Origin of the sequence: Klebsiella sp. R390 (assembly GCF_051131745.1) — a bacterium.
Lineage (GTDB): Bacteria > Pseudomonadota > Gammaproteobacteria > Enterobacterales > Enterobacteriaceae > Klebsiella.
Genome location: NZ_CP180445.1, coordinates 3,493,528 through 3,607,280, shown reverse-complemented (window position 1 = coordinate 3,607,280; position 113,753 = coordinate 3,493,528). Strand labels below are relative to the sequence as shown.

Genomic DNA, 113,753 nt, shown 5'->3' with positions numbered 1-113,753 from the left:
AACAGTAAATCGACAACGGGAGACTGCGAGAGAAAGCGCATGATTTTATCTTCACTTCAAGGTAAGTTGGTCGCTAAAGTATGTATCGATAAATGTCTTGATATCAAGATAAGTGAGCACAATTGGACAAGTCCCGCCCGGCTGACGCCGTAGATCGTATTCTTGAACAGTGGAAACGGGAGCGCCCGGATCTCGATTGCAGCCCGATGGGGCCAATCGGGCGCCTGAAGCGCTGCGCCATGCTGCTGGAGCCACAAATAGAAGCCGCTTTTATTCGCCACGACCTGGTGCGTTGGGAGTTTGACATGCTGGCAACGCTGCGCCGGGCCGGCGCGCCGTTTATCCTCTCTCCCACCCAGCTTTTTTCGACGCTGATGATCACCTCCGGCACCATGACCCATCGTCTGAAAGCGCTGGAGAAAAGAGGCTTTATCAGCCGGTTACCTGACCCGAACGATGCGCGAAGCATGCTGGTTGCCCTGACGCCTGAAGGGCGTGAGCGGATCGATAGCGCGGTAGAAACCCACGTGGAAAACGAACGCCAGCTGCTGGCCGGGTTGACCACAGCCCAGCGCCAGCAGCTGGATCAGTCGCTGGCGCTGTTGATGCGTTTGCTGGAAACCCGCTAGCAGCCGGCGGCGATATAGTCGCCGTTCGCGCTCATCGGGATCACGGTTAAAAACAGCACGCAGGCGAATAACATCAGGATCACTCCGCCGATAATTTTTACCGTCGGGACCAGCCACGTGAGGCGACGCTCATCGCCTCCGGCAAACAGACTGACCGCCCGCTCACGCGCGTAGCGTACCGCCAGCGAGAGGCCGAGAATCGATAACGCGGTCCCCAGCGACATCGTCATGACTGCGGCAATGCCCCAACTGACAATCCCCAGGGCGTTGGAAAACAGCAGGATCATGATCGCCCCGCTGCACGGTCTGGCGCCGATCGCCAGCACCACACCAAGCCGGGTTTTCCAGTCAACCTGGGTCAGGTCGCGCCCGACGCCGTGATGGCCGCAGCCGCAATGGTCGTCGTGCTGATGCAGCGGGGTCGCCGCCCGGATAGTCATCTTCCGCGGCCGCAAGCCCCTGAGGGTTTGATAGATAACAAAGGCGCCAAACGCCCCGATCATCAGGGCGCTGATTTTCTCCACATACCAGCGGCTGGTACTGAGATCGCCAGAAGCCAGATTGAGCCCCACCGCCAGGATAAAGACAAACAGAATGGCGCTCACTCCCTGCATCAGGCTGCCGAGAAACGGTACCACCCGCGCCGCCACCAGGCTCTCCTGGTTGGTGCTGAGATAGGTTGTGACGATAAATTTGCCGTGCCCGGGCCCGACCGCGTGGAGTGCACCATACAGAAACGCCCCGCCCAGCAGCCACAGTCCACCGCTGTACTCATGGTTGTTGAGCTGCAAAAGATACATCACCAGATAGCGATGCAGAGTAATTTGAGTTGCCAGGCACCATTGCAGGAATGCGCCCCAGTGCGCATGGAGCGCCACCCCGGCCCACAGCAGTGCCAGCACCGGCAGTCCCAGCGAAAGAAGACGCCAGTCACGCGTCAGAATGCGGGTTGTCATCATTTTTCACCATTTAGAGCCTACGTCAGTAGGCGTAGATTGCATTTTGCAATGCCCGTCAATTACGCATACCATCAGCCATTCTACCGTCGTCAGGCAAGGAGATGCTTGTGGAAAAAAATAACACCTCTGAACACCCCGACAGCCACGAGAGCCGCTTCCATAAAGAAGAGTTTCCCTTCTTCTGGGTGGTCAACGTGTATGCAAAGTATACGCAGTTGATGGAAATCGAATTAAAAAAAATCGACATCGATCTTTCCCGTTTCCGGGTGCTGATGCTGGTCCATCAGTATCACAGAGCCAGTATCTCCCGTATTACGGAGTATGCCGTCAGTAAAATGCCCACCGTCACCAAAATTGTGGGGCGCCTGCGCGATGACGGACTGCTGACCACCCATATCAGCGCCAGCGATGGCCGCGTCACGGAAGCAGAGCTAACGCCCGCCGGTCAGGCGAAGGTCGCCGAGGCCCAGATACTGAGCAAAAAAGTGTTCGCCAGGGCATTTAAAGGCATCACGCCCGCTCAGGAAAAGAAAATGAATCACGTGCTGTCCCTGCTGCTCCACAATCTCAACGACTAACCCCCCTCACTGACGACGCGACAATAACCTTTATATCAAAAAGGGTATTGTCGTTCATCCCATTTACCCTGCGTTTTTCGCACAGTTTTTATCATTTTATTAACTTATATTTTGCGCTGTTTTTTTGTGACCACCCTCAAGAGATTAAAATATAACCACCCAATAATAATCATAAAAAACAATAAATTAAAAATTATTTTTTATTTATAAAAAATTCATATCATCAAATTCCATGTGAAAAATACGTTACAAATTACTTGAACTTTCAAGTTTTAATGACAAGATTATCTCAAGTTCGACGCTGTACGTTTTATGCCCATATCACTTCGCTCAGTATCGTTAAACGGATAAATGAACCATGGCTAATGAACATCGCTCAGACATGACATCCGCTCCTTGCGGATTTATCTCGCGCTTTACGCTGGGCGCCGGAGAAGTGACGTTTGCGGTCAAAGACACCATTGATATCGCCGACCATGCCACCCAGGCCGGCAGCCCGGTGCGGCAGAATGTACCGGCGGCCGAAGCCCACGCCCGGGTAGTTCAGCAGTTGCTGGATAACGGCTATCAGCTGCGCGGGAAAACCACCCTGCACGAGCTGGCCTTTGGCGTCACCGGCATCAACAGCTGGAGCGGAACGCCGGTCAACCCGCACTATCCGGCGCTGATCCCCGGTGGATCGTCGAGCGGTTCCGCTACTGTGGTGGCTGCAGGCGAGGTCGATTTTTCGATTGGCACCGACACCGGCGGCTCGGTACGAATGCCGGCAGCCTGTTGCGGCGTCGTAGGCCTGAAACCGACCTGGGGCCGCGTGAGTCGCCAGGGAGTGATGCCCGCCGACAGCTCGCTGGACTGCGTTGGTTTCTTCAGTCGCAACGTGGCAACCCTGCGGCCGGTGCTGGAAAGCGTACTGGGCGAACGCGCCCCTGCCGCCCCGGCCCGACCGGCCACCGCCTTTCTCTCCGGGCTAGCGACTGCCGAGATTGAACAGTTGATCCTCGCACGCCTGGCGCAGTCAGGGATCCTTGCGGCGGATACCACGCTGCCGGGTTTTGCCGACGCTCACCAGGCCGGTCTGACGATCATCAGCCAGGAGAACTGGCAGGCGTTTCATAGCATCGTTGATTCCCCGCTGCTGGCCCAGGATGTGGCCGTGCGCATCCGCGCGGGTGCGGACGTTAGCCCGGCCCAGCGTCAGGCCGCAGAAGATGTGCGCCAGGCCTTCAGCCAGGCCGTTGATGCTCAACTGGCCCGCACGCCGGTGATTTTACTGCCGACCCTGCCGGCCTTCCCGCCGACGCTGGCCGAAGCCGCCGACCCGCTGAACGTGGTGAACCTGACCCGGCTGGTGCGTCCGTTTAATCTCAGCGGTCATCCGGCACTGACACTCCCCATCGGAGAAATAAATCAACGCCCGGTGGCCTTGCAACTCGTCGGCCGAAAAAATAAAGAATTCGATTTACTCTATTTTGCCGAAGCGTTAATGGCAAATTTACAATAATCAGACTCGCAAAATAATAATAATAAAAACAATTCACTCTCTTTAACTGGAAGGGGCTAAGTCATATGTTAAACCCGTCGGCATCACTGCGTGCGGAAAAGACCCTGCACGCAACAAATAGTGAATTAACCGAATTACTCGGCGAATTAAAATCGCGCAGCGAGGAATTTGAACAGCAGCGATATATCTCTGCCGATATTATTGCGCGTTTTAAAAAGATTGGCGTTTATCGTGCATTAGTCCCGGCACAATATGGCGGCGATGAAATATCACCCGCCGAATTTTGCCAGCTGATTGAAACCATCGCCAGCGCCGACGGCTCCGCCGGTTGGGTCGCCAGCTTTGGCATGAACCCTTTTTATCTCGGCGGCCTGCCCTTAAGCACGCTGAATGAAATTTATCGTCATGGTCCGGATGTGGTTTTTGCCGGCGGGATTTTCCCGCCGCAAAAAGCCATCGCTCAGGACGGTGGATTCCAGGTCAGCGGCCGCTGGAGCTTCGCCAGCGGCTGCACCGGCGCAGAGCTTATCGGTGTGGGCATCCTGCCGGATGACGGCTCTGCCCGTCCGCTGCCGCGTATCGCGGTGCTTCCTGCCGACCGCTTCACCATCGACCCGGTATGGAATACCGTCGGTCTGGCGGGCACCGGCAGCCACGACGTGGTGCTCAAAGAGGCATTTGTCCCGGAGGAGTGGACCTTTATTCGCGGCGGCGAACTCAACCTGGACGGCGCACTTTACCGCTATCCGGTACTGTCGCTGGCAACGCAGGTGCTCTCGGTGGTGGCGCTGGGCATCGCCCGGGCCGCGCTCAGTGAGATCTATGCCATCGCCGAGCGCCAGAGTTCGGTCACCGGCGCCCCGTGCCTGGCCGACCGTCAGTTTGCACAGATGGAAATTGCCCATTGTGAAGCGGAGCTGCGCTCGGCCCGCTGCTGGTTCTACGATGCCATCGACGATGTCTGGCAGGCTATTTTACGCGGTGATACCCCAGCCGAGGAGATGATCAACGCCCTGCGGCTGTCATCGACGCATATCACCCGCGTCGCGTCTTCCGTGACCACCCGCGCGCTGAAGCTGGCCGGCATGCCCGGCGTCGCCATGCGTAGCCCGCTGCAGCGCTATGCCCGCGATTCGATGGTGATCACTCAACATGCCTTTATGGGCGAACTCACATACATCAATGCCGGAAATATGTTCTTCGGCCACTCGCCGCTGCCCGGCTATTTATAACCCTTTAAGGAGTATGACGATGATCCGTGTTCTATTTTGTATTGGCGTAAATCAGAACTTTTTCGATGCCACCCCAGAGGTCGGCAAGCAGGTCTGGGCCGCGTTTGGTGAAATGATGATAGGGATTGAAAACACCGACGGCATCCAGGTCATCGGTAATATGGATGACGACCGGGTAATGGTCGGGCCGTCTACCGGCTGGCCGTGGACCACCTATGTCCTCGCCGACGCCCGCGATTTTGACGCCGTCACCGCCGCCTGCAATCTGTTCCGCAGCGTGCAGGTTGGTGGCGGACCGGACCGCCTGTGGAAATATTGCAAAGTCGAGGCCCGCACCGGGCGTGAATTAATTATCCAGGCCTGACAAATGAATAACGATAAACTGCTGCAGCGTCTGGATAAACTCGAAGCCGCCAACCAGATCCGTAATCTGATGAGCCAGTACATGCATTTATGTGACGATTTATCCCATCCGGATATCGCTAATGACATTGCTGACTTATTTAGCGAAGCGGCTATTTGGGAAGGTATCGGCAGTTTATACCAAATAAAGCTAGGACGTTATTGTGGACGCCGGAATATAGCCAGAATGATGGCCAACTATATTAGTGAACCATCTCATTTCGCCATTAACGTTCATTATTTAACGTCAGAATATATTGATATTTGCGCAGAGAAAGAGGCCATCGGGCGCTGGAAAATGTTGCAGGTTTCCACCTTCCGCGCCGGCGGGTCGCATCTCAACAGCGCTGAACTGGTCATCCGCTTTAAAAAAACCGACGACCGCTGGCTGATCGACCATTTCACCACCCGTAATTTATTGAGTCGCCCGGTGGATTACTGGCACTCGCAGGCGGATTTACCCGTACCTAATGCAATGCAGTCTCCGGAATGATTCCGTGGGCAGTCCGCCCGCAGAACCATCACGGAGCCTCAGGAGATTGAGCAATGTCTGAATGTATTCCAGTAAAGAATATTGAGAGCGGCTACTGCGCCGCCACGTTAGCCTCCCTGGTGCAGTCAGACCGGGTGCATACCTCGCTGTACACCTCTGGCGATATTTTCGCCCTGGAGATTGAGAAGATTTTTAACCACACCTGGGTGTGGGTGGCGCATGAGAGTGAGGTCCCGGACACCGGCAGCTTTAAATCGTCGATGGTCGGCACCCAGCCGGTCATCGTGGTGCGCGACCGCAAAGGCAATATCAACGTCCTGCTTAACCGCTGCCGCCACCGCGCCGCCACCGTCTGCGAACACCGCAGCGGAAAAACCAACAGCTTCGTCTGCCCGTATCACGGTTGGGGCTACGGCCTCGACGGCGCCCTGCGCGGCGTGCCGCACCCGGAAAGCTACGGCGATACCCTGGAAAAAGACCAGCTCGGGATGGTGCGTCTGCGTACCGAAAGCTATGCGGGGATGATCTTCGCCACCTTCGACCATGAGATCGAACCGTTGACGGATTTCCTCGGCCCGGCAATGAAGTGGATGGATCTGTTTATGAAACAGGGGGCGGGCTATGCGCTGCAGGCCACCACCGCCCACCGCTTCCGCTTCCCCGGCAACTGGAAGATCCAGTTGGAAAATACGACCGACGGCTATCACTTCCCCATCGTGCATAAGTCGTTCCTCAGCTCGGTCGATAAGCAGACGGAAGAGATGCTCAACTTCGTCGACGGAAAAGGCTTTGTCGAAGACCTCGGCAACGGGCACAGCGTGATGGTGATGATCCCGGAACTGATTGACCTCGAAGAGAATCTCGATGCGCCGGTGCCGGATCGTTTCCTTGAGCTTGCTCAGGCGCTGCGCGAAGAAGGTCATGAAGAGCTACAGGTGCGTCGCATCGTCCGCGCGGTAGGCGGTAGCGGCTTTAACCTGAACCTGTTCCCCAACGTAGCCTGCTCGATGGCGTTCTTCCGTGTACTGCAACCCGTGTCGGTGCAGGAGACCGAAATCCACCACGTGGTGCTGACCATGAAAGATGGCCCGGCGATCGCCAACCAGGCGCGCCTGCGGATGCACGAACACTTCCAGGGACCGATGGGCTTTGGCACGCCGGACGACTCAGAAGCCTGGGAGCGCGTTCAGCGCGGCGGCGGCGCGGGTAACGATCTGTGGATCATGCTCAACCGCGGTCTGCCGGGAGAGACCCGCACCGCCGACGGTCTGCGTAGCGACGTCAGCGCCGAAACCGGCATGCGTGCCGCCTATCAGCAATGGAAAAAGTACATGACGACCGAAAGCCGGGGGCAAAAATGAGCGCACAATCTACCTTAACGGCCGCCATCCACTTTATTAACCTGGAAGCGGACCTGCTCGACCAGGGCGAGTTTCGCGAATGGCTGACGTTGTGGCAGCCGCAGGGGATGTACATCATCCCCGTCGACCAGCAGACCACCGATTTCGCCAATGCGCTTAACTACGCCTATGACAACCACGCAATGCGCGAAAAGCGCGTCCATCGCCTGTACAGCGGCGAGTCGATCTCCACGACACCGCGGGCGCGCACCATTCGCATGACCGGTCGCCATCGCCTGGTGGCACAGAGCAGCGAACAGGTTGAGATCCGCTGCGCCCAGTTTCTCTATGAGTACCGTAAAGGCAACGAGCAACACTACGTTGCCGACCTGAGCTACACCCTGGTGCCACAGGGAGAGAGCTTCCTTATTTCGCAGAAGGTCGTCCGGCTGATTAACGGCGACGACTATCTGCACAGCATTGGCTACATCCTGTGAGGCCGCAATGAACAGAACCGTATTAGTGACCGGGGCGGCCAACGGCCTTGGATTAGTCATCAGCCGCCATCTCTGGGAGCAGGGCTATCAGGTCGCCATGGCCGATATCTCTCTCGACGCCGCGCGCCAGAGCGCCCGGCAGATCGATGCCGACCAGCAGCGTCTGCTGCCGCTGGCGCTGGATATCCGTGAGGCCGAACAATTCCAGGCCGCGCTGGATCAGGTGTGCCACCACTTTGGCGCGCTGGATGTGCTGGTGAATAACGCCGCGCTCACCCTGACCACGCCGATCATGGAGATCACCGTTGAGGAGTTCGATCGTGTCACCAGCACCAACCTGCGGGGCACGTTTCTCGGCTGCCAGACCGTTGGCCGCTATTTTAGCGAGCGTCAGCAGGGCAGCATTATCAACCTCGCCTCGCTGGCGGGACAAAACGGCGGTACCGCTTCCGGCGCCCACTACGCGGCGTCGAAAGGCGGCATTCTGACCCTGACCAAAGTGTTCGCCCGTGCGCTGAGCGCAGTTGGCGTCAGCGTCAACGCCATCGCCCCTGGCCCGCTGGATCTCCCGTCGGTGCGGGCGGCAGTACCGGAAGAAAAAATGCCGGCGCTGCTGGAGATGATCCCGATGAAACGCCTGGGCGATCCGCTGCTGGTCGCCCGTGCGGTAGAGCTGCTGGCCGCCCCCTCAGCCACCTTTATCACCGGGGCGACCTGGGATATCAACGGCGGCATCTATATGCGTTAAGCCCTTGCAGGGTGGAGAAGAAAGATGGCTGAAACACTGACCGTACGCGTCGTAGAACGCGAAATTCAGGGAACCGAGGTGGTCGTTCTGACGCTGGCCTCGCTGGACGGAACCGCCCTGCCCGCCTTTAGCGCCGGAGCGCATATCGATCTCCATCTTGGCGAGGAGATCGTCCGTCAGTATTCGCTGTGCAGCAGCCCGCATCACCCGGAGCAGTATCGTCTGGGAATCCTCAAGGATCGGGCTTCGCGCGGCGGATCGCTGGCGGCACATCTGCTGCAGGTCGGCGCCACGGTGGCGATTAGCCCTCCGCGCAATCTGTTTCCGCTGGAGATGGGCGCCAGCCACAGCCTGCTGATCGGCGGCGGGATCGGCATTACGCCGATGCTGGCCATGGCGGATGCCTTGTTCCGCGCCGGCAAGCCCTTCGAGGTGCATTACTGCGGGCACAGCCGTGAGGGAATGGCTTTTTTGCACGAGCTGGCGGATTGCCACTTTAGCCAACATGTCCATCTGCATATCAGTGACGAAGGACACAAGATCCGCCCTGAGGACGTGCTGGCGCCGCACCATGCTGCTGCCCATGTTTACGTCTGTGGCCCGGAAGGGTTTATGGACTGGATATCCGACGCCGCGCGCGGCTGCGGCTACTCTCCGGAACGTCTGCATCAGGAGTACTTCAACCGTGAAGTCGAAACCGGCGGCGACTGCTTTGAGGTGGATGTTCCGGAGCTGGGCTTAACCGTCACCGTCGAGGAGAACGAAACCATCGTCGCCGCGCTGCAGAAAGCGGGGATCAAGGTCAAAGTCTCCTGTGAACAGGGCGTTTGCGGGACCTGCCTTGCCAACGTGTGTAGCGGTGTCCCGGACCACCGCGACGAATACTTAACCGATGAAGAACGCGAAGATAACGATCAGATCCTGCTGTGCTGTTCGCGCGCCAGAACTCCCCGTCTGGTTATCGAAAGCTTCGAATACGTCAAACTGAAATAACGGATACCGCTATGAACCTGACATCAGATTTCCGTAATGCCATGGCGCAGCTGGGCAGCGCCATCACCATCATCACTACCGATGGTCCAGCGGGCCGCTTTGGCTTTACCGCCTCAGCCGTGTGCAGCGTCACCGATTCACCACCCACGCTGCTGGTCTGTATGAATCGCTCCTCGTTCGCCCATAGCAAGTTTAAAGAGAACGGCGTGCTGTGTGTGAACGTGCTTTCCGCTCAGCATCAGGATCTCTCCGGCGTTTTCGCCAATAGTCAGTTGCGATCGGAGGAGCGTTTTTTGCATGACCAGTGGTTGGCGCTGGAAACCGGTTCACCGGTGCTGGCGTCTGCCGTCGCTAATGTCGACTGCACGATCGCCACCAGCCATGAAGTGGGCAGCCACAGCGTGTTTTACTGTGAGGTCCGGCAGATCCGTCACAACCAGGCCGGCGACGGACTGGTGTGGTTCAACCGCCAGTTCCACACTCTCAGCGCGCAACCGTACCGCTAAGCGTTTACATAACAACGAATAAGAGCCTGTCCATCGGGCTCAAAAATACCCTATCGCATTACGCCCCCATCGCCTTTGGGTGGCGTCAAGGTGCCGACTCGTCGGCGCCCTCTTTTCACCTGCACTGGAGTACATGTGATGTCTGGAACTGCGAGCGATACGCCGGTAAGCAAGCCCCAATCAATGCGCAAATTGATTATCGGTTCTTTTCTGGGTAACTCTCTTGAGTGGTACGACTTTTTTCTCTACGGCACGGCGGCGGCGCTGGTGTTCGGGCCGCTGTTCTTTCCGGCCACCGATGACCCGCTGCTCGGCGCCTTCCTGGCCTTTTCGGGGTTTGCCATTGGTTTTATTGCCAGGCCGCTGGGCGGTATCGCGTTCGGTCATCTCGGCGATAAATACAGTCGCAAAATGACCCTGATCATCACCCTGACGTTGATGGGAGCCAGCACCTTTTTGATAGGCCTTCTGCCAACCTATGAACACATCGGTGTGCTGGCCCCCATCGCCCTGATCACCCTGCGTTTCGTTCAGGGCGTGGCCTCCGGCGGCGAATGGGGTGGCGGCGTACTGATGCTGAGCGAGAATGCGCCGGAACATCAAAAGGGCTACTACACCGCCTGGAGTCAGGTAGGTGTTTCCGGCGGCTTTGTCCTTTCGTCGCTGGCGTTTTATCTGGTTCAGCTATTGCCCCAGGAAGATGTACTGGCCTGGGCATGGCGCATCCCGTTCCTGCTGAGCTTGTTTATCTTTCTGGTCGGGGTCTATATCCGACGCAATATTGAGGAAAATGCCGAGTTCGTCGCCCGCAAAGAGCAGCATGAAGAAGCACAGTTACCGGTACTCAGCGCCTTCAAAAATCACCCAAAAGCCATTTTGCAGGCCATCGGTTTACGGCTGGCGGAAAACGGTGCGGTGTATATCTTTTTCACCTTCTCAGTGGTCTATTGCAAACATATCGGCATTGAGACCCGGCTGGTGATTGCCGCGGTCACCATCGCCATGGCGGTGGAAATTGTCACCATTCTCGCCTGGGGCTGGTTGTCAGATCGCATCGGCCGGAAAGCGCTCTATTACATCGGCGTGATTGGCATGGCCCTGGTGGCATTTCCGTTCTTCTGGCTCCTGCAAATGCATAGCTTCCCGGCGATTTTACTGGCGATGCTGTTGGCGCTACCGGTGTGCCACGGGGCGATGATTGCCGCCCAGCCGTGCATGATGGTGGAGCTCTTTCCGGTGGAAGTGCGCTATACCGGCCTGGCGCTCGGTCATGAAATTGGTGCCGTTATCTCCGGAGGGATTAGCCCGATGCTGGCGGTGGCGTTCTTAATCAAGTGGGACAGCTACGTCCCGGTCGCCTTGATGTTACTGGCCTTTGCATTACTGGCGCTGGTCGCGCTGTTCAGTATTCGTCAACCCGTAGCCCCCCATCAGCGGCTACCGGCCCTGTAAACAGCGAAAGCCGGGTCAGCCCACAGGAGTACGTGCTGGCCCGGCAACCCAGGTCTGAGAGCCCCCGCCCTGACAAATTTATTTTTAAACAAGACAATGAATAAACAGGCATTTATTGCTGAGAGTTAAAAATATTCCCACGTCACAATAGCGCTTAATTATTATTCATATATCAGCTGTTTGGTTTCTCAGAAAGGCAACATTTATGAAAAAGCTCATTCTCTCTCTGGTTACGGCGGCGCTGTTACTGCCGGCCCTGTCGGCTCACGCGACTTACCGTAGTGATAACCGTCAGGACGCGCGGGATACCCGCCAGGATTCCCGCCAGAGTGGACGTGATGTTAAACAACAGTGCGTCAAAGACAACAACAAAAGCAACGCCAGCTGCCGCCATGATAAACGCGATAACCGTCGCGATGGCCGCCAGGATGCCCGTAGCGAAAAATGGTAAGTTAAGCACCAACGGGCAGGCGCGGTTTCCACGCCTGCCATCACTTCCGCCATCGGCAGGGCTTTAGACTCAACGCAACGCCCGTTCTACGCTTTCCGGGTAAGACCAGCCCTGACGATGAGCAACCTCTCTGGCCAGTCTGGCGTAAAGCGTCGTGGTCGCCTGATAAGCTCGCCGCGCATCCGTCTTATCAAAATGGCCATAAGTGGCCTGCAATTCCGCCCAGATACGTTCACCCGCCCAGTGCCGGATCCCCTTCCCCAGGTGCCAGATATCAACCGGCTCGGGGTGACGGGAGATAGCGTGCCACTCGATCATTTCCAGCAGCAGTTCTTTCATGGTCCCGTCGCGTTGCTTAGCCAGGAAGAGTTCATCCCGGGCCAGATAGCGGGGAACATGGAACGCCTCAAACCAAAACTCTTCAGCACGGGCGCGAAAGCGTTGTTCGTCGGGCATGACATGAATCGGGAAGCGGTACGTCGCGGCCGGAAGCGATTTAGCAAAGGCGTTTTTATCAACAAGCAGCTGATAACCTCGTTCGTAGAGCGGATCCAGTTGCGCGGGACTCGCCATCTTCTGGAGACGAGCCAGCCCCGCCAGCGTGAAATCAACCTTAATGCCTCCGGCATAGATAACCAGCCGTGTTGGCCAGGACTGTGCGTCCACGGCATCAAGGTGCAGGATCGTAATCACCTCGCCGAAGCGATGGATCCAGTCATCGTTTTTCGCCATCCCGGCTGGATCCTGGGCAATAATTTCAATATCCAGATCCGAAAATGCATCCACCAGCCCATCCCGGCGTGCCAGCGATCCCGTTTGCACCAGCGCCCGGACGTTATCGTTCCCGTCAGCCCATGAGCGAATTCGTTCAGCCAGGCGCGAACGCTGATTCTCAACTTCCGTCATTTTCTGTCCCCAAATACAGCCACCGGGTGGCTCAACGCGTTGGATTTAAGCTTTCCAGAGGAAAGGGGCGATCCTGCACCACGGTTTTCATCACCAGCGTCGAGCGCAGATGCTGCACGCCGGGCATCGCGGAGAGCTTATCATCATAAAGTTTTTGAAAGGCCGGCAGATCCCGGGTGACCACGTGCATCAGATAGTCCGGGTCACCAAACAGCCGCTGCGCCAGCACTATCTGGGGGATCTCTTCGACCGCCTCTTCAAACGCGCTCACCGCTTTTTTATCGCCTTCTTTTAGCGTCGCAAAGACGATGGCCAGAAAGTTAAAACCCATTTTGATAGGGTCAAGATTGGCGCGGTAGCCGGTAATAACGCCTTCCTGCTCTAAAGCACGCAGCCGTCGATGACAGGGTGACAGACTCAAATTGATCCGCTCGGCGAGTTCGGTAATCGACAAGCGCCCATCAGATTGCAGTTCAGCAATAATTTTTCTATCTATGCTGTCCATTTGGAAGATTTTCTCTTTTACAGGTGCTTTTAAGCATAACATTGAAAGCTCATTTCCCATAAATGCCGATATTCTTTTGCTCTACATAACACCAATATGAGCAGGAGATCGCATGCACAATACCTTGAACCTCAGTAGAGATAACCCACCATGGAAATGAGTTTCATCGCCGGGTTCTGGGTAGTTTCCCTCTTGCTTATCATCACTCCCGGTGCCGACTGGGCCTACACCATCAGCGCCGGCATTAACGGGCAGCGGGTGATCCCCGCGGTGATCGGGCTGATGTCCGGACATCTGCTGGCGGCGATTATCGTGATCGCCGGGATCGGCGTGACGATCGCCGGGCACCCGCAGGTGTTGTCGCTGATAACCCTGCTGGGAGCAGCCTATTTGCTGTGGCTGGGGGTCGCAATTTTACGGCATCCCTCTACTCCTGATGCCGCCGGTCAACAGGCCGGAAGCTGGAACCGTTGGGCGCTAAAAGGGCTATGCATTAGCGGGCTGAACCCAAAAGTCTTCCTTTTATTCCTCGCGCTGCTGCCGCAATTTACCGATCCTCAAGGACACTGGCCTGTTGCATTGCAAATGTCAGCCCTGGGGAGTCTCCATCTGCTGACCTGCACGCTTATCTATTTCCTGGTGGGGTATGGGTCAAAAAGGCTATTAGCCGCCCGGCCAGCGATAGCAAGAAGAGTCAGTCTGACTTCCGGAGCGATTATGGTGGTGATAGCCATCCTGCTATTCTGCAGCCAGCTGAAATAATGCGCCGGATAGCGGATGAGCATAATAAGTTCACACCGGCGGTAAGTTATTTGTGCCTTCGTGACAGGAGGCCGTCAACATCGCTGAATATTTTGAGGCCGGGTCTGGGATCTATTCGGCGTTAAAAGTGCTGTCTCACTCAAATGTCCGAATCAGGCTCCAGACGATTCCAGTAATTTTCACAAAACCTAAAATATAAACCTTAATAAACAACAAGATATCATTACACACAAAAAGAAAGACGCCTAAAAACTCCAGTAAAACGATCAATCCTCGCATTTAAACCGTCATATGGCTGCGAAATCTCGCGCCAGGTCCCGGCAGCAATAAAGTCCTGTCCGCAGGGGGCTCTTTTGTTTCCGGGATTATTATTACTATTCTAAAGCATAATTTTGCAGTATGGTTTAATCACTGTTGCATTGGTGTAGTGAATTCTATCCGGCCGAGTATATCGTTCCTCATGTTTTGTGAAACGCCTCGCGGAATATTCACCTGTTCCGGGAGCGGGCTCTCTTTTGTGAGGAATTTAGCGGGCTAGCGGGCGTTTTATTATTAACGGGCTTTACACGGAATCATTCAACCTGCGCTGAGGCGGCAAGGGAGAACAAGGAGATGATTTATCCATTCCCGTCGGCTAAGCGGCCAGGAAACGATGATATCTCGCGGCATAGCGACATGAATAAGGATGTTTATACCAGTCTGACTTACGCCAGACCGGTGCCCCGCGCCTGCGTATCTCCGGCGCGCGCAACCAGGAGAAATGAAGAATGAACAGAACATGGAAACCACCGAAAATCGCATCATTTATTTACAAAAAAATATTTATTTCATTATGTTACGTAACCTCCCCCGTTCCTGAAAGGGGAAATACTTCATGATTCAACTAAATCCCTGCCTTCAGATGATCCGGTTCAGCATGATGCATGCTGGAGAACGTTATTCGTTTTAAGAAGCACCTGACGCGATGGCTAAAAATAAACGACAAGAAGATCAATCGGACAAAAATACTGGCCTGACGAAGACGAACAGAACGTAATGTACGCCTGCAATTAAAAGGGAATATAATGAAGAATAATGCCGATATCAAAAAAAGGAACTTCCTCACTCAAAATGAGATTGAGTCGCTTCTTAAAGCTGCAAATACCGGAGCACATGCGGCTCGTAATTATTGCCTGACATTACTCTGCTTTATTCATGGGTTCCGCGCCAGCGAAATTTGCCGCCTGCAAATTTCCGATATTGACTTACGTTCAAAGTGTATCTACATCCATCGTCTTAAAAAAGGTTTTTCCACTACTCACCCTTTACTGAATAAAGAAATTCAGGCACTCAAAAACTGGCTGGATATTCGCAAAACCTACCCCCATGCCGACAGTGAATGGCTGTTTTTATCGCGCAAAGGCAATCCGCTTTCCCGTCAGCAGTTTTACCAGATTATTTCATCTTCCGGAGGTACCGCCGGATTAACGATTGAGATTCATCCCCATATGCTCCGCCATTCATGCGGATTTGCGCTGGCCAATATGGGCATTGATACCCGCCTTATTCAGGACTACCTTGGCCACCGCAATATCCGCCATACCGTTTGGTATACCGCCAGCAACGCTGGTCGCTTTTACGGCATCTGGGACAATGCCAAAGAGAAGCAGCGCAACCAAATTTTTCAATGACCCGCATGGGTTCAAAAGGCCTTGACGCCTGACGCCATGGATGGCGTTAAAATGAACAGCTGTTACTAAAAACATTAATAAATATTAACCATGCGTTAATTATGATTATTGTTCCCGCAAGTTCTTATTTCATTCGTAATACACTGCCTCCCGATACCCTTGTAAATACTCAGGATTTCAATTCGCTATTTATTGCATGATTAAACCATTCAGCATTATATTTTCCGTCTGAATTTTTACCGTTAATAACTTTTTTCCCTGAGATTTGATGTACCTGGCAAGAAGCCTTGCTGCTGCTGTTGTGATATGCCTTAAAATCTATAAAAATAAGAATTATCGCGTGGCGATATTTTAACTATGTGTAAATGTAATGTGACCATCTATTTTTACCGCACCAACATCATGGCAACGTGAAGAAGGCGCTATATCTGTACTTTTATATAATACGCCATTAACACTGCGGATTATTTTTTAACCGTCCTGATAATTGCTTCAGGGCGGTGCCTTCGTTCAAATTAATTTCAGGAGCAATGTATTGTGAATCGACGTCGTTTTCTTACCGCCAAAGAAGTTCAGGCAATGATGCTGGCGGCACGGCAGGGCCCAACCGGAGAGCGTGATTATTGTCTTATCCTGCTGGCTTTTCGTCACGGAATGCGTATCAGCGAACTGCTCGATCTGCATTATCGCGATCTTGATCTCAATGAGGGCCGCATCAACGTCCGTCGGTTGAAGAATGGATTTTCGACCATCCACCCGCTGCGATTCGACGAGCTGGAAGCCATTGAACGCTGGACCCAGGTGCGCGCTGGCTGGAAAGCGGCACAGCAAACCAATGCGATTTTTATTTCACGACGCGGTACTCAACTTTCCCGCCAGCAGGCCTATCGGATTATTCGCAGCGCCGGAGAGGAAGCCGGAACCGCCACCCATACTCACCCGCATATGCTGCGTCATGCCTGTGGCTATGAACTCGCAGAAAGAGGCACTGATACGCGTTTAATTCAGGATTATCTGGGTCATCGCAATATTCGGCACACCGTGCGCTATACCGCCAGTAATGCGGCTCGTTTCGCGGGATTATGGGAAAGAAATAACCTGCTTGAAGAAAATTCTCATGGTCAAAAGAAATGATTTATCTTGTTGATAAATAAGTGTAATTTTAAAAATGAACAGGTCAATTGGGGCCAAACTGTTTATATCATAAAAATGTTTTGCAATCTTTTGCAACTGGCAAGTACATATATTCCCAAAGATTAAATTCATCTTGTTGATTGTAATCATGTTTTACCCTTGTGAAACTTTACTTATCTTCCATCCTTTCCGCTTACTCGCAATATCATCCTCTCTGACTTCGCCCGGTAACCCACTCTCTCAGCAACAAAAAAACAGCTAATAAAACCAACAAACATTCAATTATCAAACCAATAAACTACAAAAAAAACTCAGAACACAAAAAATCAGACATTTATATCAATGAGTCAAAATGGCCCCAATTGACTCATTAGTTGGGGGAAAACTGTGCAGAGCCGGCAGTCGAACCATTCGGCTGATATATGGAATGCCTGGAAGGCGCTACGACTGCCAATTTCGGTTCGTAATATCGACTTTGTTTAAAGGAAAACATCATGAAAATCAAAACACTGGCAATCGTTGTTCTGTCAGCCCTGTCCCTGAGCTCTGCAGCGGCTCTGGCTGATACCACTACGGTTAACGGCGGTACAGTGCATTTTAAAGGGGAAGTGGTTAACGCTGCCTGTGCCGTAGATGCCGGCTCTATCGATCAGACCGTTCAACTGGGCCAGGTCCGTTCAGCCAGACTCGCAACCGCCGGGAGCACCAGCTCAGCGGTAGGTTTCAACATCCAGCTGGATGATTGCGACACCACCGTAGCAACCAAAGCGTCTGTTGCCTTCTCCGGGACCGCCGTAGACAGCACCAACACCACCGTACTGGCACTGCAGAACTCCGCAGCTGGCGGCGCAACGAATGTGGGCGTACAGATCCTCGACAGCACCGGTACTCCGCTGGCTCTGGATGGTGCCACCTTCGGTGCTGCTACTACCCTGAACGACGGTACCAACATCATTCCTTTCCAGGCGCGCTACTACGCAACGGGTGCAGCTACGGCCGGTACAGCTAACGCAGACGCTACCTTCAAAGTGCAATACGAGTAATTCACTCATCAGGCAAGGATGCGGTTCGGGCCAGGATGGCCCGTTATCTACAACAGGACTGGAGTGATAGCGATGCCAGGAATGAAATCAGCACTGTTGCTACTGCTGCTGCCGCCACTCGCCGTGGCAGGAAACCACTGGAACGTCACGCTCCCTGGCGGAAACATGCGCTTTCAGGGAATCATCATTGCGGAATCCTGCCGGGTTGAAGCAGGGGACCAGCAGTTGACGGTCAATATGGGGCAGATCAGCAGCAATCGCCTTCATTCTGTCGGGGAAGATACTGACCCTGTGCCTTTCGATATCCATCTTCAGGAGTGCAGCACCGCCGTCAGCCAACGGGTCGGTGTCGCTTTTCACGGCGTGGCGGACGGTAAAAATCCAGACGTGCTTTCGGTGGGGGAAGGCCCCGGCATCGCCACCGGAATCGGTATTGCGTTGTTTGATAAAGAAGATCGTCTGATTCCGCTTAACGCACCGGCCAGCGCCTGGTCACGACTGTATGTCGGACCAACCACGCTTCATTTTGTCGCGAAATATCGCGCGACCGGCCATCAGGTTACCGGCGGAGCCGCCAATGCTCAGGCCTGGTTCTCTTTGACCTATCAGTAAATAACCGGCGGGCATACCGGATGCAGGAAACAACGGTGAGTATAAAAGGGGAAAACGTGAGAAAAACACTGGGGATGACGCGCTATCTGCTGGCGAGCTTATTGATGATCGCCACAGCAGGTTTCACCGCACAAACCGAAGCTGGCGTCGCGCTGGGGGCAACCCGGGTGATCTATCCGGCCGGACAGAAACAGGTCCAGCTGGCGGTGACAAATAATGATGACAGCAGCACCTATCTGATTCAGTCATGGGTCGAAAATGCCGAGGGGCAAAAAGACGGGCAGTTTGTGATAACCCCACCGCTGTTCGCCATGCAGGGTAAAAAAGAGAACACGTTACGCATTATTGACGCCACCAACGACAAGCTGCCGAAAGATCGGGAAAGCCTGTTCTGGATGAACGTCAAAGCCATCCCTTCGATGGATAAATCAAAGCTCAGCGATAACACGCTGCAGTTGGCGATTATTAGCCGCATCAAGCTCTACTATCGCCCGGCAAAACTGACGCTGTCGCCGGACCAGGCCCCGGAGAAACTGACGTTTCGCCGCAGCGCCACCACCCTCACGCTGATTAACCCGACGCCTTACTACCTGACGGTCACCGAGCTCAATGCCGGTACGCGGGTGCTGGAAAACGCGCTGGTGCCGCCGATGGGTGAAGCTTCGGTAAAAATCCCGGCCGATGCGGGTCGCGATATCACCTACCGGACCATCAACGACTATGGCGCACTGACCCCACGGATGAAGGGCGCACTGCAATAACTCCGGGGAAACCAGCGTTCTCCCCTGAATGATAATAAGAACTGACAGCCGGGCGACTACGGACCGGAGGGACTATGTCACATCTGAAATATGGACTGGACCATTTGGGCATCCAGCGTACGCGGCAGGGTGCCCTGGGGTCGGCTCGCGTATTTGCCCGGTTCCCCATTGCCCTTTTGCTGGCCCTGCCAGCTTTTTCCGCGCAGGCGGAACTCTACTTTAACCCGCGTTTTCTCGCCGACGATCCTGCCGCCGTGGCGGACTTATCGGGATTTGAACAAGGACAGGAGGTGCCGCCGGGCACCTACCGTGTCGATATCTATTTGAATAATGGGTTTATGACCACCCGGGATGTCACCTTTAATCGTGCGGAGAACCAGCACGGACTGGCCCCCTGCCTGACCCGTGGACAGCTCGCCAGCATGGGGGTCAATACCGCTGCCGTCACCGGGATGAACACGCTGGCCGCCGATGCCTGCGTGCCGATGGCGGAGCTAATCAAGGATGCCACCAGCCGCTTTGACGTCGGCTCCCAACGCCTGTACCTGACCGTTCCGCAGGCGTTTATGGGCAACCGCGCGCGCGGCTATATCCCACCGGAACTGTGGGATGACGGGATCACTGCCGGGCTGCTGAATTACAACTTCACCGGTAATAACGTACACAACACCATCGGCGGCAGCAGCCAGTACGCCTATCTGAACCTGCAAAGTGGCCTGAACCTCGGCGCCTGGCGTCTGCGGGACAACACCACCTGGAGCTACAGCAGCGGCGGCAGCTCTGCGAGCAATGAGAATAAATGGCAGCACGTGAACAGCTGGCTTGAGCGGGACATTGTTCCTCTGCGCTCGCGCCTGACGCTGGGCGACAGCTACACCAACGGCGACGTTTTTGACGGCATTAACTTTCGTGGGGCCCAGCTGGCCTCTGACGACAATATGCTGCCGGACAGCCAAAAGGGCTTTGCCCCAGTGATCCACGGTATTGCCCGCGGCACCGCCCAGGTCTCCATCCGCCAGAACGGCTACGAGATCTACCAGAGTACCGTGCCGCCAGGGCCGTTCACTATTAACGACCTCTATGCCGCCGGCAACGGGGGGGATTTGCAGGTCACGGTGAAAGAGGCCGATGGCAGCCTTCAGGTCTTCTCCGTTCCCTGGTCTACGGTACCGGTGCTGCAGCGTGAGGGCCATACGCGCTTCGCCCTGACCGCCGGGGAGTACCGCAGCGGCAACGACCAGCAGGAAAAACCCAAATTCTTCCAGGGCACGCTGCTCCACGGCTTGCCAGCAGGATGGACGCTCTATGGCGGTACCCAACTTGCGGACCGCTACCGGGCATTTAACGTTGGGGTGGGGAAAAACATGGGTGAACTCGGCGCCGTGTCGCTGGACGTCACCCAGGCCAATGCCACGCTGCCCGACGACAGCGAACACCAGGGGCAATCGCTGCGCTTTCTCTATAACAAATCGCTCACGGACGTGGGCACCAACATTCAGTTGGTCGGCTACCGCTACTCCACGCGCGGCTATTTTAGCTTTGCCGATACCACCTACAACCGGATGAGCGGCTATGACGTGGAGACGCAGGATGGCGTTATCCAGGTAAAGCCTAAGTACACCGATTACTACAACCTTGCCTACAGCAAACGCGGCAAAGTGCAGGTCAGCCTGACTCAGCAACTCGGACGCACTGCCACTCTCTACCTGAGCGGCAGCCACCAAAGTTATTGGGGTACCGGCAAAGCCGACGAGCAGCTGCAGGCCGGGCTCAATGCGGCGGTCAACGATATCAACTGGAACCTGAGCTACAGCGTCACCAAAAACGCCTGGCAGGACGGGCGCGATCAGATGCTGGCGGTCAACGTTAACATTCCGTTCAGCCACTGGATGCGCTCCGACAGCACCTCCGTCTGGCGCCATGCCAGCGCCAGCTACAGCATGTCGCACGATCTTGATGGCCGGATGACCAACCTGGCCGGCCTGTACGGCACGCTGCTGGAGGACAACAACCTCAGCTACAGCATGCAGACCGGGTATGCCGGCGGCGGCAATGGCGACAGCGGCGCAACCGGCTATGCCGCGCTGAACTACCGCGGCGGTTACGGCAACGCCAACGTCGGGTACAGCCACAGCGATGGCCTGAAGCAACTGTATTACGGCGTAAGCGGCGGCGTGCTTGCCCATCGCAACGGCGTCACCTTAAGCCAGCCGCTGAACGACACGGTGGTGCTGATTAAAGCGCCGGGAGCCGACAACGTGAAAGTGGAAAACCAGACCGGGGTGCGCACCGACTGGCGAGGCTATGCGGTACTGCCTTACGCCACCGAATACCGTGAGAACCGGGTGGCGCTGGACACCAATACCCTGGCCGACAACGTCGACCTGGATGACGCGGTGGTCAGCGTGGTGCCGACCCATGGCGCCATCGTGCGCGCTGAATTTAAAGCCCACGTTGGGATGAAGCTGCTGATGACGCTGAGCCGCAACGGCAAGCCGGTGCCTTTCGGTGCCATGGTGACCTCGGTGGATAACCAGAGCGGCAGCATCGTGGCCGATAACGGCCAGGTCTACCTGAGCGGTATGCCGCTGGCCGGAAAAGTACAGGTGAAATGGGGTGAAGGCGCCGACGCCAGCTGCGTGGCCGAGTACCGCCTGCCGCCTGAGAGCCAGCAGCAGGCCCTGAGCCAGCTCTCTGCGGCCTGCCGCTAAGGAAGAATGATGATGACTAAATCACTGTATCTGCTGGGGGCCATGCTGTCGCTTACCCTCCCCCACGCGTTCGCCGCCGACAGCACCATTACCATCAACGGCTATGTCCGGGATAACGCCTGCGCGGTGGCGGGAGAATCGAAAGATTTTACCGTTGACCTGATGGATAACGCCGCGAAGCAGTTCAACGCCATCGGCGCGACCACGCCGGTGGTGCCGTTTCGCATCGTGTTGTCGCCGTGCGGCAGCTCGGTGACCGCCGTCAAGGTGGGGTTCATCGGCGTGGCGGATACCAGCAACACCAGCTTGTTAAAGCTGGATAGCGGCGCCTCTGCGGCGGCGGGGATGGGGATCCAGATCCTCGACACCAACCAGACGATGCTGCCGCTTAATGCCGCCTCGACGGCGATCGCCTGGACCACGCTGACGCCAGGGCAGACCAATACCCTGAACTTTTACGCGCGCCTGATGGCAACTCAGGTCCCGGTCACCGCCGGGCACGTCAACGCCACAGCGACATTTACGCTGGAATTTCAGTAACCGGAGGTTGAGATGAACTGGACTCCCCGAGGATGGCTGCTGGCCAGCGTGCTGGCACTGGCCGTCTCCCCGCTGCAGGCGGCCGACATCACCATCACCGTGAACGGCAAAGTGGTCGCCAAACCCTGCACGGTATCAACCACCCAGGCCACCGTAGAGCTTGGCGATCTGTATACCTTCAGCCTGGTGTCCGCCGGTGCCGCCTCGGCCTGGCATAGCGTGGCGCTCGACCTGAGCAACTGCCCGGTGGGCACTTCCAGAGTCACCGCCAGCTTTAGCGGTACGGCGGACGCCACCGGGTATTACAAGAACCAGGGGACCGCGGGCAATATCCAGTTGGAATTGCAGGATGACGGCGGCACCACCCTCAATAATGGCGCCACCAAATCAGTACAGGTTGATGACACCACCCAGTCCGCCCGTTTCCCGCTGCAGGTCAGAGCCCTGACGGTCAACGGCGGCGCCACCCAGGGAACCATTCAGGCGGTGATCAGTGTCACCTACACCTACGCCTGAGTCAGGAGAGTAAGTTGATGAAAAAAGTCATAACCCTGTTCACCACGCTGCTGCTGTTGGGCTGGTCAATCAATGCCTGGTCCTTCGCATGCAAAACTGCAACCGGGGCGACGATCCCCATCGGCGGCGGCAGCGCCAACGTCTATGTTAACCTGACCCCGGCGGTCAACGTCGGGCAAAACCTGGTGGTCGACCTGTCATCACAAATTTTCTGCCACAACGACTATCCGCAGACCATTACCGACTACGTGACCCTGCAGCGAGGCTCCGCTTACGGTGGCGTGCTGTCGAGCTTTTCCGGTACGGTAAGATATAACGGCACTACCTATCCGTTCCCGACCACCACGGAAACCGCCCGGGTTATCTATGATTCCACCACCGATAAACCGTGGCCAACCGTGCTCTATCTGACGCCAATCAGCACCGCCGGCGGCGTGGCAATTACCTCCGGTTCGCTGATCGCGGTGTTGATTCTGCACCAGACCAACAACTACAACAGCGACTCCTATCAGTTCGTGTGGAATATCTACGCCAATAACGATGTGGTGGTCCCCACCGGTGGCTGCGATGTCTCCGCCCGCGACGTAACGGTGACGCTCCCGGATTATCCCGGCTCGATGGCTGTGCCGGTCACGGTGTACTGCGCGCAGAATCAGAATCTCGGCTATTACCTCTCCGGTACCACCACCGATGCCGCGAACTCCATCTTCAGCAATACCGCATCGTCCTCGCCCGCCCAGGGCATTGGCGTGCAGATGACTCGTAACGGCAGCGTTGTTCCGGCGAACAGCACGGTGTCTTTGGGTACCGTCGGGACCTCCGCGGTCAATCTGGGGTTAACCGCGACCTACGCGCGCACCACCGGCCAGGTAACCGCGGGTAACGTGCAGTCCATTATTGGGGTGACGTTTGTCTATCAATAGCGGCAGCGTGGCGCAGGTCTCCCCGCCGGTGGACTATATTCTTTCGCCCTGCACGATAGCCGCCGAGGGACTATCCGCGTTGATGGACGACGGCAGCCTGCGCCAGCCTCGTCGGCTGTTTCCCCAGCGCCATGAGGCGCGGCTTATTCCCGAGAGGGTCAGCGTCAGGCGCGTGGTGGTTTTCTTACCCGACGATCCGTTCTGGCTGCTGCTGACCCTGCGTCAGGCGGCGCAGCTCCTGAAACATCGCGCCGTGGCGCTACCGATGCTGATCCTCAGCCGCAGTCCGGCAAACTGGTTGTGGCATACGCTGTTGCATCAGGTCGGCAAGGCGCGTTATCTGGCCGCGGTACAGGCCGCCGCCGCCGATTTACCCTGTCGGCAGTTAGCAGAACTGCTTAACCATCCCCCACGACTGGACTACCCTCTGCTGGAACAGCAGGCGGCGCGGGAGATGGCGACCGGCGGCGCGCCAACCTGCGGCATCAGTAAACCGGAGCTAACGACCGCGCTGGACTGGCTGCAGGGGGACAGCATCAATAGTCAGGCACAACGGCGAGGGCTGAGTCACAAAACCCTCTATACCCAGCGAAGTTCAGGACTGAAAAAGATGGTGGAACATCATCCACACCTGGCGAGCCGCTTTCCCGGCAGCCAGAGCAAGGGACAGAAAGCAGGCGGTGTCGCCGCGCTTTCTGCGTTCGAGCGTGAGTTTGTTCATGCGATTCACTGCCGGCACATTTTTCCGGTATTCCAGCCCATCACCGATGCGCGTTTAATGCTGCAGGGCATCGAAGTTCTGTCACGCTGGCGGCGCCATGGTGAAGTGCTGCTGCCGGGCGAGTTTTTGCCGCAGATCCGCTCGGAGTATGCCTGGCTGTTGCTCACCGCTTTTGTCTTGCAGGAGGCGGTACAGAACATTAATCAGCACGCGGGTGAGTTTTACTTCGCGGTGAACATCCCGCCGGTCATCGCCAACAATGGCAATATTGTCCGCATGATGGAGGCGGCGCGTCAGCAGTTACATGAACCACAGTGGGGCAAAAGGCTGGTACTGGAATTTGCCGAAACCATCGATCTCAGCCGCCATGGAAAAACGGGCGAGAATATCGCCCGCTTACAGCAGCTGGGCTTTTGTATCATGCTCGACGATTGCTTTTCACAAAGCAGCGTGATGTTTCCGGTTCGAACCGTGCGTTTTGATGAGTACAAGCTGGATATCAGCATTATCAACGATCTGGCGCGCGACCCGCACGCCCTGGCGTTGATCAAAAGCCTGATCTATTACTGCCAGCTCTCGGGCAGCCGCTGCATTGCCGAAGGGGTCGATAGCCTGGAAAAATTCAATATTCTGAAGGCCCAGGGCATCGATCGTTTTCAGGGCTACCTGATCTCGCCGCCGGTGACGGGCGATAATCTGACGGATCTTATCCAACGCTTTTCCGCAGGGCGGTTTCCCACCAGCATTGCCGGATAGCTCGGCATAGCGGCCGAATGCCTTAATGGTGAGGCGGCCAGGTGGCGCGATTTACGATCCCCTCGGGGGGAGTGAATGCTGAGAAGAAAAAGGTCGCCTGGCCAGTCAGCTGTCCAACGACATCGGCTTACTTCCTCCCGGAGGTAAGCCGAATAACTTGCGAACCCAGTTTAGAAACGCGCCGTAAGGGCGTCCCAGCAAAAGCATCATCAGGGCGGCGCCAAGGGTGCCTCGAAGCAATCCGCTTCCCGAGGCGCCACTGAAAGCAATGATTACTGCATAAATGGGAACCTGAAAACTGACAAGCGCCACGCTATCCCAAAACAGCGTAGATATTCGGCTCTCACCGGCACGCCTCATCACCCAGTCTCGCCATACGCCGTAAGGTCTGGCGACCGGAACCATCAGCGCCGCCCCCAGAAGGCGGGCATAGAAAACCTGCTCCCACGTCATACCAGCAATCAGGCGTTCATTAATGATGCCGGTTGTTGTGAAAAAAAGGAGTAGCGCAGCGGTATCTGCCAAAAATGCAGTCCGACGCGTCGTCTGTCTCTGGCGTTGAGGCAAAGGGATTTTCCTGTCCTGACGTGGTGGCTAAACGCGTGCTCATCTGCAGATAAGCCTAAAACTATAGCACACGCGTATTTTCCAGCAGCGTGGCCGCGGCAGCGACTTATTTACGCGAAACGCACACCTTGCCATTGCCCGAATGAACAAGATATCGCACCTTGTCAGACGATAAAAACGAAAGTTCCTGACGAACTTTCCACCAGGCCGGTACCACGATGCCGGCCGGAATATGGGCTTTTAATGGGATAAGACTATGGGTTCACAGGTATCCGCGGCGCAAGATTCACTGCTGCGGCACAGGCCGTTCGTCACCTTTTGGCTGGCGCGCACCTGTTCATCGTTTGGTTTTCAAATGTTTTCGGTTGCCGTTAGCTGGCAAATTTATGCCATCACCCACAGCGCGATGGCGCTCGGGATGATCGGCCTGATGCAATTCTTACCCTCCGTCCTGCTGGCACTCCCTGCCGGACACCTCGCGGATCAGTTCGATCGCCGACGAATTGTGCTACTGGGCCAGTTCATTGAATGGCTAGCACTACTCGGGCTGGTCGCGCTGACGCTGCTGCACTGGGCAGACAAGATTGAAATTTGGGGGCTGGTCTTTTTAATCTCAGTGGCAAAAGCACTGGAGTGGCCGGCTATCACCTCGATGCTACCGGCGCTGGTGCCGCCGCCGATCCTCGCGCGAGCAATGGCGGCCAGCTCCGTCGGCGGGCAGGCGGCGGTGATTATCGGCCCAACGCTTGGCGGCCTGCTGTATGTGGCGGGCCCGGAAGTGGTGTATGGCGTATCGGCGTTGTTCTATTTGTTCTCTATTGTGCTGGTTAGCCGGCTGCGCTATGAGCGGCCACCGCAAGCTCGCCTGCCCATGAATCTCACTAACCTGTTTGCCGGTGTGCATTTTATCCGCGAGCGAAAAGATGTCCTGGGCGTGATCTCGCTCGATCTGTTTGCCGTTCTCCTCGGCGGGGCGACCGCGCTGTTACCCATCTTCGCGCAGGATATTTTGCATACTGGCCCCTGGGGTCTGGGGATGCTGCGTGGAGCACCGTCGGTCGGCGCACTGCTGGTGGGCGTCTGGCTCAGCCGCCACAAGCTGGAGAAAAACGTTGGCCTGATCATGTTCGCCTCCGTGGCCGGCTTTGGCCTGGCGACGCTCGTGTTTGCGCTTTCTGAACGGCTGTGGCTTTCGCTGCTGGCGCTGGCCGCACTGGGCGGGTTCGATATGGTGAGCATGGTCATTCGCGGCGCGCTGGTGCAGCTGGATACGCCGGATGATATGCGCGGTCGCGTGAACGCGGTAAATGCCATCTTCATCAATACCTCAAACCAACTTGGGGAGTTTGAATCAGGTCTGTTAGCCGCGTGGATGGGCGCCGTACCGGCTGCGGCCCTTGGCGGAATTGGAACCCTGGTGGTGGTGGCCATCTGGATGACAATTTTCCCACATCTGCGTAAAAGGCAGAGGCTGGAAAATGAGGGCCCCACCTGATCCCCGGTCTTTACGGTCCGGGTCACACAAAATAACAGCACCGGTTTAAGCCGGTGCTTTTATTTCAGGCACGGATATCGTCGTACTCGCGGGTGTTATCAAACTCATGTTTGGCAAATGGGCACAGCGGGATAATTTTGCGTTGCTCTCCGCGCATTTTTTCCACCACCTTCGCCACCAGCTTTTTGCCTACCCCCTGGCCTTTCAGGCTCTCGTCTACGTCGGTATGTTCAATAATACTGAGATGCTCGCCGGTGGGGACAAAAACAATTTCGGCGACCTGATTTCCCGCTGCATCATTGACATAAAACTTGTTATGACCTTCCAGTATCTCCACTATTTCCTCACTTATTTATGGCAATATTTCAGAGCACCGCTCGGGCAGGTATCGATCACCCGTACGACGGTGGCGACATCCACTTCATCCGGGATGATCCACGGCTTACGCTTGAGGTTAAAGAGCTTTGCACTGCCGCGTACGCAGTTTCCCGAGTGCTGACAGATGTCCGTGTTGAAGTAGACATCAATCTTCTCTCCGGTATAGGCCCGATAGCCCGCTTCCAGTAGTTCCTTATCCATGACATTGCCTCATTATTTTTTTATTGTTCAGGTGCTAAGCATAGCCCTGCCAAACCGCCCCCGCTATGGGGAAATGGCGAATCCGTAATGTATATATCGTTAAGACTTAACGCATTGATGCAAAATAAATGATTAGAATATCATCCTCTCATTACAGGTCTATTTCTGGCATAGTTCCGAAAGCCCCCCTCAATAATCAGAGAGAAGCGCTGAGGCACTATTATTTCTGCAAAATGGCGATTAAACTCATTTCACAATGAGTGTGAGTATTCAGGACCTCTCCTTTGAATCATCAAGTAAAACCGGCGCGTCTGGCCCTATTATTCCAGTCTGTTTTTCTCTCCGGCTGTTCATTATCGCCAGCAATTCCGGTATTCGGTGCGGCCTTCCCCGGCTGGTTTTTCTGTTTATTAGGCGGCCTGTTTTTACTCATTCCCTGTCATATCCTGATCGTTCGCCAGGGCTGGCAGGCGAGATTTTCGCCGCTGATATTCAGCTACCTGGCCCTGATGTTCCTGTTCGCCACGATCCTGTGGTTCCTGTTCTTTGTGTACTAAGTTGTGTACTAAGCCCCTATGACAAAATCCAGCCCCAGCGTATTACGCAAAAAATGGCCGTTGCTGACCCTCGTTCTCGCAGCGATCGTCGCGCTCATGGTGGTTATCTGGCAGCTCCAGACTTCACCCGCGACCAACGATGCCTATGTCTATACCGACACCATCGACGTGGTGCCGGAGGTCAGCGGGCGTATTGTCGAGATGCCGATCCGCGATAACCAGCGGGTGAAGAAAGGCGATCTGCTGTTTCGCCTCGACCCGCGCCCGTATCAGGCCATGCTGGAAGATGCCCGGGCCCGCCTGACGACGCTGGACGCGCAAATCATGCTCACCCAGCGCACGATTAAGGCCCAGGAGTACAACGCCCAGTCGGTGGCCGCCGCCGTGGAGCGCGCGAAAGCGCTGGTGAAGCAGACCACTTCGTCGCGCACTCGTCTTGAACCGCTGGTGCCTCAAGGCTTTGCATCACAGGAGGATCTCGACCAGGCGCGAACCGCTGAAAAAGCCGCCCGGGCCGAACTGGAGGCCACGCTGTTGCAGGCCAAACAGGCCGCCGCCGCGGTGACCGGCGTTGATGCGATGGTCGCCCAGCGGGCGGGGATCCTGGCGCAGATCGCGCTGGCGGAACTGCATCTTGAATTTACCGAAGTTCGCGCCCCCTTTAATGGCGTAGTAGTGGCGCTAAAAACCACCGTGGGTCAGTACGCCTCGGCGTTAAAACCGGTGTTTACCCTGATGGATGACGATCGCTGGTATGTCATCGCTAACTTCCGCGAAACTGACCTTAAAAACGTCCGCCCTGGCGTGCCGGCCAGGGTCACCATCATGACCAATCATGATAAATCGTTCTCCGGCGTGGTCGATTCCGTCGGCTCCGGCGTGCTGCCAGAAGGCGGCAGCGTCATTGAGGGGCTGCCGATCATTCAAAAGAGCATCAACTGGGTTCACGTCTCGCAGCGTTTCCCGGTCAAAATCGCCGTTAAGGATCCGGACCCTGAACTCTTCCGCATGGGCGCCTCCGCCAGCGCCGTTCTTCAGCCGCGATAGGGGCGCAAGATGCAGCATGTCTGGACGTTTCTGAAGCGGGAACTGGCCGATCAACCGGGGCGGGCAAACTATACCCTGCGCCTGACGCTCAGCTGTGCGGTGCTCATCGCCCTGTTTATGACCCTGCAAATTCCCTTTTTAGCCGTGGCGCTGATCGTGGTGTTTTACGTCAGTCAGCCCAACGTGCTGATGATAAAACTGGTGAGCGTGGTCTTTTTCCTGACCGTCAGCGTTGCGCTGGGCTGCGTGCTGCTGATCATCAAATGGACCTACGATTACCCGCTGATCCGCCTCGTTATCTCGGTGGGCCTGTTTTTCTGCGCGATCTATCTGATGCGGGTGCTGGGCAAACTGGGGCTGGCCTTCTTCGTGGTGGCGCTGGTGGTGATCTACGCCCAGACCTTCCCGTCGATGACCAGCCAGAGCGAGATTCTGGTGCGGTTGCTGCTGTGGCTGTGGGTGGTCATTAACCTCGCCATCGTGGTCACCTTGTTGGTTAACGCCTGTTTCCAGCAGGCGCTCCCCGGTTATCAGTTCAAAGCACAGATCGTGGTGCTGCTGCGTCAGGTGGCCGCGCGGGTGGAACAAAATGGCAGCCCCCAGGACGCCCCCACCTTTACCGCCATCGCCGGGCAGTTCACCCGGTTGCAATCCCTGTACCAACAGGCGAGCCGCTCCAGCCCCGAAATTGCCGCCGCCCCACAGGCCTGGCAATCCCTGATGGCCGCGACCATCCACTGCTATCATCTGACCGCATTGCTGCAACCGGGTGAGGACCATGCAATCGCCCGTCAGCAGCTTTCTGCTCAGTTGCTGAGGCTGGCACAGCACCTGGACGTCAGCACACTGCCCGACACCCCGCCGGAGATCTCAGCGCCGGAGACGGCAAACCGCGTGATTTTGCAGGAAATGGCCGCCACGCTGACCAGGCTGGCGCGCGGAGAGACGATCCCGCTTCCGGCAGGGGAAAGCGAGAAAGCCCCCCTGCTGCTGCCCGATGCCTGGTCGAACCCGGCCTATCTGCACTTCGCACTCAAAACGCTGCTGGCAACGCTGCTGTGCTACGTTTTTTATACCGCCACCGACTGGCAGGGCATCCACACCATTATGCTCAGCTGCGTGATTGTCGCCCAGCCAGGACTCGGCGCCACCCTGCAGAAAACCTGGCTGCGGATCGTCGGCGCCCTGCTGGCGACCCTGCTGGCGTTGCTGATGATTGTCTTCGTTCAGCCGCATACCGAATCCCTTGTCGGTCTGCTGGCGATGACCCTGCCGGTGATGGCGCTATCGGCGTGGATCGCGGCGGGTTCGGAGCGCATCGCCTACGCCGGGATCCAGATAGGCTTTACGTTTTCGCTGGCGTTTCTCAGTTGGTTTGGCCCGTTGACCAATTTAACTGAGCTACGCGACCGCGTGATTGGCATCGTGCTCGGCGTGCTGGTCTCATCGATCGTCCATCTCTATCTGTGGCCGGACAGCGAAGCCCCGCAGCTAAAATCCCGTCTGGCCCGGCTCTACCGGCAGATGGCGGAGTACCTGCGCGCCCGCGATGACGAAGTCAAACTGGTACCACTGTTCGACTCACTCAGTGCAGTGGAAACCCTGACCCATCGGGTAGCGACAGAGCCGCTCAACGCCTGGGCGCACCCGTATCCGCAGGCGAAGTCGTGGCCGGTCAAGGCGGCCTGGCTTGAGGCCCAGGAGATCGTAAGGCTCAGCGAAGGCTACCGGCTGTACGCGACACCTGGGGATGATTTCCTGCACCGCTGCGCCAGCCATCTCGACGCTTACGCCTGTGGTATCGAGCAACAGAGCCCCGCGCCGACGTTACCCGGGCAGTGCCAACCGGGGAGCCACAATCCCTTTGGCCCGCCGCTGGTGGCGCTGCTGACGACCTTACCCGACTGGTCGTCCCCTTCTTCAACGCTTGCACGACAGGCAGACAAGTCATGATAAAAATGGACCCCGTAGCCCGCTTGCTGCGTTATTGCCCCCTCGCCCTGGCTCTGGCGCTACTCCCCGGATGTGCGTTAATCCAGGACGATCCCGGCGAGATGAAAATCATCAACCCACAGCAGGTGGAACTCGCCCAGGTGATTCACCTCGCCAACAGCGGCTGGCCCGCCGCCCGATGGTGGGAGGGCTATCACGATGCCCAGCTCAACATGCTGGTCAACCGGGCGCTGCAAAACTCCCCGACGATGCAGGCCGCCCGCCTGCGCATCGCCCAGTCGCAATCCACCGTGGAACTGGCGCAATCGGCGATGGGCCTGCAGGCCACCGCCGTCGCGGCGCAGAACCGGTTACGGGTGACCGATAAACAGTTTACCTGGCCCTATTCTTACTCCCTGCCGGTCGATAAAAACGGCCCGTGGTACACCCTGAATACCGTCGGCGTCGGCGCGACGCTGAATATCGATTTATGGGGTGCCGACCGCGCCCACGTTGCCGCCGCCATCGGCGAGAAAAATGCTCGTCAGGCGGAAACTGCCGGGATCGAGCTGGATCTCGCCAGTAGCGTGGCGCAGCTGTACTTTGCGATGCAGGCAACCTTCCAGAAAATAACGCTGCTCAACCAACTGGAGACGATTGCCCGCCTTTCGGTGCAGGCACATGAACACCGCACCCAGCGCGGCGTTGAGGATAGCGTGGATATCGCCAATGCTCAGGCCGAACTGCTGGCGGCGCAGCAGCAGGTGGTGAGCGCCAATGGGATGCTAACCCGCTACCGGGAAACGCTACGGGCGCTGATCGGCGCCGATGCGCATTCCATGCCGGAGATCCATCCGGTGGCGCTGCCGGCACTGCAGGAAACGCTTCCGGAATCGCTCTCCTTTGAACTGCTGGCCCGCCGTCCGGATCTGCAGGCGCTGCGCGGCTATGTCACCGCATCGTTAAGCCAGGTCGACGCAGCCAAGGCGGCATTTTACCCGCACTTTGATATCAAGGCCTTCTGGGGATATAACGCGCTGAGCGTCGGCGATCTGTTTAAATCCTCATTCCAGCAGATCAACCTGCTGCCGGGGCTGTATCTGCCAGTCTTCGATGGGGGTCGCCTGAATGCCAATCTGCAGTCGGTGCGTACCGCCAGTAACATCCTGATTAAGCAGTACAACCAGGCGGTACTGGATGCCGTGCGCGATGTGGCAATCGGCTCCAGCGAGCTGAACGACCTGAATCAACAAGTGGCGCTGCAGAAGTTGAAAGTTACCGCCACTTTGGCAACAGCGCAAAGCGCCAGCGCGCACTATCAGCGGGGACTGGTCAGTTACTATGCAGCCCAGGAGGCTCGTCGGCCCGTCATCGCTGAGCAATTGTTACTGCTGGATATCCAGGCGCAGCGGTTGAGCAGCGACATTACGCTGATTAAGGCGCTGGGTGGGGATTATCGCGGACCGGCGCTGGAGGCCCAGGCGTCAGGCAAATAGCTGCCATTCTCGCGCCTGATTGACCGCCTGGATCCGGCCATTTACCTGCAGTTTTTCGTACAGCTGCTTGAGATGCCATTTCACGGTTTCCGCCGTAATCCCTAAGGCGCGGGCGATCTCTTTATTGGAGTAGCCCTCGGCGATCAGCCCCAGCGTTTGCAGCTCTCGCTCGGTCAGTCGAAGATTCGCTGGCGCCTGGCGGGCTGCGGGCGTCAGGATCCCGGCCTCGCTAAATGCGGCAAGGCGCAGCGCCAGCTCACCGCTAAAGGCCTCGCCCTGGCCACCGCGTTGCTGGATAGCCATCAGCAATGCGGCCATCTCTTCCCCGCCGTCCAGCAGGCTACGCCACAGCTTCTGCTGAAAGGCGCGGCGCAGCGCAGGGATCCCCACGGCAATCGCCCGCTCCAGCTCCCCGGCACGCCATAGCGCAGCGGCCTGAATCAGCCGCAGGCGCACGGCAAACAGCCACTCGCCGTCACGCTCCTGCTCATCGGCGAGTGTCTCGAGCTGGCGAGCCGCTACCTGCGGTTTTCCGCAGGAAATCAGTATCCGGCAGTGGCTTAAGGTCAAACAGGCCGTCACAATATCATTGTTCCCCGCCTCCACCCCGAGGGCCAGCTGCTGCAGGCGAAGCAGCAAACTATTGGCCGCCGCGCGATCGCCCGCGTGAAGCGCATTGCAAATACGCTCAGCCAGCAGGGGGGCCTGCGCCCGCAGCCATCCACGCTGAACCGCCAGACCTTCGGCATGCAGCAGTAGCGATGTCATTTCATCCATCTGGCCGTTGAACCGTGCCAGCCTCGCCAGCACGATGTAGCAGCGACTAAAACCATCTGGCGGGCAGAAGTCATCGATCATCTCCAGACGGAGCATCAGCAGCGTCGCGATGGACTGCACCTCCCCCTGTTCCCAGGCAATTTCGGCGAGGATTGGCGCCAGCGTTGCGCCGCTGCTGGAATGGGCGCCGGTCTGCTGTTCGGCATACTGTAGCGCCCGCGCCGCCTGCCGCTGCGCTTCGGCCAGGTTCCCCTGGCGTAAATACCCCTGGGCCATGACAAACGCCCGGTACACCTCCACAAACAGATTACGATTCGTCACCCGCATGCCCGATACCCGTTGCTGAACATCCAGCGCCTGCTGCGGGCGGGCGTTCGCCAGGTGGCAGTAGCTGAGAATATTGCACACCAGACCATCCACCCAGATATCGCCGCAGGGCACCTCATGCAGCAGCGGTTCGACGATCGCAATGCTCTGCGCGATATTGTCGGCAAACGCTTCGCAGATGGCCCGCACGACGCGGATTTTGATCCATGAACTGTGGGCTATCTCGCGGCGGTTGGCGGCAGCCAGTGACTCAATGGTGTCCAGCAGCTGGCGGGCATCGTGAAAACGAAAGCGGTGCGCCAATGCCCACGCGAGGTTCGTTTGCAGTTCGATTCGCGAAGGATCCAGGTTAGCCGGCAGATAGCGGATCCAGCGCACCATGGTCTCGATGTCGCCCTCTTCCGCCAGCGATTGTGCCCCCACTTCCGCATGCCCGGCCCCCGCCTTTCCGGCGGCCAGCGCGTGGCGAATCGCCTCCGCCCACAGCTGCTGGCTGGCAAACCAGTTACTGGCATGCTCATGCAGCTCGCGAATATCCACCTCCGCGCTATGGCGCAGGCGATACAGCAGCGCTTCGCGCATCAGGGGGTGGTAGCGGAACCAGAAGCCGTCCGCATCCAGAGCGGACAGAAACAGATTGTGCTGCGCGATCCACGCCAGCATCGCTTCCCCGTTGCGTTGCCCGGTCACGGCATCACACAGCGACGGGTGCAGGCGATTAAGCATGGAGGTTCGCAGAAGAAAGGCCAACACCTCGGCGGGCAGTGGCGCAAAGATAACCTCCTCCAGATAGCGAGAGAGGGCACGGGAGGCGGTATTCAGTTTGCCTCCGGAGAGGCTGGAATGGGCGCTACCGTTCGCTAAGGCGGCCATTTTCATTCCGGCAACCCAGCCCTCCGTGCGGGCAATCAGCCGCGGGATATCCTGCCGTTCGGGAGCCGGCGAGATCGAGGTTGAAAAATAGATCCTGGCCTCAGCGGCGTTAAACCGCAGCGCATGATCGTCAATCTCCACCAGCCGATCCTCCATGTGCAGACGGCTCAACGCCAGGGGCGGCTGGCTGCGGCTGGCAATAATCACATGCAGAGACGGCGGCGCATGGTTCAGCAGCCAGTTCAGCCCCTCGTGAATGTCCGGGTGAGTAATATTCTGGTAGTCATCAAGGATCAGGAACAGCGGTGCCTGACGGCGGTGCAGCTGGTTGACAAGCCCGGCGAGAAACAGGCGGAAATCATCCGCAGGGGCATTCTCCGCCGGCGTATGCTCCGGCGGCCACAGCGGCCTCAACGCCTCTTGCAGGTAACGCATCAACAACAGGGGCGTGCTGTCATCGTCGTCAATGCTCAGCCAGGCAAGTGCATCGCCCTGGTGCTGCCGATGCTGGTACCACTGGGCCAACAGAGTGGTTTTACCAAACCCGGCGGGAGCGCATACCAGCGTGAGGGTGCTGGTAAGGGCGGCATCGAGACGCTGGATAAGGCGCTCACGTGGTTGCAACGTCCCCGGCGATCGCGGCGGTGTAAAACGCGTCGCAATCAGCGGTAAGGTGCGCGCAAGGCGGAATGGCTCCTGATGCACAAACCCGCTCAATGCGTCTTCCGTCAAGGGTAACAATTCCATAGCGCCATGACCTCTTCATTCCGTACATCGGCCATTATCCCCCCCAACCGGGGGGTAGGCCATGTTTATCCATACCTATAAAGTAGTTTTATCCTCTGCCACCGATGGGCGGTATGTCAGGCCAGCCTCTTCGCGCGGCCAGCTTTTCCCATCCGGCATTCATCATCTCTTAATCAGTACAAGGTGAGTACAGAAATGGCTATCGAAAATAAAGTTGCTTTAGTGACCGGCGCCGGTCAAGGCATTGGCCGCGGTATTGCTTTACGTCTGGCCAAAGAAGGTGCGTCAGTGATGCTTGTCGACGTGAAACCGGAAGGGATTGCGGCGGTTGCCGCAGAGATCGAGGCTCTGGGTCGTAAGGCCGCGACTTTCGTGGCTAATATTGCTGACCGCAGTCAGGTGTATGCCGCCGTTGACCAGGCAGAAAAGGTCCTGGGCGGCTTTGATATTATCGTCAACAACGCGGGGATTGCGCAGGTACAGGCGATCGCCGACGTCACACCTGACGAGGTCGATCAGATCATGCGCATCAACGTTCAGGGAACGTTATGGGGCATCCAGGCCGCGGCGAAAAAATTTATCGACCGCAAGCAGAACGGCAAAATTATCAACGCCTGCTCGATTGCCGGACATGACGGTTTCGCACTGTTGGGGATCTATTCCGCCACCAAATTTGCCGTTCGCGCTCTGACCCAGGCGGCAGCGAAAGAGTATGCCAGCCGCGGGATCACCGTGAACGCTTACTGCCCGGGGATTGTCGGTACCGGCATGTGGACCGAAATCGACAAACGTTTCTCCGACATTACCGGTGCGCCGGTCGGTGAGACCTATAAAAAATATGTTGAAGGTATTGCGCTGGGTCGCGCTGAAACGCCGGACGATGTGGCAAGCCTGGTCTCGTACCTGGCAGGCCCGGATTCCGACTATATTACCGGTCAGTCGATCCTGATCGATGGCGGGATTGTTTATCGTTAATGTTCAAAGCGGGCCGCCTTAATCAGGCGGCCCGCTGTGCATCGTTTTTCTGCTACTGTCAGGCGTTGGAGACCGACTTTTGAGCACTGTCGTTGCGGGTGTTTTCCAGCATACGACGCACCGGTACGATCAGCACGCAGAGCACGGCGGCGCAGATAAGCAGCGCAATCGAGCAGCGGGCGAAGAGATCCGGCAGCATATCCAGCTGGTCCGCCTTGACGTGACCACCAATCAGGCCCGCCGCGAGGTTACCCAGCGCGCTGGCGCAGAACCACAGCCCCATCATCTGGCCACGCATTCTTTCCGGTGCCAGCAGCGTCATGGTCGCCAGGCCAATCGGGCTCAGGCACAGTTCACCGAGGGTCAGCATCAGAATACTGCCGACCAGCCAGAACGGCGATACGCCAGCCCCGTCGTTGCTCAGTACATGCTGTGCCGCCAGCATCATCAGACCAAAGCCTGCGGCCGCGCAGAGAATACCGATAACGAATTTAGTGATGCTGCTCGGGCGGACGCCTTTACGCGCCATTGCCGGCCACGCCCAGCTGAAGACCGGCGCCAGCAGAATGATAAACAGCGCGTTGACAGACTGGAACCAGACCGCCGGGATCTCAAAGTCGCCGATCATGCGGTTGGTGTAGTCATTGGCAAACAGGTTAAATGACGTTGGCTTCTGTTCAAATGCCGACCAGAAGAAGGCGGCGGAGACCAGCAGAATAAAGCATACCAGCAGGCGCGCGCGCTCTTTGCGGCTCAGGCCGGCAAACATGAACAGGTAAATAAAGTACAACACCACCGAAGCGGCAATCACGTACACCAGCATGCTGGCCACCGCGACAGGGTTCACTACGATCGCCCCCTGCGCAATTAGCGTGATGATCACCGCTGCGCCGACAGCCAGCGCCAGCAGCCAGGTACCTACGCCGTTTTTCTTCACCACCGGGCTGTTCCAGGTCGAATCGAGGCCCACTTCGCTGTCATAGCGCTTCATTGCCGGCACCGCGAAGACGCGGAAGATCACTAACGCTACCAGCATCCCGAGGCCACCGATACCAAAGCCCCAGTGCCAACCGTGCGATTTGATCAACCAGCCGGAGATAAGCGGCGCGATAAACGACCCCATGTTGATGCCCATATAGAACAACGAGAATCCACCGTCACGACGGGCATCGCCTTTTTTGTACAGCGTGCCCACCATCACCGAGATACAGGTCTTAAACAGGCCCGACCCCAGCACGATAAACATCAGCCCGATAAAGAACAGGTTGTCGCCCATAAAGGCCGACAGGGCGATCGACAAATGACCCAGCGCGATCAGAATCGAGCCGTACCAGACCGCCTTCTGCTGGCCCAGCCAGTTATCCGCCAGCCAGCCGCCCGGCAAGGCTGCCAGGTACATACTACCGGCAAAGATACCGACGATCGCCGAGGCGTTCTCACGCGCCAGCCCCATTCCGCCGTCATATACGGTAGCAGCCATAAACAGGATTAATAATGGGCGAATCCCGTAAAACGAGAAGCGCTCCCACATTTCAGTAAAAAATAACGAACCCAGCGGGTAAGGATGACCAAAGAAGGTCCGGCTTTCATTTTTATTCACAGAGGAATGCATAACTTCTCCAGATAAGGTGCGCCGCAGCAGGAATATGCCGCAGAAAACATGTTGACCATTTATACATCCGGCCAGCAATTAACATGAGGTGTAATGTTTTTTAACTATTTGATAACCAGATTCTGGTTTTGTCTAGCCCCTCACCCCATTCTTTTAGATGAAAACTCGACAAACGTCTACTTTTATAGATTTTAAGTTGGCTAAAGGCAAAATATGATTGACTTCTCAAATGAAAATAATCGAGTCAATTATTAGATTATAAACAATAAGTTACGTGTATTGATTATCCCGTTGATGTCACGCGCAGAAGCGCAGGATAACGCGATAAAAAGTAGGGGAAATACCAGGTTGGTCGTGATGATGCAGAGAAGCATCGATAAGTTATGCTCTTGCTATGCCGGGGGGATGGCAGCTAGCGCCATTTAATTTCGTCGCGGTTGCCTTTGGCCAGATTACACTCGTGACATAACACCTGAAGATTATCCAGGCACAGCGCCAGATGCGGATATTTGCTACGAGGTTTAATATGGTCCACATGGATAACAACCCCATGTTCTGCTGCCGAACGCCCACAGGCGTTGCACGCGCCACCATATTTTTTGAGCGCCTGATATCGAAGCGCGCGCCACTCTCTTGAGTTATAAAACGTCTGCGAAGTACGCTTTGCTTGCTCCCTTTCCTTCTCTTGTTGTCGCCTTATGCGCGATTGAAACAAGCCCTTAGCCCCCCTGTCGTCTTCCTCTGCTGTGGAACGAGTCGGGTAAATGTACCGAGGGCCTTCACCGGGTTTTCTACCCCAGGCATCGCGATCTGACTTAAGCGCGGGTGGATCGGCTTTATAGATAATGCCGGCCAGAAATTTCACGCCTGTATATAAAAAGAAAATAACGCAGGCGACAATAATTAACGATCCCATCAATCCATCTCATGAATATTCCAACGCAGAGCAGAATAACAAACACCCTGACAAATTGCATGGCATCTGGCCGTTATCTCGCGGTCTGAGCGTACTATCGCGGCTATGCCCATCCCCGGTTCTGCAACACCACCCGGTAACCGTCCTCATCGACGAATGTTTTCCCATTCATATCCCAGTATGGGTTAAACGCCGGTACCGCACAGAAGCCGGCCGCCGCCATCCGGGCGCATGCCTGTTCCCAGTCGGGCTTATCGGGGTAATAGAGCACCAGTAAATCCTCATCCGTCGGGCCAGGCTTCACCGGGTGTCGATGACAAGTGGTGAATTCCAGATGCCAGTGCAGCGTCGCGTGGCCCAGCATGATTCCACTGAAGCCGTCATGGTCGGCGAAATCAGCAATCCGCTCTAGCCCCAACCCCTGGCTGTACATCTCGCAGGCGTGTTCAAGGTCACTGACCGGTCTGGCAATACGCATATGGCTGAAATTCATAGGGGCTCCTGTGGGTTAATATCTGCTGCCCGCCATGGGCAGTCGCAGGTTTACTGTACCCACGATTCCAGCCTGCACTTGTCCATCAGAGCCTTCGAGGGTCGCGCCATTGCGGTTGATGTGCGTCGCGCTGACGATGTGGGATTATCAGTTTGACCAGAACATGGCTATAAACACCACAAACAACAGGGCTATCATTTTATTATTAGATATCGTAACACATTCCCTATAAGCGCAATTCAATCACTTCACAATTACCCCATCATTAATAACATCAACATTTCAAACGTAAATATTTTGCAATCAAAAAAAACAATCCATTATTTTTATTTTTTGCGGCCTTAAGAAATACCTGATATCTTTATTAAACACATTTATAGAATCACTACACCACCATGCCTGGAATGATAATCGACAATGAGATAGTTTTCTTTCCTGAAGAGAAAAAACTATCCTCGTTACGCAACGGTAAATCCATCATTATATTTAGTACTGGTGCACGCTGTCTTGAACATTTGATTGATAAACAAGGGATCATTGTCTCCCAGAAAGAACTTATCTCAGTGGGATGGGTAGAGGATGATGCCTATAAAACCGTATCGCAAGCTACCTATTATCAATGCCTTACTGATTTAAGAAAGAATTTTAAAGACCTCGGATATGATAAACCGCTCATCAATACGGTACGAGGACAAGGTGTCAGAATTAACGCTGATATCATGATGACCTCAACCGCTGATGAGAGTGCAGTCACGGGCGCAGAACAAACGCCACCGTTCAGCCAACCGGCGCGGGTCTCTTCGGCAAAGAAAAAAAGTTGGTTATTCATGATGTTTGCACTAGCGATCGCCATGCTTATCGCTAGCGTTTATGTTGCAACCACTCGCTGGCAACATAAAGATAGCATTGACGGGGAATATCAAAGCATCGAAAACTATCCCTCATGTTACTTATTCAATAAAGAAAATACGGATAACGAGTTGATCGTTAAATACTTACAGAAGAAAAATTTCAATTGCCAAAGCGCCAGGAGATACTATATTTCACATTCTCCGACCACGCCAAGGTTGACGGTCTTTTCTTGCTCGACCACAGAACCCACGATCTGTGAATCTTTTACCTTTCTGGACAGCCTGTCATGAAGCGTCTTTTTACCTTTGTACTTCTTCTGTTATCAATATCTGGCGCAGGGTCTGTACATGCTGAAGAGTCCATTAACTGCAGCGCAAAACACAGCCTGTTTCATGGTTCTACTAGCGTCGTCGCCCTCTACCATTTCATTCTGAATAAGAATCATGGTGCCGTGTTAATCAACGGAAAGCTGAATAATGACGGAGTAGAAACCATCATCAGTCGGAGTATTTATTTTAATTACGAGAATATATCCGCCGACAATTACATTGTAAAGAACTACAACATAACCAAAATCCCTGTGGACAATACCTCTGATGATATTATGGAAAAACACTTTCCGCAGTTTTTTACTAAGACCGATACCCAGTTATACCTGAGCATTAAGAAAACATCCTCTGGTTCATACCTCATCAGTTTCTTCAGAACACCATTATTTTATTGTATGAAATATTAATCTCAATCTTTGCAACACTGCTGACATAACGATGTATCTGCGGCGATTAAAAAGCACGGGACATCCGTATCGTTAAACCATTAGAACAACACGGTGACTAAATTTATCATAGGATTTAAACATCCTTAATACATCACAACATAGAATAATATTTATTTTATCCTTACCCCGAAGACCTGTTTTCTCAACCAACCGGTTGGCTGCCACATAGATTTTTCTCTCGCATAAATTCACAATCGATGAAATCGTCTTGATTTGTACTCCCCTGCCCATCAGAAAGATAACCGGATAGTCCGGGCTATTAACTAATGACCTCACTGCCGGATCGATTTTATGTGTTACCAGCTTAAAAGCCTGCCGAAGCAGCGCATCCGCGGTCACTTTCTTACTGATTAATAGTGGAAGTAAGGGGTGTTTTTTTGATGTTTTGAAATTGGCCATCACCAGCACTTTTTTGCCTAACCGACCTAACACATTGAGTAATTCACGGCGCATGTTACCACATGCAACATTGACTACGGTAATGTGATCATGCGCATCATAAATACATTCAACAAGCTCATCATTAATTTCCAGTCCGGGATTCGTAATTTGCATAGATGAAAACCATTGATGATAAGGGGAATGGCTTAACCCCATCAAAAAATAACTATCATCTGAAATAATATGTAATTTATTCATGAATCTATTCTCTTATATCTCAATACGTAAATATTAAAATCTGAAAATAGAATCACATAAAAGAAACCAGCAAAAAATAAAAACTAAAAAAACCAAACAAAATTACATAAACAATTATAAATCAATAGGTTAGATATAACCACTAAGTGGTAAAACTTTCAACAAACAAACTAAAAGCTTCTATAAACCACATGTAAAAGTCTTTTAAAACGGTAGGAAAACCGCTACGAAGCGGTTAGCTATGCACCTAAATATACAACATTGCGTCCAGTTTTATTTTTCCTGGGCTGCACGTCAGTTTGGTTGCTTAACTGTCAAGCCAGCACTCCCGGATAATGCCTTGCGATGATGTCGTTCATTTTATCAATCAGATCCGGTCTTCTGAAAGTGATAAGTCCACTCCCTATCTGAAAATAGCGAATAGTGAATAGTGAATAGCTCATCCTCAAAGACCTGCTGATGTGGATTATCACGAATAAAATCCATCAGTCGGATAGTCACATCGTGCCGATTATCGGGAATGGTTTTACCATCCAGCAGGAACAACATGCGCTCCAGCTCTTTAAGACGCTGACGTTCGTTGAGTGTGAGCGCACTGTCGTCGTGATGGGAAACCCCCGTTGAATCACGTTCATGCTGGCGCAATCAGATATGAAGCGATGACAACCCATCATTGGCGCGAAGACATTGATGCCCGCAGGTTCCATCCCGATGCTCCTGAAGCATTCTGATGGCACGTTCACGCAGTTCGGGAGGATAGCATTTGATAATATTTCGATTATCTATTTGACCTTCAGTATAGTCTCCAGGGCTTCTGGGCTATTCACACCCGTTTTATTTCCTTGATGAAAACAATTTAACATCAATGTTTCGTTAGTTATTGAAACCTTGACTCTCATTTTAATCATTCAGAAACATTATCAATCACAGTGATTGATAATACTTTCACTTTTATTTAATGATTTGTCGCCATATTTCATTCATGATATTTATGGCAATATCAAATCAATAACTCACAATTATTACTGTTAACTTTAGAATATCCTGAAAACAAAATCTTTACGCAATAAATAAGGAAAGAATAGATTTTAATGCTGATTAATTAAAATTAATAGTTTTTTTGAATTGATAGCTTTGTTTTAACAACTTTATCTTGCGCTATTTTTTTATGGCTTTTATAATTTTTGTAACTCACAGAAATAAGATAATTAATCAGCAGCAACCTAACCTGCACACTGTTAACGGAAATGATTAAGTGTTGACCTCATTATTCCGAACATGGTATTTACTTCTTTTTTGGTTAGCTATTCAAAATTAACTACAGATAAACTTTCCGAACTAACACTAAAAGTTCTAATGTAAACACTATGCCGGAGGCGTATCAGCCATATAAAGGATGATGTAAGTAAGTTAGCACTACTCTTTTTAAAAATAATATTTAATCCGTTTAAAATATAAGGATGTATATGATGATTCAATTAAAAAAAATTGTCGCAATCTTAGCTCTTGGTGTTCTGCCGTGCTCTGTATTTGCAACCCCAACGGTAACCTTTGAGGGTGAAGTTACTGACCAGACTTGCTCTGTTAACATTAACGGCCAGACTAACTCTGTTGTGATGCTGCCGACCGTTGCCACAACTGACTTTGGTGCAACCCTGGCTAATGGTCAGAAAGCTGGACTGACCCCGTTCACTGTTGCTATCAGCGGCTGCACAGCACCAACTACCGATCTGAATATCAATACCAAATTTATGGGTTACGATGTTGATGCTTCAACCGGCGTCCTTGGCAACCGCGCTACAACCGACGCTGCAGTTGGTTATGGTGTCCAGTTAACCGGTTCCAGCGATGGCACTAACCCTGTCACACTTTCTGGTCCGACTAATGTGAGTGGTCTGGTTCTGAAGAAAGATGAAACTTCTGCCAGCTACGACTTTGGCGCACAGTATTATGTCATTAATGCGACCGGTGCTCAGCCAGGCAAAATCACAGCAGTAGCGGAATACACTCTGAGCTACTTCTAAGCGCCTGGTTCTGGCTGGCTGGTTATTTCTGGCCAGCCAGAATGTCTCAAGATATACTTTTTTTATAATTGAGGGCGAAGGATGCGCACTTATTTTACCCTACTAACTACCTGTTTTTTATTTTTGAGCCAAAACGTATTTGCCAGCGTGGTGATGACCGGCACACGTATTATTTACCCAGCTCAAGCTCGTGAAAAAACCGTCCAGTTAAGAAATACAGACATACAACCTTTCATTGTTCAGGTTCAGACTGATGATGGCCATAAAACCGAACAAATTGATTCTGATGGTGATTTTATTATTACTCCGCAGATATTCCGGATGGAGTCCAACGCGGGGCAATCGGTTCGTTTGATGTACACGGGTAAAACTTTACCCCAGGATCGCGAGTCGATGTTTTATATGAATTTCACACAACTTCCCGTATCCAAAGTTGCTCAGCAAGGTAGCAACCAGCTGGTTTTAGCTATCACTAATCGAGTGAAAATCTTCTACCGTCCTGCAGGTTTACACAAACAGCAGGGAGACACGGCACAGTCTCTCTCTTTTAGTCTGAACGGAAAAAAAATTAAAGTCTCTAACCCTGGTGGTTATTTTGCTGTTGTGCGACGTGCAAGCTTACTGACTCAAAGCGGTGAAATTCTTCTGGCTGATTCAGTTATGGTCTCACCAAAATCACATTCTGAATGGACGCCATCTAAACCAGTAAATAATCTGAAAGGTGTGCGTCTGCGGCTAATTTTAGTCAATGATTACGGTATGGATACCGTCACTGAGCGCATCCTGTGACTACATAACAGTACTGAATAAAAAATATAATAATCACAGCGCCGGAGGCGGAGTAAAGTGAAATACATAGCTATTTTTTGTTCTGTTATAACATCGATTCCTGGGGCACTGGCAGCAGACATTATCAATAAAATATCAACTGAAACAACTTCATCCAATGATTATATTTTTGAACCTGATTTATTCCGTGGCGGAAAATTCAGCCAGTCGACTCTTGCACAATTCACAAAAAATAGCATAGCGGCGGGATCGTATAAGGTTGATGTATATGTTAATACATATTTTATCGATGCTCTGGATATCGATTTTGTCACGCAGGAAGATGGCTCTGTTTCCCTCTGTTTGCAGCCTGAAGTTTTTAAGAGTACTGGAATAAAATTCACTCCGGATGCCGCTACGCACGCAAAGACCGGCAAGGGATGTTTCCTTTTCAGCCAGGTTGTGAAAGGTGGCAGTGTCGATATGAATATGGCCCAGCTCCGCCTTAACCTGAGTGTGCCGCAAACTGGCATGAACATCGTCCCTCGCGGCTATGTTAACCCTGAAGATTTAGATGCGGGGAGTTCTGTAGGATTCGTAAATTACATTAGTAACTATTACCACGTCTCTTATTCGGGGAATAATAGCACCGATCAGGACTCCGCCTGGGTATCACTGAACGGCGGGCTAAATTTTGGCAAATGGCAATATCGACAGCTATCTAATTTGAACTGGAGCCGTGATGGCGGGAGCGACTGGAAAAACATCCGTAGCTATGTGCAAAGACCGTTGCCAGAAATGAGAAGCCAGATGGTCATGGGGGAGCTGGTCACTTCAGGGCGTTTCTTTTCAGGGATGAATTATAACGGACTCAGTCTCGCAACGGATGACCGGATGCTTCCTGACTCCATGCGCGGCTATGCTCCAGTTGTCCGCGGTGTAGCGGTCACCAACGCTAAAGTTTCTGTGCGTCAGAATGGGCAGGAAATCTACCAGACAACCGTGTCTCCTGGTGCATTTGAAATTACCGATCTCTACCCTACCAGTTACAGCGGCGACCTTGATGTTGAGGTTACCGAAGCCGATGGTTCAGTCAGTCGATTCAGCGTTCCGTTTTCTGCTGTCCCGGAATCCATGAGGTCGGGTATCTCTCGCTACAATTTTGAGATTGGCAGAACACGTGATAGCGGCGATGAGTCGTTGTTTGGCGATTTCACCTGGCAACGTGGTTTAAGTAACACTATCACGATGAACAGCGGTATGCGTATTGCCGACTCTTACCAGGCCGCCATGTTTGGTGGGGTTTATGGCAGCTGCCTGGGTGCTTTTGGGGTGGATGTGACCTGGTCGCATGCTTCGCTTCCTGAGACGGGTTACACCGAGGGGTGGATGACGCACCTTTCCTGGAGTAAAACGTTTCAGGAAACCAATACCACCGTATCTCTTGCGGGCTATCGTTACTCGACCAGCGGTTATCGGGATCTCAGTGATGTGCTCGGAGTGCGCCATACCGCAAATTCAGATAGTAGCTGGCAGTCTACAACGTATCTCCAGCAGTCCAGATTTGATATTTCACTGAGCCAAAGTATCGGGCAACTTGGCAATTTATTTTTATCTGGTGCAACGCAGAATTATCGCGATGGCCGCAGCCGTGATACGCAACTACAGTTTGGCTACAGTAATAGTTTCCATGGGGTCAGTACTAACCTTTCCATCGCCCGCCAGCGCATGGGAAATTATGATGACAGCGGTAGTATGCAGACGGTCACTTCACTGTCTTTTTCGATCCCTCTGGGAAATTCTGGGGCGCAAGCTCCAACGCTAAGCACTTCCTGGACACATTCCACCGATGGCGGCGATCAGTATCAGAGTTCTCTGTCTGGTGTACTTGATGAGAAACAAACAACGAGCTATGGCCTTAACGTCAGTCGTGATCAGGAATATAACAATACCGTGTTCAGTGGAAACCTGCAGAAGCGCTTCACTGACACGACATTAGGGCTAAATGCGTCGAAAGGTGATGGTTACTGGCAGGCATCCGGTAACGCCCAGGGCGCACTGGCGATTCATTCCGGCGGCATAACTTTTGGTCCGTATCTGAGCGATACCTTTGCCCTGGTTGAGGCTAAAGGGGCTGAAGGTGCAAAAGTTCTCAACTCTCAACAGGTGGCTATCGACAGCCACGGATATGCACTTATTCCGTCAGTCACACCTTACCGTTACAACAGGGTCACGCTTGATCCGCAGAATATGGATGGTAACGCTGAATTAGTGGACAGTGAGAAACGAATTGCGCCTGTCGCCGGTTCGGTGAGTAAAGTGGTATTCCGTACCCGTAGCGGTATTGCACTATTAATTAAGTCTCGTTTCCCCGATGGCAAGGTGTTGCCACTTGGCGCTGATGTGCTTGATGACAGCGGTAATGTCGTGGGAATGACTGGCCAGGGTGGGCAAATATATGTTCGTAGCGAAAAAAATAAGGGGCAGTTTACAGTCCGTTGGGGAGAGGGAGCTGAAGATCGATGCAATCTGCCTTTTGATATATCCAGCGCTGAATCTGGACAGCCTATGGTCAGGTTATCGTCAGTATGTTTACGTTAACTGAGCTGGAGTAAAAATGAAAAAATATAGCGTATTGATGATCCGGTTAATTGCTGGTCTGATATTTTTTTTAGCTGCAACGCCAGGGTGGAGCCAGTGCACGAATACCAGCGCACCGCAAACGGAAGACGGCCGAACGGCAATTATTCCATTCGGTAAAATTAACCTGACAGATACTTACTTTATCCCCGTTGGCTCATTGTTGGCCAGTACGGTTGTTCCACCGACCAATTACACCTATGGTGGCGCGACGGGCTCCACCGTCCTCTGGGAGTGTGACGAGGCAGATCTTTCGGGAATTTACTTTCTGGTTGCGACCAATGGTGATGATCGCGTTGGCGGATATTACGATATCGGAACTGTTGACGGGTTGACTGACGTTTATGCTACCTGGTTTGCTTATGTGGGGATACGTCAGACAATGGGAGGGGTCACCCTGACTCGCTACTGGCAGAAATTGCCTCTTACCAGCTGGAATACGACGTCAGCCGGAAAAATACAAATCCGCCTACAGGATATCCCCCCACTGCAGGCTGAATTGTATCGTATCAGCACATTGCCCGGTACCTCGGCTAAATCAGCGTACTGCGGGAATAATAATACTAGCGGCTCGGGGATTTTAGTTCCTAACTCGACCGGGAGTGTATATAGCTGTACCCAACCTAATAGCTATATCCAGCTTTCAGGGGATTCATCCGTATCATTTTCTTTTTCTCGCGATATGGTGGGGGAAGACAGTTCGACAAAATTTGATTTCTGGGGAGCTGACAATGGTTTTGGTTATGGGATGCGTACCGGTAGTTCGATTTATAGTGTAGCGACCTGCGTTGCCCGTAGTGCAGATCCCATTGTCATGCTGCCCACGATATCAGTTCCCGATTTGAACGCCGGAATGGGAGCCAGTTCCTCATTTTCAGTGCAGGTTGAATGCAGTAATTCAGTTCAGTCTGGAGTGGGAGATGCCCAGACAGCAATGGGGATCCAGGTTTCTGAAGGTGCATACAGGGCAGCTCAAACACTTGGTCTGGTCAATAGCCGCGGGGGGGTAAGCGCGTTAGTTTCAGATAACTACGCTTCCTCTGATATGGCTAAAGGCGTAGGTATTACTCTTGCACATAGTGATAACCCCGGAACGTCACTTATCTTTGTCGGTCAGCCCGGGATCGCAACGCTTACGCCTGGTGGGAATAACGCAGGCTGGTACCCTGTACTATTGGGGGCGAAGGCGGCAGGAAGCGTCACGAATGGCTACACTTACTACACTTACTCTTTTATTGCCACGTTGAAAAAACTGGACGGGCAAACAGTCACGGCGGGTAAGGTGCATGCTACAGCTTATGTCCTGGTAAAAATGCAATGATAAAGAAGAGCGTCGCAATCTGGCTATTGTGCTTACTTTTTGCGACACCACTTCGTGCTGGCATCATGCCTGCTGGAACCCGGGTTATTTACCAGGAGGGCCATCGTGAAGTCACTTTTATGCTGGCTAATACCAATAAATATCCGGTCATTGTTCAAAGCTGGGTAGATAACGGTGAGGGAGATCCTGAATCCAACCAGGCTCCGTTTGTTGTGTTGCCTGCGGTATTTCGCCTTTCGGCTGGAGATAGACAGGGGTTACGTATTATTTACAACCAAGATCCTTTGCCTCAGGATCGTGAATCTGTCTTCTGGCTCAATCTTTATGAGATCCCACCATTAACGGATAAACAATATCAGAATTCACGCTTGACGCTGGCGATGAATACTCAGCTGAAGCTGTTCTGGCGTCCAAAAGGTATTTCCATCAACCTGAAAGAGGCGGTTAATCAACTAGATTTTCGTCTGCTGCGCGGTAGTGATGGATGGTCTGTTGAATGCAATAACCCAACACCATTAAATATCTCTTTTACCTCAATAGCAGTTTTAAATAATGCACATGAAAAAACGACTAATTCACATATAGACATGATGACTAGAGCTTTCAGTAAGCGTAATTATTCACTGGCGGGTTTTAACCCTGCATCAAACGATCTAAAAATTCGATTCCGTTACTTAAATGAAGATGGTACTTCGATTGAAAAAATAGTTTTAATAGATAAATAAAACTGTAACGCTGATTTCGCTTTGAATGCCCATATAATGAGCATGACAACGGAAGTGATAGTTTTCTTTCTTATGCGGCATCATTACGCTCGCAAGGTCGGGCGCGGGATTTGATAATGCACGTCCTGTCGCTATCGCATACTTCCAAACCTCGCCGCAGCCCTGTCGCACTTTGCGCATTTTCTCAGCTGCGCCTCTTTTCCAGGCGTGACAGCACAGCCATCAACTCCCTAGGCGTAATTGAGTCAATTGGACGGTGACCGATATGAGGGAAAACATCCTTCTCAAAAGCCGCAATCATTTGAGATCTCCCTGTGTGTATCGTTTCAGAGTGTATAGGAGAATCTATACATATTTTTATACGACATAAGGTGTTGATTTGGGGTAAGTCAGGTTGAATTGAGTTGACGAAAAAATGATGAAAAATCGAGTAAAATCAGTAGGTAATTGACTTGAGTGGGGTTCGGGAGATTTGGAGCGGGCGAAGGGAATCGAACCCTCGTATAGAGCTTGGGAAGCTCTCGTTCTACCATTGAACTACGCCCGCTTTGAGGTGCGTAGGCCATTATAGACCTTACGCACCGTCTTACAAGACTTAACCACACTAACTGCTGATAAAATAACCGGTTAGCACTTAGGTTTACTGCCCTGCGGTGGCAAATAGCGCAGCGGATCGATTGCCGTCGCCCGATAGCGGATCTGGAAGTGCAGGCGTACGGAGTCAGCATCGGTGCTGCCCATGGTGGCAATCTGCTGCCCTATCTTCACGCTCTGGCCGTTATTGACCATCAGCTTATCGTTATGGGCATAGGCGCTAATGTAATCTTCATTGTGCTTAATCATGATCAGATTACCGTAACCGCGTAGCTGGTTACCGACATAAACCACTTTACCTGCCCCGGCGGCGTAAACCGGCTGCCCGCGCGTCCCGGCGATATCGATGCCTTTATTCCCGCCATCGCTCGAAGAATAAGGCAGGATGACTTTCCCGCTGGTCGGCCAGCGCCAGCAGCGTTGCCCCACCGGCGGCCAGGAAACTGGTGGTAAAGCCGCAGGCGGCTTGTTCGCGGCAGTCCGTGTACTGCTCTTCGCGGACGAGCGGCTCTTCGTGGCACTGGTTCCGGCAGCCGGGTTCAGCTTCAGACGCTGCCCAACCTCAATGGTATACGGCGGAGAGATATTGTTCAGTCGGGCCAGATCTTTGATGCTGGTGCCAGTCGTCCGGGAGATACGATACAGCGTATCACCGCGTTTCACGGTATAGACGGAACCGGAATCAGATGAACTGGAACACCCGGCAATCACCAGGCTAAACACCAACATCATATTGATAAAAAAGCGTTTTCTCATCAGGCGTCCTGCACTTAACACAGCTCTCATCTCATCATTACGGATGACTATCATACCAGCCCACAGGCAGAACCCCAATCGCTACGCCTGTGATGCCCGGTTTCCTCGCTGCGCCGACCACCTGCCTGCCGCTTGTTTAGATAATGCCTTTCGTGCCGTTATCGGCTACCCTGTGCCTGATTGCATAACCCGGCACGTTTATGCCAGTTGTTTTTTACTTTCAGGAGTTGTCATGACCGGGGAACACGTCATTTTGCTCGATGAGCAAGATAAGCCGGTTGGCATGCAGGAAAAGTATGCTGCCCACACCCTCAATACCCCTTTGCACCTCGCCTTTTCCTGCTGGCTGTTTGATCAACAAGGGCAGTTACTGGTGACGCGTCGCTCGCTGAGCAAGAAGGCCTGGCCTGGCGTCTGGACCAACTCGGTCTGCGGCCACCCGCAGGAGGGCGAAACGTTTGAACAGGCCGTCCAGCGACGCAGTCATTTTGAGCTGGGCGTCAGCATCACCGACATTACGCCGGTGCACCCGGCGTTCCGCTATCGCGCAGTTGCCCCAAACGGGATTGTCGAAAACGAAGTCTGCCCGGTTTACGCCGCCACGACCACCAGCCCGCTCGCTCCTCACGCCGATGAGGTGATGGACTATCAGTGGTGCAGCCTTGACGATCTGCTGCAGGGGCTCGCCTTAACGCCGTGGGCCTTCAGCCCGTGGATGGTTCTTGAAGCTGACGACCAGGATGCTCGCCAGGCGCTGTGCAACTACGCCGCGCGCTTGCGCTAATCCACTAGCGGGAAACGCATTCCCCCGGATATTAATACCAAAAAAAACCCCGGCATCGATGGCCGGGGTTATGTTTATCGCGGTCGGTCTTATTTCACCGGGCGCATGGCCGGGAACAGGATCACATCGCGGATAGTGTGGCTGTTGGTGAACAGCATCACCATACGGTCGATACCAATACCCAGACCAGCCGTCGGCGGCAGACCGTGTTCCAGCGCGGTCACGTAGTCTTCGTCGTAGAACATCGCTTCGTCGTCACCGGCAGCTTTCGCATTCACCTGATCCTGGAAGCGCTGCGCCTGGTCTTCGGCATCGTTCAGCTCGCTAAAGCCGTTACCGATTTCACGCCCGCCGATGAAGAATTCAAAGCGGTCGGTGATTTCCGGGTTCTCGTCATTACGACGCGCCAGCGGAGAAACTTCAGCCGGGTACTCAGTGATAAAGGTCGGCTGAATCAGGTGCGCTTCCGCCACTTCTTCAAAGATCTCGGTCACAATACGACCCAGACCCCAGCTCTTCTCAACGTGCAGACCAATGGCCTGTGCGATAGCTTTGGCAGAATCGAAGTTATCCAGATCCGCCATCTCGGTTTCCGGACGGTATTTCTTGATAGCTTCACGCATGGTCAGTTTTTCAAACGGCTTGCCGAAATCGAAGGTCTGATCGCCATAAGGCACCGCGGTGTTGCCCAGAATATCCTGTGCCAGAGTACGGAACAGGGATTCGGTCAGCTCGATCAGATCTTTATAGTCCGCATACGCCATGTAGAGTTCCATCATGGTGAACTCTGGGTTGTGGCGAACGGAGATCCCTTCGTTACGGAAGTTACGGTTGATTTCGAACACACGTTCAAAGCCGCCAACCACCAGACGTTTCAGGTACAGTTCCGGCGCGATACGCAGGTACATGTCCATATCCAGCGCGTTGTGATGGGTGATGAACGGACGGGCAGACGCGCCGCCAGGGATCACCTGCATCATTGGGGTTTCCACTTCCATAAAGTCGCGGCCAACCATGAACTGGCGGATACCGGCCAGAATCTGGGAGCGAATTTTGAAGGTTTTGCGCGATTCGTCGTTGGAGATCAGGTCCAGATAACGCTGACGGTAGCGTGCTTCCTGATCCTGCAGGCCGTGGAATTTGTCCGGCAGCGGGCGCAGGGCTTTGGTCAGCAGACGCAGTTCGGTGCAGTGGATCGAAAGCTCACCGGTTTTGGTTTTGAACAGCTTACCGCGCGCGGCAATGATGTCACCGAGGTCCCATTTTTTGAACTGCTCGTTGTAGACGCCTTCTGCCAGATCGTCACGCGCAACGTACAGCTGGATACGGCCGCCAACGTCCTGCAGGGTCACGAAGGACGCTTTACCCATAATACGACGGGTCATCATGCGGCCAGCAACGGAGACTTCAACGTTCAGCGCTTCCAGCTCTTCGTTTTCTTTCGCATCGAAGTCAGCGTGCAGTTGGTCAGAGGTATGGTCACGACGGAAATCGTTCGGGAACGGGATACCCTGCTCACGCAGCGCAGCCAGCTTTTCACGACGGCTTTTCAGTTCATTATTAAGGTCAATTGCCGCGTCAGCGCCCTGTGCTTGTTGTTCAGACATGTTGGTTCCTCATAACCCTGCTTTCAAACTTGCTTCGATAAATTGATCCAGGCTGCCGTCGAGCACGGCCTGAGTATTGCGGGTTTCCACCCCGGTGCGCAGATCTTTAATGCGGGAGTCATCCAGCACATAAGAGCGGATCTGGCTGCCCCAGCCGATGTCAGATTTGGTATCTTCCATCGCCTGCTTCTCGGCATTTTTCTTCTGCATTTCCAGTTCATAAAGCTTGGCTTTCATCTGCTTCATGGCCTGGTCTTTGTTCTTGTGCTGTGAACGGTCGTTCTGGCACTGCGTCACTAAGCCGCTTGGAATGTGGGTAATACGCACCGCGGATTCCGTACGGTTAACGTGCTGACCACCCGCACCTGAGGCGCGGTAAACGTCAATACGCAGGTCTGCCGGGTTGATCTCGATATCAATGTCGTCATCCACTTCCGGATAGACAAACGCGGAACTGAACGAGGTATGGCGACGGCCGCCGGAATCAAACGGGCTCTTACGCACCAGGCGGTGAACGCCGGTTTCCGTTCTCAGCCAGCCGTAGGCGTAATCGCCAATAATCTTGATGGTCACGGATTTAATACCCGCGACTTCACCTTCAGACTCTTCGATAATCTCGGTTTTAAAACCGCGCGCTTCAGCCCAGCGCAGATACATACGCGTCAGCATGCTGGCCCAGTCCTGGGCTTCAGTCCCGCCGGAACCGGCCTGAATATCGAGGTAGCAGTCAGCGCTGTCGTATTCGCCGGAGAACATACGGCGGAACTCAAGCTGCGCCAGTTTCTCTTCCAGCACGTCCAGTTCGGCAACGGCTTCGTTGAAGGTCTCTTCGTCGTCGGCTTCAACGGCCAGTTCCAGCAGCCCGGAGACATCTTCCAGCCCCTGGGACATCTGGTCCAGCGTCTCAACGATGGCTTCCAGTGAAGAACGCTCTTTCCCCAGCGCCTGTGCGCGCTCGGGTTCGTTCCACACGTCCGGCTGTTCCAGCTCGGCGTTTACTTCTTCCAGACGCTCTTTCTTAGCATCGTAGTCAAAGATACCCCCTGAGAACGTCAGAGCGCTCCGTGAGGTCCTGAATGCGGTTTTTTACCGGATTTATTTCAAACATGGTCGATTTTCTTTTAATGGATTCGTCAAAATGCGGTGATAAGAGCGGAATTGTACCGGATCCCCGCTCTCTTTTATAGACACTTCGCCCTTCAGTGCGCCTCTTTATTGGCGGCTTTTTCGTCAGACCGGCCAGAGATGGTCGATGATAAGCTGCAGGCTGCGATTACCACGGAACTCATTAATATCGAGCTTATAGGCCAGCGTCACTTCACGCACGCCGTTATCCGGCCACATCGAAGTATCAACGTTGAAGGCAATACCGTCCAGCAGCGGGCCGCCGCCGACCGGTTCGACCATCACCTTCAGATGACGCTCGCCCACCAGTCGCTGTTGAAGCAGACGGAAACGGCCGTCAAACAGCGGTTCCGGGAACATCTGGCCCCAGGGGCCGGCTTCACGCAGCATATGGGCCACTTCCATGCTCATCTCCGCCGCCTCCAGCGGACCGTCGGACACCACTTCGCCCTGTAACAGCGCCGGATCCAACCACTCGGTGACCAGATCGCCGAAGCACTTCTGAAACTCGGCAAAGCGCGCCTCTTCCAGCGACAGCCCGGCCGCCATGGCGTGGCCGCCAAATTTCAGGATAAGCCCTGGGTTGAGGGTATCAAGACGCTCAAGCGCATCGCGCATGTGCAGCCCCTGAATGGAGCGACCGGACCCTTTTAACAACCCGTCGCCGGTTGGCGCAAAGGCAATCACCGGACGATGAAAACGCTCTTTAATGCGCGACGCCAGAATGCCGACCACTCCCTGATGCCACTGCGGGTGATACATCGCCAGCCCGCCGGGCAGAGTATCGCCGCTGCGTTCAAGCTGCTCGCACAGCGTCAGCGCCTCGACCTGCATGCCCTGCTCAATCTCTTTGCGGGTCTGGTTTAACGCATCCAGCTCGTTGGCCAGCATCCGCGCCTCACCGACGTTGTCGCACAGCAGCAGCGCCACGCCGACCGACATATCATCCAGCCTGCCTGCCGCGTTCAGTCGCGGTCCCAGGGCAAAGCCCAGGTCGCTGGCCGCCAGCTTTTGCGGATCGCGGTTGGCGATCTCCAGCAGCGCTTTGATCCCCGGACGGCACTTGCCCGCCCGAATACGGCTCAACCCCTGCCAGGTCAGGATCCGGTTATTAGCATCCAGCGGCACCACGTCCGCTACCGTTCCCAGGGCAACCAGATCCAGCAGTTCTGCCAGATTGGGGGCTGCAATTCCGCGGGTCTCAAACCAGTTTTTATCACGCAGGAAGGTACGCAGTGCCAGCATCAGGTAGAACGCCACACCCACGCCAGCTAACGATTTCGACGGGAACTCGCAGTCGCGCAGATTGGGATTCACGATGGCTTCCGCCGCCGGTAATGTATCACCCGGCAGGTGGTGATCGGTCACCACCACCGGGATCCCCAACGCGTGTGCGTGATCGACACCGGCGTGCGATGAAATCCCGTTATCGACGGTCATGATCATCTGCGCACCGCGCGCATGGGCCTGATCGACAACTTCAGGACTTAGCCCGTAGCCATCTTCAAAACGGTTCGGGACCAGATAGGAGACATTGCTATAGCCCAGCGCACGCAGCGCCAGCACGCTCAGTGCGGTACTGGTGGCACCATCGGCGTCAAAATCGCCGACCACGACGATATGCAACTCTTGCTGGAAAGCGCTGTACAGCATCTCCACCGCGCGCTCGATGCCGTTCAGCTGCGTCCATGGCAGCATGCCTTTGACACCGCGCTCCAGCTCCTGGGCGCGCAGCACACCGCGGCTGCTGTACAGACGCTGCAGCAGTGGTGGCAGGTCCGCGGGTAAATCAGCCCCGTCAACCGCCTCGCGGCGGCGTAGTTGTATCTGTGGTTTCACGCGAATTATTTACCGCTTGTCTGTTTTTGATGCTCATCAAGGAAGGCTTTCAGCTCTTTCGGCCCCTGATAACCCGGCAGCACGTAGCCGTTGCTCAACACCATCGCCGGTGTCCCGTTCACGCCAAACTGCACACCAAGCGTGTAGTGCTTGCTGATATCAACGTTGCAGCTTGCGGCCTGTACGCCTTTACCAGCCATGGCGTCATCCAACGCTTTGTTGCGATCTTTCGCGCACCAGATCGCTTTCATATCCTGTTCCGCCTGGCTTTGCAGCCCCTGACGCGGGAAAGCCAGATAACGCACGGTGATCCCCAGCGCGTTATAGTCGCTCATCTCTTCGTGCAGCTTGTGGCAGTAGCCGCAGGTGATATCGGTAAACACGGTGATCACATGTTTTTCCTGCGGCGCTTTGTAGATGATCATCTCTTTTTCCAGCGCGTTCAGCTTGCCTACCAGCAACGCGTTGGTGACGTTAAGCGGCTGCGCACCGCTGACGTCATACATCGGCCCCTGGATGACATGTTTACCGTCATCGGTCACATACAGTACGCCGCTGTCGGTCAGCACGGTGCTCATCCCGCTAACCGGGGAAGGCTGAATATCCGTACTCTGCACACCCAGCTTGGTCAGCGACTGTTTGATGGCCGCCGTGTCAGCATGCGCGGCCCCGGACAGCGTTGCCGCCAGCAGAGTGAACATCAATAAACCGTTTTTCATACATCGTCCTTTTTAGTCAGCACTCACGCCCGTGGGTGATGCTGTTGATGAAGTTGTCTCAGACGCTCGGTCGCCACGTGGGTGTAGATCTGCGTCGTAGAGAGATCGCTATGCCCTAATAGCATCTGTACCACGCGCAAATCCGCGCCGTGGTTAAGTAAGTGCGTGGCAAACGCATGGCGTAACACATGCGGTGAAAGCTTCGCGCTGTCGATGCCGGCCAGCACGGCATAGTGCTTAATTCGATGCCAGAAAGTCTGGCGCGTCATCTGCTGCGCACGCTGGCTGGGGAAAAGCACATCAGAGGCCACGCCGTTGAGCAGCCAGGGACGCCCGTACTCCAGGTAGTTCTCCACCCACAGCACCGCCTCTTCGCCAAGCGGAACCAGCCGCTCTTTATTCCCTTTACCGACCACCCGCAGCACCCCCTGACGCAGGCTGATATCGCTCATCGTCAGGCCGACTAGCTCCGACACGCGCAGTCCGGTGGCGTACAGCACCTCCAGCATCGCTTTATCGCGTAACTCTAAGGGCTGTTCGACCAGCGGCGCCTGCAGCAGGCGATCGACCTGGGCTTCACTCAGGTCTTTCGGTAGCCGCTGCGGCAGTTTCGGTGACGCCAGCAGCGCGCTGGGATCGTCCGGGCGTACTTTTTCCCGATACAGATGCTGAAAGAAGCGGCGCACGGCGCTCAACAAGCGCGCGGTGCTGGTGGCTTTATAGCCTCCCGTCTGTCTTTCGGCCAGCAGCGCCTGCAGATCCTCGCCGCTGACGCTTATCAAGGTCAACGCGCGATGGTGCAGCCATTCCACCACCATGGTCAGATCCCGTCGGTAGGCGCTGAGCGTATTTTCTGCAAGATTACGCTCCAGCCACAGCGCATCGAGAAACTGTTCGATTCGTGCAAGATCCTGTTCCACATCGGCCTCTTTGCTCGTTAAAACGGCTCCAGTATACCCAAATTAGTTGCCCTGCTGGGCAAAAACGGCAGCGCGCGGTGTTCTCAGTCGTTGAACCTGCAACCTTAAGTATGCGGCCGGCGGCGGCTTTCTGATAAACTAAGCGCAAAGTCACAGCATGAATTGAGATGTTTACCCCATGAACATAGGTCTTTTTTACGGCTCCAGCACCTGCTACACCGAGATGGCGGCGGAGAAGATTCGCGATATCATCGGTCCGGAACTGGTGACGCTGCACAATCTGAAAGATGATTCCCCTGCCCTGATGACAGAATATGACGTGCTGATCCTCGGCATTCCGACATGGGATTTCGGTGAGATTCAGGAAGACTGGGACGCTATCTGGCAGCAGTTAGACACCCTGGATCTGCAGGATAAAATTGTGGCGATGTACGGCATGGGCGACCAGTTGGGCTACGGCGAATGGTTCCTCGACGCGCTGGGCATGCTGCACGATAAGCTGAGCACCAAAGGGGTGAAGTTTATCGGTTACTGGCCGACGGAAGGGTACGAATTCACCAGCCAGAAACCCATTATAGCCGATGGCCAGCTGTTCGTCGGCCTGGCGCTTGATGAAACGAACCAGTATGAGATGAGCGACGATCGCCTGCAGAACTGGTGCGAGCAAATCCTGGGCGAAATGGCTGAGCAGTTCGCCTGATCGCTCTTAGTCCTGCGCCGGTTTTTGTAACACCAACCGGCGCAAATCACGCCACTCTTTTGCGTCCATACTGTCCGCCGCAACCCACAAATGCTGGCTGCGGCGCGTTTCGCTCTCCCGCAGGCGCAGCAGCATACCGCTGTTAATCACCCAGGGCGTACCGACGATTTCCCACTCCGCTTTTTGCCAGCGCAGACGTGAATCGGTCAGCAGTTTTATTTCTCCCCGACAGGCGTGGATCCGCCGCTGGCTGCGAACGCAGTCAAACACCACCAGCGACAGCAGTAACAGCCATAGCGGTGTGTAGCTCAGCGGCCAGGGCATGAGCAGCACTATCGCCGCCACAATGCCGTGAAGCAGCAGTGAAAACCACTGCGAACGCCAGGAGATGCGTAAATCAGATTGCCACAGGACCACGTTCCCGATTCCGAGTCTGGATTAATTTTACCATCCGTTGCAGTTGCGCATCCGCCGGTTCGCCATGGTTCATCAGCCAGTTGAACAGATCCGGATCGTCGTTTTCTAACAGACGAATGAACAGCAGCTTGTCGTCATCACTGAGCGTATCGTACTCATACTCAAAAAACGGCATGATAGAGATATCGAGTTCGCGCATACCCCGGCGGCATGCCCAGTGGATACGGGCTTTATTAGTAATGTCCATGTTGTCCTTCCAGCATAAAGATACACAGTGCATTCTTCAGGTTAGCGGGATGCGACCTGATGAATGTTATTGATAGGTTAGTTTAACCCGTTTTTTGCACTTACTTTACAGCAATATCGCAATCAGAGAACGTCGCTCGCAAAAAACCATAAAATAACCATGGTTTTATCTACCTTCGTTGCCTGTTCGTTTAGCTCATCAGGGCACAAATCGCCTGCCAAAAGCGCTTGCATTGCACCATAGCTCTTTTACCATTAGTGACTCACTCTGCGTTAAGCTATTCAGGACATGACTATGGCTTTTACACCTTTTCCCCCGCGCCAGCCTTCCGCTTCCGCCCGTCTGCCGTTAACGCTGATGACGCTGGATGACTGGGCGCTGTCGACGATAACTGGTCAGGATGCCGAGAAGTATCTTCAGGGACAGATTACCGCCGATGTCAGCGCGCTGACCGACGATCGGCACCTGCTTGCCGCGCACTGTGATGCTAAGGGCAAGATGTGGAGCAATCTGCGGGTCTTTCATCGCCAGGGCGGTTTTGCCTGGATCGAACGCCGCAGCCTGCGCGACGCGCAGCTGACCGAACTGAAAAAATACGCGGTATTCTCCAAAGTTGTCATTGCTGCCGACGATGAACACGTCCTGCTGGGCGTTGCCGGTTTCCAGGCCCGTGCCGCGCTGGCGCCGCTGTTTAACGAACTGCCGGACAGCGATAAACCGCTAGTGACCGACGGCGCCACCAGTCTGCTGTGGTTTGAACATCCGGCTGAGCGTTTCCTGCTGGTGACCGATGTCGCAACCGCAACCCGCATTACCGATGCGCTGCGCAGCGATGCTCAACTGAACAACAGCCAGCAGTGGCTGGCGTTGAATATCGAAGCGGGCCTGCCGGTCATTGACAGCGCCAACAGCGCGCAGTTCATTCCGCAAGCCACTAACCTGCAGGCACTGGGCGGCATCAGCTTTAAAAAAGGCTGTTATACCGGTCAGGAAATGGTCGCACGGGCTAAATTCCGCGGCGCCAACAAACGTGCGCTGTGGTATCTGACGGGTAAAGCCAGCCGCGTGCCGCAGGCCGGGGAAGATCTTGAGCTGAAGATGGGCAAAAACTGGCGCCGGACCGGCACCGTGCTGGCCGCGGTTCAGCTGGATGATGGCCATCTGCTGGTGCAGGTAGTGATGAATAACGATATGGAGCCGGACAGCGTGTTCCGCGTACGCGATGATGCCGGTACGTTAAGCATCGTTCCGCTGCCGTACTCATTGGAAGAGAGCTAAGGCTCACAGGCCTGATGTCCCGACAACCGCCGCGCCGCTGGAGATCTCCCGATGGCGCGGCGTCTTAGCTACACCTGGCCGACGTATAAATAGATCGCCAGGAAATGACAGACGCTGCCGCCCAGCACAAAGCCGTGCCAGATAGCATGGTTATAAGGGATGCGCTTGCAGACGTAGAAGATAACCCCCAGCGAATAGACGACCCCGCCCACCGCCAGCAGCGTAACCCCACCCGCCGCCAGTTTGATCGCCAGCTGATACACCACGATTAATGACAGCCAGCCCATCGTCAGATAGGTCACCAGCGAGAGGATCTTAAAGCGATGCGCGATGGTGAGCTTAAACAAAATCCCCAGCAGCGCCAGGCTCCAGATGACAATCATCAGGCCCCGTGACAGCGGCGAATTGAGCCCCACCAGCAAAAAAGGGGTATAGGTCCCGGCAATCAACAGATAGATGGCGCAGTGGTCGAATTTCTTCAGCCACTGCTTAGCCCGCTGATGAGGGATCGCGTGATAGAGCGTGGACGCGAGGAACAGCATGATCATGCTGCCGCCATACAGGCTGTAGCTGGTAATTGCCGTGGCGCTGGCGTTGCTATCTATCGCCTGAACCAGTAGAAGCACCAGACCGACGATACCGAACACCAGCCCGATTCCATGGCTGATACTGTTGGCAATTTCCTCTGCCAAAGAATAACCCTGTGTGATTAATGGCTTGCGAACCATATTTGACTCCGAAAACAAGAACGCTTTCAATGCACACCTAGGGTAACTGAGAATGATTCCAGTGAACACCTGTTAGCTAAAATAAATAGATGAATTTTTGTGAACTCAATAAAATCATAAGGTTAAATTAAATTTTCACCTAACAGTCGTTCGCTGTTTTATCAAAGCTTTTGAAATTCAATAACATAAAACTGGTCATCATCAGGGTAGATCTCGCCGATCACCTGACGCAGCTGCGGCAGCGTCATATTCTCCTGTTGCGCGTGGCGTTCTGTCAGCGTATCGAGCGTGACCGTCGAGGTCCCCACCACCTGAATCGTACAAAAATAGCCGTCATCTTCATAGCGACCAACCCGCAACACATCCCCGGTTTTAAAATGCGATTCGGCAGCATCGCGGATGGTGATCGTTTTCCGCCCGGCAAGGATGTCGTCCTGAAAGCGTTGAAAAAAAGTTATGTCATTCGGCTGCATGATATAATTCCCTCCTGGTCATTATGAATTGTGAGTTGTTACTGTGAGCATGTTCTCCCACGCGGCGATTGCCAGTCTCAATAATCTTGAGATGATGGTCTACCACTACGTCATCAAAAATCGTGACAAGGTGATGTACATGACCATTCGCGAGCTGGCAGAAGCCACCGGGGTCTCTACGACCACCGTCCTGCGCTTTTGTCGCAAACTGCAGTGTGAAGGATACTCGGAGTTTCGCGTACGCTTTAAATTATATCTCGAGCAGAACCAGCCTCAACAGGCAAATATCGGCGCCAGCGAAATCATGAGCTTTTTTAAAAGCGTCAATAATGACGAGTTTGATGATTTACTCGACCGCGCGGTCGATATTATTCTGGCCTCAGAGCGAATTATATTTGTTGGTGCCGGCACCTCCGGCGCCCTCGCAAAATATGGCGCACGGTTTTTCTCTAATGTCGGGAAATTCAGCAACCATATCGACGATCCTTATTTCCCGGTGACCAACGATATGGCTCGTAACGCGCTGGCGATCGTCTTGTCCGTTTCCGGGGAAACCGAAGAGATCCTGCGCTTCGCCAGCCAGTTCAGCCTGCACAACTGCAAGGTAATGTCAGTCACCAGTCATGAACACTCGCGACTGGCAAAGCTTGCAGACTTCAACCTCTCCTGGCACGTGCCGCAAACCCGCATCGGCGGCGTGTACGATATTACTACCCAAATACCAGTCATATATATTCTGGAATCCCTCGGCCGTAAATTAGCGCGCAAACTGGCCTGAAAATAACACCCTGTTTTTTCGATGTAACATATTCCACATAGCGGAAATTGTTATATCGTGACATTTATATTCCCTTTGTTAGACTCAAAATCAGATGCTATTTGATGAGATCAGCAAAGATGAAAAAAATCACTTTACCGAAAGACTTTTTATGGGGCGGTGCGGTAGCAGCGCACCAGGTGGAAGGCGGCTGGAATAAAGACGGCAAAGGCCCGAGCATTTGTGACGTGCTGACCGGCGGCGCCCACGGCGTTCCACGCGAAATCACCCATGAAGTGGAAGCCGGGAAATACTACCCGAACCACGAAGCCATCGACTTCCACGGCCGCTACAAAGAAGACATCAAACTGTTTGCCGAAATGGGCTTCAAGTGTTTTCGTACCTCCATCGCCTGGACCCGCATCTTCCCGCTGGGTGATGAAACCCAGCCCAACGAAGAGGGGCTGAAGTTCTATGACGACATGTTTGATGAGCTGCTGAAATACAACATCGAGCCGGTTATCACCCTCTCCCACTTTGAAATGCCGCTGCACCTGGTGCAGCAGTACGGTGGCTGGACCAACCGTAAAGTGGTCGATTTCTTTGTGCGTTTCGCCGAAGTCGTGTTCGAGCGCTATAAGCACAAAGTGAAATACTGGATGACCTTTAACGAGATCAACAACCAGCGTAACTGGCGCGCGCCGTTGTTCGGCTATTGCTGCTCGGGCGTGGTCTATACCGAACATGAAAACCCGGAAGAGACCATGTACCAGGTGCTGCATCACCAGTTCGTTGCCAGTGCCCTGGCGGTGAAGGCGGCACGGCGCATCAACCCGCAAATGCAGGTTGGCTGCATGCTGGCGATGGTGGCGCTCTATCCGTTCTCCTGTAAACCTGAAGATGTGATGTTCGCACAGGAATCGATGCGTGAACGCTACGTCTTTACCGACGTACAGTTGCGCGGCTACTACCCCACCTACGTCCTGAACGAATGGGAACGCCGCGGCTTCAACATCGTGATGGAAGCAGGCGATGAGCAGATCCTGCGTGAAGGGACCTGCGATTATCTCGGCTTCAGCTACTACATGACCAACGCGGTCAAAGCGGAAGGCGGCAGCGGCGATGCGATCTCTGGCTTTGAAGGCAGCGTGCCGAACCCGCACGTGAAAGCGTCCGACTGGGGCTGGCAGATTGACCCGGTTGGCCTGCGCTATGCGCTGTGCGAACTGTATGAACGCTACCAGAAACCGCTGTTTATCGTGGAAAACGGTTTTGGCGCTTACGACAAAGTCGAAGCAGACGGCAGCATCAACGACGACTACCGTATCGACTATCTGCGCGCCCACGTGGAAGAGATGATCAAAGCGGTCACCTATGATGGCGTCGATCTGATGGGCTACACCCCGTGGGGCTGCATCGATTGCGTTTCCTTCACCACCGGGCAGTACAGCAAGCGCTACGGCTTTATCTACGTCAACAAACATGACGATGGCACCGGCGACATGTCCCGCTCGCGCAAGAAAAGCTTCAACTGGTACAAAGAAGTCATCGCCAGCAACGGCGAAAAGCTCTGATTGTCCCTCGCACGCTTCCTCTCCCCATAACGGGAGAGGAAATTCCCCCGCGCTTACAGACACTTCTTTACAGCTTTAACATTGCTAAAACCTGCTCGCCCGATAAGATAAGCCTCGTGAATTATTGAGGCGATAATGATTAAGCGACAGCGAAAAGCCATTCTTCTTGTAGCCCTTGCCTGTCTGGTGGTGCTGGTATGCACCGCGCAGCGTATGGCCGGGCTGCACGCGCTTGTCATGAATGCCACGGCTGTGACGCAATCAGCCCAACAGGGACCAGAAACGGCGGAAGCGCCGGTCACGCCCTGCGAGCTGAGTGCGAAATCTCTGCTGGCATCACCGCCAGTGCTGTTCGAAGGTGCCTTACTGGCTGTCGCGCTGTTGCTGACGCTGCTGGCGGCAATCCTGCCCCGCATCGAGCGTCTCTGGCCTCCCCGCGTTATTTCCCCTCCCCGGCTACGGGTGCATCTGCGATTGTGCGTTTTCCGTGAATGAGTATTTCCCTGAACACTCGGGTTAATTAATCATTTATGGAGAAAATTTATGCTTATGGTATTCAGGCGACTGCTGGTCTGCCTGCTTTGGCTATGGCTGCCCGTCAGCCAGGCTGCCGACAGCGGCTGGCTGCGCACCGCCGATAATCAACACGCCAGCGTCCGGCTGCGCGCCCAGAGTGAAAGCAGCGATAGCGCACGCCTGCTGCTGGATGTGAAGCTGGAAAAAGGCTGGAAAACCTACTGGCGTTCGCCCGGCGAAGGCGGCATTGCGCCCGCTATCGTCTGGAATACGCCGCTGGATGTTACCTGGGACTGGCCAACCCCGCAGCGCTTTGACGTCGCGGGAATATCCACCCAGGGCTACCACGACCGCGTCAGCTTTCCGCTGGCGATCCGCGGCCCGCTGCCGCAGACCTTGAGCGGCGTGCTGACGCTATCCACCTGCAGCAACGTCTGTATTCTGACCGACTACCCCTTCTCGCTGGAGATGAGCGCCTCACCGGGAGACGACTTTGGCTACGATTTTACCCGGGCGCTGGGCACCTTGCCGCGACCGGATGGCCTCACTTCCCTGCTGACCTCAACCTATCGCGACGGAAAACTGACGGTAACGGCGGTACGCGATGCGGGTTGGCAGCAGCCCGCGCTGTTTATCGACAGTATGGATGATGTCGATTTTGGCAAACCGACGTTCTCGCTGAAAGACGATACGCTTATCGCACAGATCCCGGTCAGCGACGGCTGGGGTGAGGCAGCGCCCAACCTGAGCGGCAAACGCCTGTCGTTGGTCCTTGCCGACAGCGGGCTGGCGCAGGAAAGCGCGCTGACCATTGGCCCAGGCACACCGGTCGCGGCACCGTCGTTATGGTGGGTGTTGCTGATGGCGCTGGCAGGTGGCCTGATCCTCAACGTGATGCCCTGCGTGCTGCCGGTGCTGGCCATGAAGCTCGGTTCACTGGTGCAGAGTGGCGGGCGGGAGCGCGGCGTGGTACGCCGGCAGTTCATGGCCTCGGTGTGCGGGATCGTGGTGTCATTTCTGGCGCTGGCGCTGATGATGACCCTGCTGCGCCTGGGCAACCAGGCCCTGGGCTGGGGGATTCAGTTCCAGAATCCGTGGTTTATTGGTGCGATGGCGCTGGTGATGGTGCTGTTCAGCGCCAGCCTGCTGGGCCTGTTTGAGATCCGCCTTTCCTCCGGCACCAGCACGTTTCTGGCCACTCGCGGCGGCCATGGGCTGATGGGCCACTTCTGGCAGGGAGCATTTGCGACGCTGCTGGCGACCCCCTGCACCGCACCGTTTCTCGGCACCGCCGTCTCGGTCGCTCTGATGGCGCCGCTGCCGCTGCTGTGGGGGATTTTCTTCGCTATGGGAGTGGGCATGAGCCTGCCCTGGTTGCTGGTCGCCGCCTGGCCGGGACTTGCCCGACACCTGCCACGCCCTGGACGCTGGATGAACATCCTGCGCGTGGTGCTCGGGTTGATGATGCTGGGCTCATCGCTGTGGCTGATTAGCCTGCTGACGGTGCATCTCGGTCAGATGCCGGTTATTGTGCTGGTCGTGCTGCTGACGCTGGCGCTGCTGCTGGCAATTCTCTGGCGCTACCGCTGGCGCACGGCGCTGGGGGCCGGCGTGCTGGCGCTTGCTGTCGCCGGGGCCTTCACGCTGTTTTTCCAGCCTGATAGTCAGGCGTCGCACCGCGACCGTATCAACTGGCAACCCCTCAGTGAGCAAGCGATTATCGACGCGCTGGCCAACCATCAGCGGGTGTTTATCGATGTCACCGCCGACTGGTGCGTGACCTGTAAAGCTAATAAATACAACGTGCTGCTGCGTGACGATGTCCAGCGCGCCCTGGCGGAACCGGACGTGGTTGCCCTGCGCGGCGACTGGAGTCGTCCATCGGAAACCATCAGCCGTTTCCTGACCACCCGCGGCAGCGCCGCCGTTCCTTTTAATCAAATCTACGGACCGGGATTACCGCAGGGCCACGTGCTGCCTCCGCTGTTAAATCGCGACGAACTCCTCGCCACCCTGTCTGATGCGAAAGGTCAATAATCATGAGAATCATCACCGCCCTGCTTCTGCTGTGTCTGTCCACCTTCAGCCTGGCTGCCCCGGCTGAGCAACCCGACTCATCCGCCGACGACCAGTTGGCAAAACTGCTGTTCAACGACCCCGACAGTCCGCGGCTTGGTGCCAAAAACCCGCGTCTGACGATCGTGTCGTTTACCGATTACAACTGCCCCTACTGCAAGCAGTTCGATCCGCAGCTGGAGAAGATCGTTCGCGAGAATCCTGACGTGCTGCTGATCGTGAAGCTGCTGCCGTTTAAAGGCCAGAGCTCGGTAAACGCCGCCAAAGCCGCACTCTCTACGTGGCGCCAGCAGCCGGATAAATTCTGGCCGCTGCATCAGCGTCTGATGGCGAAAAAAGGTTACCACGATGATGCCAGCATTCTTGCCGCCCGCCAGAAAACGGCAACGGACGGCGTAAAGATTGATGACCAGACTATGGATCCCCTCAAGATGAACCTGATTTTGTCGCAGGTGCTGAATATTCAGGGCACCCCGGCGACAATCATCGGCGATCAGATGGTGGCCGGCGCCATTCCCTATGACGATCTGGAGGAGCTGGTGAAAACGCAGCTGGAAAAAGCCAATGGCCAGTAAATTACGCCGATGGCTGCGCGAGCTGGTGATTCTGCTGCTGCTCGCTGCGGCGCTCATCACCGGTATGGATTATCTGCGCCAGCCCGCGCTGCCGCAGAACTTTACCAGCACGCCATTACAGACGCTGGATGGCAAGGCGGTCGATCTGACCGCCATGAGCCAACAGCGTCCGCTGCTGCTCTACGTCTGGGCGACCTGGTGCGGGGTCTGTCGCTACACCACGCCGTCGGTCTCAGCCCTGGCGAGCCACGGGGAAAACGTCATGTCGGTGGCGCTACGCTCCGGGGACGATGCTACCCTGACGCGCTGGCTGGCGCAGAAAAAGCTGGCGCTGCCGACGGTGAACGACTCTCAGGGCCAGCTTTCCCGGCAATGGGATGTTCAGGTGACGCCGACGCTGATCGTTATCTCCGGTGGCGAAGTGAAGTCGGTCACCACCGGCTGGACCAGCAGTTGGGGAATGCGCCTGCGGTTGTGGCTGGCGTCATAGCCCGGCTTACGCAGTGCTTAGCCGGGCGACGAGTGGAGTGTAGTCGCGGTTATTTGCCGCCGGCCAGTTCGAGGAAACTACCGGTCACGTAGGAAGCTTTGTCGCTCAGCAGCCAGGCGATAGCCTGCGCGACTTCCTCGGGCTGACCGCCGCGTTGCATCGGCAGCGCGGCTTTTACCCGATCCACTCGCCCCGGTTCACCGCCGCTGGCGTGCATTTCGGTATAGATAAAGCCAGGGCGTACGCCGTTTACGCGAATGCCCTGTGCCGCCACTTCCAGCGCCAGCCCGGTAGTCAACGTATCCACGGCGCCTTTCGATGCGGCATAATCCACATATTCTCCCGCTGCCCCCAACCGTGATGCCGCCGACGAGACGTTGACAATTGCCCCGCCTTTGCCGTCATGCCTGAATGACATCCGCTTCACCGCCTCGCGACAACAGAGGAAATAGCCGGTGACATTGGTGCTCAGCACCTGATTAATCCGCTCGGCGGTCAGGTTTTCAATGGTGCTCTGGGTAAACAGGATCCCCGCGTTGTTGACCAGGGCGGTCAACGGTTCATCCAGCTTATCGATACTGTCGAACATCGCCATGACCTGGGCTTCATCGCTGATATCCGCAGGTAGCGCCACTGCTTTGCCGCCCAGAATGACAATCTCATTCACTACCGCCATCGCGGCATTAATATTGCGGTGATAATTCACCACCACGGTATAGCCTTCCTGCGCCAGCAGCAGTGCGGTCGCCCTGCCAATTCCCCGGCTGGCGCCGGTAATCAGTGCTAAAGCCATATGACTCTCCCAAAAATAAAGGCGCCGAAGCGCCTTTAGAAGATAGTCCAGTCAGCTAATTACTGGTATTCGCTCATCGGGACGCAGGAGCAGAACAGGTTGCGGTCACCGTAGACATCATCCAAACGCTTCACCGTCGGCCAGTATTTGTTATCCAGACCTGCCGGGAATACCGCCAGCTCACGGGTATACGGGTGCAGCCATTCAGCCACCAGCTCGCCCTGAGTATGCGGTGCGTTCACCAGCGGGTTGTCTTCCAGCGGCCATTCACCCGCTTTCACACGGTCAATTTCACCACGGATCGCCAGCATCGCGTCAATGAAGCGGTCCAGCTCGACTTTGCTTTCCGATTCGGTCGGCTCAACCATCAGGGTTCCGGCGACCGGGAAGGACATGGTCGGCGCATGGAAGCCAAAGTCGATCAGACGCTTGGCGATATCCAGTTCACTGATGCCGGTCTCTTCTTTCAGCGGACGAATATCAAGAATACATTCGTGCGCCACACGGCCGTCGCGACCGGTATAGAGCACCGGGAACGCCTCTTTCAGACGGGTCGCGATGTAGTTGGCGTTCAGGATAGCCACCTGGCTCGCCTGCTTCAGCCCTTCTGCGCCCATCATGCGGATGTACATCCAGCTGATTGGCAGAATAGATGCGCTGCCGAACGGTGCAGCAGACACCGCGCCCTGACGGGTCAGCATGCCTTCGATTTGTACCACACTGTGGCCCGGAACAAACGGAGCCAGGTGCGCTTTGACGCCAATCGGTCCCATACCTGGGCCGCCGCCGCCGTGCGGAATGCAGAAGGTTTTGTGCAGGTTAAGGTGCGATACGTCCGCACCGATAAAGCCCGGAGAGGTGATGCCCACCTGGGCATTCATGTTGGCACCGTCGAGATAAACCTGGCCGCCGAACTGATGCACGATTTCGCACACTTCGCGGATAGTCTCTTCGTACACGCCGTGCGTTGACGGGTAAGTAACCATGATGCAGGAGAGGTTCTCGCCCGCCTGCTCCGCCTTAAGGCGCAGATCCGCAAGGTCAATGTTGCCGTTTTTATCACAGGCCACCACCACTACCTGCATGCCGGCCATCTGTGCCGATGCCGGGTTGGTACCGTGCGCAGAGCTCGGGATCAGACAGATATCACGATGGCCTTCATTGCGGCTCTCGTGGTAGTGGCGGATCGCCAGCAGGCCCGCGTACTCGCCCTGTGCGCCGGAGTTCGGCTGCATGCAGACGGCGTCGTAGCCGGTCAGTTTAACCAGCCAGTCGGAGAGCTGGGCGATCATCTGATGATAGCCTTCGGCCTGTTCTGCCGGGCAGAACGGGTGCAGCTCGGCGAATTCCGGCCAGGTGATCGGGATCATTTCTGCCGCAGCGTTAAGCTTCATGGTGCAGGAACCCAGCGGGATCATCGCCTGATTCAGCGCCAGATCTTTACGCTCCAGCGAGTGCATATAGCGCATCATCTCGGTTTCGCTATGGTAGCGATTAAACACCGGGTGCGTCAGGATCGCATCATCACGCAGCATGCTTTCCTGGATAGAACGACTGTCGAGCGCCACGTCTTTATCCAGCGTATCGATATCCAGACCGTGGTTGTCGCCGATAATAGCGCGGAACAGGTTCACGACATCTTCGCGGGTGGTCGCTTCATCAAGGGTAATGCCAACCGCGTTGTGAATATCGCTGCGCAGGTTAATTTCCAGCGCTTCAGCACGTGCCAGCACCGCGGCTTTGTCGGCTACTTCTACGCACAGGGTGTCGAAGTAGTGCGCATGACGCAGCTTCAGCCCTTTTTTCTGCAGCCCATCGGCGAGGATGTCCGTCAGACGATGGATGCGGCTGGCGATACGCTTCAGGCCCGCTGGCCCGTGGAACACCGCGTACAGGCTGGCGATGTTGGCCAGCAGTACCTGGGAAGTACAGATATTGGAGTTCGCTTTCTCGCGGCGGATATGCTGCTCACGAGTCTGCATCGCCATACGCAGCGCGGTATTGCCCGCGGCATCTTTCGATACGCCGATGATACGGCCAGGCATAGAGCGTTTGAATTCATCTTTTGCGGCGAAGAAGGCCGCGTGCGGGCCGCCGTAGCCCATCGGTACGCCGAAACGCTGGGCGGAACCGAAGACGATATCGGCACCCTGCTTGCCCGGAGCGGTCAGCAGAACCAGCGTCATAAAGTCCGCCGCGACGCTGACCACGACTTTGCGTGCTTTCAGCTCGGCAATCAGTTTGCTGTAGTCGTGAATTTCACCGGTGGTGCCAACCTGCTGCAGCAGTACGCCAAACACGTCCTGATGGTCGAGGGCTTTTTCGGCATCATCGACGATAACGTCAAAACCGAAGGTTTCAGCACGGGTGCGGACCACATCGAGGGTCTGCGGGTGAATATCCGCAGCCACGAAGAAACGGTTGGCATTTTTCAGTTTGCTGACGCGTTTGGCCATCGCCATCGCTTCTGCCCCGGCGGTTGCTTCATCGAGCAGGGATGCGGAGGCAATATCCAGACCGGTCAGATCGAGGGTCACCTGCTGGAAGTTAAGCAGCGACTCCAGACGGCCCTGGGAGACTTCCGGCTGATACGGCGTATAGGCGGTGTACCAGCCCGGGTTTTCCAGCATATTGCGCTGAATAACCGGCGGCAGCTGCACGGCGGTGTAACCCATGCCGATGTAAGACTTGAAGCGCTTGTTACGACCGGCTACCGCCTTCAGTTCCGCCAGCGCGGCAAATTCGGTAGTCGCGTCACCCACCTGCGGTGGTGTCGCCAGCTGAATATCCTGTGGCACAATCTGGCCAATCAGGGCGTTAAGCGAGTCGGCGCCGACGGTTTGCAGCATCTCTTGCTGTTGCTGAGCATCCGGGCCGATGTGACGTTCAATAAAGGCGCCGCGGTTTTCAAGCTGACCTAAAGTCTGAGTCATGAGCGATGGTTCCTGAAACGTGCAGTGAATCGTATGTGTCTTTACTTATCTGAACAGGCAAAAATCATTCACGCCGCCAGCGCCTGGCGCCGCGGCGTGAAAGGGGCAACGCGGTTATTCGTTTTCCAGCAGCGCAGCGTAAGCCGCCGCATCCAGCAACGCCGCAACCTGCGCTTCATCGCTGGCCTTGATTTTAAAGATCCAGCCTTCAGCGTACGGGTCGCTGTTCACCAGCTCCGGAGAGTCGTTCAGCGCTTCGTTAACAGCCACAATCTCGCCGCTTACCGGGGCATAAATATCAGATGCCGCTTTTACCGACTCAGCTACCGCGCAGTCGTCGCCCGCTTCAACGGTTGCACCGACGTCCGGCAGGTCAACGAAGACCATATCGCCAAGCAATTCCTGAGCATGTTCGGTGATCCCAACGGTGTAGGTGCCGTCAGCTTCTTTGCGCAGCCATTCGTGTTCTTTACTGTATTTCAGTTCTGCTGGTACGTTGCTCATCAATTGATCTCCAAAAAGGGGGAATCACACTACGGCTTTGCCGTTGCGTACAAAAACAGGTTTAGTGACCTTGACCGGCATTTCGCGGTTGCGAATCTGCACGATGGCCGTTTCGCCGATACCGGCCGGTACGCGCGCCAGCGCGATACTGTAGCCCAGCGTCGGGGAGAAGGTGCCACTGGTAATAATACCTTCTTTCTGATTGCCCTCGGCATCGCTAAAGCGCACCGGCAGTCCGCCGCGCAGTACGCCTTTCTCGGTCATCACCAGGCCCACCAGCTGCTCGGTACCTTTTTCACGCTGCAGCTCCAGCGCTTCACGACCGATGAACGCACGGTCTGCCGGTTCCCAGGCAATGGTCCAGCCCATATTGGCGGCCAGTGGAGAGATACTTTCGTCCATCTCCTGGCCATACAGGTTCATCCCGGCTTCCAGGCGTAAGGTATCGCGCGCACCCAGGCCGCAAGGCTTCACGCCAGCGTCCAGCAGGCCACGCCAGAAATCGGCCGCCTGTTCATTTGGCAGCGCAATTTCGTACCCGGCTTCACCGGTGTAACCAGTGGTTGCAATAAACAGATCGCCAGCCTGCACGCCAAAGAAGGGTTTCATCCCGGCCACGGCCTGACGCTGAGCCTCGGTGAACAGGGTCGCGGCCTTCTCTTTCGCCTGCGGCCCCTGTACGGCAATCAGGGAAAGATCGTCACGGACGGTCATTTCAAGACCATACGGCTCAGCCTGCTGGGTGATCCAGGCGAGGTCTTTTTCACGGGTGGCGGAGTTAACAACGAGGCGGAAATAATCTTCAGAGAGGAAATAGACAATCAGGTCATCGATGACGCCGGCGGAAGCGGTCAGCATGCCGCTATAGAGCGCTTTGCCGGGGACCGTGAGCTTCGCCACATCGTTAGCCAGCAAATAGCGTAAGAACTCCCGAATACGGCTGCCGTGGAAGTCAACGATGGTCATGTGTGATACATCGAACATTCCGGCATCGCTGCGCACCACATGGTGCTCATCAATCTGGGAACCGTAATGCAGCGGCATCATCCAGCCATGGAAGTCCACCATGCGAGCGCCGCACAGCATGTGTTGTTCATACAACGGAGTCTGTTGAGCCATTTTTTCCTCATCGAGTAAAACGCAAGCAGCTACGAGTTGAGCGAGATTGTCTGGGCGATTTCACACGATAAAATCGACCGCCGGTGCCGTTATCAGACGCCGACGCAAACGTTCTCTTTTGCCTGAACTTACCACTGAACCCGGCGCTAAACCATAAGCTAAATCAGGACATCACATTAGCTTATGACTAAAATTCGCCAGAAAGACTACAGAGTTATTGACTGGAAAAAAGCGATTTATGCCACATAAAATTAACATCAATGACTAATAACGCCGAGCATGATGGTATTTTATGCGAAAAAACGGGCCTGTTTTCCATGACTAAAAATGAGAGACATTAATAAAACTAATGCGAAAAAATGGGTGAGATTAGTTTATTTCAAATGAGAAGGGAAAACCCGGCGCGGGGGCCGGGAAAAAGAAGTGTGACGGGCTTAACGTAACCAGCTGGGGAGATCGTTCAGGCCCATCGCCTGACGAATAAGCTGCGGTTTGACACCCGGCAAGGTGTCAGCCAGTTTGAGGCCGATATCGCGCAGCAGTTTCTTCGCCGGGTTGCTGCCGGAGAACATTTCCCGAAAGCCCTGCATCCCTGCCAGCATCATCGCGGCGCTGTGCTTGCGGCTACGCTCATAGCGACGCAGATACAGATGCTGACCAATATCTTTGCCCTGCCCGTGCAGGCGCCGGAGTTCATCAATCAACTCTGCAGCATCCATAAAGCCCAGGTTAACCCCCTGCCCGGCCAGCGGGTGGATGGTGTGGGCGGCATCGCCAACCAGCGCGAGACGATGGGCGGCAAACTGCCGAGCGTAGCGGCCGGTCAGCGGGAAAACCTGACGCTCGCTTTCCACATGGCACAGTCCCAGACGATTATCGAAAGCGATATTCAGTGCCTGATTAAAGGCTGCGTCATCCGCCTGCTGCATTCGTTGCGCTTCCTGCGGCGACAGCGACCAGACAATAGAGCACAGGTGCGGGTCGCTTAACGGCAGAAAGGCCAGAATGCCTTCGCCGTGGAACGCCTGGCGGGCAATCGCCTGATGGGGCTCTTCGGTGCGGATCGTGGCCACCAGCGCATGATGGCGGTAGTCCCAGAAGGTCAGCGGGATATCCGCCTTGTTGCGCAACCAGGAGTTCGCGCCATCGGCACCCACCACCAGTCGGGCTGTCAGCATCGTACCATCCTGCAGGCTCAGGAAGGCCTCGTTTTCGCCCCACGCCACCTGTTGCAACTGCGCCGGCGCCAGCAACGTCACATCAGCGCAGCGCTGGGCCTTCTGCCATAAGGCGTGATGGACAATGGCGTTTTCAATAATGTGACCCAGATGGCTAAAGCCCATGCTGCGATCGTCAAAGCAAATACGGCCGAAGCTGTCTTTATCCCACACTTCCATGCCGTGATAACAGCTGGCGCGCTGGGCGAGGATTGCCGGCCAGACATCCAGCTTGCTGAGCAGTTTTTCACTGGCAGCGTTAATGGCCGAAACCCGCAGCGCCGGCGGCGCGTCGGCATTCAGCGGCTGTGGCTCGGATTGTTCCAGCACCGCAACCCGCAGCCCGCTCCCCTGTAAACCACAGGCGACCGCCAACCCCACCATGCCTCCGCCAACAATGGCAACATCAACACTTTGCACGTTCAACTCCTTAACGGGGAACCCAACCGAGGGTACGCTGCGCCAGCGCATCACGCGCCGGGGTAAATAATTCCATGGCCATCAGACCCGCGTTGCGCCCCGCCACCAGCGGCGCCCAACGATTAGCAAACAGATGCACCAGACCATCGGTCACACCGATCGTGGCGGCTTTGTCATCCGCCCGCCGCGCCTGGTAATCGCACAGTAGCGAATACTCACCGGGATCCTGGCCGTTCGTGCTGGCCTGCGCCAGCAGTTCCGCCAAACTCATGACATCCCGCAGGCCCAGGTTAAAACCCTGACCGGCAATTGGATGCAAGGTCTGCGCCGCGTTGCCGACCAGCGCCAGACGATGCGCAACGGGGCGCGTCGCGGTGGTCAGCGCCAGGGGATACACGCTACGCGTTCCGGCATGGGTGATGCGTCCCAACCGCCAGCCGAATGCCTGCTGCAGCCGTTCGCAAAACTCCGCGTCGGACCAGCTCAGCACCGCATCACGCTGCGATTGTGGGTGACACCATACCAGTGAACAGCGGCCCTGCGACATAGGGAGCATCGCCAGAGGGCCATGCTCAGTAAAGCGTTCAAACGCCCGCCCTTCATGGGGCAAGGCGGTACTGACGTTAGCAATCACCGCCAGTTGTTCATAGGGCTGTTGCTGCCAGCTCATGCCGCAGCGTGCGCCCAGCGTGGAACGCGAGCCGTCGGCAGCCACCAGCAGCTGACCGGCAATCGTCTGACCGTTGTCCAGCGTGATACTAACGCCATCCTCCCATCGGCTGACGTCTTCGACTTTCGCCGGACAGTGCAGTGTGATCCCCGGCGCGTCGCGCAGTTGCGCAAACAGGCGCTGGCCAATATCGTGGAGCTCGACAACCTGCCCCAGCGCGGCCAGGTTGTAATCCTGCGCATCAAGCGTGACGAAGCCCGCATGCCCACGATCGCTGACGTGGACTCGCTGAATCGGCGTCGCGCAATCGGCAATCCCCTGCCAGATACCAACGCGTGCCAGCTGCTGACAGGTGCCGGCCGCCAGCGCAATGGCGCGGGCGTCAAAGCCAGGGTGTTGCGACGAATCCGGCTGCGCAGCCTCCACCAGATGAACCGCAAGAGTCCCTCTGGTCAGGCGAGAAATCGCCAGCGCCAGCGTCGCGCCGGTCATCCCACCACCAACGATCAGTACGCTCATGACTGCCGGGCCGCCGCCATCAGCGCCTCGATATCGTCGGCGTTTTTCACCACGCCTGCGGTCAGGTTTTCGTTACCGTCAGCGGTGATCACGATATCGTCTTCAATGCGCACCCCAATGCCGCGGTACTGCGGCGGGACATCGGCATCGACGGCAATGTAGAGACCCGGCTCAACGGTCAGCACCATACCCGGCTCAAGAAGACGCGAACGTTCAACATCGTAGAAGCCCACATCATGGACATCCAGCCCCAGCCAGTGGCTCAGGCCATGCATGAAGTAAGGTCGATGAGCGTTGTTCGCCATCAGCTCGTCCACTTCGCCTTTCAGGATCCCGAGGCGCACCAGGCCGCTAATCATGATGCGCACCACCTGCTGGTTCACCTGTTGAATCGAGGTTCCGGGACGGAAAAGCGTCAGCGCCGTGTCGAGCGATTCGAGGACGATATCGTAAATCTCGCGCTGCGCCGGGCTGAATTTGCCGTTCACCGGGAACGTACGGGTGATGTCCCCCGCATAGCCGCGATATTCACAGCCGGCGTCAATCAGAACCAGATCGCCATCGCGCAGCTCGGATTCGTTTTCGGTGTAGTGAAGAATACAGCCGTTTTCGCCCCCGCCAACGATGGTGTTGTAGGATGGGAAGCGTGCACCGTGGCGGGTAAATTCATGCAGAATTTCCCCTTCCAGTTGGTATTCAAACATCCCCGGGCGGCACTGCTGCATCGCGCGGGTGTGGGCCAGCGCGGAAATCTCACCGGCACGACGCATAACCTCCAGCTCTTCTGCTGATTTAAACAGGCGCATTTCATGCACCATCGGCCGCCAGTCAACCACCGCGCCCGGTGCCTGCAGATTCTGGCGCGAGCCTTTGCGCAGTTTATCGAGCGCGTTGAAGACGATTTTGTCTGCGTAGTCGTATTCGCCCTGCGCAAAGTAGATAGCGTCAAGGCCGTTGAGCAACTGGAACAACTGCTGATTAATTTCGCTAAATGCGAGGGCGCGATCGACACCCAGCTTCGCCGGTGCCGCATCCTGCCCAAGACGGCGACCGAACCAGATCTCGGCAGTTAAATCGCGGACGCGGTTAAACAGCACGCTATGGTTGTGGGTGTCGTCGCTTTTAATCAACACCAGCAGGGCTTCCGGCTCATTAAATCCCGTGAAGTACCAAAAATCGCTGTTCTGCCGGTAGGGATATTCTGAATCTGCGCTACGTACCGCTTCCGGTGCGGCAAAAATCAGCGCCGCGCTGCCTGGCTGCATCTGCGCCAACAGAGCCTGGCGACGAGAAAGAAATTCCTGCTGTGTCATGACGCCCCCTCAACAAATTATTGTTAGTGTAATGTTGGCTTGCGAACTTCCGGTGCGGTTGGCTGCTGGCGCGAGAAGGTTTCGTGGCACAGCAGCGCGGCGACGCGCACGTACTCAATAATCTCTTCTAACGACATTTCCAGCTCTTCCTGGTCTTCGTCTTCGTCGTAACCGAGTTGCGCAATATTGCGCAGATCGTCGATGGCCTCCCCGGCTTCGTCTTTGACTTTATCCAGTTTTGGTTGCGTGACGCCGAGGCCCAGCAGGAAGTGGTTAACCCAACCGGCCAGCGCATCCGCGCGTTCAAACACGCTCACGTCATCGCCTTCCGGCAGATAAAGCTGGAATAAGAAACCGTCATCTTCCAGAGAATCGCTGGTCTGCGAGTGCATGCTACGCAGAGACTCGGCCAGTTCGTGACCAAAGGCCAGGCCTTCGTTGGTCAGATCGTGCACCAGCGGCTGCCAGCTGCTGTCTTTGTTACCGCCGCACAGGATCCCGCTGATCAAACCGTGCATTTCGGCAGGGGTTAAGCCCACACCCTGTTGGTTCAGTAACTGGTCTACCGCGCGGTAGCCAGGCATTTCGTTCTGTATAGACATGCGCATTCGTCATCATTGGGAGGAATATTCATGGTATGCTACCACTTTGGACCCTGGTGAACCAGAATGGGGCTTGTACCTTCGCACCAGGGTAGCTATAGTGTCGCCCCTTCGCAGCCCGGCACGGGCGTGAAGGCCGCGCAGTCAATCAGCAGGAAGGTGGCATGTCTGCACAACCCGTCGATCTCCAAATTTTTGGCCGTTCACTTCGTGTGAATTGCCCGCCTGAACAAAGGGATGCTTTGAGTCAGGCAGCTGATGACCTGAATCAGCGGTTGCAAGATTTAAAAGAACGCACTAGAGTCACAAATACTGAGCAGCTGGTCTTCATCGCCGCGTTGAACATCAGCTATGAGTTGACTCAGGAAAAAGCGAAAACCCGCGATTACGCCTCCAGTATGGAACAGCGTATTCGGATGCTTCAGCAGACCATCGAACAAGCATTGCTTGAGCAAGGTCGCATAAGCGAAAGAACCGGGCCCAAGTTTGAATAACACTTTGCAATTAACTGTGTTAGAGTAAGTACCAGAACAAAATTTCTCTGAGATGTTTGCAAGCGGGCCAGTCCCCTGAGCCGATATTTCATACCACAAGAATGTGGCGCTCCACGGTTGGTGAGCATGCTCGGTCCGTCCGAGAAGCCTTAAAACTGTGACGACGCATTCACCTTGAACCAAGGGTTCAAGGGTTACAGCCTGCGGCGGCATCTCGGAGATTCCCTTCTTTTCTGTTCGTTCCCCTGGTTGCGTCATCTTCGGTTTTTATCACCTTGTGTATTACACTACGCCAACACGCATCCCTGGCCATTCGCGCATACTACGCTCGTGCCAACGCAGGTGGCTTAACATGACCCAACTTTCCGACACGCAAGCAACCCGACAGCAGATCCGTCAACACATTCGCCAGCGTCGCCGCGCGTTGACGCCCGAACAACAGGCCCAGTTTGCCCTGCAGGGCGCCGAGCGCATGATGTCCTACCCGCCCGTGGTTCTGGCGCAAAACGTCGCGCTGTTTTTATCTTTTGATGGCGAGCTCGATACCCGACCGCTGATCGACCTGCTGTGGCGCGCCGGCAAGCGAGTCTATCTTCCGGTACTCCACCCTTTTAGCCCGGGAAACCTGCTGTTTCTGCACTATCATCCGCACAGCGAACTGGTCAGAAACCGGCTAAAAATCGACGAGCCTAAACTTGATGTGCGCGATGTCCTGCCGCTGAGCCAGCTCGACGTGCTGATGGTTCCGCTGGTTGCCTTTGATACCGCCGGACAGCGGTTAGGAATGGGAGGCGGCTTCTACGACCGCACATTACAGAACTGGCAGGCGTATCATCTGCAACCCGTTGGCTACGCCCACGATTGCCAGCAGGTAGACGCACTGCCAACAGCGCACTGGGATATTCCGCTACCGGCGGTGATTACCCCCTCGACGCTGTGGCAGTGGCCGTAAACTATAGGTTGCCGGGCTTTTTCAGCTGACGGTCATGCCAGCCGTGCAGCAAGAAGACGGTTGTCAGCGCCCCCAGCAACGCACAGAACATATCTGACTGGGTGTCCCACGGGTCACCCTGGGTGCCGAGAAAATCATCCGCCCCCTGCCCCATCGCCAGCGCTGCCCACCATTCAATCAACTCATAGGTGGCGCTGATCGCCAGCGCGATACAACACACCAGGAACGACAGCATCTTGCGCCCGCGGACGTAGCCGCCACGGATCAGAATCTCCCGCGCCGCCAGCGCTGGCACCAGCCCCTGGAAAAAGTGGCCAAGCTTGTCGTACGGGTTGCGGCTCAAATTCAGCCACGCCTGCACATCAAAACCGATCGGCACTTTTGCATAGGTGTACATCCCCCCCACCATCAAAATAATGGCGTGAAAGAAGATAAGCGTATACAGGAGCGGCGTGAGAGGGTAACGCGATCGTGTCGCCAGCAGTAACGGCACGATGATAATCACCGGCGTGACTTCCATCAGCCAGGTCAGACTGTCGTGCGTGCCAAACCCCGTCCATGCCAGGATCAGCAGCAGGAGAAAGGCGCCCACATTCAACTGAGAAGTATGCATAAATTAAAGGGATCCCCGCAGGGATCCTTTTCAACGGTTAATCAGAACAGCAGACGCGCGCGGATGGTGCCCGGAATGGCCTTCATCGCCTGCAGCGCGTGTTGCGCCACATCTTCTTCCGCTTCAATGTCGATAACCACGTAGCCCATCTGCGGCGTGGTTTGCAGATACTGTGCCGCAATGTTGATGCTTTGAGCGGCAAAGATCTGGTTGATTGCGGTCAGCACGCCTGGACGGTTTTCGTGAATGTGCAGCAAACGACGGCCGCCGTGCAACGGCAAAGAAACCTCTGGGAAGTTGACCGCAGAGAGAGTTGAACCGTTGTCAGAATACTTCGCCAGCTTGCCCGCCACTTCCAGGCCGATGTTCTCCTGCGCTTCCTGCGTCGAGCCGCCAATGTGCGGTGTCAGGATCACGTTATCAAACTCGCACAGTGGGGAGGTGAACGGATCGCTGTTGGTTGCCGGTTCGGTCGGGAATACGTCAATTGCCGCGCCAGCCAGATGCTTACGTGAAAGCGCATCGCACAGTGCCGGGATATCTACCACGGTGCCGCGTGAGGCGTTAATCAGCAGCGCACCTGGTTTCATCAGCGCCAGTTCTTCCGCGCCCATCATATTTTTGGTGGAGGCATTTTCCGGCACATGCAGGCTCACTACATCGCTCATGTTCAGCAGGTCGGAGAGATGCTGTACCTGAGTAGCATTACCCAGCGGCAGTTTGCTTTCAATATCATAGAAATAGACGTGCATCCCCAGCGACTCAGCCAGAATACCCAACTGGGTACCGATATGGCCGTAACCAATAATCCCCAGCTTTTTACCACGCGCTTCGAAGCTGCCAACGGCCAGCTTGTTCCACACGCCGCGGTGGGCCTTGGCGTTAGCTTCCGGCACGCCACGCAGCATCAGCAGCAGTTCGCCAATGACCAGCTCGGCAACGGAACGGGTGTTGGAGAACGGCGCGTTGAATACCGGGATCCCGCGTTTTGCTGCCGCGTCCAGATCAACCTGGTTGGTGCCGATACAGAAGCAGCCGACCGCCACCAGTTTTTCCGCCGCGGCGAAGATCTCTTCAGTCAGATGAGTACGGGAACGCAGGCCGATGAAATGGGCATCACGGATCGACGCTTTCAGCTCTTCGCTGTCCAGCGCACCTTTGTGAAATTCGATATTGGTGTAGCCTGCTGCACGAAGGTTTTCCACCGCTTTTTGGTGTACTCCTTCAACCAGCAGAAACTTAATCTTGTCTTTTTCCAGTGATACCTTAGCCATTTCCCCGTCCTGTATTTGTCTTATCTGATGTCGTGCGGAACGAAAGTTCTTCCCAGCAACATATCAAAAAAAACTATCGCGGCAATATGAACGTTTGCGTAGGCGACCTGAAGAAATATCACTCAGAGGGAAATGACAGGACAAAACACCAGAAAGAGAACAAAAGGTAGATTGTTACTGAGGCCGGTTGCATAAATGTGACAGAAGTCACCAAATTCAGCCAGGAGAAAAAATATTTGCGAGGGAGCAGATTCACTCCCTCAATAATATTATTTTACGATGGTTTTCACGCCATCGGCGGTACCGATCAGTGCCACATCAGCCCCACGGTTGGCGAACAGCCCGACGGTAACGACGCCTGGAATACCGTTAATGGCATTTTCCAGGGCGATAGCGTCAAGTATCTCCAGGCCGAATACGTCCAGAATGACATTGCCGTTATCCGTGATCACACCCTGACGGTACTCCGGACGACCGCCCAGCTTCACCAGCTCACGCGCGACGGCGCTGCGCGCCATCGGAATCACTTCAACCGGCAGCGGGAAGGTCCCCAGAATATCCACCTGCTTGGAGGCGTCTGCAATACAGATAAATTTGTCTGCCACCGACGCGATAATCTTCTCGCGGGTTAACGCCGCGCCACCGCCCTTAATCATCTGCATATGGCCGTTAATCTCATCGGCGCCGTCGACGTAAATCCCCAGACGGTCCACGCTGTTGAGATCGAAAACCGGAATACCAAGGCTTTTCAGTTTTTCAGTAGAGGCATCAGAGCTGGATACCGCACCTTCAATCTGCCCTTTCATGGTGCCCAGCGCATCAATAAAATGTGCCGCCGTGGAGCCCGTACCGACACCCACGATGGTGCCCGGTTGTACATATTGCAATGCCGCCCAGCCTACTGCTTTTTTCAGTTCATCTTGCGTCATGATTATGGTCCGAGATGTGAATACCTGTGGCGCATTATAGAACACCACGGGGGGCATTGTCCCTGTGGCAGGCTCACACAACTGAGCAGACCATTTTTCGTCTTCATCAAAAACAAATTTATGTCATAGTGCAAGTTAACGAAAAGTTATGGGGGTACGCCTGAGCAATGAAACGACCGGACTACAGAACACTACAAGCGCTGGATGCGGTGATTAGAGAACGTGGGTTTGAGCGCGCCGCGCAGAAGCTATGCATTACACAGTCCGCCGTCTCTCAGCGTATAAAACAGCTGGAAAATATGTTCGGGCAGCCGCTGCTGGTCCGTACGGTCCCGCCGCGTCCCACCGAGCAGGGACAAAAACTGCTGGCCCTGCTGCGCCAGGTTGAGCTACTGGAAGAAGAGTGGCTGGGCGATGAGCAGACCGGTTCAACGCCGCTGCTGCTGTCGCTGGCCGTTAACGCCGACAGCCTGGCAACCTGGCTGCTGCCGGCGCTGTCGAGTGTCCTTTCCGATTCCCCTATTCGCCTCAACCTGCAGGTCGAGGATGAGACCCGCACCCAGGAGCGGCTACGTCGTGGCGAAGTGGTCGGCGCGGTGAGTATTCAGCCACAGGCTCTGCCAAGCTGCCTGGTGGATCAACTGGGCGCGCTGGACTACCTGTTTGTCGCGTCAAAACAGTTTGCGCAACGCTATTTCCCGAATGGCGTCACCCGCTCAGCGCTATTGAAAGCGCCGGTTGTCGCCTTCGATCATCTGGATGATATGCACCAGGCGTTCCTGCAGCAGAACTTCGATTTGCCGCCGGGCAGCGTCCCGTGCCATATCGTCAACTCGTCAGAAGCCTTTGTACAACTCGCCCGCCAGGGCACGACCTGCTGTATGATCCCGCATCTGCAGATTGAAAAAGAGCTTAACAGCGGCGAGCTGATCGATTTAACGCCGGGGCTGTTTCAGCGTCGAATGCTCTACTGGCACCGTTTTGCGCCGGAGAGCCGGATGATGCGTCGGGTGACCGATGCACTAATCGATTACGGCCACAAGGTATTGCGTCAGGACTAAACGGCGCGCATAAAAAAAGCCACTTCAGAGAAGTGGCTTTTTAATGTATGGCTTACTGTGCGGTTTCAGGCGTCTTCGCCGGAGCTGCTGGCGCTGCGGCCTGAGCCGGCTGCAGTTCAAACACCACATCAACCTGATCGTCAAACTGAATCGTCGCCTGCTCATAGGTTTCCTGGGCGGAGACCGGCGCCGCATCAGCAGCCTTCATCATGCGCACCATCGGGCTCGGCTGATAGTTCGAGACATGATAGCGAACGCTATAGATCGGCCCCAGCTTGCTATGGAAGCCTGATGCCAGCTCTTGCGCCTGATGCACAGCGTCATCAATCGCGGCTTTACGGGCTTTATCTTTGTAAGCATCCGGTTGCGCAACGCCTAAGGAGACGGAGCGAACTTCATTCAGACCCGCTTTCAGTGCGCCATCCAGCAGCCCATTCAGCTTATCCAGCTGACGCAACGTCACTTCAACGCTGCGCACTGCACGGTAGCCTTTCAGAATACTTTTGCCGTTCTGGTAGTCATAATCCGGCTGGGTGCGCAAATTCGCAGAGTTGATATCTTTTTTAGCGATGCCGTTCTTTTCCAGGAAAGAGAGATACTGCGCCACGCGATCGTCGGCCTGTTTTTTCGCCGAGGCCGCGTCTTTCGCTGCGACGTTAACTTCGATCGCCAGAGTGGCGATATCCGGAACCGCCGCCACGCTGGCGGTGCCTGAAGTGACAATGTGCGGTCCATTCGGCAATTCATTTGCCTGCACTGCCATTGCGCTGAATCCGATTGCTGCCGCCAGGGCCATGAGTTTTAACTTCACTGTCGTTTCTCCATCTTACACATGAGTCGCCCATCTACGGGCGCATGTCTGCAAGCTTAACGCGTACGCGACGAAAGTCCATCGGACAACACTTAGTTAACTAACGCCTGGAGATGCACCAGCCCTTCTTTTGCCAGTTGAAAGGCGATAAACCACATCACGACGCCGACCAGCACGTTGATGATTCGTTGCGCGCGTGCGGTACGTAAGCGTGGTGCCAGCCATGCCGCTAACAGCGCCAGGCTTAAGAACCAGATAAAGGAGGCGCTAATCGTCCCTAAGGCAAACCAGCGTTTCGGCTCTACGGCAAGCTGCCCGCCCAGGCTCCCCAGCACCACAAAGGTGTCGAGATAGACATGCGGGTTCAGCCACGTCACCGCCAGCATGGTGACAATAATTTTCCAGCGCCCCTGCTTCATCACTTCCGCGCTGGCCAGTTCCAGATTGTTGCTCATCGCCGTTTTCAATGCGCCGAAACCATACCACAACAGGAACGCCACGCCGCCCCAGGTCACCAGCGCCAGCAGCCACGGCGACTGCATCAGCAATGCACTGCCGCCAAAAATACCGGCACAAATCAGCAGCAGATCGCTGACCGCGCACAGCAGCGCGATCATCACATGATACTGCCGACGAATGCCCTGATTCATCACAAAGGCGTTTTGCGGGCCAAGCGGCAAAATCATAGCCGCCCCCAGGGCAAGCCCCTGAAAGTAATACGATAACATGGTGTTCTTTTCCGATAAGGTCGTTAATGCAGAGGAATATAACGCGTAAAAATCATTAGAGGAAATTGATAATTTTAATCATTAATAAATATAACTAATGATGATGCTATTAAAAAAGGGCTCATGAATAACATGAACCCTTTTTATACCAGCCTTTAGTTAGTCAAGCTAACCGATCACAAACGGTCAGGCCTGGCATATCAGCGGCGAATTACTCCGCTTTCTCCTGCTGACGCACCACATGAACATCCATTTGCGGGTACGGGAAGCTGATGCCGTTGGCGTCAAAATCACGCTTAATACGCTCCAGCACGTCCCAGTAAACACTTTGCAGGTCGCTGCTCTGACTCCAGACACGCACGATGTAGTTCACTGAGGATGCCCCCAGTTCATGCAGGCGCACGGTCATTTCGCGGTCCTTAAGGATACGATCTTCCGATTCGATGATATTGGTGAGCAGTTGCTTCACCTTATCAATGTCGGCATCGTAGGACACGCCGATGATGAATTCGTTACGACGCACCGGCTCGCGGGAAAAGTTAATGATATTGCCGGCGATAATTTTGCCGTTCGGGATCACCACAATTTTGCCGTCAACCGTGCGCATTGTGGTAGAGAAAATCTGCACGTTCAACACGGTACCGGCAATGCCACCGAGATCAACATACTCCCCCGCGCGGAACGGACGGAACATCACCAGCAGCACGCCTGCGGCGAGGTTAGACAAGGAACCTTGCAGCGCCAGACCCACGGCCAGACCAGCGGCACCGAGGACGGCGATCACCGACGCCGTCTGCACGCCAACGCGGCCCAGAGCGGCAATCAAGGTAAAAGCGATAACGGCATAGCGCACAAGCGCAGACAGAAAATCGGCAACGGTCGCATCAATCTTACGCGCCAGCATCAGGCGGTTAACCGTGTTCGATACCACTCGTGCCACGATCATCCCGACAATGATAATCGCGATGGCAGCGACGATATTGACGGCATAGCTCAGCAGCAGTTCCTGATTGCTCACCAGCCACGAGCTGGCGTTGTGTAGGCTATCGCCAACGTTCAAATCTTCCATTTAACATTCCTTATGAATACCCATAGGGGAAATAAATAACCAAACCTGCAGTCATCAGGTTAACTAAGGGTAAACAATAAGGGCATATTTTGCCAAGTTGATCACAATTTTCCGCGACCAATCACTGGGTTCAGACGTAAAAAAGCCCGCAATAGTGCGGGCTTTTGGGCAAGAAACAGAATGTTCTTACAGAACGTCGATCGCGTTCAGTTCTTTAAAGGCCTGCTCCAGACGAGTCACCATGGACGCCTGTGCAGCGCGCAGCCAGACGCGCGGATCGTAGTATTTCTTGTTCGGCTGGTCTTCGCCTTTCGGGTTGCCCAGCTGGCCCTGCAGGTAAGCTTCGTTGGTTTTGTAGTACTGCAGGATACCGTCCCAGGTTGCCCATTGGGTATCGGTATCGATGTTCATTTTGATAACGCCGTAGCTGACGGAATCTTTGATTTCCTGAGCAGAAGAACCGGAACCGCCGTGGAAGACGAAGTTCAGGCTGTTGTGCGGCAGGTTATGTTTCTTAGAAACATATTCCTGAGAATCGCGCAGGATAGTCGGGGTCAGAACTACGTTACCCGGCTTGTACACGCCGTGTACGTTACCGAAGGAAGCAGCGATGGTGAAACGCGGGCTGATTTTGCTCAGTTCAGTGTACGCGTAATCAACGTCTTCCGGCTGAGTGTACAGTGCAGAAGCGTCCATGTGGCTGTTGTCCACGCCGTCTTCTTCGCCACCGGTGCAACCCAGTTCGATTTCCAGAGTCATGTCCATTTTGGCCATGCGCGCCAGATATTTAGAGCAGATTTCGATGTTTTCGTGCAGAGTCTCTTCAGACAGGTCGATCATATGAGAAGAGAACAGCGGTTTGCCGGTAGCAGCGTAGTGTTTTTCACCCGCGTCCAGCAGGCCGTCGATCCACGGCAGCAGTTTCTTCGCACAGTGGTCGGTATGCAGAATAACCGGCACGCCGTAATGTTCAGCCATCTGGTGAACGTGATGTGCGCCAGAGATAGCACCCAGGATTGCAGCGCCCTGCGGAACGTCAGTTTTCACGCCTTTACCTGCGATGAACGCAGCGCCGCCGTTAGAGAACTGAACGATAACCGGAGATTTAGCTTTTGCAGCTGCTTCCAGAACGGCGTTGATGGAGTCAGTACCCACACAGTTAACCGCTGGCAGAGCAAAGTTATTTTCTTTAGCTACCTGGAACACTTTCTGAACGTCATCACCAGTGATCACGCCAGGTTTTACGAAATCAAAAATTTTAGACATGTTACGTAGTCCTGTATCTTCGGCCGTTTATGCTCGCCATCATTCGTGTGGCAGTCCTCAGGCTGACCTCGCGTTCCCCGGTGACGTCCGTCCCCGACGTGCGCGCTGTTGCCCGCTTCCGGCAACACTAACGATTTAGAGCAACAAATTGAATTTTATTTGTAAAACAGGCGGGAATGTCCCGCCTGATCAAACTTACTTCTTAGCGCGCTCTTCAAGCATCGCTACAGCTGGCAGTACTTTGCCTTCCACGAATTCGAGGAATGCGCCGCCGCCGGTGGAGATGTAGGAGATTTTGTCCGAAATACCGAACAGGTCAATCGCTGCCAGGGTGTCGCCGCCGCCTGCGATGGAGAAACCTTCGCTGTCAGCAATCGCGTTAGCCACGATTTCGGTACCTTTACGGAAGTTCGGGAATTCGAATACGCCAACCGGACCATTCCACAGAATAGTTTTAGCGTTTTTCAGGATATCAGCCAGTTTCTGTGCAGAAACGTCGCCCAGGTCCAGAATCTGCTCTTCATCTTTGATGTCGTTAACAGATTTCAGGGTTGCGGTGGCGGTTTCAGAGAACTCAGTTGCCACGCGAACGTCTGTCGGGACCGGGATATCACAGGTGGTCAGCAGGCGCTTAGCTTCATCAACCAGGTCTGCTTCATACAGGGATTTACCGACGTTGTGGCCCTGGGCTGCAACGAAGGTGTTAGCGATACCGCCGCCCACGATCAGCTGGTCAGCGATTTTGGACAGGGAGTCCAGCACGGTCAGTTTGGTAGAAACTTTAGAACCACCAACGATAGCAACCATCGGGCGAGCAGGTTCTTTCAGGGCTTTACCCAGCGCATCAAGCTCAGCAGCCAGCAGCGGGCCTGCACAAGCGACGTCGGCGAATTTACCGATACCGTGGGTAGACGCCTGCGCACGGTGTGCAGTACCGAATGCATCCATCACGAACACGTCACACAGTGCCGCGTATTTTTTGGACAGAGCTTCGTCGTCTTTCTTCTCGCCTTTGTTAAAGCGAACGTTTTCCAGAACCACCAGTTCACCCGCGGCAACTTCAACGCCATCCAGGTAATCTTTAACCAGACGTACCGGGTTAGACAGTTTGTCTTTCAGGTAATTAACAACCGGCAGCAGAGAGAATTCTTCGTTGTACTCGCCTTCGGTCGGACGACCCAGGTGAGAAGTGACCATCACTTTAGCACCCTGTTTCAGAGCCAGCTCAATGGTCGGCAGAGAAGCACGGATACGCGCGTCGCTGGTTACTTTCCCGTCTTTAACTGGTACGTTCAGATCGGCACGGATGAAAACGCGTTTACCAGCCAGATCCAGATCGGTCATCTTAATTACAGACATGGTGAATCCTCTCAATGATTCTTAAAGTTTTGCAGACGCCATACGCGCGATCGCGAACGATTTTGCGCAGGGATGTCTCACCTGAAACCAATAACGGCCATCGCTAACGTCGTGTCGAGCATCCGGTTAGCAAAGCCCCATTCATTATCGCACCAGACCAGTGTTTTGATCAGATGGGCACCACTTACCCGGGTTTGCGTGCCATCAACGATGGCGCTGTGCGGGTCGTGGTTAAAATCTATCGAGACCAACGGCAATTCCGTATAGTCAACTATACCATGAAATGCACCTTGTGCTGCTTTTTGCAACAACTGGTTGACTTCACTGGCTTTTACGGGATTTCTCACCGTGACGCTCAGGTCGATCGCCGTCACATTAATCGTCGGAACGCGGACGGCAATCGCCTCAAAACGGTCATTAAACTGCGGGAAAATTCGCGTAATCCCCGCGGACAATTTGGTATCAACCGGAATGATCGACTGGCTTGCCGCACGCGTACGCCGCAGGTCCGGATGATAAGCGTCGATCACCTGCTGATCGTGCATCGCGGAGTGAATTGTCGTGACCGTTCCTGACTCTATGCCGTAGGCATCATCTAACAGCTTTATGACCGGGATAATGCAGTTGGTGGTGCAGGAGGCGTTAGAGACAATACGGTGCTCGGCACGTAGCTCTTCATGGTTCACGCCAAATACCACGGTCGCGTCGAGATCGCTGGCACCGGGATGGGAAAAGAGCACTTTCTTTGCCCCAGCCTGAAGATGGGCTTCGCCATGTTCACGGCTGCCATACACGCCGGTACAATCCAGAACGATATCAACCGCCAGTTCCTGCCAGGGCAGCGCCGCAATCGAAGGTTCGTGCAGCAGGCGGATGGCATCATCGCCGACAAACAACTGCTCTCGCTCCTGGCGAACATCCCAGGCAAAGCGCCCATGGCTGGTGTCATATTTCAACAAATGCGCGATGCCTGCGGCGTCCGCCAGTTCGTTGATAGCCACCACGGTAATTTCCGCACGACGCCCGGATTCGTATAGCGCGCGAACCACGTTGCGTCCTATGCGACCGAAGCCATTAATCGCGATGCGTATGGTCATAGGTCTCCTGCAAGATTGTCCCTGATTTGAGATGGCTGACAGAGTAATCCAGCCGCGCCTTAAGGGAAACCTTACCCGTCGCAAACTGCGACTGATTGATTAATTGTCGAACATTTATACGACTGAAACGCTTCAGCTAGAATAAGCGAAACAAGGAATAAAAGGAATGGCTGTCCAGTGGAAGAAGTGAGTTATCTGACATTCGTCACATTTTTGTTGGAATAATATGCCATCGTCAGACAGCTTTTGGGAATAACGAAGATAAAAAAAAACCGGGAAAATTCCCGGTTTTTTCTGACGTTAGCCCCCGGATAACCGGGAAGCAGACGACTACAGCAGTGCTTTCGCTTTAGCGACCACGTTTTCCACGGTGAAGCCAAACTCTTCGAACAGCAGCTCTGCCGGCGCAGACTCACCGAAGGTGGTCATGCCAACGATAGCGCCGTTCAGGCCAACGTATTTGAACCAGTAGTCAGCAATGCCCGCTTCGATAGCCACGCGTGCAGAAACGGCTTTCGGCAGCACGGATTCACGGTAAGCCGCATCCTGCTTGTCGAATGCGTCGGTGGACGGCATGGAAACCACGCGCGCCTTCACGCCTTCGGCAGTCAGCTTGTCCCAGGCGGCCACTGCCAGCTCAACTTCAGAACCGGTCGCGATGAAGATAAGCTCAGGCTGACCTGCGCAATCTTTCAGCACGTAGCCACCGCGAGCGATGTCTTTCAGCTGCTGCTCGGTACGATCCTGCTGTGCCAGGTTCTGACGAGAGAGGATCAGTGCGGTCGGGCCGTCATGACGCTCAACGCCATATTTCCACGCCACCGCAGATTCAACCTGGTCACACGGACGCCAGGTGGACATGTTCGGTGTCACGCGCAGGGAAGCAACCTGCTCAACCGGCTGGTGAGTCGGGCCATCTTCGCCCAGACCGATAGAGTCGTGGGTGTAAACCATCACCTGACGCTGCTTCATCAGTGCCGCCATACGCACCGCGTTACGGGCATATTCGACGAACATCAGGAAGGTCGAGGTGTACGGCAGGAAACCGCCGTGCAGGGAGATACCGTTAGCGATCGCGGTCATACCGAACTCGCGCACGCCGTAATGGATGTAGTTACCGGCGGTATCTTCGTTAATCGCTTTCGAACCAGACCAGATAGTCAGGTTAGAGGGTGCCAGGTCAGCGGAACCGCCGAGGAATTCTGGCAACAGCGGGCCGAACGCTTCAATCGCATTCTGAGACGCTTTACGGCTGGCAATCTTGGACGGATTAGCCTGCAGTTTAGCGATAAATTCATTGGCTTTCGCATCGAAGTCAGACGGCATGTCACCTTTCATACGGCGGGTGAATTCAGCGGCTTCCTGCGGGAAGGCTTTCGCATACGCTGCGAACTTCTCGTTCCAGGAGGCTTCTTTAGCCTGGCCGGCTTCTTTCGCATCCCACTGCGCATAGATGTCAGACGGGATTTCAAAGGCCGGGTGATGCCAGCCCAGCGCGTCACGGGTCAGCGCAATTTCTGCGTCGCCCAGCGGTGCGCCGTGGGAGTCGTGAGTACCGGCTTTGTTCGGGGAACCGAAACCGATGATGGTTTTGCACATCAGCAGGGACGGTTTGTCAGTGACCGCACGCGCTTCTTCAACTGCGCGTTTGATGGCATCGGCATCGTGACCGTCTACGCCACGCACAACGTGCCAGCCGTAGGCTTCAAAGCGTTTTGCCGTATCGTCGGTGAACCAGCCTTCAACGTGACCGTCGATGGAGATACCGTTGTCGTCATAGAACGCCACCAGTTTACCCAGTTTCAGGGTACCGGCCAGGGAGCAAACCTCGTGAGAGATCCCTTCCATCATGCAGCCATCGCCCATAAAGGCGTAGGTGAAGTGGTCAACGATGTCGTGGCCCGGACGGTTGAACTGCGCCGCCAGCGTTTTTTCTGCGATAGCCATACCTACGGCGTTAGCAATACCCTGACCCAGCGGACCGGTGGTGGTTTCGACACCCGCGGTGTAGCCCACTTCCGGGTGACCCGGGGTTTTAGAGTGCAGCTGACGGAAGTTTTTCAGCTCTTCGATCGGCAGGTCGTAACCGGTGAGGTGCAACAGGCTGTAGATCAGCATGGAGCCATGGCCATTGGACAGCACGAAGCGGTCACGATCGGCCCAGGACGGATTCTGTGGGTTATGGTTCAGGAAATCACGCCACAGGACTTCGGCAATGTCAGCCATACCCATCGGGGCACCCGGGTGGCCGGATTTGGCTTTCTGTACAGCATCCATGCTCAGCGCACGAATAGCGTTAGCAAGCTCTTTACGTGAGGACATTTTGACTCCAGTTCGGACTGTTGAAGGTCATACCCTTAACGGCTTGACGAGAGCGCATTTTGGGCTATGCCAGAAAAAAGTGACAACAATGTAACCCAAGCGACAAAGCATGTACATGGAGCATCCTTTTGTGGTTTAAGAAATCTCCGGAACACGTTGTGCTGCCCCGGAATCCTCTCACCACTGTTGCGCAATAGTCTTTATAATTTGTGCAGGATGCGACTGGCTTATCGTCGTCATTTGCAGACAGATCATCGAACGATTGTGGAAGATAAAAATGAAAATTCGCTCAACTATTCTTGCCCTTGGGATTGCCGCAACCCTTAGCGGATGTCAGAACATGGACTCCAACGCCCTTCTCAACTCCGGCGCAGAAGCGTTTCAGGCTTATTCACTAAGCGATACACAGGTGAAAGCCTTAAGCGACCAGGCCTGTAAAGAGATGGATGCGAAAGCCACTATCTCTCCCGCCAGCAGTCAGTACAGCCAGCGTCTGAGTAAAATCGCCGCGGCGCTGGGCGACAACATCAACGGCCAGCCGGTGAATTACAAAGTCTATGAAACCAAAGATGTTAACGCCTTCGCGATGGCTAACGGTTGTATCCGCGTGTATAGCGGCCTGATGGATATCATGAACGATAACGAAGTCGAAGCCGTGATCGGCCATGAAATGGGCCACGTCGCCCTCGGCCACGTGAAGAAAGGTATGCAGGTCGCCCTCGGCACCAACGCCGTTCGCGCAGCCGCCGCATCCGCCGGCGGTATCGTCGGCAGCCTGTCACAATCTCAGCTCGGCGATCTCGGCGAAAAACTGGTGAACTCGCAGTTCTCCCAGCGTCAGGAGTCAGAAGCCGATGACTACTCCTACGATCTGCTGCGTAAACGTGGCATTAACCCGGCGGGGCTGGCCACCAGCTTCGAGAAGCTGGCCAAACTGGAGGCCGGTCGTCAAAGCTCAATGTTTGACGATCACCCGGCTTCCGAAGAACGAGCTCAGCATATCCGCGATCGTATGAAGGCGGACGGTATTAAATAAGCCCTGCCCCCCTCGCGGCGACAGCGCGAGGGGGACATAATTGAGTCGATGGCTTAGTCGATGGCTTAGTACAGCGACTTCTGCGGCGGCCCGGCAAAACGCAGCGCGCCAATACTGCCCATTCTGACCTCAACCACCGACGGCCCCGGCATCGCCAGCGCTTCGGTCATCACCGCGCGGAAATCTTCCGCCCGCTCAACGCTCCACGCCTGCAGACCGATGGCCTGCGCCAGCAGCGTGAAGTCCGGCGTATGCAGCTCGTTGTAATACTGGCGGCCGCCGAAATATTTATCCTGAATACCGCGCATCACCCCATAGCCGCCATCGTTCATGATGATCAAGGTCACGTTGGCTTTTTCCTGCGCCAGCGTCGCCAGCTCGCCCAGGTTCAGGCTCAGGCCACCGTCGCCCACCAGGCCGACAATCTTACGCTGCGGGTTGGAGATGGCGGTCCCGATAGCCATCGGCAGCCCCATCCCAATGGCTCCGGCCAGCGAATGCACGTTCATCATTGGACCATGGGCGCGGAACAGACGGCTGCCCCACAGGCTGCCGGAAACGGTAATGTCGCGAACCAGAATACCGTCGTCAGGCAACGCCTGCGCAATAGCATCGTTCAGCTGTGCATAGGCGCCGCACTGCTCGCGTAGCCCCTGCTCTGCCAGCACCAGTGCCGCTTTTATTTGCGCGTCCCACTGCGCACTGCCCCACTCACGCCCCCGCGCTTTTGCCGCCAGCGCGCTCAGCATCAGGCTGCAGTCGGCCGTCACGGTGTTATCCATCAGATAGTTACGGCTGGCCGCCGCCGGGTCGATATCAATCTGTACCCGCGGAGACGGCAGCTCCAGCGTCCAGGAGCGAGTTTCGTTGCTGCGCAAGCGCGAGCCCGCCACCAGGGTAAAATCGCATTGCGCCATCAGCGCCTCAACGGAAGGCGAGTTATGGAACGCGCGCAGACTGGCGCGATGGCTGTCCGGCAGGATGCCGCGCCCGTGGGTGCTGGAAATCACGGTGATCCCCGCATCCGCCAGCGTCTTTACCGCTTCACCGCTGGCGATGGCACCGCCGCCCAGCCACAGCAACGGCTGTTTAGCCTGCTTCAGCTGCGCCCACAGGGCATCTACCGTGGCCGGCTCAACGGACGCCACCGGCGCGGCACTCAGTGGTGCGGTCACTAGCGACAGCGGGATTTTCGCCCCCTGAATATCAATCGGGATCTCGACCGAAACCGGGCCGCACGGTGGTGTCTGCGCCTCCTGGATGGCCTTATGCAAAATCGCAATGGCCTGGTTGGCGTTACTGATACGATACGCGCGTTTAGAGCTGGCCTTCAGGAAGGTCAGCTGATCGCGGGTTTCGTGAATAAAACCGGTATCCGCATCCAGCCAGGTTTTCTCTACCTGGCCGGTCAGATGCAGCAGCGGCGTACAGGCGTTCATCGCCTCAACCAGCGCGCCAACCGCATTGCCCGCTCCGGCGCCGGTACTGGTCAGCGCGACCCCAAGGCCGGAGAAACGACCGTGGGCATCCGCCATGGTGACCGAGCCGGCTTCGCCGCGCGCCGGGACAAAGCGGATCTTGCCGCGCTGGCCAATCGCATCGGCCACCGGCAGGTTATGAATAGAGATGACGCCGTAAACAGCCTCAACGTTATACTGCTCCAGCGTTCTGGCGATGGCTTCGCCGACGGTTATCATTTCGCTCATTGCTCACCCTTCTCTCAATCGCACCAGTGATTCACGCTATTACCCGTCGCCAGATAAATGCTCTTTTGTTGCATCCAGGCTTTCAGCCCCTGAATGCCTTTTTCGCGGCCCAGGCCGCTCTCTTTAAAGCCCCCAAACGGGGTCGAAATGGAGAAAACTTTGTAGGTATTGATCCACACCGTCCCGGCATCCAGGCGATCGCTTAAGCGCAGAGCGCGCCCGCTGTCACGGGTCCAGATCCCTGCTGCCAGGCCATAGACTGAATCATTGGCCTCGCGGATCAGCTGCTCTTCATCGCTAAACGGCATTGCGATCAGCACCGGGCCGAAGATCTCTTCCTGGCAGACGCGCGCGCTGTTGTTCAGCCCTTCGACGATCGTCGGCTGGAAGTAGCTGCCCGCCGCCAGTGCCGGATCCGCCGGGATCTCGCCGCCGCACAGCACCTGGCCGCCTTCGCGTTTCGCCAGTTCGACATAGGCCAGCACGCTGTCGCGATGCTGTTGATTAATCAGCGGTCCGACGTGAGTATCTGCATTAAACGGATGGCCGATCCGCAGCCCGCGGGTCAGCTCCAGCAGGCGCGTCATCAGCTGCGGGTAGACTTTTTCATCAACAAACAGCCGTGAACCGGCGATGCAGGCCTGGCCGCCAGAGCTGAAAATGCCGTAACAGATGCCGCGCGCCGCCTGGTCAATATCGGCATCTTCCAGCACGATGGTGGGCGATTTCCCGCCCAGTTCCAGCGATGCCGGGATCAGTTTGTCTGCCGCCACGTGCGCCAGATGACGCCCGGTACGGGTACCGCCGGTAAACGAAATCTTGCGTACTCGCGGATGGCGGGCCAGCGCGTCGCCAATCACCGAGCCTTTCCCCGGCAGGACGCTCAGCAGCCCGGCGGGCAGGCCAGCCTGTTCGAAGATCCGCGCCAGCTCCAGCGCCATCAGCGGCGTGGCCTCCGCCGGCTTGAGGATCACCGCGTTACCGGCAGCAATAGCCGGGGCCACTTTTTGCATCTCGCTGGCGATCGGCGAGTTCCACGGCGTGATCGCCGCCACCACGCCCAGCGGCTCGTAGCGGCTCAGGGTCAGCAGATCGTTGTGCCGCGGCGTCGGCAGTTCCCCTTCCAGCAGTTCGCAGGCGGCGGCAAAATATCGGGCGCAGCCCGCCGCGCTCATCACCAGTCCCCGCGTTTCCGCCAGCGGTTTGCCGTTATCGCGACTTTGCATCTGCGCCAGCGCATCCACGCGTGATTCGATAAGATCCGCCACCTTATGCAGGATCTTTGCCCGCTGGTGCGCCAGCATGTTGCGCCAGGCCGGATCCTGCCAGGCGCGATCGGCACAGGCGATCGCCTCGTCGAGATCGTCGAGGCTGGCCGCATGCAGGCTGGCATTCACCGAACCGTCGGCCGGAAAGTAGCTGTGCATCAGATTGCCGGTACCGTGGCGCCAGTGGCCGCCGATAAAAATCGTTAAGTCATCCATCGCAGCCTCTCAGCGTTGCGCCAGTTCGCGGCAGGCGCGGACCGCGCTCAGTGCCGCCAGGGTGGACGTTTTGGGGTTATCGGCAAGTGGTAAACCGCTCAGTTCGAGGCGAAATTCGCCGAACAGCCCTTCAACATGTAGCGTATGGGTATTGCGTTGCGTAACCGGGTCAACCATCAGCTGCACGCGGGTGTCATCCATCCCGATGCCGCCCAGCGCCACGGTGGCCGCGACGTTGGCATTCGCCGGAAACAGGCGGGCCGCTTCACGGGCGCTGCCCTCGAAAAAAATGGTCGCTTCATTGACCGCATTCAGGTCAATCAGCATTTCGGCATAGCTGCCCCGCCAGCTGGCCGGGCTTTTGCGCGATTGATAGGTCACCCGCTCCAGACCGCCCTCTTTCGCCGCCGCCAGCCCGTCGATACCCGCCACCGCACCGGACAACAGGCTGAGGCGGCCGCCCGCCTGCTGCAAACGCTGCTCCAGAGCGCTATCAGCGAGAGCGCCGGTGGAAATCACCGCCAGGTGCCAGCCGCGTGCCAGAATCGCTTCGCCAAATTGCGCAACCGCCTGCTGGCTGGCGCACTCCAGCACCAGGTCCGGGGTTTCGGTACAGTCCTGCGGGTCATCGAGCACCGTCACCGCAGCGCCGAAGCGGGCGCGGATCGCCGCATGGTGCGGTTCACGGGCGACAATCCAGCCTAACGTCACTTCTGCGGGCAGACGGGCAATCACCGCCTGCGCCATCGCCCCGTAACCAATGAGCATGATTTTTTTCATGATGACTCCTTCATTACAGGTGGCGGCAAAAACCGCCGGAGACATCCAGCGCGGCACCGGTGGTAAACGACGCCAGCGGCGAGGCCAGGAACAACAGCGCCTGCGCGGGCTCCTGCGGCTTACCGAGACGCGCCATTGGGATCCCCCGTTGACGGGCGATATCTGCCGTCCACTCGGGCCAGCTCTGGCGCTTATCGGCGCGGTTTTCAAAACGCCGCTGCCACTGCCCGGACTCCACCATGCCCAGCAAAATCGAGTTCACACGGATCCCTTTTCCCACCAGGTCTTTTGAGAGCGTCAGAGTCATATTGAGCAGCGCTGCGCGAGCGGCGGAGGTGGCAATCATGTGCTCTTCCGGCTGCAGGGCCAGCAGCGAATTGACGCAGGTAATCGAGGCGATATCCGATTGCTCCAGCTGCGGCAGGAAGGCGTTCACCGGGTTAATGACGCCGAACAGTTTCAGCTCGGCTTCGTGCAGCCACGCCTCACGCGGGGTATCGGCAAAATGTGCCACATAGCCCTGCCCGGCGTTGTTGATCAACATATCCGTACCGCCGAAGCGGTTAGCCACCGCGGCAGCAAAGGCCTGGACCTCTTCTTCTTTCAGCACGTCGCAGCAGTAAGAAAACACCTCTGCGCCGGGATATTCGTTTTGCAGCGCCGCATGGGCGCTGGCGAGGCGGTCTGGATTGCGGCCGCAGAAGGCAACGTTAGCCCCTTCTCCCAGCAGCAGACGCAGCGTTTCAAAGCCGATCCCTGACGAGCCTCCGGTGACGACCGCAACACGTCCTTCAATTTGTGCATTCATCGCGCACCTCTTCCCCTACTCGTAAAAGCTGTTGATTAAAAAAGGTTTCATTATCGAGATAGCTGGCATGCCCCGCCTGCGGGATGGCGGTGTACGGCATGCCGTAGCGCAGCGCCAGCCCCTGAACCAGCTCGGGCTGAGTGATCGCGTCCTGTTCGCCGCACCACACTTCAAACCGGCCGCGATAGTCGCCAAGCCAGCGGTGAATATTGTCGTGCGCCAGCATCCACGCCGCCGCAAGGTAGCCCTCACTACGCAGCATGCGCATGCCGGCGGCTACGGTGGCGATATCGCTCGGCCTGGCGCCGGGGTGCAGCAGCTTCGCAGCCCGGGTGGCCGCCATGACCTCTGCACCCTGGGCGATGAGCTGCTGGCGGCTGTGCCAGACCTTTTCCCGTTGTTGCACCTCTGCCTGACCGTAGCCTTGCGCAGCATCGGCTAACACCAGATACCGCACGCGCTGCGGATACTTCGCCGCAAAGGCGCTGGCTACCAGCGCGCCGAGGGAGTGCCCCACCAGCACCGTCTGCGCAACGCCGGCGCGGTCCAGCAGCTGTGCCAGCGCGTCGGCATAATCGCCGGCATCGGCCCGCTCAACCGGCAGCATCGGGCTTTCGCCATAACCGGGCATATCCCAGGCCAGCACGCGGTAGCCGGACAGCGCCATCTGTTTATGCCAGGAGGCCGCGCCGGAACTGATGCCGTGCAACAACATCAATGGCGTGCCCTGCCCCTGTTCACGAAAACCCGTCATAGCGCCTCCTTAATTACGTTTCACTTTCGACAGCGGATGATCTTCCGGGTAGGTCGGGATATTCGGCTTCTTCGTCCCCAGCATCACGCACATCAGCGCCTCCTCTTCACCGTGGTTAAATAGCCCGCGGTAGATCCCCGCCGGGACGGAAATCAGGTCGCGCTCGCGCAGTACGGTTTCGGTATAGCTATCGCCATCCTGAATCATCAGCGTGATCTGCCCTTTGAGCATGAAGAACACCTCCTCCACGTCGTCGTGCAGGTGCAGCGGCCCTTCACATTTCGCTGGCAGCACCATGGTGGAGAAGGTGAAGTTCTCTGCCGCCACGGTATTGGTATCGTTGGCGACGCCGGTGGCGCCGGTGCCGATATAGCGCATCTGGGCACGGCGATATTTCGGGTCAAAATCGGCCTGGAACTTCAACGCGTTCCAGTCGTATTTCCGCCCCTCAAAGCGCGCGATACGCGACTCCACCCACTCTTCCATCGTCAGATGTTCAGGTTTGATACCCTGTTTTGCAGTTACGGTTGAATCAGTCATCGTTTTATCCTCAGTAACGTCTCAGCAGCGGCAGTAACAGGACGCAGCCCACCGCCGCCATCACCGCCAGAAAAATCAATCCGGAATCCATGCTGTGAGTGAAGGCGATGAGCGCCCCCATCACCGCCGGCGACAAGGCACCGGCAAAGTTTCCCAGCCCGTTGAAAATGCCCCCGGCGGTGGCGCTGACCCGTGGATGGGTCGCCTTAGCCAGCAGGGCGAAAATGTTGGGAGCGCCGGTGCCCCACATAAAGGTGCTAAAACTCATGGCCGCAATTACCGTCAGCGGGGCGTGGGAATGCAGCACCGCCGCCAGACCAACCGCCGCCCCGGCCAGCGAAATAAAGCAGGCGGCAGCACGTTTATCGAGACGATCGGAGAGCCAGGCGCCAATCACTTCGCCCAGCAGCATGGCGATAAACGGCATCGACGACAGCCAGCCTGCATGCTCCAGATGAATACCCTTGCCTTTAACCAGATAGCCTGGCAACCAGCCGTTAATGCCCCATAGATAGGCCAGGAAGGCGATGTTAAAGACGCAAATCATCCAGAAGTGCGGGCTAACGAACAGCTCGCGGCGAGCGGCGCGGCGGGCCTCCTGCGACACTTTCTCCGTGGTGGTTTTGCTCTCCAGCTGAACCCCGCGCAGACCAATACGCACAAAGATCAGCACCGGCAGCGTCAGCATCGCCATCACGAAGAAGGTGCTCTGCCAGCCAAAAGTGTTCAGCAGCCAAATAGAGAGCGGAAAACCAATCGCCGCCCCGATCGGCGTGCCGAGCAGCCACAGCATCGTAGCCCTCGCCTGTAGCCGCTGCGGGAAAGAGTGGCGGACAACGGCGAACGCCAGCGGGAATAACGGCCCTTCGGCGATCCCCAGCAGGATGCGCAGCGTGACCATGGTGGTGTAGTTATGCGTAAAGCCCATCATCACCATTAAGATGCACCACACCACCATCATGCCGGTCAGCAGACGCAGCGGCGCAATGCGGTCGCCCAGGCCGCTGAGCAGCACCGAGGAGAAGCCGTAGCTCAGCAAAAAGGCGCTCATCAGGATGCCGAGCCGCGTGGTGTCAAACTCCATCCCCATCGCCTGCTGGAAATGGCTATCGGAAAACAGCGCGGCGATGCTGATTTTGTCGAAGAATGCCAGCAGCACGCAGGCCAGCAGCGACAACGGAATTGCCCAGCGGACGGCTTTTTCAGGCGTGCAGACGCCCTCACCGCTTGCCTCAACCGGCGCGGCGTTTGTCTCTAATGTGGTCATCTCTCCCCCTTAAGGGTGCGCGTGTCTTATCGCAGCGACATCAGCGAAAAGGTCAGGTCATCGAGCGGTACGGCGGACAGATCCCGCCCCGCAGCCATCCAGCGTTTTGCCAACTTGACGGTGCGCGCGTCGTTAAACGCCACCAGTTGAGTCAGGCGACCGTTGGCATCAAGCGAGAAGAACAGCGGCCCTCGCGGTTCCCGGCGTACCACCGTCCGGCAGCCGGGCTGCGGGATACCGAGGATCTGAATATTGCAGGCGTATTGATCCGACCACAGCCACGGCGCGTCGTCGTAACCGGCCGCCTGCGGATCGATCATCGCTTTGGCGGTGGCCACCGCCTGATTCTGCGCGAAGGCCCACGACTGAATACATATGCCGTACTGGTGGTGCCGGGCGACGTCGCCGGCCGCGAAGATCGCCGGATCGGACGTTTGCCCCTGCGCGTTGACGACGATCCCGCGATCCACCGTCAGTCCCGCCTCCTGCGCCAGCTCGAGGTTAAGATCCACGCCGATTCCCACCACCACCGCATCAAAGATTTCACGTTGTCCGTCGCAGTGGATCACCGGAAGACCGCGGTCATCTTCCAGCTCCAGCGCCCCGCAGCCGCTTCGAATATCAACGCCCTGCTCGCGATGAAGGCGCTCAAGCTCCTGCGATACATCCGCGCTTACCGAGCGCATACACAGCAGCGGCTGCTGTTCAAACAAGGTCACCGCCACGCCGCTTTTCCGCGCCGATGCGGCAATCTCCAACCCTATCCAGCCGCCGCCGACAATCGCCAGCCGCGAGGTGGTGGCCAGACGTTGCTTCAGGCGCTGGGCATCCTGCCAGTGGCGCAAGGTATACACCTGCGGATGCTGCGCCCAGGCCTCACCCGGCAGACGCGCCCGGCCGCCGGTGGCGATCAGCAGCGTGTCGTAGCCCAGCGACTCCCCGTTGCTCAGACGCACCGTCTTGTCTTCACGGTCGATGGCGTCGGCGCGCAGCGGACGATACCAACTGAGGTTCAGCGCCTGCTGCGCCTCTTCACTGAACAGGCGCGGCAGCGACGCGTCGGCCTCCAGCAACGCCGCTTTTGACAGCGGCGGACGCTCGTAGAAATCCCACGCCTCTTCGGCCACCACGCAAATTTCGCCGGCAAAGCCTTCATCACGCAGGGTTTTTGCCGCCCAGCCGCCCGCCTGGCCGCCGCCGATAATCACGATCCGCGCGGTCATACCGCCTCCGGCTTTTTCTGCTGGCGGCGGGTATCGTGATCGATTCCCCCTTCAACCGCCCATTCGGTAAAGGAGACCAGCGAGTGTTCAAGCTCGCGCGGCTGCCACTTCTCCGTCAGGAAATCGTCGTTGGTGTAATACTCAAACGCCCCGCCGGTCGGGCTGTTGACGTACCAGAAATAGGCAGAAGAGACCGGGTGACGGCCTGGACCAATAAAGGTGCTCCACGCGTTTTTGTTCATCGCAATGCCGCCGCCGATCACTTCGTGAATATCACGCACGGTAAAGGCCACATGGTTCAGGCCACGCTTGCGGTTGGGAAGCTGTAATAAAAAGAGGTTGTGATGACCGCCGCGTGCGCCGCAGCGCAGGAATACCGCACGGTTGATATAGCGGTCTGAGACCTGGAACCCCAGCACGTCACGATAGAAGCTCTCAACCGCCGCCAGCTCTTCAACAAAGAACACCACATGGCCGACGTTGATCGGCTGTGCGCGATCGTAGACCGGGCTGGGGGTATCAATGCGGCGGATATCGCCCCACTGGTTGATCGCCTCAACGTTGAGCTCCACCGCGGTTTGTTGCGTGACCTGCACGCGCAGCGTCATGCCGTTCGGATCCTGGCACTCCAGGGCGCCGTCAACCTCACGAAACGCCGGCTGCTGCGCCAGCTTCGGTCGCAGTGCATCCAGCGCCGCCCGATCCGCCACCGCCCAGGTCATCCGGCGCAAGGTATTGCCCGCTTCAAAAGCCGCAGGCAGGTCCGGGCTATCGATCGGGTTGAGTTCTACCCGCGCGCCGCTCAGGGTGGTAAAACGCTGGCCGCTGGCATCGCCCTTCAGGCCAAAATCACGCATAAATTTGGCGCTGTGGGTCAGGTCATCAACGCCAAATTCCAGCTTTTCAATTCCGGTTACACTCATCGTTCGTTGCCTCTTTACCGTTCAGTCGCCCTGATTTGGGCGTAAAACATGCCCGACGCATTCAAGCGCCTGCCGTTAAACAATTGATTTAGCTGGCCTGTGACAGGTGCCCTAAAAAGCCAGAGATTTTGTCCGCCGCCATGCTGACGTCGTTTTGCAACCGTTCGCGATCGCTTTGCGGGATCTCATCCGACGGCACCAGGATACTGACCACCGCCGCCACCCGCCCGCTGCGATCGTAAACCGGGTAGACGATGGAGGAGATACCGTGACGATAGAAGGATTCGCCAATTACGTAGCCGCGCGCTTTGTCCTGCTGCACCATCTGCCATAGCGCTTCGCGATCATGAATTTGCCCCGGTGCGTTGCCCGGCAGGCGCTCGTCTGGAAACAGCTGTTCAAAGTCATGACGTGAGATATCGGTCAGCAGCATGCGGCCAAGCGAAGTGCAATGAACCGGCAGACGGGTGCCGATGCTGACCTGATTGATACGCGAACCGGCGGCGCTGACGCGGGCGATATAAATGATGTCTCGTCCGTCGCGGATCGCCAGGTGGCTGCTGCATTGACTGGTATCACGCAGCTGCTCAATCACCGGCTGACCGACCTGCGCCACGTCCAGCGAAGCAATATATTCAAAGCCAAGGCGCAGGACATTCATCCCCAGCGAGAAGGTATTGGTGCGCGAGTTGCGTTCCAGAAATCCCATATACTCCAGCGTCTGCACCACGCGATAGGCGGTCGCTTTCGGCATATCCACCAGCCGATGCAGCTCGGCAAAGGTCAGATCGCGATGTTGTTCGCCAAATGCCAGCAGCAGCTGTAATCCCCGCTCCAGTCCCGGCACCAGGTATTTCACTTCCTGATCGTTTGCCATACCGCTTCGCCTCATTAGTTAAAAACAAATCCGCCGTTGACCGGAATCAGCTGCCCGGTGACAAACCGCGACAGGTCGCTCAACAACCACACCACGCTGCCGGTAACATCTTCCGGCTGCTGGGCGCCGCTCAGGGCGCGCCCGTTTTCATAGAGCTGATGGCGTTCTGCCGGGACATATTCTGTGGCTTCAACCCGGGTCAGACCTGGGGCAATCGCGTTGATACGAATGCGCTTTTCGCCCAGCTCACGAGCCATGGAACGAGTCATGGCAATCACCGCGCCTTTGCTGGCAACGTAGGCCATCAGCCGTGGCGCGCCCCACAGCGCGGTGTCGGAGGCGACGTTTACGATCCCCGCACCTTCCCGCAGCAGCGGTACCGCCGCCCGGGTCACCAGCCAGGTGCCTTTGACGTTCACCGACATCACCCGATCCCACAGATCGGGATCGTAGTCGATCATATCTTTGCCACCGACGCCGGTGGCCATCGCCGCGTTATTCACCAGACCGTCGATCTTTCCTCGCTCGCCGATCGCCTGAAATGCCTGCGTAATTGCCTGGGCATCGGCCAGATCGATGGTCTGCGATTCGATACGGTAGCCCTGCTCGCGCAGCCGATGGGCGCTTTCCGCCAGCTCGCCCTGCAGGATGTCGCACATCACGACCTCAGCCCCCTGTTCGGCGCAGGCCTGAGCAAAATGAAAACCCAGCCCACGCGCCGCGCCGGTAACCACAATGCGCTTGCCGGTTAACAGGCCATTCATCAGGCGGCTCCCTGTGGCGCTTCACGGGCGGCCAACTGCTCTTTCGCCGCTTTTTGCATCATCCGGCGCAGGCGGGAAAGGCCGACGTCATGCTGATAGAGGTATTCGTGATCGCGGGCGTTCGGCGCCAGGCTCTCGAGCACCACGCGATCCTGTTCCAGTACTTCCCAGTGCAGTTTTTCCAGGCGGTTGCGGTACATAAAGCGCCACAGATCGCGCTGCCAGCCCTGCACACCGCGAATACGCCAGAAAAAGACCCGGCAGTTGTCATTATCTTCCGGCACCACCATGCCGACGATCCAGAAGTGCCCGCCCGGCCCAAAGCGCTTTTTGTATGGGATCGACAGGCGCATCCAGTAGGCACCGCTGTTACCCAGTTCAACCCAATCAAAGTTGACGCCGCTTTGGCCTTTTTTCTCAAAGATAAAGCCGGTTTTCGTTGGCTGGAGCACCATTTCGGCTTTGCGTTCACCTTCCGCCATCGAGTGCGATGAGGAGTGCAGATAGGTGCCGTGCATCGGGTCCATCACGTTTTCCAGCGCGTACTGATAGTTGCATTTCCAGGCCGCGGTACAGAGGAAGTTACTGTACTTATCGCTGTCGGCCAGCTCCTGCGGGAAGCTCAGTTCCTCGGGCTGCTGGTCGGCGGTGGCGCCAAACCACAGGAATATCGCCCCGTGCGCTTCCTGGACGTTGTAGCTGCGTACACACTGCTGACCCACCAGCGGACACTTATCGACTGCTGGCACATCTTTCACTTCGCCGTTGCCGGCCACTTCGACACCGTGATACCAGCAGGCAATCCGATCGCCGAGGTTCCAGCCCATCGACAGGCGGGCGCCACGATGTGGACAGCGGTCTTCCAGCGCCTGCAGCTGACCGTCTTTGTTACGCCACACCACAATTTGTTCGCCAAGACGGGTAATCCCCACCGGAGCGGATTGCACTTCCCAGCTCGCCAGCACCGGATACCACAGGCCGCGTAACCCTTTATCGAGATAGTTCTGTACCGTTGTCGTCATCGCCGTATCCTCAGTATCCGTTGACCTGTAAAAAGGCCTGGAAGCTAGCCTCGCTCCAGGGTTCACCCTGCTGGTCGTGCATTTTCAGGGCGTTCAGCCCATTGACCAGCTCGCTCAGGCTTTCTGCGCCCTGCTCGAACAGCGTTTCGAGGGTGGCAATAAGCTGTAGCTCCCAGTTTTCCGGGACGCGGCTACGGGTTTGCCAGATAAGGTTGTGATAGTCGCCTGGCTTATGAATATTGCCGTTCCCACCTTCTGCAGGCGGCGTAAACTGGCGGCTCTCCGGCAGCGCCGGGTTGAAGTTCAGGATTTCGCTCATGCCACACTCTCCTCGATAAACGTAATCTGGATCTGATTGTCGAATACCCGCACCGGGTAACGATTGAGGTTACGGCCCCCCGGACCATGCAGACACTGGCCGGTTTTGACGTCGAATACCGCTTCATGCAGCGGGCATTCAACCTTGCCATCTTCCACAAAACCCTGGCTTAACAACGCATAGGCATGGGGACAGACGTCCTCCAGCGCGTAGTACTCACCCTCAATCAGATAAATACCGATCTCTTTACCGTCGATGTTGCCGCTAAAAGGGAAATCTTCCTGTACTTGCTCTGCGTCACATACGCCTATCCAGCTCATCACGATCCTCCAGGCTCTTGTTTCATATATGAAACTCTGTTTCTTATTTAATACGGTCAATATAAAAGCGTTCAACATTTCGTCAAGCGGCAATGTGAAGGATTTGTTAACTAAACGCTATTTAATGAGCTAAGTGTGCAATTGATCACGAAAAATCGCTGTAATATGAAATTGTGATATTTAAAGCGGCAGGTACAAATAATTTAATCGGTTGATGATATTTTCGAAAATGATGATTGACTTCTTTTCAAAATGACCATTAAAAATAATAAACAGGGCGAGTGATAAAGTTTCACTGGTGAAACAAAGCAATTATTTATTCAATTAAAACAATGAGTTTCACCTATGAATCATTTTCACACCGTAACTATCACTGAGTTTTAAAAATAACCATATCGCTTATCGCTGATCAAGAGAGAAGAATAATAATGACCGCAAGATGGCAGGGAACAATCGCACTTCTGGTGCTAATAATCATTTCTTACGTGGACCGGGTAAATATCTCGGTGATGATTCTTAATCCTGATTTTGCCGCCCATTTCCAGTTAAATGATAACAGAATGTTACAAGGAATGCTGATGACCGGCTTTCTGCTGGGTTATGGATTTTCAGCATTGTTATTAACACCGGTGATAGAAAGTAAACTTAATTACCGCCAGGGGTTATTAGGCAGTATTGTCCTGTGGGCGCTGGTTTGCGCCATTTCGCCGCTGCTGGGTTCGCTGATGGGGATGTTAATTGCCCGGCTGATCCTCGGGATAGCGGAAGGCCCGCTGTTTTCACTCAAAACGCGCTTTATCAGCGATAACTTTGCCGCCGAGGCCATCGGCAAACCGAATGCCGTCACCGCTCTGGGCGTCTCTTTGGGGCTGGCACTGGGCTTCCCGCTGATCACCTTTTTGGTGGAACACCAGGGATGGACGGGGTCGTTTTACAGCCTGGCGCTACTGAATCTGGTGCTCGGTGGCGGCGTGGTATGGCGCTTTTTACCTGCCCCGGCAGCCCGAGCGAACGCCGTCAGCCCCGGTTTTCGCCAGACGTTTCTGTTGGCATGGCGTACGCCGCTGCTCGGCTGGATCCTGCTGGTCGAAATAGCCACCCTCAGCTACCTGTGGGGCAGCAGCGCCTGGCTGCCAGCCTGGCTGCGCGATGAGCATCACTTCTCCCTTCAGGCGACCGGGTTTCTGGCCGCGATCCCTTTTTTGCTCAGCCTCGGTTCGAAATTTCTCGGCGGCGTGCTGCTCGATAAGATGCGCCCGGAGCAGGCACCGCTGCTGTTTGTCGTTGGCGGTTTTCTCACCGCCGGATCGGTGCTGGCGCTGATGCTCAGCCAGCAGCCGGCCATGCTGGCGCTGTTTATGCTGTCGGCCAATATCTTCTGGGGGCTGCAGGGCGCGGCGATCCCGGCGGTGGTCCAGCATCATGCATCGCCACAGGCGGTGGGCAGTGCCTACGGTATTATTAATGGGATTGGTAATCTCTGTGCGGCGTTTATTCCGCTGCTGATGGGGATGGTGATGAAGTCGGTAGGATCGGTGAGCTCAGGTTTTTCGGTGCTGGTGGCCTCGCAGGTGATAACGCTGCTTGCCGGAGGGATATTGCTGCTGCGCATGCGTCGCGCAGCAGCCGTGCAGGTCTGAGGCTTATTCGCCTTTTTTCGCCGCCTGAATGTACAGCATCTCCAGCGCCAGCGTCGCCGCGGCCAGAGCAGTAATCTCGGACTGATCGTAAGACGGCGCAACTTCCACCACGTCCATCCCGACGATGTTCAGATCCTTCAGACCGCGCACCAGTTTGATCGCGCGGTCGGAGGTCAGCCCACCGATCACCGGCGTACCGGTACCCGGAGCAAATGCCGGATCCAGTGCGTCAATATCAAACGTCAGATACACCGGCATGTCGCCAACGATCTGTTTCACCTGCGCGATGATGTCGTCAACGGAACGATCGTTGACCTGACAAGCGTCAAGCACGGTAAAGCCGTTATCTTTGTCGAACTCGGTACGAATGCCGATCTGCACCGAGTGATTCGGATCGATCAGGCCTTCTTTCGGCGCGGTGAAGAACATGGTGCCGTGGTCAAATTCACAGCCGTTAGCGTAGGTGTCGGTGTGCGCATCAAAGTGCACCAGCGCCATTTTGCCAAAGTGCTTCGCGTGAGCACGCAGCAGCGGCAGGGTGACAAAGTGGTCGCCGCCGAAAGAGAGCATCCGTTTACCGGCTGCCAGCAGTTTTTCCGCATGGGCCTGTAAACGTTCGCTCATGTCGCGCGCATCGCCAAAGGCGTAGACCAGATCGCCACAGTCAACCACGTTCAGACGTTCACGCATGTCGAAGTTCCACGGGAAGCGGTTGCCTTCCCAGGCGAGGTTGGTAGATACCTGACGGATCGCCGCAGGACCGTGACGTCCGCCCGCACGACCGGAAGTTGCCGCATCAAAAGGAACGCCGGTAATAACCCAATCCGCATCGCTGTCGTACGGCTGGAAATTCAGCGGCAGACGTAAAAAACCAAACGCGTTAGATACCAGGGAGTTATCGTATTGATGACCTAAGGTGCTCATGAGAATGACCTCTTTTTACCGTCGATGACAGATATAAAAAAACCCTTCCGCGTCGTTAGGCCCGACGAGGAAGGGTTTGAATAGGGGACTGCTTGTTAGTGCGAATTATCGCCGTTAATGCGTACGGGTTCAAGTCGGCATCACAGTTGTGTGACCGGGTGCCCTCCCTCGACTGCAGAGAGGGCCCGTAAAACATTATTCGTCTTCCAGGTAGGTGTACCCGTAAAGACCGGCTTCGAACTCTTCGAGGAACTGCACCTGTAGCGCCTCGTCCAGACCGGAGTTTTTCACCTGGTCGCGGAACTGGGTCAGCAGTGTGTTGGGATCCAGCTGCACATATTGCAGCATATCCGCCACGGTATCCCCTTCGTCGGACAGCTCCACTTCGACGCTGCCGTCAGGGAACACAAACACGTCTACCGCTTCGGTATCACCGAACAGGTTGTGCATGTTGCCGAGGATTTCCTGGTACGCACCGACCATGAAGAAGCCCAGCATCGGCGGGTTCTCAGGATCGTATTCCGGCATCGGCATGGTGGTGGCAATGCCGTCGCCATCGACATAGTGGTCAATGGCGCCATCGGAGTCGCAGGTGATATCCAGCAGCACCGCACGGCGTTCAGGAACCATGTTCAGCCCTTCCAGCGGCATGACCGGGAACAGCTGATCGATACCCCAGGCATCCGGCATCGACTGGAACAGCGAGAAGTTGACGTAAATTTTATCCGCCATACGTTCCTGCAGCTCGTCGATAATCGGACGATGCGCGCGGTTGCTCGGGTCGAGCTGCTTCTGAACCTCATGGCACATGTTCAGATACAGCTGCTCTGCCCAGGCGCGTTCCTGCAGGTTAAAGGTGCCGGACGAGTAGCCGATGTGGATATCGTGCAGATCCATCTGGCTGTCGTGCAGCCATTCGCGCAGCGAGCGGCGGTTGCCAGTCTCGTGCATCTCCTGCCAGGTTTCCCACATGCTTTGCAGCGGACGCGCCGCGTCCTGCGCCGGCGGGGTCGCTTCGGTGTATTCGTTGCGCTCAACGCCGATGATGTTGGAAACCAGCACGGTGTGGTGCGCCGTCACCGCGCGCCCGGACTCGGTAATCACCGTCGGGTGCGGCAGACCGTTCTCTTCGCAGGCATCGCCAATCGCCCAGATAATGTTGTTGGCATATTCGTTCAGGCCGTAGTTCACCGAGCAGTCGGACTGCGAACGGGTCCCTTCATAGTCAACGCCGAGGCCGCCGCCGACGTCAAAGCACTGAATATTCACGCCCAGCTTATGCAGCTCGACGTAGAAACGAGCCGACTCGCGCACGCCGGTGGCGATATCGCGAATGTTGGCCATCTGCGAGCCGAGGTGGAAGTGCAGCAGCTGCAGGCTTTCGAGATGTCCCGCCGCCCGCAGAATCTCAACCAGCTGTAGCACCTGGGTGGCTGCCAGGCCGAACTTCGATTTTTCACCGCCGGAAGACTGCCATTTGCCGGAACCCTGCGACGCCAGACGTGCGCGCACACCCAGGCGCGGAACGACGTTCAGGCGCGCGGCTTCTTCCAGCACGATCGCGATTTCCGACATTTTTTCGATGACCAGATAGACCTTGTGGCCCATCTTTTCACCCACCAGCGCCAGGCGAATGTATTCACGGTCTTTATAACCGTTACAGACGATCACGCTACGAGTCATCCCCGCGTGGGCCAGTACCGCCATCAGCTCCGCTTTGGAACCGGCTTCCAGTCCCAGCGGCTCGCCGGAGTGGATCAGCGACTCAATAACGCGGCGATGCTGGTTGACCTTGATCGGGTAAACCAGGAAGTAGTCGCCGTTATAGCCATAGGATTCACGCGCGCGCTTAAAGGCGGCGTTAATCGAACGCAGGCGGTGCTGCAAAATCTGTGGGAAGCAGAACAGTGCCGGCAGGCGCTGCCCCTGCGCTTCGCGTGCTTTGACTAATTCAGCAAGGTCGACGCGGGCTTCCGGGACGTCAGGATCCGGGCAAACGCTGATATGGCCCAGTTCGTTAACGTCGTAGTAGTTATTACCCCACCAGGCAATATTGTAAGTACGTAGCATTTTGCTGGCTTCCTGGGAGCTCATCGCAACCTCCTGCATGGAACGTAGTACACCGTGTTCGCCTGCTGACGAAGGCGAAACTAAAGACATGTCGTCAGACATCGCGAACCTCGAATTCTCTAAAAAGTGTATACCCTGGCGGCGTTGTGGCGCAGGCAGGCTGCCCGACAGCACGACCGACAACGGGTATAAAACAGTCAACTACTATCGCAGTCCAAAGACGCGATAACAACCCATGAACAGTCCTAAACCCCAGCAGATAGTGCTGGTTTTGCGACTGCGCGACCGGTTTCTTATTCATATCATAGTAAAACACATACCCGAACCTTATATGACAGTCCGGAGAAACCACGAGAAAACCCTTGCGATAGCGATAGCAAGAGAGCCCTTGTTCAGTTTTCAGATAGCCTGCCGGCCCTGGAATCCTGAGAAGCGCCGAGACGGGAAGCACATCGGCTGGTTTGCATGAGAGAGATGCTGATTGCGGGTAATTGACGCGCGACAGAACGACGCGACGAATCAAGTGAAAAACGTGGGTTCATTATCTGGTATCACCTCCACACTGCCCCGAAGCGGGCCAGCGACAAGCCAAAGCTAGACATACCGCAACAACGTCGGAAGACGTCGTCGCAGAGTTCTGTATATACAGACTGCTTAACCCGGCTGGAAGTGGCGTCACGAGATGCTTTTCGTGCGCTTTTTTAATGAGCCGCGCGCGGCGTTTTATACCGAGAAGCGGGGTAAAAAGCAAAATAAAAATATGCGCATGCCGATGATTGGCAGGAAAAATTGCCACCTGCCTTTTTTCACAAATGCGAAGCACATCAAAAAAGGCTGGAAATGGGATTAAGATCTGACCTAAAATAGCCATCCAGAAGTTAATCCGTCTATACTGATTAACACTCAGACTGCTCGTGTCACTACCTGCAAGTTTTGGTAGAATCATCCGCCGAAGCTAATCCACACAACAGTATGAGCTACACGAATACTCCACAGGTAAAATAAAACATGGCAAAACACCTATTTACGTCCGAGTCCGTATCAGAAGGGCATCCAGACAAAATTGCTGACCAAATCTCCGATGCAGTGTTAGATGCGATCCTCGAACAGGATCCGAAAGCGCGCGTCGCATGTGAAACTTATGTCAAAACTGGCATGGTGCTGGTGGGTGGTGAAATCACCACCAGCGCGTGGGTTGATATCGAAGAGATTACCCGTAACACGGTTCGTGAAATTGGCTATGTGCATTCCGATATGGGCTTTGATGCCAATTCCTGTGCCGTGCTGAGCGCCATCGGCAAACAGTCCCCTGATATCAACCAGGGCGTTGACCGTGCCGATCCGCTGGAACAAGGCGCCGGTGACCAGGGCCTGATGTTTGGCTATGCCACCAACGAAACCGACGTGCTGATGCCAGCGCCGATCACCTATGCGCACCGTCTGGTGCAGCGTCAGGCTGAAGTGCGTAAAAACGGCACGCTGCCGTGGCTGCGCCCGGATGCGAAAAGCCAGGTGACCTTCCAGTACGATGACGGCAAAATCGTCGGCATCGACGCGGTCGTTCTGTCTACTCAGCACGCCGAAGATATCGATCAGAAATCACTGCAGGAAGCGGTGATGGAAGAGATCATCAAGCCAGTTCTGCCGACCGAATGGCTGAGCAGCGCCACCAAATTCTTCATTAACCCAACCGGACGCTTTGTTATCGGCGGCCCGATGGGCGACTGCGGCCTGACCGGTCGTAAAATTATCGTAGATACCTACGGCGGCATGGCTCGTCACGGCGGCGGCGCGTTCTCCGGTAAAGATCCATCTAAAGTTGACCGTTCCGCGGCATACGCAGCCCGTTATGTGGCGAAAAACATCGTTGCTGCTGGCCTGGCTGACCGTTGTGAGATTCAGGTTTCCTACGCCATCGGCGTGGCTGAACCCACCTCGATCATGGTAGAGACCTTCGGTACCGAGAAAATCGCCTCTGAGCAGCTGACTCTGCTGGTGCGTGAATTCTTCGACCTGCGTCCATACGGCCTGATCCAGATGCTGGACCTGCTGCACCCGATCTACAAAGAAACTGCCGCATACGGTCACTTTGGTCGCGAACATTTCCCATGGGAAAAAACCGACAAAGCCGCACTGCTGCGTGAAGCTGCCGGTCTGAAATAATCCCGCCGCTTTGCTACTGAACAGGCCAGCCTCGTGCTGGCCTTTTTATTGCGTCCTTTCCCCGCCTTTCCTCGCTTTTCCAGCGCCCTGTGCCGTTTTCTGCCGCTACGCTAATTTCCCTTCGGCCACTAAATGAAAGCGATTACATGAGCATAAACGCCACTCTTTACCCGCGATTATCGGTTAGTGAAACAACTTTTCACTATGTTGCATAATGTTTCAGCATTGTCTGATTATCGCTTTTTTAAGCCAGCTTTATAATCATATATCTATTTGAATTTAATAATATTTAACAGATTACATTTCTTTACCCTTGTGTAACCGTTTACACAGTCGTGATTGCTATCACGTTTTTTTGTCATCGACTCCCCTACTCTAACCAACGACAGAATCAATAACTCAACTGGAGGGCGTTATGCCTGACAACAAAAAACAAGGGCGCTCGAACAAAACGATGACGTTCTTTGTCTGTTTCCTCGCCGCGCTGGCAGGCCTGCTTTTCGGCCTCGATATCGGTGTCATTGCGGGTGCCTTACCTTTTATTGCCAACGAGTTCCAGATAAGCGCTCACACTCAGGAATGGGTAGTGAGTTCCATGATGTTCGGTGCCGCCGTCGGTGCCGTGGGCAGCGGCTGGCTCTCCTTCCGCCTCGGCCGTAAAAAAAGCCTGATGATCGGCGCTATCCTGTTCGTTGCCGGTTCGCTGTTCTCAGCGGCAGCGCCGAACGTGGAAGTCTTGCTTATTTCCCGCGTGCTGCTTGGCCTGGCGGTTGGTGTCGCCTCATATACCGCACCGCTGTACCTGTCTGAAATCGCCCCGGAAAAAATCCGCGGCAGTATGATTTCGATGTATCAGCTGATGATCACCATCGGGATCCTCGGCGCCTACCTGTCGGACACCGCCTTCAGCTACAGCGGCGCATGGCGCTGGATGCTGGGCGTGATTATCATCCCGGCGATTCTGCTGCTGGTTGGCGTGATTTTCCTGCCGGACAGCCCGCGCTGGTTTGCCGCCAAACGCCGTTTCGTGGATGCCGAACGCGTACTGTTGCGTTTGCGTGATACCAGCGCCGAAGCCAAACGCGAGCTGGATGAAATTCGTGAAAGCCTGAAGATCAAACAGTCTGGCTGGGCGTTATTCAAAGAAAACAGTAACTTCCGCCGCGCAGTGTTCCTTGGCGTTCTGTTGCAGGTGATGCAACAGTTCACCGGTATGAACGTCATCATGTATTACGCGCCGAAAATTTTTGAACTGGCAGGCTATGCAAACACCACCGAACAGATGTGGGGGACCGTGATCGTCGGTCTGACCAACGTGCTGGCGACCTTTATCGCCATCGGGCTGGTTGACCGCTGGGGCCGTAAGCCAACGCTGATCCTCGGCTTTATCGTGATGGCCGTCGGTATGGGCG

Annotated in this window: 111 protein-coding genes, 1 tRNA gene, 1 other RNA gene and 3 pseudogenes (2 of these 116 only partly in view); 54 read left to right on the top strand and 62 right to left on the bottom strand. The window is 55.6% G+C overall.

Annotated elements, in window-relative coordinates:
• Positions 1-41 carry the 5' end (the start) of an EamA family transporter gene (locus ACMYSP_RS16925; protein ID WP_434583204.1) on the bottom strand. It extends 832 nt beyond the left edge of the window, so the window shows 41 of its 873 coding nt (coding positions 1-41); the start codon lies at positions 39-41; its stop codon lies beyond the left edge, outside the window.
• 81 nt (positions 42-122) lie between these two features.
• Between ACMYSP_RS16925 and ACMYSP_RS16920 the strand changes: the two genes are divergently transcribed.
• The gene (locus ACMYSP_RS16920) at positions 123-629 is read left to right on the top strand and encodes a MarR family winged helix-turn-helix transcriptional regulator (RefSeq protein WP_434583203.1); all 507 of its coding nucleotides are present in this window, start codon (positions 123-125) and stop codon (positions 627-629) included.
• On the opposite strand, the gene ACMYSP_RS16915 is transcribed toward ACMYSP_RS16920, so the two are convergent.
• A complete protein-coding gene (locus ACMYSP_RS16915; RefSeq protein WP_434587143.1) occupies positions 626-1,585 on the bottom strand; it encodes a nickel/cobalt transporter in 960 nt (319 codons plus the stop codon). The two genes, ACMYSP_RS16920 and ACMYSP_RS16915, sit on opposite strands and share 4 nt — an antisense overlap.
• A gap of 110 nt (positions 1,586-1,695) precedes the next feature.
• Between ACMYSP_RS16915 and ACMYSP_RS16910 the strand changes: the two genes are divergently transcribed.
• The 12 genes from ACMYSP_RS16910 (at position 1,696) to ACMYSP_RS16855 (ending at position 11,781) form a co-directional block, all read left to right on the top strand.
• Positions 1,696-2,166, top strand: coding sequence for a MarR family winged helix-turn-helix transcriptional regulator (locus ACMYSP_RS16910; RefSeq protein WP_434583202.1), 471 nt, complete (start codon positions 1,696-1,698; stop codon positions 2,164-2,166).
• A 358-nt stretch (positions 2,167-2,524) separates the two neighbouring features.
• Positions 2,525-3,667, top strand: a complete 1,143-nt coding sequence (locus ACMYSP_RS16905) for an amidase (RefSeq protein WP_434583200.1) — start codon at positions 2,525-2,527, stop codon at positions 3,665-3,667.
• Positions 3,668-3,732: 65 nt separating this feature from the next.
• Positions 3,733-4,899, top strand: a complete 1,167-nt coding sequence (locus ACMYSP_RS16900; protein ID WP_434583199.1) for an acyl-CoA dehydrogenase family protein — start codon at positions 3,733-3,735, stop codon at positions 4,897-4,899.
• A 19-nt stretch (positions 4,900-4,918) separates the two neighbouring features.
• Positions 4,919-5,263: an IacB protein gene (locus ACMYSP_RS16895; protein WP_123756615.1), complete on the top strand. Its 345-nt coding sequence runs from the start codon at positions 4,919-4,921 to the stop codon at positions 5,261-5,263.
• Positions 5,264-5,266: 3 nt separating this feature from the next.
• Positions 5,267-5,794 carry a nuclear transport factor 2 family protein gene (locus ACMYSP_RS16890; protein WP_434583198.1) on the top strand — a complete coding sequence of 176 codons (528 nt, stop codon included), beginning with the start codon at positions 5,267-5,269 and terminating at the stop codon, positions 5,792-5,794.
• Positions 5,795-5,847: 53 nt separating this feature from the next.
• The gene (locus ACMYSP_RS16885) at positions 5,848-7,155 is read left to right on the top strand and encodes an aromatic ring-hydroxylating oxygenase subunit alpha (protein ID WP_434583197.1); all 1,308 of its coding nucleotides are present in this window, start codon (positions 5,848-5,850) and stop codon (positions 7,153-7,155) included.
• Entirely contained in the window at positions 7,152-7,631 is a 480-nt protein-coding gene (locus ACMYSP_RS16880) for an aromatic-ring-hydroxylating dioxygenase subunit beta (RefSeq protein ID WP_434583196.1), read from the top strand. The genes ACMYSP_RS16885 and ACMYSP_RS16880 overlap by 4 nt, the downstream gene beginning before the upstream one ends.
• A gap of 7 nt (positions 7,632-7,638) precedes the next feature.
• Complete coding sequence (locus ACMYSP_RS16875; RefSeq protein ID WP_434583194.1) at positions 7,639-8,379, top strand: SDR family NAD(P)-dependent oxidoreductase; 741 nt, start codon at positions 7,639-7,641, stop codon at positions 8,377-8,379.
• Between the two features lie 24 nt (positions 8,380-8,403).
• Entirely contained in the window at positions 8,404-9,372 is a 969-nt protein-coding gene (locus ACMYSP_RS16870; RefSeq protein ID WP_434583193.1) for a PDR/VanB family oxidoreductase, read from the top strand.
• 11 nt (positions 9,373-9,383) lie between these two features.
• Positions 9,384-9,878 (top strand): flavin reductase, encoded by a 495-nt coding sequence (locus ACMYSP_RS16865; RefSeq protein ID WP_135717221.1) that lies wholly within the window; start codon positions 9,384-9,386, stop codon positions 9,876-9,878.
• 183 nt (positions 9,879-10,061) lie between these two features.
• Positions 10,062-11,330 (top strand): MFS transporter, encoded by a 1,269-nt coding sequence (locus tag ACMYSP_RS16860; protein WP_434587141.1) that lies wholly within the window; start codon positions 10,062-10,064, stop codon positions 11,328-11,330.
• Positions 11,331-11,535: 205 nt separating this feature from the next.
• Positions 11,536-11,781, top strand: a complete 246-nt coding sequence (locus ACMYSP_RS16855; RefSeq protein ID WP_434583192.1) for a hypothetical protein — start codon at positions 11,536-11,538, stop codon at positions 11,779-11,781.
• Between the two features lie 69 nt (positions 11,782-11,850).
• Here ACMYSP_RS16855 and ACMYSP_RS16850 read toward each other — a convergent pair whose 3' ends face one another.
• Together ACMYSP_RS16850 and ACMYSP_RS16845 are read right to left on the bottom strand one after the other, a co-directional pair.
• Positions 11,851-12,687 (bottom strand): aminoglycoside 6-adenylyltransferase, encoded by an 837-nt coding sequence (locus tag ACMYSP_RS16850; RefSeq protein ID WP_434583191.1) that lies wholly within the window; start codon positions 12,685-12,687, stop codon positions 11,851-11,853.
• Positions 12,688-12,718: 31 nt separating this feature from the next.
• On the bottom strand, positions 12,719-13,192 hold the full coding sequence (locus ACMYSP_RS16845) for an Lrp/AsnC family transcriptional regulator (protein WP_434587139.1): 474 nt from the start codon (positions 13,190-13,192) through the stop codon (positions 12,719-12,721).
• Between the two features lie 150 nt (positions 13,193-13,342).
• On the opposite strand from ACMYSP_RS16845, the gene ACMYSP_RS16840 reads away from it, so the two are divergent.
• From ACMYSP_RS16840 to ACMYSP_RS16790, 11 genes are all read left to right on the top strand, one after another.
• Positions 13,343-13,954, top strand: a complete 612-nt coding sequence (locus ACMYSP_RS16840; RefSeq protein WP_434583190.1) for a LysE family translocator — start codon at positions 13,343-13,345, stop codon at positions 13,952-13,954.
• Between the two features lie 1,064 nt (positions 13,955-15,018).
• Entirely contained in the window at positions 15,019-15,624 is a 606-nt protein-coding gene (locus ACMYSP_RS16835; RefSeq protein ID WP_434583188.1) for a tyrosine-type DNA invertase, read from the top strand.
• Positions 15,625-16,161: 537 nt separating this feature from the next.
• Positions 16,162-16,758 (top strand): type 1 fimbria switch DNA invertase FimE, encoded by a 597-nt coding sequence (fimE, locus tag ACMYSP_RS16830; protein WP_434583187.1) that lies wholly within the window; start codon positions 16,162-16,164, stop codon positions 16,756-16,758.
• 494 nt (positions 16,759-17,252) lie between these two features.
• Complete coding sequence (fimA, locus tag ACMYSP_RS16825) at positions 17,253-17,801, top strand: type 1 fimbrial major subunit FimA (protein ID WP_123756604.1); 549 nt, start codon at positions 17,253-17,255, stop codon at positions 17,799-17,801.
• Between the two features lie 72 nt (positions 17,802-17,873).
• Positions 17,874-18,413 (top strand): fimbrial protein, encoded by a 540-nt coding sequence (locus ACMYSP_RS16820; RefSeq protein ID WP_434583186.1) that lies wholly within the window; start codon positions 17,874-17,876, stop codon positions 18,411-18,413.
• A gap of 56 nt (positions 18,414-18,469) precedes the next feature.
• Entirely contained in the window at positions 18,470-19,174 is a 705-nt protein-coding gene (locus tag ACMYSP_RS16815) for a fimbria/pilus periplasmic chaperone (RefSeq protein ID WP_434583184.1), read from the top strand.
• A 74-nt stretch (positions 19,175-19,248) separates the two neighbouring features.
• Entirely contained in the window at positions 19,249-21,885 is a 2,637-nt protein-coding gene (locus tag ACMYSP_RS16810; RefSeq protein WP_434583183.1) for a fimbrial biogenesis usher protein, read from the top strand.
• Positions 21,886-21,894: 9 nt separating this feature from the next.
• On the top strand, positions 21,895-22,425 hold the full coding sequence (locus tag ACMYSP_RS16805; protein WP_434587137.1) for a fimbrial protein: 531 nt from the start codon (positions 21,895-21,897) through the stop codon (positions 22,423-22,425).
• A 12-nt stretch (positions 22,426-22,437) separates the two neighbouring features.
• On the top strand, positions 22,438-22,941 hold the full coding sequence (locus tag ACMYSP_RS16800) for a fimbrial protein (RefSeq protein WP_434583182.1): 504 nt from the start codon (positions 22,438-22,440) through the stop codon (positions 22,939-22,941).
• A 17-nt stretch (positions 22,942-22,958) separates the two neighbouring features.
• On the top strand, positions 22,959-23,864 hold the full coding sequence (locus tag ACMYSP_RS16795) for a fimbrial protein (RefSeq protein WP_434583181.1): 906 nt from the start codon (positions 22,959-22,961) through the stop codon (positions 23,862-23,864).
• 28 nt (positions 23,865-23,892) lie between these two features.
• Positions 23,893-25,341 (top strand): EAL domain-containing protein, encoded by a 1,449-nt coding sequence (locus ACMYSP_RS16790; protein WP_434587135.1) that lies wholly within the window; start codon positions 23,893-23,895, stop codon positions 25,339-25,341.
• A gap of 105 nt (positions 25,342-25,446) precedes the next feature.
• On the opposite strand, the gene alaE is transcribed toward ACMYSP_RS16790, so the two are convergent.
• Positions 25,447-25,866: an L-alanine exporter AlaE gene (gene alaE / locus ACMYSP_RS16785; RefSeq protein ID WP_434583180.1), complete on the bottom strand. Its 420-nt coding sequence runs from the start codon at positions 25,864-25,866 to the stop codon at positions 25,447-25,449.
• Positions 25,867-26,164: 298 nt separating this feature from the next.
• On the opposite strand from alaE, the gene ACMYSP_RS16780 reads away from it, so the two are divergent.
• Positions 26,165-27,403, top strand: a complete 1,239-nt coding sequence (locus ACMYSP_RS16780) for an MFS transporter (RefSeq protein WP_434583179.1) — start codon at positions 26,165-26,167, stop codon at positions 27,401-27,403.
• Between the two features lie 64 nt (positions 27,404-27,467).
• On the opposite strand, the gene ACMYSP_RS16775 is transcribed toward ACMYSP_RS16780, so the two are convergent.
• Positions 27,468-27,740, bottom strand: a complete 273-nt coding sequence (locus ACMYSP_RS16775; RefSeq protein WP_434583178.1) for a GNAT family N-acetyltransferase — start codon at positions 27,738-27,740, stop codon at positions 27,468-27,470.
• Positions 27,741-27,751: 11 nt separating this feature from the next.
• Positions 27,752-27,982, bottom strand: coding sequence for a 4Fe-4S mono-cluster protein YjdI (gene yjdI, locus ACMYSP_RS16770; protein WP_434583177.1), 231 nt, complete (start codon positions 27,980-27,982; stop codon positions 27,752-27,754).
• Between the two features lie 284 nt (positions 27,983-28,266).
• On the opposite strand from yjdI, the gene ACMYSP_RS16765 reads away from it, so the two are divergent.
• Genes ACMYSP_RS16765 through ACMYSP_RS16750 form a run of 4 tightly spaced genes read left to right on the top strand, consistent with a single transcriptional unit; the run spans position 28,267 to position 33,014 of the window.
• Entirely contained in the window at positions 28,267-28,539 is a 273-nt protein-coding gene (locus tag ACMYSP_RS16765) for a YtcA family lipoprotein (RefSeq protein ID WP_434583176.1), read from the top strand.
• Between the two features lie 18 nt (positions 28,540-28,557).
• A complete protein-coding gene (gene mdtN / locus ACMYSP_RS16760) occupies positions 28,558-29,586 on the top strand; it encodes a multidrug transporter subunit MdtN (protein WP_434583175.1) in 1,029 nt (342 codons plus the stop codon).
• A 9-nt stretch (positions 29,587-29,595) separates the two neighbouring features.
• The gene (locus ACMYSP_RS16755) at positions 29,596-31,539 is read left to right on the top strand and encodes an FUSC family protein (RefSeq protein ID WP_434583174.1); all 1,944 of its coding nucleotides are present in this window, start codon (positions 29,596-29,598) and stop codon (positions 31,537-31,539) included.
• Between the two features lie 5 nt (positions 31,540-31,544).
• Positions 31,545-33,014 (top strand): MdtP family multidrug efflux transporter outer membrane subunit, encoded by a 1,470-nt coding sequence (locus ACMYSP_RS16750; RefSeq protein ID WP_434587133.1) that lies wholly within the window; start codon positions 31,545-31,547, stop codon positions 33,012-33,014.
• Here the strand turns inward: ACMYSP_RS16750 and ACMYSP_RS16745 are convergent.
• Positions 33,003-35,738 carry a LuxR C-terminal-related transcriptional regulator gene (locus ACMYSP_RS16745; protein WP_434583173.1) on the bottom strand — a complete coding sequence of 912 codons (2,736 nt, stop codon included), beginning with the start codon at positions 35,736-35,738 and terminating at the stop codon, positions 33,003-33,005. The two genes, ACMYSP_RS16750 and ACMYSP_RS16745, sit on opposite strands and share 12 nt — an antisense overlap.
• A gap of 195 nt (positions 35,739-35,933) precedes the next feature.
• On the opposite strand from ACMYSP_RS16745, the gene ACMYSP_RS16740 reads away from it, so the two are divergent.
• The gene (locus ACMYSP_RS16740; RefSeq protein ID WP_434583172.1) at positions 35,934-36,713 is read left to right on the top strand and encodes an acetoin reductase; all 780 of its coding nucleotides are present in this window, start codon (positions 35,934-35,936) and stop codon (positions 36,711-36,713) included.
• 58 nt (positions 36,714-36,771) lie between these two features.
• Here the strand turns inward: ACMYSP_RS16740 and ACMYSP_RS16735 are convergent, their stop codons facing one another.
• The 3 genes from ACMYSP_RS16735 to ACMYSP_RS16725 all read right to left on the bottom strand — a co-directional run bounded on the left by ACMYSP_RS16735 (position 36,772) and on the right by ACMYSP_RS16725 (position 39,734).
• Complete coding sequence (locus tag ACMYSP_RS16735; protein ID WP_434583171.1) at positions 36,772-38,325, bottom strand: peptide MFS transporter; 1,554 nt, start codon at positions 38,323-38,325, stop codon at positions 36,772-36,774.
• 412 nt (positions 38,326-38,737) lie between these two features.
• Complete coding sequence (locus ACMYSP_RS16730; protein WP_434583170.1) at positions 38,738-39,241, bottom strand: HNH endonuclease; 504 nt, start codon at positions 39,239-39,241, stop codon at positions 38,738-38,740.
• 103 nt (positions 39,242-39,344) lie between these two features.
• Positions 39,345-39,734 carry a VOC family protein gene (locus tag ACMYSP_RS16725; RefSeq protein ID WP_434583169.1) on the bottom strand — a complete coding sequence of 130 codons (390 nt, stop codon included), beginning with the start codon at positions 39,732-39,734 and terminating at the stop codon, positions 39,345-39,347.
• Between the two features lie 404 nt (positions 39,735-40,138).
• Between ACMYSP_RS16725 and ACMYSP_RS16720 the strand changes: the two genes are divergently transcribed.
• A complete protein-coding gene (locus tag ACMYSP_RS16720) occupies positions 40,139-40,876 on the top strand; it encodes a winged helix-turn-helix domain-containing protein (protein ID WP_434583168.1) in 738 nt (245 codons plus the stop codon).
• On the top strand, positions 40,873-41,322 hold the full coding sequence (locus tag ACMYSP_RS16715) for a hypothetical protein (protein WP_434583167.1): 450 nt from the start codon (positions 40,873-40,875) through the stop codon (positions 41,320-41,322). Before ACMYSP_RS16720 ends, ACMYSP_RS16715 begins: the two co-directional genes overlap by 4 nt.
• Before the next feature lie 72 nt (positions 41,323-41,394).
• Here the strand turns inward: ACMYSP_RS16715 and ACMYSP_RS16710 are convergent, their stop codons facing one another.
• Positions 41,395-42,003, bottom strand: coding sequence for a hypothetical protein (locus ACMYSP_RS16710; protein WP_434583166.1), 609 nt, complete (start codon positions 42,001-42,003; stop codon positions 41,395-41,397).
• 314 nt (positions 42,004-42,317) lie between these two features.
• Positions 42,318-42,570 (bottom strand): annotated as a pseudogene (locus tag ACMYSP_RS16705) (DUF4942 domain-containing protein); the annotation flags it as partial.
• Between the two features lie 902 nt (positions 42,571-43,472).
• Between ACMYSP_RS16705 and ACMYSP_RS16700 the strand changes: the two are divergent.
• The 5 genes from ACMYSP_RS16700 to ACMYSP_RS16680 all read left to right on the top strand — a co-directional run bounded on the left by ACMYSP_RS16700 (position 43,473) and on the right by ACMYSP_RS16680 (position 49,481).
• The gene (locus tag ACMYSP_RS16700) at positions 43,473-44,027 is read left to right on the top strand and encodes a fimbrial protein (protein ID WP_434587131.1); all 555 of its coding nucleotides are present in this window, start codon (positions 43,473-43,475) and stop codon (positions 44,025-44,027) included.
• Between the two features lie 81 nt (positions 44,028-44,108).
• Positions 44,109-44,816: a fimbrial biogenesis chaperone gene (locus ACMYSP_RS16695; protein ID WP_434583165.1), complete on the top strand. Its 708-nt coding sequence runs from the start codon at positions 44,109-44,111 to the stop codon at positions 44,814-44,816.
• Between the two features lie 66 nt (positions 44,817-44,882).
• Positions 44,883-47,396 (top strand): fimbria/pilus outer membrane usher protein, encoded by a 2,514-nt coding sequence (locus ACMYSP_RS16690; RefSeq protein ID WP_434587129.1) that lies wholly within the window; start codon positions 44,883-44,885, stop codon positions 47,394-47,396.
• A gap of 16 nt (positions 47,397-47,412) precedes the next feature.
• On the top strand, positions 47,413-48,756 hold the full coding sequence (locus ACMYSP_RS16685; protein ID WP_434583164.1) for a fimbrial protein: 1,344 nt from the start codon (positions 47,413-47,415) through the stop codon (positions 48,754-48,756).
• 65 nt (positions 48,757-48,821) lie between these two features.
• Positions 48,822-49,481: a fimbrial biogenesis chaperone gene (locus ACMYSP_RS16680; RefSeq protein WP_434587127.1), complete on the top strand. Its 660-nt coding sequence runs from the start codon at positions 48,822-48,824 to the stop codon at positions 49,479-49,481.
• Positions 49,482-49,532: 51 nt separating this feature from the next.
• Here the strand turns inward: ACMYSP_RS16680 and ACMYSP_RS16675 are convergent.
• The 3 genes and pseudogenes from ACMYSP_RS16675 to actS form a co-directional block, all read right to left on the bottom strand.
• Positions 49,533-49,776, bottom strand: a pseudogene (locus ACMYSP_RS16675) (tyrosine-type recombinase/integrase); the annotation flags it as partial.
• Between the two features lie 178 nt (positions 49,777-49,954).
• A tRNA-Gly gene (locus ACMYSP_RS16670) sits at positions 49,955-50,028 on the bottom strand.
• An 80-nt stretch (positions 50,029-50,108) separates the two neighbouring features.
• On the bottom strand, positions 50,109-50,831 hold the full coding sequence (gene actS, locus ACMYSP_RS16665) for an amidase activator ActS (protein WP_434583163.1): 723 nt from the start codon (positions 50,829-50,831) through the stop codon (positions 50,109-50,111).
• A gap of 232 nt (positions 50,832-51,063) precedes the next feature.
• On the opposite strand from actS, the gene idi reads away from it, so the two are divergent.
• Positions 51,064-51,615 carry an isopentenyl-diphosphate Delta-isomerase gene (gene idi / locus ACMYSP_RS16660; RefSeq protein ID WP_434583162.1) on the top strand — a complete coding sequence of 184 codons (552 nt, stop codon included), beginning with the start codon at positions 51,064-51,066 and terminating at the stop codon, positions 51,613-51,615.
• Between the two features lie 89 nt (positions 51,616-51,704).
• Here the strand turns inward: idi and lysS are convergent, their stop codons facing one another.
• The 5 genes from lysS to xerD all read right to left on the bottom strand — a co-directional run bounded on the left by lysS (position 51,705) and on the right by xerD (position 57,825).
• Positions 51,705-53,222: a lysine--tRNA ligase gene (gene lysS, locus ACMYSP_RS16655; RefSeq protein WP_123756567.1), complete on the bottom strand. Its 1,518-nt coding sequence runs from the start codon at positions 53,220-53,222 to the stop codon at positions 51,705-51,707.
• Between the two features lie 9 nt (positions 53,223-53,231).
• Positions 53,232-54,330, bottom strand: a protein-coding gene (gene prfB / locus ACMYSP_RS16650) for a peptide chain release factor 2 (protein WP_123756566.1) whose coding sequence is annotated in 2 segments (ribosomal slippage) — positions 53,232-54,254 and positions 54,256-54,330 — 1,098 coding nt in all. Because the reading frame shifts where the segments join, the coding sequence is not laid out codon by codon here.
• Positions 54,331-54,452: 122 nt separating this feature from the next.
• Positions 54,453-56,186: a single-stranded-DNA-specific exonuclease RecJ gene (gene recJ, locus ACMYSP_RS16645; RefSeq protein WP_434583161.1), complete on the bottom strand. Its 1,734-nt coding sequence runs from the start codon at positions 56,184-56,186 to the stop codon at positions 54,453-54,455.
• Positions 56,187-56,191: 5 nt separating this feature from the next.
• Positions 56,192-56,905: a bifunctional protein-disulfide isomerase/oxidoreductase DsbC gene (dsbC, locus tag ACMYSP_RS16640; protein ID WP_434583160.1), complete on the bottom strand. Its 714-nt coding sequence runs from the start codon at positions 56,903-56,905 to the stop codon at positions 56,192-56,194.
• 23 nt (positions 56,906-56,928) lie between these two features.
• Entirely contained in the window at positions 56,929-57,825 is an 897-nt protein-coding gene (xerD, locus tag ACMYSP_RS16635; RefSeq protein ID WP_123756563.1) for a site-specific tyrosine recombinase XerD, read from the bottom strand.
• Positions 57,826-58,003: 178 nt separating this feature from the next.
• On the opposite strand from xerD, the gene fldB reads away from it, so the two are divergent.
• Positions 58,004-58,525, top strand: a complete 522-nt coding sequence (gene fldB / locus ACMYSP_RS16630; RefSeq protein ID WP_434583159.1) for a flavodoxin FldB — start codon at positions 58,004-58,006, stop codon at positions 58,523-58,525.
• Positions 58,526-58,531: 6 nt separating this feature from the next.
• On the opposite strand, the gene ACMYSP_RS16625 is transcribed toward fldB, so the two are convergent.
• Positions 58,532-58,942, bottom strand: coding sequence for a protein YgfX (locus tag ACMYSP_RS16625; protein ID WP_434583158.1), 411 nt, complete (start codon positions 58,940-58,942; stop codon positions 58,532-58,534).
• Positions 58,923-59,189, bottom strand: coding sequence for an FAD assembly factor SdhE (gene sdhE / locus ACMYSP_RS16620; protein ID WP_123756560.1), 267 nt, complete (start codon positions 59,187-59,189; stop codon positions 58,923-58,925). Before sdhE ends, ACMYSP_RS16625 begins: the two co-directional genes overlap by 20 nt.
• A gap of 294 nt (positions 59,190-59,483) precedes the next feature.
• On the opposite strand from sdhE, the gene ygfZ reads away from it, so the two are divergent.
• Entirely contained in the window at positions 59,484-60,467 is a 984-nt protein-coding gene (gene ygfZ, locus ACMYSP_RS16615) for a tRNA-modifying protein YgfZ (RefSeq protein ID WP_434583157.1), read from the top strand.
• Positions 60,468-60,535: 68 nt separating this feature from the next.
• Here ygfZ and trhA read toward each other — a convergent pair whose 3' ends face one another.
• Both trhA and yqfB read right to left on the bottom strand, forming a co-directional pair.
• The gene (trhA, locus tag ACMYSP_RS16610) at positions 60,536-61,195 is read right to left on the bottom strand and encodes a PAQR family membrane homeostasis protein TrhA (protein ID WP_123756936.1); all 660 of its coding nucleotides are present in this window, start codon (positions 61,193-61,195) and stop codon (positions 60,536-60,538) included.
• A gap of 161 nt (positions 61,196-61,356) precedes the next feature.
• Positions 61,357-61,668 carry a N(4)-acetylcytidine aminohydrolase gene (gene yqfB / locus ACMYSP_RS16605; protein ID WP_434583156.1) on the bottom strand — a complete coding sequence of 104 codons (312 nt, stop codon included), beginning with the start codon at positions 61,666-61,668 and terminating at the stop codon, positions 61,357-61,359.
• 49 nt (positions 61,669-61,717) lie between these two features.
• Between yqfB and ACMYSP_RS16600 the strand changes: the two genes are divergently transcribed.
• The 6 genes from ACMYSP_RS16600 to ACMYSP_RS16575 all read left to right on the top strand — a co-directional run bounded on the left by ACMYSP_RS16600 (position 61,718) and on the right by ACMYSP_RS16575 (position 67,656).
• Positions 61,718-62,446, top strand: a complete 729-nt coding sequence (locus ACMYSP_RS16600) for a MurR/RpiR family transcriptional regulator (RefSeq protein WP_434587125.1) — start codon at positions 61,718-61,720, stop codon at positions 62,444-62,446.
• A gap of 119 nt (positions 62,447-62,565) precedes the next feature.
• Complete coding sequence (locus tag ACMYSP_RS16595) at positions 62,566-63,999, top strand: 6-phospho-beta-glucosidase (protein WP_434583155.1); 1,434 nt, start codon at positions 62,566-62,568, stop codon at positions 63,997-63,999.
• A gap of 135 nt (positions 64,000-64,134) precedes the next feature.
• Positions 64,135-64,494, top strand: a complete 360-nt coding sequence (locus tag ACMYSP_RS16590; protein ID WP_434583154.1) for a copper resistance protein — start codon at positions 64,135-64,137, stop codon at positions 64,492-64,494.
• A 48-nt stretch (positions 64,495-64,542) separates the two neighbouring features.
• Positions 64,543-66,552, top strand: coding sequence for a protein-disulfide reductase DsbD family protein (locus ACMYSP_RS16585; RefSeq protein WP_434583153.1), 2,010 nt, complete (start codon positions 64,543-64,545; stop codon positions 66,550-66,552).
• Between the two features lie 2 nt (positions 66,553-66,554).
• Complete coding sequence (locus tag ACMYSP_RS16580) at positions 66,555-67,166, top strand: DsbA family protein (protein WP_434583152.1); 612 nt, start codon at positions 66,555-66,557, stop codon at positions 67,164-67,166.
• Positions 67,156-67,656, top strand: a complete 501-nt coding sequence (locus tag ACMYSP_RS16575) for a protein disulfide oxidoreductase (protein WP_434583151.1) — start codon at positions 67,156-67,158, stop codon at positions 67,654-67,656. The genes ACMYSP_RS16580 and ACMYSP_RS16575 overlap by 11 nt, the downstream gene beginning before the upstream one ends.
• Positions 67,657-67,705: 49 nt before the next feature.
• On the opposite strand, the gene ACMYSP_RS16570 is transcribed toward ACMYSP_RS16575, so the two are convergent.
• From ACMYSP_RS16570 to ACMYSP_RS16535, 8 genes are all read right to left on the bottom strand, one after another.
• On the bottom strand, positions 67,706-68,449 hold the full coding sequence (locus ACMYSP_RS16570) for an SDR family oxidoreductase (RefSeq protein ID WP_123756551.1): 744 nt from the start codon (positions 68,447-68,449) through the stop codon (positions 67,706-67,708).
• A gap of 59 nt (positions 68,450-68,508) precedes the next feature.
• Entirely contained in the window at positions 68,509-71,382 is a 2,874-nt protein-coding gene (gene gcvP / locus ACMYSP_RS16565) for an aminomethyl-transferring glycine dehydrogenase (RefSeq protein ID WP_434583150.1), read from the bottom strand.
• Between the two features lie 114 nt (positions 71,383-71,496).
• Complete coding sequence (gcvH, locus tag ACMYSP_RS16560) at positions 71,497-71,886, bottom strand: glycine cleavage system protein GcvH (RefSeq protein ID WP_434583149.1); 390 nt, start codon at positions 71,884-71,886, stop codon at positions 71,497-71,499.
• Between the two features lie 24 nt (positions 71,887-71,910).
• Positions 71,911-73,005, bottom strand: coding sequence for a glycine cleavage system aminomethyltransferase GcvT (gcvT, locus tag ACMYSP_RS16555; protein WP_434583148.1), 1,095 nt, complete (start codon positions 73,003-73,005; stop codon positions 71,911-71,913).
• Positions 73,006-73,439: 434 nt separating this feature from the next.
• Complete coding sequence (gene ubiI / locus ACMYSP_RS16550) at positions 73,440-74,642, bottom strand: FAD-dependent 2-octaprenylphenol hydroxylase (protein WP_434583147.1); 1,203 nt, start codon at positions 74,640-74,642, stop codon at positions 73,440-73,442.
• A gap of 10 nt (positions 74,643-74,652) precedes the next feature.
• Complete coding sequence (gene ubiH, locus ACMYSP_RS16545) at positions 74,653-75,831, bottom strand: 2-octaprenyl-6-methoxyphenyl hydroxylase (protein ID WP_434583145.1); 1,179 nt, start codon at positions 75,829-75,831, stop codon at positions 74,653-74,655.
• Entirely contained in the window at positions 75,828-77,144 is a 1,317-nt protein-coding gene (gene pepP / locus ACMYSP_RS16540; RefSeq protein WP_434583144.1) for a Xaa-Pro aminopeptidase, read from the bottom strand. Before pepP ends, ubiH begins: the two co-directional genes overlap by 4 nt.
• A 23-nt stretch (positions 77,145-77,167) precedes the next feature.
• Positions 77,168-77,746, bottom strand: coding sequence for a YecA family protein (locus ACMYSP_RS16535; RefSeq protein ID WP_434583143.1), 579 nt, complete (start codon positions 77,744-77,746; stop codon positions 77,168-77,170).
• Between the two features lie 164 nt (positions 77,747-77,910).
• Between ACMYSP_RS16535 and zapA the strand changes: the two genes are divergently transcribed.
• The 3 genes from zapA to ACMYSP_RS16520 all read left to right on the top strand — a co-directional run bounded on the left by zapA (position 77,911) and on the right by ACMYSP_RS16520 (position 79,192).
• The gene (gene zapA, locus ACMYSP_RS16530) at positions 77,911-78,240 is read left to right on the top strand and encodes a cell division protein ZapA (protein WP_041147162.1); all 330 of its coding nucleotides are present in this window, start codon (positions 77,911-77,913) and stop codon (positions 78,238-78,240) included.
• A gap of 41 nt (positions 78,241-78,281) precedes the next feature.
• Positions 78,282-78,465, top strand: a non-coding RNA gene (gene ssrS, locus ACMYSP_RS16525) — 6S RNA.
• 127 nt (positions 78,466-78,592) lie between these two features.
• Positions 78,593-79,192: a 5-formyltetrahydrofolate cyclo-ligase gene (locus ACMYSP_RS16520; protein WP_434583142.1), complete on the top strand. Its 600-nt coding sequence runs from the start codon at positions 78,593-78,595 to the stop codon at positions 79,190-79,192.
• Position 79,193: 1 nt separating this feature from the next.
• On the opposite strand, the gene ACMYSP_RS16515 is transcribed toward ACMYSP_RS16520, so the two are convergent.
• From ACMYSP_RS16515 to rpiA, 3 genes are all read right to left on the bottom strand, one after another.
• Entirely contained in the window at positions 79,194-79,805 is a 612-nt protein-coding gene (locus ACMYSP_RS16515) for a DUF2238 domain-containing protein (protein ID WP_434583141.1), read from the bottom strand.
• A 41-nt stretch (positions 79,806-79,846) separates the two neighbouring features.
• Positions 79,847-81,079: a phosphoglycerate dehydrogenase gene (serA, locus tag ACMYSP_RS16510; RefSeq protein ID WP_123756542.1), complete on the bottom strand. Its 1,233-nt coding sequence runs from the start codon at positions 81,077-81,079 to the stop codon at positions 79,847-79,849.
• 269 nt (positions 81,080-81,348) lie between these two features.
• Positions 81,349-82,008: a ribose-5-phosphate isomerase RpiA gene (gene rpiA / locus ACMYSP_RS16505; RefSeq protein ID WP_123756541.1), complete on the bottom strand. Its 660-nt coding sequence runs from the start codon at positions 82,006-82,008 to the stop codon at positions 81,349-81,351.
• Between the two features lie 167 nt (positions 82,009-82,175).
• On the opposite strand from rpiA, the gene argP reads away from it, so the two are divergent.
• Complete coding sequence (gene argP, locus ACMYSP_RS16500; protein WP_434583140.1) at positions 82,176-83,069, top strand: DNA-binding transcriptional regulator ArgP; 894 nt, start codon at positions 82,176-82,178, stop codon at positions 83,067-83,069.
• A gap of 52 nt (positions 83,070-83,121) precedes the next feature.
• On the opposite strand, the gene ACMYSP_RS16495 is transcribed toward argP, so the two are convergent.
• The 7 genes from ACMYSP_RS16495 to tkt all read right to left on the bottom strand — a co-directional run bounded on the left by ACMYSP_RS16495 (position 83,122) and on the right by tkt (position 91,721).
• Complete coding sequence (locus ACMYSP_RS16495) at positions 83,122-83,880, bottom strand: oxidative stress defense protein (RefSeq protein WP_434583139.1); 759 nt, start codon at positions 83,878-83,880, stop codon at positions 83,122-83,124.
• A 92-nt stretch (positions 83,881-83,972) separates the two neighbouring features.
• The gene (argO, locus tag ACMYSP_RS16490) at positions 83,973-84,608 is read right to left on the bottom strand and encodes an arginine exporter ArgO (RefSeq protein WP_434583138.1); all 636 of its coding nucleotides are present in this window, start codon (positions 84,606-84,608) and stop codon (positions 83,973-83,975) included.
• Positions 84,609-84,819: 211 nt separating this feature from the next.
• Positions 84,820-85,677, bottom strand: a complete 858-nt coding sequence (mscS, locus tag ACMYSP_RS16485) for a small-conductance mechanosensitive channel MscS (protein WP_434583137.1) — start codon at positions 85,675-85,677, stop codon at positions 84,820-84,822.
• A gap of 186 nt (positions 85,678-85,863) precedes the next feature.
• A complete protein-coding gene (gene fbaA / locus ACMYSP_RS16480; RefSeq protein WP_123756536.1) occupies positions 85,864-86,943 on the bottom strand; it encodes a class II fructose-bisphosphate aldolase in 1,080 nt (359 codons plus the stop codon).
• 195 nt (positions 86,944-87,138) lie between these two features.
• A complete protein-coding gene (gene pgk / locus ACMYSP_RS16475; protein ID WP_434583136.1) occupies positions 87,139-88,302 on the bottom strand; it encodes a phosphoglycerate kinase in 1,164 nt (387 codons plus the stop codon).
• A gap of 77 nt (positions 88,303-88,379) precedes the next feature.
• Entirely contained in the window at positions 88,380-89,399 is a 1,020-nt protein-coding gene (gene epd / locus ACMYSP_RS16470) for an erythrose-4-phosphate dehydrogenase (RefSeq protein ID WP_123756534.1), read from the bottom strand.
• Between the two features lie 330 nt (positions 89,400-89,729).
• Positions 89,730-91,721: a transketolase gene (gene tkt / locus ACMYSP_RS16465; protein ID WP_123756533.1), complete on the bottom strand. Its 1,992-nt coding sequence runs from the start codon at positions 91,719-91,721 to the stop codon at positions 89,730-89,732.
• A 277-nt stretch (positions 91,722-91,998) separates the two neighbouring features.
• Here tkt and ACMYSP_RS16460 point away from each other — a divergent pair, with 277 nt between their 5' ends.
• Complete coding sequence (locus ACMYSP_RS16460; protein WP_434583134.1) at positions 91,999-92,757, top strand: M48 family metallopeptidase; 759 nt, start codon at positions 91,999-92,001, stop codon at positions 92,755-92,757.
• A 65-nt stretch (positions 92,758-92,822) separates the two neighbouring features.
• Here the strand turns inward: ACMYSP_RS16460 and ACMYSP_RS16455 are convergent, their stop codons facing one another.
• The 14 genes from ACMYSP_RS16455 to ACMYSP_RS16390 all read right to left on the bottom strand — a co-directional run bounded on the left by ACMYSP_RS16455 (position 92,823) and on the right by ACMYSP_RS16390 (position 105,544).
• Positions 92,823-94,463 carry a thiamine pyrophosphate-binding protein gene (locus ACMYSP_RS16455; protein ID WP_434583132.1) on the bottom strand — a complete coding sequence of 547 codons (1,641 nt, stop codon included), beginning with the start codon at positions 94,461-94,463 and terminating at the stop codon, positions 92,823-92,825.
• A 14-nt stretch (positions 94,464-94,477) separates the two neighbouring features.
• A complete protein-coding gene (locus ACMYSP_RS16450; RefSeq protein ID WP_434583131.1) occupies positions 94,478-95,947 on the bottom strand; it encodes an aldehyde dehydrogenase in 1,470 nt (489 codons plus the stop codon).
• A 9-nt stretch (positions 95,948-95,956) separates the two neighbouring features.
• Positions 95,957-96,727 carry an aspartate dehydrogenase gene (locus ACMYSP_RS16445; protein WP_434583130.1) on the bottom strand — a complete coding sequence of 257 codons (771 nt, stop codon included), beginning with the start codon at positions 96,725-96,727 and terminating at the stop codon, positions 95,957-95,959.
• Positions 96,728-96,740: 13 nt separating this feature from the next.
• Complete coding sequence (locus ACMYSP_RS16440; RefSeq protein ID WP_434583129.1) at positions 96,741-97,535, bottom strand: SDR family oxidoreductase; 795 nt, start codon at positions 97,533-97,535, stop codon at positions 96,741-96,743.
• Complete coding sequence (locus ACMYSP_RS16435) at positions 97,519-98,289, bottom strand: alpha/beta fold hydrolase (RefSeq protein WP_434583128.1); 771 nt, start codon at positions 98,287-98,289, stop codon at positions 97,519-97,521. Before ACMYSP_RS16435 ends, ACMYSP_RS16440 begins: the two co-directional genes overlap by 17 nt.
• A 9-nt stretch (positions 98,290-98,298) precedes the next feature.
• Entirely contained in the window at positions 98,299-98,829 is a 531-nt protein-coding gene (locus tag ACMYSP_RS16430; protein WP_123756526.1) for a cupin domain-containing protein, read from the bottom strand.
• Positions 98,830-98,839: 10 nt separating this feature from the next.
• Entirely contained in the window at positions 98,840-100,096 is a 1,257-nt protein-coding gene (locus tag ACMYSP_RS16425) for an MFS transporter (RefSeq protein WP_434583126.1), read from the bottom strand.
• Positions 100,097-100,122: 26 nt separating this feature from the next.
• Positions 100,123-101,319 carry an NAD(P)/FAD-dependent oxidoreductase gene (locus ACMYSP_RS16420; RefSeq protein ID WP_434583125.1) on the bottom strand — a complete coding sequence of 399 codons (1,197 nt, stop codon included), beginning with the start codon at positions 101,317-101,319 and terminating at the stop codon, positions 100,123-100,125.
• Entirely contained in the window at positions 101,316-102,242 is a 927-nt protein-coding gene (locus ACMYSP_RS16415; RefSeq protein ID WP_174510430.1) for a VOC family protein, read from the bottom strand. The genes ACMYSP_RS16420 and ACMYSP_RS16415 overlap by 4 nt, the downstream gene beginning before the upstream one ends.
• Positions 102,243-102,330: 88 nt before the next feature.
• Entirely contained in the window at positions 102,331-103,119 is a 789-nt protein-coding gene (locus ACMYSP_RS16410; RefSeq protein ID WP_434583124.1) for an IclR family transcriptional regulator, read from the bottom strand.
• A 14-nt stretch (positions 103,120-103,133) separates the two neighbouring features.
• Positions 103,134-103,883 (bottom strand): SDR family oxidoreductase, encoded by a 750-nt coding sequence (locus ACMYSP_RS16405; RefSeq protein ID WP_434583122.1) that lies wholly within the window; start codon positions 103,881-103,883, stop codon positions 103,134-103,136.
• Positions 103,883-104,905 carry a Rieske 2Fe-2S domain-containing protein gene (locus tag ACMYSP_RS16400; RefSeq protein WP_434583121.1) on the bottom strand — a complete coding sequence of 341 codons (1,023 nt, stop codon included), beginning with the start codon at positions 104,903-104,905 and terminating at the stop codon, positions 103,883-103,885. The genes ACMYSP_RS16405 and ACMYSP_RS16400 overlap by 1 nt, the downstream gene beginning before the upstream one ends.
• A gap of 10 nt (positions 104,906-104,915) precedes the next feature.
• On the bottom strand, positions 104,916-105,224 hold the full coding sequence (locus tag ACMYSP_RS16395; protein WP_434583120.1) for a recombinase-like helix-turn-helix domain-containing protein: 309 nt from the start codon (positions 105,222-105,224) through the stop codon (positions 104,916-104,918).
• A complete protein-coding gene (locus ACMYSP_RS16390; RefSeq protein WP_123756518.1) occupies positions 105,221-105,544 on the bottom strand; it encodes a Rieske (2Fe-2S) protein in 324 nt (107 codons plus the stop codon). The genes ACMYSP_RS16395 and ACMYSP_RS16390 overlap by 4 nt, the downstream gene beginning before the upstream one ends.
• A 428-nt stretch (positions 105,545-105,972) precedes the next feature.
• Between ACMYSP_RS16390 and ACMYSP_RS16385 the strand changes: the two genes are divergently transcribed.
• Positions 105,973-107,184, top strand: a complete 1,212-nt coding sequence (locus tag ACMYSP_RS16385; protein ID WP_434583118.1) for an MFS transporter — start codon at positions 105,973-105,975, stop codon at positions 107,182-107,184.
• 3 nt (positions 107,185-107,187) lie between these two features.
• On the opposite strand, the gene speB is transcribed toward ACMYSP_RS16385, so the two are convergent.
• From speB to ACMYSP_RS16360, 5 genes and pseudogenes are all read right to left on the bottom strand, one after another.
• Positions 107,188-108,108 carry an agmatinase gene (gene speB / locus ACMYSP_RS16380; protein ID WP_434583116.1) on the bottom strand — a complete coding sequence of 307 codons (921 nt, stop codon included), beginning with the start codon at positions 108,106-108,108 and terminating at the stop codon, positions 107,188-107,190.
• 195 nt (positions 108,109-108,303) lie between these two features.
• Positions 108,304-110,280 carry a biosynthetic arginine decarboxylase gene (gene speA, locus ACMYSP_RS16375; RefSeq protein WP_123756515.1) on the bottom strand — a complete coding sequence of 659 codons (1,977 nt, stop codon included), beginning with the start codon at positions 110,278-110,280 and terminating at the stop codon, positions 108,304-108,306.
• Between the two features lie 88 nt (positions 110,281-110,368).
• Positions 110,369-110,479, bottom strand: a pseudogene (gene yqgB / locus ACMYSP_RS16370) (acid stress response protein YqgB); the annotation flags it as partial.
• Positions 110,480-110,570: 91 nt separating this feature from the next.
• The gene (locus ACMYSP_RS16365; protein WP_434583114.1) at positions 110,571-110,720 is read right to left on the bottom strand and encodes a hypothetical protein; all 150 of its coding nucleotides are present in this window, start codon (positions 110,718-110,720) and stop codon (positions 110,571-110,573) included.
• Positions 110,720-111,049, bottom strand: a complete 330-nt coding sequence (locus ACMYSP_RS16360; protein ID WP_434583113.1) for a hypothetical protein — start codon at positions 111,047-111,049, stop codon at positions 110,720-110,722. Before ACMYSP_RS16360 ends, ACMYSP_RS16365 begins: the two co-directional genes overlap by 1 nt.
• Positions 111,050-111,186: 137 nt before the next feature.
• Between ACMYSP_RS16360 and metK the strand changes: the two genes are divergently transcribed.
• Both metK and ACMYSP_RS16350 read left to right on the top strand, forming a co-directional pair.
• A complete protein-coding gene (gene metK, locus ACMYSP_RS16355) occupies positions 111,187-112,341 on the top strand; it encodes a methionine adenosyltransferase (RefSeq protein ID WP_041147193.1) in 1,155 nt (384 codons plus the stop codon).
• Positions 112,342-112,756: 415 nt separating this feature from the next.
• A protein-coding gene (locus ACMYSP_RS16350; RefSeq protein WP_434583111.1) for a sugar porter family MFS transporter crosses the window boundary here: on the top strand, positions 112,757-113,753 show its 5' portion. Its footprint extends 398 nt past the window's final position; only the first 997 of its 1,395 coding nucleotides appear in the window; the start codon lies at positions 112,757-112,759; the stop codon falls past the right edge of the window.

Excerpts from the sequence above, each read along its gene's own strand:
- ACMYSP_RS16915 (WP_434587143.1), bottom strand. The coding sequence starts at position 1,585 with ATGACAACCCGCATTCTGACGCGTGACTGGCGTCTTCTTTCGCTGGGA.
- ACMYSP_RS16905 (WP_434583200.1), top strand. The coding sequence starts at position 2,525 with ATGGCTAATGAACATCGCTCAGACATGACATCCGCTCCTTGCGGATTT.
- ACMYSP_RS16900 (WP_434583199.1), top strand. The coding sequence starts at position 3,733 with ATGTTAAACCCGTCGGCATCACTGCGTGCGGAAAAGACCCTGCACGCA.
- ACMYSP_RS16895 (WP_123756615.1), top strand. The coding sequence starts at position 4,919 with ATGATCCGTGTTCTATTTTGTATTGGCGTAAATCAGAACTTTTTCGAT.
- ACMYSP_RS16890 (WP_434583198.1), top strand. The coding sequence starts at position 5,267 with ATGAATAACGATAAACTGCTGCAGCGTCTGGATAAACTCGAAGCCGCC.
- ACMYSP_RS16885 (WP_434583197.1), top strand. The coding sequence starts at position 5,848 with ATGTCTGAATGTATTCCAGTAAAGAATATTGAGAGCGGCTACTGCGCC.
- ACMYSP_RS16880 (WP_434583196.1), top strand. The coding sequence starts at position 7,152 with ATGAGCGCACAATCTACCTTAACGGCCGCCATCCACTTTATTAACCTG.
- ACMYSP_RS16875 (WP_434583194.1), top strand. The coding sequence starts at position 7,639 with ATGAACAGAACCGTATTAGTGACCGGGGCGGCCAACGGCCTTGGATTA.
- ACMYSP_RS16870 (WP_434583193.1), top strand. The coding sequence starts at position 8,404 with ATGGCTGAAACACTGACCGTACGCGTCGTAGAACGCGAAATTCAGGGA.
- ACMYSP_RS16865 (WP_135717221.1), top strand. The coding sequence starts at position 9,384 with ATGAACCTGACATCAGATTTCCGTAATGCCATGGCGCAGCTGGGCAGC.
- ACMYSP_RS16860 (WP_434587141.1), top strand. The coding sequence starts at position 10,062 with ATGCGCAAATTGATTATCGGTTCTTTTCTGGGTAACTCTCTTGAGTGG.
- ACMYSP_RS16855 (WP_434583192.1), top strand. The coding sequence starts at position 11,536 with ATGAAAAAGCTCATTCTCTCTCTGGTTACGGCGGCGCTGTTACTGCCG.
- ACMYSP_RS16850 (WP_434583191.1), bottom strand. The coding sequence starts at position 12,687 with ATGACGGAAGTTGAGAATCAGCGTTCGCGCCTGGCTGAACGAATTCGC.
- ACMYSP_RS16845 (WP_434587139.1), bottom strand. The coding sequence starts at position 13,192 with ATGGACAGCATAGATAGAAAAATTATTGCTGAACTGCAATCTGATGGG.
- ACMYSP_RS16840 (WP_434583190.1), top strand. The coding sequence starts at position 13,343 with ATGGAAATGAGTTTCATCGCCGGGTTCTGGGTAGTTTCCCTCTTGCTT.
- ACMYSP_RS16835 (WP_434583188.1), top strand. The coding sequence starts at position 15,019 with ATGAAGAATAATGCCGATATCAAAAAAAGGAACTTCCTCACTCAAAAT.
- fimA (WP_123756604.1), top strand. The coding sequence starts at position 17,253 with ATGAAAATCAAAACACTGGCAATCGTTGTTCTGTCAGCCCTGTCCCTG.
- ACMYSP_RS16820 (WP_434583186.1), top strand. The coding sequence starts at position 17,874 with ATGCCAGGAATGAAATCAGCACTGTTGCTACTGCTGCTGCCGCCACTC.
- ACMYSP_RS16810 (WP_434583183.1), top strand. The coding sequence starts at position 19,249 with ATGTCACATCTGAAATATGGACTGGACCATTTGGGCATCCAGCGTACG.
- ACMYSP_RS16805 (WP_434587137.1), top strand. The coding sequence starts at position 21,895 with ATGATGACTAAATCACTGTATCTGCTGGGGGCCATGCTGTCGCTTACC.
- ACMYSP_RS16800 (WP_434583182.1), top strand. The coding sequence starts at position 22,438 with ATGAACTGGACTCCCCGAGGATGGCTGCTGGCCAGCGTGCTGGCACTG.
- ACMYSP_RS16795 (WP_434583181.1), top strand. The coding sequence starts at position 22,959 with ATGAAAAAAGTCATAACCCTGTTCACCACGCTGCTGCTGTTGGGCTGG.
- ACMYSP_RS16780 (WP_434583179.1), top strand. The coding sequence starts at position 26,165 with ATGGGTTCACAGGTATCCGCGGCGCAAGATTCACTGCTGCGGCACAGG.
- yjdI (WP_434583177.1), bottom strand. The coding sequence starts at position 27,982 with ATGGATAAGGAACTACTGGAAGCGGGCTATCGGGCCTATACCGGAGAG.
- mdtN (WP_434583175.1), top strand. The coding sequence starts at position 28,558 with ATGACAAAATCCAGCCCCAGCGTATTACGCAAAAAATGGCCGTTGCTG.
- ACMYSP_RS16755 (WP_434583174.1), top strand. The coding sequence starts at position 29,596 with ATGCAGCATGTCTGGACGTTTCTGAAGCGGGAACTGGCCGATCAACCG.
- ACMYSP_RS16750 (WP_434587133.1), top strand. The coding sequence starts at position 31,545 with ATGGACCCCGTAGCCCGCTTGCTGCGTTATTGCCCCCTCGCCCTGGCT.
- ACMYSP_RS16745 (WP_434583173.1), bottom strand. The coding sequence starts at position 35,738 with ATGGAATTGTTACCCTTGACGGAAGACGCATTGAGCGGGTTTGTGCAT.
- ACMYSP_RS16740 (WP_434583172.1), top strand. The coding sequence starts at position 35,934 with ATGGCTATCGAAAATAAAGTTGCTTTAGTGACCGGCGCCGGTCAAGGC.
- ACMYSP_RS16735 (WP_434583171.1), bottom strand. The coding sequence starts at position 38,325 with ATGCATTCCTCTGTGAATAAAAATGAAAGCCGGACCTTCTTTGGTCAT.
- ACMYSP_RS16730 (WP_434583170.1), bottom strand. The coding sequence starts at position 39,241 with ATGGGATCGTTAATTATTGTCGCCTGCGTTATTTTCTTTTTATATACA.
- ACMYSP_RS16725 (WP_434583169.1), bottom strand. The coding sequence starts at position 39,734 with ATGAATTTCAGCCATATGCGTATTGCCAGACCGGTCAGTGACCTTGAA.
- ACMYSP_RS16720 (WP_434583168.1), top strand. The coding sequence starts at position 40,139 with ATGATAATCGACAATGAGATAGTTTTCTTTCCTGAAGAGAAAAAACTA.
- ACMYSP_RS16715 (WP_434583167.1), top strand. The coding sequence starts at position 40,873 with ATGAAGCGTCTTTTTACCTTTGTACTTCTTCTGTTATCAATATCTGGC.
- ACMYSP_RS16710 (WP_434583166.1), bottom strand. The coding sequence starts at position 42,003 with ATGAATAAATTACATATTATTTCAGATGATAGTTATTTTTTGATGGGG.
- ACMYSP_RS16700 (WP_434587131.1), top strand. The coding sequence starts at position 43,473 with ATGATTCAATTAAAAAAAATTGTCGCAATCTTAGCTCTTGGTGTTCTG.
- ACMYSP_RS16695 (WP_434583165.1), top strand. The coding sequence starts at position 44,109 with ATGCGCACTTATTTTACCCTACTAACTACCTGTTTTTTATTTTTGAGC.
- ACMYSP_RS16685 (WP_434583164.1), top strand. The coding sequence starts at position 47,413 with ATGAAAAAATATAGCGTATTGATGATCCGGTTAATTGCTGGTCTGATA.
- ACMYSP_RS16680 (WP_434587127.1), top strand. The coding sequence starts at position 48,822 with ATGCCTGCTGGAACCCGGGTTATTTACCAGGAGGGCCATCGTGAAGTC.
- actS (WP_434583163.1), bottom strand. The coding sequence starts at position 50,831 with ATGAGAAAACGCTTTTTTATCAATATGATGTTGGTGTTTAGCCTGGTG.
- idi (WP_434583162.1), top strand. The coding sequence starts at position 51,064 with ATGACCGGGGAACACGTCATTTTGCTCGATGAGCAAGATAAGCCGGTT.
- lysS (WP_123756567.1), bottom strand. The coding sequence starts at position 53,222 with ATGTCTGAACAACAAGCACAGGGCGCTGACGCGGCAATTGACCTTAAT.
- dsbC (WP_434583160.1), bottom strand. The coding sequence starts at position 56,905 with ATGAAAAACGGTTTATTGATGTTCACTCTGCTGGCGGCAACGCTGTCC.
- fldB (WP_434583159.1), top strand. The coding sequence starts at position 58,004 with ATGAACATAGGTCTTTTTTACGGCTCCAGCACCTGCTACACCGAGATG.
- sdhE (WP_123756560.1), bottom strand. The coding sequence starts at position 59,189 with ATGGACATTACTAATAAAGCCCGTATCCACTGGGCATGCCGCCGGGGT.
- ygfZ (WP_434583157.1), top strand. The coding sequence starts at position 59,484 with ATGGCTTTTACACCTTTTCCCCCGCGCCAGCCTTCCGCTTCCGCCCGT.
- trhA (WP_123756936.1), bottom strand. The coding sequence starts at position 61,195 with ATGGTTCGCAAGCCATTAATCACACAGGGTTATTCTTTGGCAGAGGAA.
- yqfB (WP_434583156.1), bottom strand. The coding sequence starts at position 61,668 with ATGCAGCCGAATGACATAACTTTTTTTCAACGCTTTCAGGACGACATC.
- ACMYSP_RS16600 (WP_434587125.1), top strand. The coding sequence starts at position 61,718 with ATGTTCTCCCACGCGGCGATTGCCAGTCTCAATAATCTTGAGATGATG.
- ACMYSP_RS16595 (WP_434583155.1), top strand. The coding sequence starts at position 62,566 with ATGAAAAAAATCACTTTACCGAAAGACTTTTTATGGGGCGGTGCGGTA.
- ACMYSP_RS16590 (WP_434583154.1), top strand. The coding sequence starts at position 64,135 with ATGATTAAGCGACAGCGAAAAGCCATTCTTCTTGTAGCCCTTGCCTGT.
- ACMYSP_RS16585 (WP_434583153.1), top strand. The coding sequence starts at position 64,543 with ATGCTTATGGTATTCAGGCGACTGCTGGTCTGCCTGCTTTGGCTATGG.
- ACMYSP_RS16580 (WP_434583152.1), top strand. The coding sequence starts at position 66,555 with ATGAGAATCATCACCGCCCTGCTTCTGCTGTGTCTGTCCACCTTCAGC.
- ACMYSP_RS16575 (WP_434583151.1), top strand. The coding sequence starts at position 67,156 with ATGGCCAGTAAATTACGCCGATGGCTGCGCGAGCTGGTGATTCTGCTG.
- ACMYSP_RS16570 (WP_123756551.1), bottom strand. The coding sequence starts at position 68,449 with ATGGCTTTAGCACTGATTACCGGCGCCAGCCGGGGAATTGGCAGGGCG.
- gcvP (WP_434583150.1), bottom strand. The coding sequence starts at position 71,382 with ATGACTCAGACTTTAGGTCAGCTTGAAAACCGCGGCGCCTTTATTGAA.
- gcvH (WP_434583149.1), bottom strand. The coding sequence starts at position 71,886 with ATGAGCAACGTACCAGCAGAACTGAAATACAGTAAAGAACACGAATGG.
- gcvT (WP_434583148.1), bottom strand. The coding sequence starts at position 73,005 with ATGGCTCAACAGACTCCGTTGTATGAACAACACATGCTGTGCGGCGCT.
- ubiH (WP_434583145.1), bottom strand. The coding sequence starts at position 75,831 with ATGAGCGTACTGATCGTTGGTGGTGGGATGACCGGCGCGACGCTGGCG.
- pepP (WP_434583144.1), bottom strand. The coding sequence starts at position 77,144 with ATGACACAGCAGGAATTTCTTTCTCGTCGCCAGGCTCTGTTGGCGCAG.
- ACMYSP_RS16535 (WP_434583143.1), bottom strand. The coding sequence starts at position 77,746 with ATGTCTATACAGAACGAAATGCCTGGCTACCGCGCGGTAGACCAGTTA.
- zapA (WP_041147162.1), top strand. The coding sequence starts at position 77,911 with ATGTCTGCACAACCCGTCGATCTCCAAATTTTTGGCCGTTCACTTCGT.
- ACMYSP_RS16520 (WP_434583142.1), top strand. The coding sequence starts at position 78,593 with ATGACCCAACTTTCCGACACGCAAGCAACCCGACAGCAGATCCGTCAA.
- ACMYSP_RS16515 (WP_434583141.1), bottom strand. The coding sequence starts at position 79,805 with ATGCATACTTCTCAGTTGAATGTGGGCGCCTTTCTCCTGCTGCTGATC.
- serA (WP_123756542.1), bottom strand. The coding sequence starts at position 81,079 with ATGGCTAAGGTATCACTGGAAAAAGACAAGATTAAGTTTCTGCTGGTT.
- rpiA (WP_123756541.1), bottom strand. The coding sequence starts at position 82,008 with ATGACGCAAGATGAACTGAAAAAAGCAGTAGGCTGGGCGGCATTGCAA.
- argP (WP_434583140.1), top strand. The coding sequence starts at position 82,176 with ATGAAACGACCGGACTACAGAACACTACAAGCGCTGGATGCGGTGATT.
- argO (WP_434583138.1), bottom strand. The coding sequence starts at position 84,608 with ATGTTATCGTATTACTTTCAGGGGCTTGCCCTGGGGGCGGCTATGATT.
- mscS (WP_434583137.1), bottom strand. The coding sequence starts at position 85,677 with ATGGAAGATTTGAACGTTGGCGATAGCCTACACAACGCCAGCTCGTGG.
- fbaA (WP_123756536.1), bottom strand. The coding sequence starts at position 86,943 with ATGTCTAAAATTTTTGATTTCGTAAAACCTGGCGTGATCACTGGTGAT.
- pgk (WP_434583136.1), bottom strand. The coding sequence starts at position 88,302 with ATGTCTGTAATTAAGATGACCGATCTGGATCTGGCTGGTAAACGCGTT.
- epd (WP_123756534.1), bottom strand. The coding sequence starts at position 89,399 with ATGACCATACGCATCGCGATTAATGGCTTCGGTCGCATAGGACGCAAC.
- tkt (WP_123756533.1), bottom strand. The coding sequence starts at position 91,721 with ATGTCCTCACGTAAAGAGCTTGCTAACGCTATTCGTGCGCTGAGCATG.
- ACMYSP_RS16460 (WP_434583134.1), top strand. The coding sequence starts at position 91,999 with ATGAAAATTCGCTCAACTATTCTTGCCCTTGGGATTGCCGCAACCCTT.
- ACMYSP_RS16455 (WP_434583132.1), bottom strand. The coding sequence starts at position 94,463 with ATGAGCGAAATGATAACCGTCGGCGAAGCCATCGCCAGAACGCTGGAG.
- ACMYSP_RS16450 (WP_434583131.1), bottom strand. The coding sequence starts at position 95,947 with ATGGATGACTTAACGATTTTTATCGGCGGCCACTGGCGCCACGGTACC.
- ACMYSP_RS16445 (WP_434583130.1), bottom strand. The coding sequence starts at position 96,727 with ATGAAAAAAATCATGCTCATTGGTTACGGGGCGATGGCGCAGGCGGTG.
- ACMYSP_RS16440 (WP_434583129.1), bottom strand. The coding sequence starts at position 97,535 with ATGAATGCACAAATTGAAGGACGTGTTGCGGTCGTCACCGGAGGCTCG.
- ACMYSP_RS16435 (WP_434583128.1), bottom strand. The coding sequence starts at position 98,289 with ATGACGGGTTTTCGTGAACAGGGGCAGGGCACGCCATTGATGTTGTTG.
- ACMYSP_RS16430 (WP_123756526.1), bottom strand. The coding sequence starts at position 98,829 with ATGACTGATTCAACCGTAACTGCAAAACAGGGTATCAAACCTGAACAT.
- ACMYSP_RS16425 (WP_434583126.1), bottom strand. The coding sequence starts at position 100,096 with ATGACCACATTAGAGACAAACGCCGCGCCGGTTGAGGCAAGCGGTGAG.
- ACMYSP_RS16420 (WP_434583125.1), bottom strand. The coding sequence starts at position 101,319 with ATGACCGCGCGGATCGTGATTATCGGCGGCGGCCAGGCGGGCGGCTGG.
- ACMYSP_RS16415 (WP_174510430.1), bottom strand. The coding sequence starts at position 102,242 with ATGAGTGTAACCGGAATTGAAAAGCTGGAATTTGGCGTTGATGACCTG.
- ACMYSP_RS16410 (WP_434583124.1), bottom strand. The coding sequence starts at position 103,119 with ATGGCAAACGATCAGGAAGTGAAATACCTGGTGCCGGGACTGGAGCGG.
- ACMYSP_RS16405 (WP_434583122.1), bottom strand. The coding sequence starts at position 103,883 with ATGAATGGCCTGTTAACCGGCAAGCGCATTGTGGTTACCGGCGCGGCG.
- ACMYSP_RS16400 (WP_434583121.1), bottom strand. The coding sequence starts at position 104,905 with ATGACGACAACGGTACAGAACTATCTCGATAAAGGGTTACGCGGCCTG.
- ACMYSP_RS16395 (WP_434583120.1), bottom strand. The coding sequence starts at position 105,224 with ATGAGCGAAATCCTGAACTTCAACCCGGCGCTGCCGGAGAGCCGCCAG.
- ACMYSP_RS16390 (WP_123756518.1), bottom strand. The coding sequence starts at position 105,544 with ATGAGCTGGATAGGCGTATGTGACGCAGAGCAAGTACAGGAAGATTTC.
- ACMYSP_RS16385 (WP_434583118.1), top strand. The coding sequence starts at position 105,973 with ATGACCGCAAGATGGCAGGGAACAATCGCACTTCTGGTGCTAATAATC.
- speB (WP_434583116.1), bottom strand. The coding sequence starts at position 108,108 with ATGAGCACCTTAGGTCATCAATACGATAACTCCCTGGTATCTAACGCG.
- speA (WP_123756515.1), bottom strand. The coding sequence starts at position 110,280 with ATGTCTGACGACATGTCTTTAGTTTCGCCTTCGTCAGCAGGCGAACAC.
- ACMYSP_RS16365 (WP_434583114.1), bottom strand. The coding sequence starts at position 110,720 with ATGAACCCACGTTTTTCACTTGATTCGTCGCGTCGTTCTGTCGCGCGT.
- ACMYSP_RS16360 (WP_434583113.1), bottom strand. The coding sequence starts at position 111,049 with ATGGCTATTTTAGGTCAGATCTTAATCCCATTTCCAGCCTTTTTTGAT.
- metK (WP_041147193.1), top strand. The coding sequence starts at position 111,187 with ATGGCAAAACACCTATTTACGTCCGAGTCCGTATCAGAAGGGCATCCA.